This window comes from Agrobacterium radiobacter (genome assembly GCF_040801995.1).
Taxonomy (GTDB): Bacteria; Pseudomonadota; Alphaproteobacteria; order Rhizobiales; family Rhizobiaceae; genus Agrobacterium; species Agrobacterium radiobacter.
Window position 1 is genome coordinate 2,488,136 of record NZ_JBEGHX010000001.1, and the last position, 94,365, is coordinate 2,582,500.

A 94,365-nucleotide genomic window follows, 5' to 3' on the forward strand; every position below is an offset into this window, starting at 1 on the left:
TGAGCCGCACCGCATGGCTGTTGGCCATCGTGCCGCGCTCGACATAAAGCGCTTCTTCAAGCTTACCGGCCTTTTCCAGCGCCCGGCGAATCTTTGGCAGGTTGCGCCCCACCTTCATGATCACCGCACCGTCCGTGCCGGACAGACGTTCCGTCAGAACATCTTCGCCAAGCGTGCCGGGAAGGACGCTCAAAATATCATCGCCCTGCACCAGCGGCAGACCGGCCATGGACCAGCAGCCGGACATTGCCGTGATACCCGCAACGACCTCCGCCGGGTAGGACGGAGCAAGCCGCAAATGAAGGTGCATATAAGAACCGTAAAACAGCGGATCGCCTTCCGACAGCACGGCAACATTGCGCCCGGCCTCGAGATGCACGGCAATATCCTTCGCCGACTGATCGAAAAAGGCGACGATCGCATCGCGATAATCGCTGCCGTTTTTGTCGCTTTCGACGGTTACCGGATAGACCAGCGGCATTTCCAGCGTACCGGGGCGAATGAAGGCTTCGACAATGCCACGACCGTTACCGCTGCCACCCTTTTTGCAGAAGAAGGCGAGCACATCGGCATTTTCGATGGCACGAACGGCTTTCAGCGTCAGAAGTTCGGGATCACCGGGGCCGGTGCCGACGCCAACGAGTTTACCTCTGGGGTTTTCAAAAAGAGCCGCGCTCACAGGCCAGCCCTCGCAACCGCGTTGATGGCGGCAGCCGTCATCGCCGAGCCACCCATGCGTCCCTTGACGATGGCATAGGGAATGCCGAGCGAACTTGCTTCCAGCGCGTCTTTCGATTCCGCCGCACCGACAAAACCAACGGGCATGCCGATGATGGCGGCGGGGCGCGGCGCGTCTTTTTCCAGCATTTCCAGAAGATAAAACAGGGCCGTCGGCGCATTGCCGATGGCGACCAGCGCGCCATCCAGCTTCTCGGCCCAGAGATCGAGTGCGGCGGCGGAACGGGTATTACCGATCTTTTGCGCTATCTCAGGCGTGCGCGGATCGCGAAGGGTGCAGATCACATCATTATCAGCCGGAAGACGGGCACGCGTCACGCCGTGGGCCACCATTTCCGCATCACAGAGAACGGGCTTGCCAGCAAGCAGGGCACCACGTGCAGCGGCGACGAAATCGGGCGAAAAACGGAAATGGCTGGCCGCCTCCACCTGCCCGCAGGCGTGGATCATGCGAATGGCGATATCCGCCTGCTCTTCGGTAAAGGCGGACAAATCCGCTTCTTCGCGAATGATGGCGAAGGAGCGCTCATAGATCGCATTGCCGTCGCGAATATAGTCATAGTCGGTCATCGGTCATCCTGTCGAAGCGCCGCACCGATCGCCTGTTTGCCCAGCCGGGCAAACAGGGTAGCGGCGTTTTCCCCGGGCTTATGTTCTTTTTCGTAAAGACGGGCAAGCCGCGAAAGCACCGTCCTCTGATGCGGGAAAGGTAAAATGCCATCCGGCACATCGCCGGGGCGGCCTGCAATAGAAAAGACCAGGCCATCGGCAGTGCCGGAAAAAGTGAGAAGCGACGGCGCGGGATGAGCGCAACCCTTACCACAGCCGGAAATATGCAGCGTGAAGGAGCCATCCAGCAATGACGCGCATTCCTCAGACGCAAAGGCGGCCAGTTCATGGGTGGGAAGAAAAGCCGAAGCGCAGCCCGGCGCGCCGGGACAGACGGCGATGGAGGAGCGCGCGTCACCTGCCGTCGTTATGAAACCGGACTCCCCTGCAATCTCCAGCAAGGCGTTGCAAGCGGATGACGATCCAAAAAATAGCAGGCTATGGTTTGGGGATGGCCGTAGAGCCTTGATGTCGAGCGTACCGGCCCGTTCGCAGAGATGAGACAAATCGCAGGCCCGGATTTGCCCGAAAGCAGGCGCGACAGCAACTGCAAAGCAGTCCTTTCCCGTCGTCATCAGTCCCAGAGGGGCAGAAGCCACCCTGGCTTCGTCCGCAATCACCCGATCGAGCAGGCGATCTCCGCAAACTGTCTTTATGGTCGAATGGTCCAGATCGCGGCCACGGGTAAGCGGTCCCTTGCCGGCCAGAAAGGCGAGCAGCGACACGACGGCGCCCGCCGCCGCGCCCGTCTCGACCAGTCCCGCATTCAGCGCCCTGCTTTCCGGCCCGCCAACGAGCAATCGCCAGAAGGTCCGACCATCAAGTGACAGTGCTTTCAGGCGAATATCGGCCAGCAAATCTCCCATGGAGAGGTGCCCGCCGCCATCAACGACGACAGACATTTTAGCGGCAAGCTTCTCATGGAGAATGAGCCTGTCAGCCCCTTTTCGAATCTCTGCGGCGAGTGGGCGGCCATCAGCGATTTCCGCGTCATCCCGACCGGCGAGAGGCGAGGTCTCAACTGCCAGTCCCTCACGCAGCGGCAAATCCAGCGCCAGAACATCTTTTTCCAGGGCGCGGGCGCTTTCCGGCGTCAGGCCGCGAAATTGCAGGCTGCCGCGCGCGGTAATGTCGATCAATCCGTTGCCATGCAGCTCGGCAAAATGGCAAAGCACCGCCATATCACGCGGGCCAATATCCGCCTCGAAAGCGATCCGCGACAAAAAACCGTCTCCGGTGCGCATTGGAACGGAGAGGGCCGGGCAGAGGCCACGGCGGCCAAAGGGCTGGACGGGATCGGCAGCGGCCATCATCACGCCTCCACCCTTTGGGGCCGCGGCATGATGAGCATTTCAAGTTCCGCATCCACAGCATTGCGGCGGCTATGCCACAACCCACGACGGCGGGCGGATAAAAACCGTTCTGCCATCACTTGCGCCGCTTTCGGATTTTCCCGCAGAATGAAATCGCGCACGTCCTCATTGCCGAAATAGGCGTCGTAAAGCGCCTCGATCAACGAGGAGGACACCGCATGTGTGGTTTCGGCAAAGCCGATCAGCCGGTCCACCGTCTCGGCGAACTCCGCCGCCCCGCGCGGACCATGCCGCATCTGGCCTGCAATGAAGCGTGGATTGACGGCGCGCGCGCGCACCACCCGCGTCAGCGCCTGCGTCATTGACCTTGCACGCGGGCGTGCCGGATCTGTGGTATCCAGCGCCACGATGTCAGCGACCCCGCCAAGCACGGCCTTCGCAGCGGAAAAGCCGCCAATGAAGGCGACATCGGAAGAACCATCGAGAAGGTCACGACCCGGATCATCGCCGGTATGAACCAGAAGCTCAGCCCGCCTGACCAGCTCCACAAAACCGGTATCTTCGAAAATCTCCAGCCCGTCCGCACCACCGAAAGCGTGGCTCGCCGCCTCGAGATAGGCCTGCCCCAGCTCCTCGCGTTCTTCCCATTTCCCGCTCGCAAGCTTTTCTTCGATGCCGGCACCATAGGTGCCGGGCGCGGAGCCGAAAATGCGCGCCGGAATATGCCCGAGCGCGACGGCCTCTTCCGCGAGAGGATTGTCGCCCGGCGCTTCCTCCCGCCGCGCAACGGCCTTGGCGGCGGCGTCGAGAAGCGCGATCAGTGCCGGAAACATATCGCGGAAAAGGCCGGATATGCGAAAGGTGACGTCGACACGCGGCCGCCCCAGGCTCGCCGGCGGCAGAACCTCGATGCCGGTGACCCGGCCGGTGGCGAGATCGTGGATCGGTCTCGCCCCCATCAGATGCAGCGCTTGGGCCACATCCTCACCGCCATTGCGCAGACTGGCGCTGCCCCACAGATCGAAAACCAGATGTTTCGGCCAGTCGCCGTGGGACTGCAGATGATGGCGCAGCACCTCTTCGCCCGCCATTTTGCCGAGCTCGAACGCCGTCGGCGTCGGCATGGTGCGCGGATCGGCGGCATAGAGATTGCGGCCCGTGGGCAGCACATCGAGCCGTCCGCGCGCAGGTGCGCCGGAGGGGCCGGGGGCGATATGCCGGCCATCAAGCGCAGCCAGCAGGGCAGCTTTTTCCGATTTGGCGCTTTCAAGCCTCAGAAGATCGGTCTCGGCTTCGGCACAGCGGCCAAAAACATGCTGGCCGTCCTTGATGGCGAAATCCTTGAGGTCGCACAGAAAGGCGTCGATGCGCGACAGGGCCGCATCGGCATCATCCTTCACACCCACGCCCGCCTCAGCTGCAAGCCCAGTCTCCAGCGCCTTTTCGACAATCAGTTTCGCCAGTCGGTCACGCCGGCGGCGATCCAGCCCATCCGCCTGCGCATATTCATCAACGAGCTGTTCCAGCGCCGACTGTTCCGGGGAAAGCCCGGCATTGACCAGCACCGGTGGAACATGGCCGATGGTCACGGCCGCGATACGCCGCTTGGCGACCGCCGCTTCGCCTGGATTGGAAACAATGAACGGATAGACTACGGGCAGCGAGCCGGTGACAATTTCGGGAAAACAATCACGGGAAAGCGCGACCGTCTTGCCCGGCAGCCATTCCAGCGTGCCGTGCGCACCCACATGCACGATGGCATGCGCATCTGCGACCCGCTGCATCCATGCACCGAAAGCGACTAACGCGTGACGCGGCGGCAGGGCAGGGTCGTGGTAATCCACCCGGCGATCCTCGTTGCGGCCCCGGTCGGGCGCGAGCGCCACGAATACTTCGCCGAAACGGGCGACACGAAACCGGAATGCACCATCAACCAATGCGTCGTCGTCGGTTGCTGCGCCCCATGTCGCATTTACGGATGCGGCAGCTATAGGTGGCAGGGTGGAAAAAAAGCTCTCATAGACGGAAAGACCAATCGTCGCTTCCTGCTTTTCGACGCGGTCGAGCAACGCCCGCGCGGTTTTAGGAATATCCTCGACCGCATAACCTGCGCCAGCGAGATCGCGCAGCATTTCGAGAACGCTTTGCGGCACATCAAGACCGACGGCATAACCGGTTCGCCCGGGCGCCGCACCGGGATAATCCGGCATCAGAATGACGATCCGGCGATCCCGTGGAGCGGCATGCCGCAGCCGCAGGAAAGCGGCGATGCGATTTGCCACCTGCTCGACGCGATCGGCCTCGGGTACATTGAGCAAACTCGCGCCACCATCCATTCGCGCCTGTTTGAACGAGATCGCACCGGCAAGAATCCGGCCATCCAGTTCCGGCAGAACGACATGCATGGCAAGATCGGAGGGATTGAGACCGCGCGCATTTTCCGCCCAGCCGTCCCGTCGCGTCGTCGCCATCACTACCTGAAACACCGGCACGCCGAGCCGGTCGAACAGTGTTTTACCCTCGTCATCCGTCTGGCTGGCGAAGGCGGTGGCGGCAATGATGGCGGCGGGTTTGAGATCTGGCAGCACCGTTTCGAGGAAACGGATCGCCTCGCAATCCTTCAGGCCGCTGACAAAAATCGGCAAGGGTGCAAAACCGCGCTGCGAGAGCGCTTCGAAGAGCGCATCCACAGGTGCAGCATCTGCCGCCAGAAGCATGGAGCGGTAAAAGAGGATCGGCAAAAGGGGCGCACCGGCGGGAAAACCCTCGCAGGCTTCCGCCCGATCCATGACGCCCCTGCCGGGTCGGTAGAAACCGGCTTTCGGCAGCGGTTCAGCCTCGATATCCGGCCATGTCTCACCATTTGCAAGGGAGGTAAGACCACCGGCAAGCCGGCCCATATTCTCCTGCCCACCCTCGCGGAAGAAGGAGAGGGCAGAGGCCAAGATCCGCCGATCGACGGTTGATGCCGCTTCAAGCTTTTCATCTCGGTCGCTGCATTCTCCCGGCAGGAGCAGCAGCCTTATTCCGCGCCTGCGCGCCAGAATGGAAAGCTGATCGACACCGTAGCGCCAGCGTTCTGCACCGCCGAGAATCCGGATAAGAATAACCTTGGCGTGTTCCGCCGTCTTTTCAATCCACAGATCGACCGACATCGGGTGCCGAAGCTCGGACAGGTTGGCGGCGGACAGGGAGGGTAGTGTACTCTCGGTTCGCCGCCAAGCCTGTTCCAGCCCGGCCAGATCGCTTGCCGAAAACGATAGCATCACCACATCCGACCGGGGCTGGTTGAGATCAACCGGCTCTATCAGGTCGTCCAGAGACGAGGATGTGGTGGCGAGAATATGCATCGTCAGGCGGCCAGCATCTGCTCGATCTTCTCGCGATTGAGGCCCTTTTCACCGATGACGACGAGACGGCTGCGGCGTTCTTCACCCGCGGCCCAGGGCCGGTCGTAATAGTGGTTGACGCGGCTGCCGACAGCCTGCACCTGCAGGCGCATCGGCTTTGCGGAAACTTCGATGAAGCCCTTGATCCGCAGGACATTTTCCGCAGCAGCCGTCTCGGCGATACGGATAGCCAGCGCTTCCGGGTCGGTGACGGCCGGCAAATCGATGACGAAGCTGTCGAAATCGTCATGCTCGTGGTCAAGCTCGCCATCATGGTGGGTGCGGCGGTTTTCGATATCCTCTTCCACCGCAAGGCCAAGACCGATCAGCACGGCGGGATCGATAGCGCCATTGGAGGCCACGACGATCTTTGCTGCCTTCGGCAGATGTTCGAGAATATGCGCCTTGGCCTTGTCCAGGCCGGCATCGTCAAGAAGATCGGCCTTGGTCAGCACAATAAGATCGGCGCAGGCGACCTGATCCTCGAAAACCTCTTCAACCGGGTCATCATGATCGAGCGCCTCGTCATTGGCCCGCTGAGCGGCGAGCGCTTCCATGTCATGCGCCACCTGCCCTTCGGCGAGGGCAGCGCCATCCACCACGGCCACGACGGCATCCACCGTCACACGGCTCTTGATGGCCGGCCACTGGAAGGCCTGCACCAAGGGCTTCGGCAAGGCAAGGCCCGAGGTCTCGATGAGGATATGCTCCACCTTCGGCTGGCGGCTCAGAATCTGTTCGATGGCGGGCTGGAAATCATCCGCCACCGTACAGCAGATGCAGCCATTGGCCAGTTCGACGATGTTTTCTTCCGGGCAGCTTTCAATGCCGCAGCCTTTCAGAATCTCGCCATCGATGCCGATATCGCCGAATTCATTGACGATGATCGCCAGCCGCTTGCCGTCAAGCTTTTCGAGAAGACCGCGCAGCAGCGTGGTTTTGCCGGCCCCCAGAAAACCGGTAACGATGGTGCAGGGAACGCGGTCCAGAAGGGTGCTCATGATCTCTCCTCGGTAAAATCGAATGGGGGAATGCGCGCCACCATGCCGCGCTTTAATGGTTCGGGGCGGCCGCGCCAGGGCATCAGACCATCGGGGGCGGCGGCCAGCAGCCGCGCGCCGGTCAACAAATCTTCCGCATCACCGGTCGTCAGCCCGCCGAATACATAGGACCAGCCATTGGCGCTGCGCAGCACGGCGCTGAGGCCGCGCTTGCAATTGGCAAGACAGTTGACGGAACGAACGGTGACACCCGTTTCCTCCGCCTTTGCCATGACGGCATCGGCGAGACGCGAACCGGGGCGCGGTTCGGCATTGGCGTCGGCTTCATCGCGACAGCTTCTGCAAATGAAGACGGTCACGCCGGACGCCGTTTCGTCCTGCATGTTTCCACTCGTAGAAGAATATGTCGCTGAAATATCCAAACCGTATCGTTTCCCGCGCCTTGCAAAAAATCTCGGGGTGCGGATGTCGAAAACGGCATGCGGGCAAGCGCAAACCGGATGTTCGATCTAACCGACTGACCGGAGCACCCCGCCCGGCAGACGTTTTTCCTGAAACGGCAGGTCTCCTGGCTCGCGGCTTTACACCCTGACACCGCCTTCCCGAACCATCTTCAAGGGTCCAGTGGCTTTACGGTGCGGGCTTACCGCTTACAGTTGCGGGGGCAGCCACGGAATGACCCGGTAATCGGGTTGGAACCGTGTTCCCTCTTAGCTTCTCCCGTTGCCGGGAAAAGACCGTCAGTCCGTTACCCTTAGGCTGAACGGACGTGAGGGTCAATGCTGCGGGCCCTGCGGCGGCACATTGCCGGGTGCGGCAAATTGGGTATAGTCGCCGCTCCGAATGGCGGGGGCACCGGATCTCGCACAGCTGGATGAAAAGGAAAATGCAATGACACGCGACATCAGCGACAGCGAAGCCGAACGCCACCGGCAGAAAATGGTCAACCGCAAGACGGTGCAGGATGCCGAAGTTGCGGAAAAGACCATCGAAAAAGGTCTGCTGATGATTAATACCGGCCCGGGCAAGGGCAAATCCACCGCCGCTTTCGGCCTTGCCCTGCGCATGCTCGGCACTGGACGCAGGGTCGGCGTGGTGCAATTCATCAAGGGTGCATGGTCGACAGGAGAACAGCAGGCGCTGACCTTGTTCGGCGACAAGGTTGCCTGGCGCACCATGGGCGAGGGGTTCACCTGGGACACGCAGGATCTGAAACGCGATGTCGCAGCGGCGGCAAAGGCCTGGGAAGAAGCCAAGATCCTGATGGCCGACGAAACCATCGGCCTGCTGATCCTCGATGAGCTGAACATCGCACTCCGCTACGATTACCTGCCGCTGGAGGAGGTGGTGGAAACGCTTTCCAGCCGCAGGCCCGATCTGCATGTCATCGTTACCGGCCGCAACGCCAAGCAACCGCTCATCGACGCCGCCGACATGGTGACGGAAATGACCCTCGTCAAACATCATTTCAAGGCGGGCGTGAAGGCGCAGGCGGGGATAGAATTCTGACATGGCTGCACGCGTGCTGATGTTTCAGGGAACCGGCTCGGATGTCGGCAAATCGCTGATGGTGGCCGGCCTTGCACGGGCCTTCGTCAGGCGCGGCCTGTCCGTCATGCCGTTCAAGCCGCAGAACATGTCGAACAATGCGGCCGTGACCGCCGATGGCGGCGAGATCGGCCGCGCGCAGGCGCTGCAGGCGCGGGCGGCGGGCGTGCCGCTTTCCGTGCACATGAACCCGGTGCTCCTGAAGCCGCAGAGCGAAACCGGCGCACAGGTGGTCGTGCAGGGCAAGATCGCCGGCAATGCCAAAGCGGCCGATTACCAGCACATGAAGGCCGGACTGATGCCGCGCGTGCTGGAAAGCTTCGAGCTCCTGAAACAGCAGGCCGATCTGGTGCTGGTGGAAGGGGCGGGCAGCGCGTCCGAAATCAACCTGCGTGCCAATGACATCGCCAATATGGGATTTGCGAGAGCTGCGGACGCGCCTGTGATCCTGATCGGCGATATCGACCGGGGCGGCGTCATCGCCAGCCTCGTCGGTACCAAAGCCGTGCTCGAAGCTGAAGACGCGGCGATGATCGAAGGTTTTATCGTCAACCGCTTTCGCGGTGATCCGGCCCTGTTTTCGGACGGCATGCGGATAATTGCGGAAAAGACCGGCTGGGCCTCCATCGGGCTTCTGCCGCATTTTGCCGACGCCGCACAATTGCCGGCGGAGGATGCTCTCGGGCTTTCCGGCCCGGCTGAGCGGAAACCTGGCGCGAAGATCCGCATTGCCGTGCCGATCCTGCCGCATATTTCCAATTTCGATGATCTCGATCCCCTGGACATGGAACCCGATGTCGAACTGATCCGCGTGCGGCCGGGCGAGACAATTCCTACCGATTGCCGTCTGATCCTGCTGTGCGGTTCGAAATCCACTATCGCCGACCTTGCCGTGCTGAAGAATGCTGGCCTGGACATTGATATCAAGGCGCATGTAAGACGCGGCGGCTATGTTCTGGGCCTCTGCGGCGGATACCAGATGCTTGGAAAAACAGTTGCCGATCCTGACGGTATCGAAGGATCGCCAGCGACGGTCGAGGGAATGGGCCTGCTGGATGTCGACACGGTTCTGACGGGCGACAAGCGGCTCATTTCCGTTCGCGGCACGAGTTTCGACGGCATAGATTTATCCGGCTACGAAATGCATGTCGGCGAAACCACAGGCATGACGGACCATCTGCCGTTCTCGACGCTCGATGGGCATAATGATGGCGCCATCTCGGCCTCTGGCCGCGTCTTCGGCACCTATATTCACGGTCTTTTCGCGGATGATCGCCAACGCGGCGCATGGCTGGAGCGTCTCGGCGGGCAGGGCGCGGACCTGAACTATGATGCGCAGGTGGAGACTGTTCTCGATCATCTTGCGGTCCATATGGAGCAGCACCTCGACCTCGACCGTCTGCTGGCTATAGCGCGATAAGGATCGCCAGAAGTCCGAACAGGCCGATCAACAGCAGATCGGCCACCCGCGCCAGTCGCAGCGCCCTGCGAATATCCTCCGCAACAAGCGTCGCCCTCCCGCCTTCACCCATGAAGCGCGCCTCCATCATCTGCCCGCCATAGGAGCGCGGCCCTGCAAGCGCGAAGCCCAGAGCGCCGGCCAGCGCCGCCTCCGGCCAGCCGGCATTGGGGGAACGGTGGTGATGGGCATCGCGACGTATCGCGGCAATGGCCCCGCCGGGTGATGCGCCCTTCACGAAAAACGAAGCGGCCACGAAAAGACCGCCGCTCAGTCTCGACGCCGGCAGATTGACCAGATCGTCCAGCCGGGCGGACGCCCAGCCGAAGGCCTCATGGCGGGGTGAGCGATGGCCGATCATGCTGTCAGCCGTATTGATTGCCTTGTAAGCCGCGCCGCCCGGCAGGCCCAGGAGACCGAGCCACAGGGCGGGTGCAACGATGCCGTCGGAAAAATTCTCGGCCAGACTTTCGATCGCCGCCCGGCAGATCGCCGCCTCATCAAGCTTTTGCGGATCGCGCCCGACGATCATCGATACCGCCTTGCGGCCACCGCCCACGCCCTCGCGCTCCAGAGCAGTGGCGACAGCCTCCACATGCTGCTCAAGACTTTTCTGCGCCGGAAGCGAAGCGCCCAGCACGGCAACCAGCAAAATGCCGAAGGGCAGAAAAATCAGGGTGGATTGCGCAAACCACGCAACAAGCAGCGTCAGCCCGACGAAACCGGCCAGAGCCGCCACACCTGCCGCCTTGCGCTGTGAAAATGACTCGTTCTCCCGGTTCCATTTTTTGTCCAGCAGCGCGATAAGCGAACCGACCCAGGTTACGGGATGGCCTATGCGTTTGAACAGCCAGTCCGGATAACCGGTCAGGCGTTCGATCAAGAGCGACAGGAAAGCGAGAGCAAAGAACATGGGTGAAACAGTACCAGAAAAGGCGCGGGCTGCGATCCGTCACGGCGGCAATCTCGGCAGGGCGCGTCTGATGTTTCCTGAAGCGCCGGCACCGTGGATCGACCTTTCGACCGGGATCAATCCGCACTCCTATCCGCATTCGGCCGTTCCCGCCAGCGCATTCACCCGCCTGCCGGAACCGGATGCCGCCGAAGAATTGAAACAGCTGGCTGCAGCCCATTTCGGCGCGCCTTCCGCCCGGCATGTGACGCTTTCCCCCGGCACCCAGATGCTGATGCCATTACTGGCTCAGATTGCACTTGCTCGCGGGGCCAAGAGCGGCGCCGTGCTTTCACCCGCCTATGCGGAACATGCCCGGACCGCACGTATGGCCGGACTTGCCGTAACCGAGTTGGAAAACACCAGGGAGCTGTCGGCTCACGACTATGCCGTGGTGGTTAATCCCAACAATCCCGATGGCCGCATCACGGATCGCGCAGCGTTGCTGTCGCTGGCCGAAGCCATGCGCGACAAGGGCGGGCTGCTCGTCGTGGACGAAGCCTTCATCGAGACGGGAGGAGGTGCAGAAAGCCTCGCAAATGCAGCCAGCCAGGATGCGCTGGTGATCCTGCGCTCTTTCGGCAAATTTTATGGTATGGCCGGCGTTCGGCTGGGTTTCGCCATTGCGAAGCCCGATATCGCCGCTGAACTTGAAGCGCGGCTCGGCCCCTGGGCGGTTTCCGGCCCTGCGCTGCATATCGCAACACAGGCTCTGGCAGATGGAAAATGGCAATCGTCCATGCGTCTGCGCCTTGCCGAAGACACCCGGCGCATGAACGACATGCTGGAAAAAGTGGGACTGGCGATTGCCGGCGGTACGTCCCTTTTTACTCTGGCGCGGAACCCTCGCGCCACCGAACTGTTCAGCCATCTTGGCCAACACGGCATTCTGGTCCGCATTTTTGATGAAAGGCCGAACGACGTGCGTTTCGGCCTTCCCGGGAGCGAAACGGAGTGGCAGCGCCTTGAGGAGGCGCTGTCATCCTTTGGTTATTCCTCGAAGGTGTAGGTCTCGATCGACTCCGGCTTCATTTCGATGGAGAAGCCCGGCAGTTTCGGCGGCATGTAAGCGGCGTTTCTGATATCGCAGGGTTCGATGAAGTGCTCGTGCAGGTGGTCGACATATTCGATCACGCGGCCTTCCTTCGTACCAGATACCACCAGATAGTCGATCATCGACAGATGCTGCACATATTCGCAAAGGCCGACGCCGCCGGCATGCGGCCAAACCGGTAAATTGTATTTGGCGGCGATCAGGAGAACCGCCAGCACCTCGTTCAGGCCACCCATGCGGCAGCTGTCGATCTGCACCACATCGATCGCGCCTTCAGCGATGAACTGCTTGAACATGATCCGGTTCTGGCACATTTCGCCCGTCGCCACCTTCACCGAGCCGATGGCAGCACGAATTTTGCGATGGCCAGCGACATCATCCGGGCTGGTCGGTTCTTCGATGAAGAAGGGCTTGGAAAAGGCGAGCTTATTCACCCACTCGATTGCCTGATCAACTTCCCACACCTGATTGGCATCGATCATCAGGTAACGGTCGGGACCAATCACCTCGCGGGCTATGGTAAGACGGCGAATGTCGTCTTCCAGATCACGGCCGACCTTCATCTTCACATGGTTGAAACCGGCATCGATGGCTTCCTGGCAAAGACGGCGCAGCTTGGCGTCGTCATAGCCAAGCCAGCCGGCCGACGTGGTATAGCAGGCGTAACCTTCGTTCTTCAGCGTCTCGATACGTTGCTTCTTGCCGCTTTCGGCTTTTTTGAGGATCGCGAGCGCATCGTCGCGGGTGAGCACGTCGGTCAGATAGCGATAATCGACGATATCGGCGATTTCTTCCGGGCTCATATCGGCAACAAGCTGCCACACCGGCTTGCCCGCCTTCTTGGCCAGCAGATCCCATACCGCATTCACAACGGCGCCGGTGGCGAGATGCATCGCGCCCTTATCCGGGCCGATCCAGCGCAGCTGGCTGTCGCTCGTCAGATGCCGCCAATATTTGCCCGGATTCTCGGTAACGGTAGCAAGATCGGTGCCGACCACCAGATGACGCATCGCTTCGATGGCCATGCAGCAGATGTCATTGCCGCGGCCGATGGTGAAGGTCAGCCCGTGGCCTTTGAGACCCGCCTCATCGGTATCAAGAATGACGTAAGCCGCCGAATAATCCGGGTCGGGGTTCATAGCATCCGAACCGTCGAGACTTTGGGAGGTCGGAAAACGCAGGTCGAAAACACGCAGATCAGTAATTTTGGTCATGGCCGGTCACTCGCGGTCAGTGTCAAAGGAAATCGTTCAATCGTGGTGGAAGGTCTCTTCCATCATCGCCCACCACTCGCCTTCCTTGCGGCTTTCGAGTGGTTGCTGGCAGGGAATCGTGAAGGACCACCATTCCTGGTTCTTGGGGCTTGCAGCCATCTTCGCCATGTCGGCGCTGATATCGGTGCCGTAATATTCCCAATAGCCGAAGAGCAGATTTTCCGGCTCGCGCAGGAAGATCGTATAATTGCGGATATTGCAATCGCTGATGAGCGCCAGAATTTCAGGCCAGACGGCGGCGTGCAGCCTTTTATATTCCGCGATCATGTCAGGTTTGACGCCTATGACCATGCCCATACGCTGCATGAAAAACTCCGTTATTGCTTGATGGTGGCGAGCGCAGCGCGCAGCTTTGTCTGCGGCAGGCTTAGTCCCAGCCGTTCCGCCGCGGCAATGACCGGAGCGAAGCGGCGACGCTTCTTTTCGTCGTGGTTGCCGGCGATATCAGCCAGCCGATGCGCGAGAAAGGGATTGCGCAAACGTTCCCGCAATTGACCGATATAGGTCTGCGCTTCGTCTCCCATGCCTTCGGCTGCAAAGACCGGCAGAACCTCGTCCCGCCAGAGCGTCTCCAGATCTGCAACGAGAGCATCGTCGGCCATTGCCTGACGCACCGTCTCATCCTTCCCGCGCGCATCCTGCGTCCAGCGTTCCGCCAGATAGGAATGGCCGAGATTGAGCAGAAAAAGCTTCAGCTTTTCATAGTGATCGAGATCGTCGGTCAGCACCACGGCAGGGTGCGTGCAGGGGAGGACAAGACCATCCTGGCTCTCTATCGCCCAGAGCGCATAGGGTTCCGCCACAGCGCCGACCGGGTCGATGGGCTCGGAGACGATGCGGTCCACCAGACTATTGGCGAAACGGCACTTCTCATTCAGATAAAAGGCAAAACCTGCCGGCAATTGCCATTCATCGGCAAGCCGGCGAATAACCTCTTTCAGCCTTTCGCCGTTACGCGGTACAAGCTCACAGGGGAAAATGGACACAGGCGCTTCCGGATTGCTCTGAAAACGCTCCAGCAGCAACATGCAGAGTTTCGCCGGAAAGCTCTTCGGCACGATCGTAAAATCGCCAGCAAGCCCAGCATTGTCGGCCGAATCCAGCTCATAACCGCGGTCGCCCGTATTGGACAGAATGACCTCGGCCTCGCAGGCGAGGCGGCGCACTTCGGCCCAGTCGGTCGCAGCGGTCAGTGCCCGCGCGACAGCCCTGCCTTGAATTTCCTCGTCCACTTCATGCCCATCACGGATACCGCGAATAAGCACGGGATAGGGCGCGCCGCTGTTCAGCGCCGCAACACGCTTCAGGCTCTCCGCATTGCCGGTCGTCTGGACAATCGCGATGCGCCCGAGCGCTTCGCCCTTGTCCAGCGCCTGCGAAACAAAGAGATCCGCATGCGCCAGGAGAAAGCGGCTGGTGCCGAATTGCAGGATGGCCGTATCGGACGTCATGCGACCTCCACCATGCCTTTGATCACTCCGGCCTTCGGATCGGTCAGGCCGGCGAATCTGGAGGGCACATCGGCAAGCGTCATGCGATGGGTGATCAGTGCCTCCGGCACCTTGCCTTCCCGCAGCGCCTGCAGGACGCGCTCGAAATCTTGAGGCGTGGCATTGCGGCTGCCGAGCAGCGTCGTCTCACGCTTGTGGAACTCAGGATCGTTGAAGCTGATATCGCTGGCGACGATGGAGACCAGCACGTAGGAACCGCCATGGCCAACAAAGGAAAAGCCGCGCTCCATGGCTTTCGGATTGCCGGTCGCATCAAAGACCGCATCGAAGAAATCGCCGTCGGTGATTTCGGAAAGACGATCTTTGTCGCCTTCCCCGAGTGTCACCGTATGCGCAACGCCAAGATGCTCCTTGCAGAAATCCAGCCGGTCGGTACGCCCATCGATCATCGTCACTTCGCCACCGTCGAGAACGGCGAAAACCGCAACGGCCATGCCGATCGGGCCGGCACCGACGATCAGAACCTTCTGCCCCTTCTCGACTGCGCCACGGCGCACCGCATGCGCACCAATAGCCAGAAATTCGGTCATCGCCGCCTGGTCGAGGCTTAGCCCCTCCGCCTTCAGTACAAATTGCTGCGACACGCTCAGATATTCGACCATGCCGCCGTCACGATGAACGCCGAGCACACCGATATTGCGGCAGCAATTGCTCTTGCCCTTAAGGCAGGCGCTGCATTTGCCGCACGAGATATAGGGAATGACGGTGACCACGTCGCCCACGGACAGATGGCTGCCTTGCGGCGCCTCTTCCACCGTGCCGGAAAGCTCATGACCCATGATACGCGGATAGGAAAGATAAGGCTGGTTGCCGGTGAAGATGTGCAGATCCGTGCCGCAAACACCAATGCGGCGGATGCGCACCAGCACTTCACCTTCGCCACGCGCTGGTTTCGGCAGTTCCTTGGGGACGAGTTGACCTGGGGTTTCGCAGAAAATCGCCAGCATGCATCACCTGTGGGAAAGGGAATAAAAACGAATGGCATTACCGCCAAAGACTGCCGCATGGTCCTCTGCCGGCACGATATCGCGGCAGAAATCCAGCCATGCCTGATAATCGCCGGCCAGCCGCAACACCGGCCAGTCACTGCCGAAAATCACGCGGTTGCCACCAAAGAGTTCAAGAATGGTCTCGGCATAAGGCCGCACGGCTTCCGGTCGCTGTTCACCGCGCTCGGTCAGCAGACCGGAGAGTTTGCAATGGACATTGGGAAGAGCCGCCAGAGCGGCCATATCCTTGCGCCAGTCGCTGTAGTGACCGATGGCAATCATGGGCTTCGCGCCATGGTCGATGACGATGGGCAACTGCGGATGGCGGCGGGCGAACGACAGCAGATGCGGCAGATTGGGCGGCAGGACCAGCGCATCGAACGCCAGACCGTGCTTTACCAAAGCCGCCGCGGCTGGATCGAGTGCCGGATCATCGATCCAGGCAACATCCTCCATGCCCTGCAACATCGGACGCACAGCCTTGAAGGCCGGATGTTTTGCCCGGCGAGCAATTTCACTCGCCGCCTCGGGAGACTTCATGTCCACCCAGCCAACCACGCCCTTGATGAAATCGGTCTTTTCCGCCAGTTCCAGCATGAAATCCGTGTCGGCCCGTGTCTCCATCGTCTGCACCAGCACGGTGCCGGAAACTCCGGCAGCGGCCAGCAAGGGCGACAGATCGGCGGGGAGAAAATCCCGGTAGATGGCGGCGAGCGACGGCGGCGGCCATTGCCCGGCACGATCCTTCATCAGCCAGAAATGCTGGTGGGCGTCGATAATCATGCCTCAAGCCTTCCCGGCGGGCGTAGGCGCACCTTCGGCAATCAGGCCACGCCTGTGCAGCTCGGACCAGAATTCATCCGGGATCGACTGTTCGAACCATTCGATATTCGAAGCCAGCTGCTGCGCATTGCGCGCACCTGAGACAACAGTGACCGAAGCCGGATGCGCGAGCGGAAATTGCAATGCGGCGGCCTGCAGCGATACGCCGAGTTCCTCGCAAACACCCTGCAGCGCATCGACACGCGTGAGAATATCGGCAGGAGCATCGGCATAATTGAATTTGCGGTTGCCAGCCAGAATGCCGGAATTGAAAGCACCGGCGACAACGATACCGACGCCGCTTTCAGCGCAGCGATTCATGAAACCAAGGCTCTGCTGTTCCAGCAGCGTATAACGGCCGGCAAGCATGGCAACGTCGATGTCGAAGACATCCATCGCGTCGCTGACAATTTCCCACTCGTTGACGCCAAGGCCGATGGCCCCCGTCGATCCTTCCTCGCGCAGCTTGCCAAGCGCCCGGAAGCCGCCGCCCGTGGTCAACTGCTCCCAATAATGCTGGTGCTTTTCGCCATGGGTGTAGGAACCGATATCGTGGACATAAAGAATATCCGGCTTCAGGACGCCTAGCCGCTGCCGGCTTGCCTCGAAGGAGCGCAGAATACCGTCATAGGAATAATCATAGACCGGGCGGAAGGGCAGGGGCGCTATATAGGCATCCTCCTCCGGACCGACGGTCTCGTCAGGAACCATCACACGGCCGACCTTGGTGCTGAGCGTATATTCGCTCCGGTCATGCTCCGTAACCATGGTGCCCAGACGACGCTCCGACCGCGTATAGCCATAAAACGGCGCGGTATCGAAATAACGCATGCCGCTTTCCCATGCCTTGTCGAACGCACCCTTGGACTCTTCATAGGGGGTGACGCGGTAGAGATTGCCCATCTGGGCGCAACCGAGGCCCATGACGGTGACGTCAACGGCGCGGTGCGGCAACTTACGTGTATCGGAGACTTTCATCGCAGGGACTTCCTGAATTTCTAGCTAGAGCGGGATGGTGAAAACCGCATCTCAAACAGGTAAGGCGCGCCGCCCTGTGGCGGCGCGCCATCATGCATCAGTAAAGAACGTTCTTGGCTTCCGGCTTTTCGATATTGTCCTTGGTGACAACAACGACGCCGGTATCGACGAACTTCTCGACCTTTTCCTTGTTGATGAGCTTGGAAATGGTCTCTACGCCCTTTTCACCCATCTGGTAGGAACCCTGAACCACGATACCGCCCAGCGTGCCATCCTTGACGAAGCTCTGAAGGTCCTGATTGCCGTCGAAACCGATGGCGACGACCTTGCCGGCCTTGCCGCTCTGGGCGAGAGCGCGGCCAACGCCGATTGCCGTCGGCTCGTTAGCGCCGAAAATGCCCTTGAGGTCCGAATTGGCGGCCAGAACGTCGGTCGTCTGGTTCAGCGCGGTGGCCATCTGCGACTGCGAGTAGAACGGTCCGACAATCTTCAGATTGGAGTTCATCTGGATATAGTCGGTGAAACCGCCGACACGGCCGATTTCGGAACCGGCACCAGCGACATAAGACATGACGGCGATCTTGCCTTCCTTGCCCACCTTGTCGATCAGCGCCTGCGCTGCCAGTTCGCCGGCTTTCTTGTTATCGGTCGCCAGGAACGACTGGTAATATTGCTCCGAGCCCTTGGCGAGCTGCGAGTCGATCAGGACGACGGGAATACGGGCTTCCCAGGCCTTCTTGACGGCAGGCACCAGCGCGTCCGGATCGGAAGGTGCGAGAACAATACCAGCAACCTTACGGTTGATGGCGTTTTCAACCATGTTGACCTGGTCGGCAATCGCCGATTCAGCAGCCGGACCCTGGAAGGTCATGGTGTTGCCGGAAGAATTCTTCATCGCCGCGTCAGCGCCCTTCTGGACGTTCTGCCAGAAGGTGGAGTTGACGGTCTTGACGATGACGGCGATTTCACCGGCCTGCACGGTGGAAACGCTCCACAGCGCGATTGCGGATGTCAGAAGGGCAGTCGCAATTTTCTTCATTTCTTCCTCCGTGATGTCGGCATACCGGGCCTCCCCTGCCGATCTTTTTTGCGGAAAGGGTCCGCAGCCCTTTGATCAGCGGCGGTTGCGCAGCTGGTCGATCCAGACGGTGACCAGAATGACGAGGCCGATGATGATCTGTTGCGTGAAGGCGGAGACGCCATTCATATTGAGACCGTTGCGCAGGATGCCGATGACGAAGGCACCGATGGCCGTACCGGAAATCGTGCCGACGCCGCCGATCAGCGATGTGCCGCCGATAACGGCGCTGGCAATCGCATCCAGCTCATACATCACGCCCTCATTCGGCTGGGCGGTGACGAGGCGGGACATCAGCACGCAGCCCGTCAACCCGGCGAGCGTGCCGGACAGAATGTAGGTGAAATTGGTAACGCGGGCGACGTTGACACCGGAAAGGCGTGCAGCATCCGCATTGGAGCCCACGGCATAGATGTGGCGGCCGAGGATCGAGCGGTTGAGCATGAAGGAAACCGCAAGCGCAATCACCACCATCAGGATGACGGGGTAAGGAATGCCGGGGAAAACGACGTTCGGAAAGCCGTCGTCACCGATATTAACGATGCGGAAGAGGGCGCCGTTGCCGAGTTCGCCGAAGGATTCACCAAGGCCTGAAACGGCGCGCGCACCAGTGATCTGCAGCGCCACGCCACGGGCGATCAGCATCATGCCGAGGGTGGCGATGAAGGGCGGTAGCTTGAAACGCGTGACCAGCAGCCCGTTGATGAAACCACAGAGCGATCCCGTCAGAATGCCGAGCAGCATGCCGATCGGCACCGGCATGCCGAGTTCCTTCACCGCAAGGGCGGCGACCACACCGGCGAGCGCCAGCACCGAACCGACAGAAAGATCGATACCGCCGGTGATGATGACGCAGGTGGCACCAATGCCGAGCAGAGCGATGGACGTGACCTGCAACGCAATCGTCATGCCGTTATTGACGGTGAAGAAGGCGCTGCTGGTGGCGGAGAAGACCGCGACGAGGGCGAACAGGCTGCCGAGCGCAGCAAACTTCTGGATGATGTCCTTCTGGCGGTCGCTGACAGCAAAGCTCTTCTTGGGTTCTGCAATATTGGCCATGTCGTTCCTCACTGCGCGGCCCGGCCGTAACCGGACGCATACCGCATGATTTCTTCCTGATTGGTCTTGGCGGTTTCGAGTACGCCCGTGATGCGGCCCTGATGGAAGACCGCGATGCGATCCGTCAGCCCCAGAATTTCCGGCAATTCCGAACTGATGAGAACGACGCCGATGCCCTGTGCGGCCAGTTCGTCCATGATCTTGTAGATCGCGAATTTCGCGCCGACATCGATGCCGCGTGTCGGCTCATCGAAGAACAGCACGCGCGACTGGCGGAACAGCCATTTGCCGATGATGATTTTCTGCTGATTGCCACCCGAAAGCAGCCGCACCGTCTGATCGATCGAAGGGGTGCGGATATTCAGAAGGTCGACGTAGCGCTTGGCGACGTCGTCGTGCTTCTTGAAGTCGATCAGCCCGAAACGGTTGGAAACCTCGCCGAGATTGGCAAGCGTCGTATTGGCCGCCACCGACATCTTGATGGCGAGGCCATCGCTTTTGCGGTCTTCCGAGAGATAGGCAATACCTTCTTCGATCGCGTCCTGTGGCGAGTTGATCGAAAGCTCGCGCCCATTGAAGGTGATTTTGCCGGCATCAAGCGGATCGGCCCCGAAGATCGCCCGCGCGACTTCCGTTCGTCCCGCGCCCATAAGTCCGGCAAAACCGAGGATTTCACCGCGCCGCAGTGAAAAGCTCACATCGCTGAACACGCCATTGCGGGCCAGACCTTCAACGGAGAAGATGACGTCTTCCGTCGAGCGCGATGTGCGCTCGGGGAATTTGTCTTCCAGTGAACGCCCGACCATGCGGGTGACGATGTCATCGACGGTAATCGAGGCGAAATCGTCGGTCGAAATATAACGTCCGTCACGCAGGACCGTCACACGGTCGACGATCTCGGCCATTTCATCGAGACGATGGGAAATGTAAACGATGCCGACGCCGGAGGCCTTGAGGTCCCGGATAACCTTGAAAAGAAGGCGGGTTTCCTGCTCGGTCAGCGAAGAGGTCGGCTCATCCATGATGAGCACTTCCGCATCAAGCGACAGCGCCTTGGCAATCTCCACCATCTGACATTGGGCGACGGAGAGGCCACGGACCATCTGGTCGGGGTTGATATCAACACCCAGCCGGTCGAGACAGCGCTTGGCGTCGAGACGCAGCTTCTTGCGGTCAACGAGGAAACCGCGACGCGGTTCGCGCGCAAGATAGATGTTCTCGGCAACGGAAAGATGCGGAACGAGGTTGAGTTCCTGGTGAATGATGGCGATGCCGGCGGCTTCGGATTCCAGCGGTGATGCATATTGCACCTTCACGCCCTTGTGCAGGATCGTGCCGTCGCTCGGCTGATAAACGCCGCTGATGATTTTCATCAGCGTCGATTTTCCCGCACCATTCTCGCCGCAGACGGCATGCACTTCACCGCCGCGCAAATCAAAATGCACGTTGGACAGCGCTTTGACGCCCGGAAATTCCTTGCTGATATTGTCGAGACGCAGAAGGGCCGAACGCTCCGCGCGCGCCATCTCCTCAGGCGAAAAATCGCCCCGAATTGTCGATGCGCCCTGCGACATCTGGAAACCTCCCACCCGTATCCCCGCTCCACCGGGGTTCATGAACAGGTCAAATGGTTAGGCCGGTTTTTCAGAATGGTCAAGCCAATTAGGTCAAAATTTGCTATCCTGCATCCGAAGCGGAAACAGAGTATCGAAATCATATCGGTAATAAGCATGTATTTTCATATGATTAAGTAATTCCTTGCGCATTGATACGCTTGGCGTTACGGTAAGGCCAAATACGGATTGCAGATAGGGCTCGTCGGAAAACACATGAGTGGTCAGGCCAAAATAGCGGAACCGCGCAGGCTTTATCAGCAGATTGCGGACCAGATACGTGAACTCATCGATATGGGTGAATTCCTACCCGGTACGCGGCTTCCCGCCGAACGGGAACTGGCCCAGAAGCTCGGTGTATCAAGGCCTTCGTTGCGCGAGGCGCTGATTGCGCTTGAAATCGACAACACCGTCGAGATTCGCATGGGTTCCGGCGTCTATGTGTCGGCGGAAGCTCTGCAGACGACCCATCATACCAAATCGCTTGGCGACAGCCCCTCCGAACTGATGCAGGCGCGGGCCGCGCTGGAGGGCGCGACCATCGTGCTGGCGGCAAGCCGGATGACCGATGAGACGATCGCGACCCTCCGCCAGATACTCAACACCATGCAAAGGGAAATCGAGGCCGGTCGCAAACCTCTGGATCAGGACCGGCTGTTTCACGTCACCATAGCCGAGCAATCCGGTAACAGCGTTCTGGCCCGAATGGTGGCGAACCTTTTCGATGAGCGCCACAGCCCGATTTCGGCCCAGCTTCGCGTGAAATTTGAAGACCGCGATACCTGGACCCATGCGCTTCAGGAACATGAAGCCATTCTGGCGGCGCTTGAGCTTAAAGACCCGCTGCTGGCGCAGGCAGCCATGCATACCCATCTGGAAGGTTCGAAGAGACGCTGGGTGGAAAGCTAATTTCGAAACATAGCAGACAATATATATCGGGAGGAGGATAACCCGTGAGTGAGAATTCCGAGGCAACCATTTTGCTGAACGCCAACGACAATGTCGCGGTGGCGCGTCGGTCCATTCCGGCCGGCGGCGCAACGGGCAGGGGAGATCTGGCGGCGCTCGAGTTGATCGGGCGCGGGCATAAGGTGGCCCTCAAACTCATCAAATCCGGAGACGAGGTGCTGAAATACGGACAGGTGATCGGTATAGCCACACAGGATATCGAGCCCGGCCGGCATGTTCACCTGCACAATCTCGCCATGGTGCCGTCCGAACACGCCCATCAGTTCAGTGTCGATATTGAAGAAAAGGGCATGCTGCCGGAAGCCGAGCGCCGGACGTTCAAGGGGTATGACCGCGGCCTCGGTGGCGTCGGAACGAGAAACTATATCGGCGTCATCGCTTCGGTGAACTGTTCCGCCACGGTATCGCGTTACATCGCTGATTATTTCAACAAGCAGGGCGGCCTTGATGGTTTCGACAATGTCGATGGCGTCGTGGCGCTGACCCATGGGGGCGGCTGTGCGCTGAACACAAAATCGGAAGGTTACCGCCTGCTGATCCGCACCATTCAGGGTTATGCCCGCCATCCGAATTTCGGCGGCATTCTGCTGATCGGCCTCGGCTGTGAAACCAACCAGATCGCCCCCATCCTCGAACATTACAAGATGGAAGAGGGTGAGCGGCTGCGCACCATGACGATCCAGCAGCATGGCGGCACCCGCAAGACGATCGATGCGGCGATCGCCGAGATCAAGGCCATGCTGCCAATGGTCAACGCCGCCAGCCGCACCGAGCAACCACTCTCCAAGCTGAAGGTGGCGCTGGAATGTGGTGGTTCGGATGGTTACTCTGGCATTTCCGCCAACCCGGCCCTGGGTTATGCCTCCGACCTCATCGTCCGCAACGGCGGCACCACAGTCCTCTCCGAAACGCCGGAGATTTACGGCGCCGAGCATCTGTTGACGAAGCGCGCAGTCACCCCTGCTGTGGCCGAGAAGCTCTTGCAGCGTATCGACTGGTGGCGGGATTATACCGCCAGGAACGGTGACGAACTCAACAACAACCCTTCCCACGGCAACAAGCTTGGCGGCCTGACCACCATTCTGGAAAAATCACTCGGCGCAGTCGCAAAGGGCGGCTCCATGCCGCTGAAGGCAGTTTATGAATTTGCCGAGACCGTGACGGAGCAGGGTTTCGTCTTCATGGATACACCGGGCTATGATCCCGTTGCCGTCACCGGCCAGGTCGCGGGCGGCTGCAACGTCATCTGTTTCACCACCGGCCGCGGCTCGGTCTCGGGCTTCAAGCCGGCTCCATGCATCAAGATCGCCACCAATTCCGAAATGTATGAACACATGAAGGAAGACATGGATATCAATTGCGGCGAGATCGTCACCGGCAACGAAACCATCGAAGAATCCGGCAAACGAATTTTCGAGCATATTCTGGCCGTCGCATCCGGCGACAAGACCGTCAGCGAGATTTACGACTACGGCGACAACGAATTTGTGCCTTGGCAGGTTGGGGCTGTGACCTGAACCTGCGACACCAGACTGTCCCACGTGAAACAAAAGGCCCGGAAATCACTTTCCGGGCCTTTGTCATTTCTGCCTGTTCCGCACTTAGTGGCGGAAGTGACGCATGCCGGTAAAGACCATTGCCACATTGTGCTCGTTCGCAGCGTCGATCACTTCCTGATCGCGCATGGAGCCACCCGGCTGGATAACAGCGGTAGCACCTGCGGCGATCGCGGCGAGCAGACCGTCAGCAAAGGGATAAAATGCTTCCGAAGCGACGGCAGAGCCGCGTGTCAGCGGCTCGGAAAGACCAAGAGCCTTGGCGGCATCTTCAGCCTTCTGGGCGGCAATGCGGGCGGAATCCACACGGCTCATCTGGCCGGCACCGATGCCTGCGGTCTGCCCGTCCTTGGCATAGATAACGGCATTGGACTTAACATGCTTGGCGATCTTGAAAGCGAACTTCATGTCTTCAAGTTCCTGCAGCGTCGGCGCACGCTTGGTGACCACCTGGAGGTCCAGATCTTCGACCATGCCATTGTCGCGGCTCTGCACCAGCAGGCCACCCGAAACGGTCTTCGCCGTAATCCCGGCCGCGCGCGGATCAGGCAGGCCACCGGCGGTCATCAGGCGCAGGTTCGGCTTGCGGGCGATGATGGACTTGGCTTCTTCCGTCACGTCAGGTGCGATGATGACTTCCGTGAAGAGCTTGACGATCTCTTCCGCCGTTTCCGCATCAAGCGTGCGGTTCAAGGCGATAACGCCGCCAAAGGCGGAAACGGAATCACATGCCAGCGCGCGCCGATAGGCTTCGGCAAGCGTCGGGCCGGTCGCAACGCCACAGGGATTGGCGTGTTTGATGATGGCAACGGCCGGCGCGTTTTCCGGCAGGAATTCCGCCACAAGCTCGTAAGCTGCGTCCGTATCATTGATGTTGTTGTAGGAAAGCTGTTTGCCCTGAAGCAGAGTGGCGGTCGCCACGCCGGGGCGCTTCTCACCCGTCAGATAGAAGCCTGCGCTCTGGTGCGGGTTTTCGCCATAGCGCATCTTTTCCTTCAGCACGCCGCCGATGGCGCGGTAATCCGGTGTCTCGATCGCAAGCGCTTGCGCGAACCAGTTGGAAATCACCGCGTCATAGGCAGCCGTGCGGGCATAGGCCTTGGCGGCAAAACGCTGGCGTAGCGCATAGGAGGTCTGGCCGTCATCAGCCTGCAGGGCTTCAACCAGGTCAGGGTAATCGGACGGATCGGTAACAACAGTGACATAGGCATGGTTCTTGGCGGAAGCGCGGATCATTGCCGGGCCACCAATATCGATGTTTTCGACCGTCGTCGGATAATCGCCGCCCTTGGCGCGAACTTCCTCGAAGGGATAGAGATTGATGACCGAGAGATCGATCGCCTCGATGCCGTGCGCCTTCATCGCCTCGACATGCTCCGCGTCATCCCTGATAGCCAGCAGCCCACCATGGACATTGGGGTGCAGAGTCTTGACGCGGCCGTCCATGATCTCTGGAAAATTCGTCACGTCGGAGACATCCGTCACCGGCAGGCCTGCTTCCGCAATGGCTTTCGCCGTACCACCGGTCGACAGGAGCTTGACGCCAAGCTTCGACAGAACCGTCGCCAGCTCTATAATGTCAGTCTTGTCAGACACGGAAAGAAGCGCCGTGCGGATTTTGACCTTGTCGGGGGCGGGGATTTTCTTGGACACGACGGCCATCAGGCATACTCCGTTAAACGGGGAGGACAGGCTGGAATGGGATTGATCCAGCAATTGCCGCCGCGTTAACACAGCTTACCGGATTAATAAACAGCGGGGATGCTGAACGGCGTAAACTATGGCGGTTTTTGCCCCGCGCCGCCGGAAATTTCCTAGGCCTGGCGTTCAATCAGCCAGCGGATTTCCCGCGTATTCGCAAGATTGAAGGGGAGCTCGATCTGCTGAGAGGGCCGCATGCCGGACGCATCGGCCATAAACACATCCTCGGTGACGAAAAGCTCCAGCCCGGGTGCCGAAAACAGCCAGACGGTTCCATCCGCCGCCTCCAGGTAGACCGACTCTTCGTCCCGCTGGTGCAGCTGAATGTGAGGATGAATGTGGAAACGCGAAACCGCGGAGATCGACTGCAATTGCGTTTTTGCGGCATTCTCATCAGCCCGAAGCAGATCCCGGCCTTTTATCTTGGTGCCGGCCGCATTCAATTCTATTTCCCGCTCATGATAACAGCCGAAATTCTGCAAATAACCGTCATGAGACGCCCACAGGATGTCATTGCCGTTTGCGTCCGTTCCACGTCGGCTGTCAACCTGGCTGACACCTGATACCATGATCGGACCAAGCAGCCTCGAGCGCGACAGTCTGCAGGATGATGTATCCGCAAGCGTGACAGTGGAATGCGCGGCCGTCGAACGGCTGGCCCGCTGATATTCCGGCGCGGCATTGCGCGGAAAACCGGAATTGACGATGAAGCGGTTCTTGCCACAGGACATTTCAAACGAAAGGCAACCCGAATGGGCATTGCGTGAAAGCTCCGCCGAACCGGGATACCCTGTATCGACGATGATGACCGTATCGTCCGTCGCAAGCCGGTGATAGTTCACATCCGGCAGGACTTTGGAGGGCCTGCCAGCCGTTTCGTCGTAGCGCAGCACGGAAACAAGCTCATTGGCCAGTGTGGCCGTGGCGCCATTGAACAGCGCGAGATCGCCGCCCTGATGCCGGAAGAACCGAATCGCCGGAAACATGCGGTCTATCGCCGGCACCAGACCGGAGGGGAGATTATGGCCCAGATTGATATAACTTTGTCGCAGCGGCAGGAGATCGAGCAGCAAATCCAGCATGACCCGTGGGTTACGGGAAACATGCCCGCCATCGGGCAGAATCTGGCGTTCCATTTCCTGAGCCAGCTTCATTCCGTTCCGGTTGATGCGCGACAGGCGGGTAGGCATGGCGATAGAGGCCATGGCAAGCGCGATCCTAACCCTCAGCCGCGCTTCGCCGTCAGGCGCATGTCTGACGATTCTTTCGAGATACCGCACGTGAAAGGTAAGGCTTTTCAGGAAACGGCGGTAAAAACCGGCATCAGCCTCGTATAAAACCACGGGAGAGTGCGAGAGCCAGGCTATCAACCTCTGCGCCGCGATTTCCGGCGACCAGGCGATACCCGCAAGCCGTCTGCCATGGATCACCATCCATTCGGCGACGATGCGGCGAGCCCGCTTGCAGGCCTCGCTCGATTTATCGGATCGAATATGACGCAGCCAAGTGAATGCATGCAGCCGTTCTTCGAAAACCGCCGAGGGGTAGTCCACCTGAAAGGGCGAAGCCCCGCCGGTTTCGACGACACGCCCGGCCAACGCGATGCGGCCCCGCAACAATTCCTCGGCGAAATAGGGATCGATCGCTCTGAGATCGGTCGGCGCCGCCACCAGACCATCGGGCACACGATTGGCAAATCGCGACACATGCAGGCGCAAAGGCGTAAGGCCGACACACAAATGACGATACGCCATCCGCGACAGAAGACCGGCGGCATTCATGCTGCCTGCAAAGGACCCTAACAAGCTGTGTTTCCCGTTTCACATGTTTTGTTTTTATCAGTGAACCGCGACGACCGGAACGTTTTCGATAAATATCTAATGATTCGCGAGAGCTTGGCTTTTTTCTACTTCTTACGCAAGACACTGCTAAAAAACCCATCGACGCCGCCGAACATATCAGGCGTCGTACGAAGATCGCCATCGGCGCTGATAGCCGCTTCCATTCCGGGCCAATCCTCGCGGCGGACGGCAACACGCTCCACGCCGGGATTTTCCGCCAGAACCTCGGCAATCATCTCCTCCCCTTCGGAAGGATCAAGCGAGCAATTGGAGAAGACCACGAGACCGCCGGGACCAACAAGGGTCAGCGCCTGCCGCAGCATCTGGCCCTGAAGAGCGGCCAATTTGGCGATATCGTTCTCATCCTTGGTCCAGCAGACATCAGGATGTTTGCGAAGTGTCCCGGTGGAAGAACATGGCGCATCAAGGAGAACCGCGTCAAAAAGCTGTTCCGGCTGGTACTTCAGCATATTCGCCTCCACCGTCTCGGCATTTAGGCCAAGTCGATCGAGATTTTCCCTGAGGCGACGAAGACGGTTGCCGGACTGATCCAGCGCCGTCACCCTGGCGCCCGCCAGCGCAAGCTGGGCGGTCTTGCCGCCCGGGGCCGCGCAGAGATCGGCGACACGCTTGCCGGAGATATCGCCCAGTAACCTGACAGGCATGCTCGCCGCAAGATCCTGCACCCACCATGCACCCTCGGCAAAACCCTCGAGCGATGGGATTTGTCCCTCGAATTCACCCAGTCGCACGCTGCCGTTCGGCATGAGCGTACCGCCCAGTTTCTCCGCCCAAAGAGCGGGATCCGCCTTGATCGTGAGATCAATGGAGGAGGGTGTCAGCTGCGCCTGCGAAATCCTTTGAGCTGCTTCATTTCCGTAAGCCGAAACAAGCCGCGCATAGAACCAGTCCGGCAGCACGGGAACATCGGCGACAGCCTTTTCGATCTCCGCTTTTTCACGACCGAGCCTTCTGAGAACGGCATTCACCAGCTTGACGAAACGCTTGTTGCGCGGATCACGGTGAGCCTGCTCCACGGCGAGGTCGACAGCGGAATGATCCGGCACATCGAGGTAGAGCATTTGGGCTGCACCGACGACAAGGACGTGGTGCAGCGATCGCGCGCCCTGCGGCAGCGGCCCATCGAGCAGCATCGACAATGCCGTTTCAATCCGGGGCAGGTGGCGAAGCGCGCTGTTGACGATGGCCCTTACCAGCGCCCGGTCGGCAAGCGACAGGGCTCGATAGACGGGATTGCCGTTTTCGTTATCAAGCATCCCGTCCAGCGAGGTCTTCTTTTCCAGAACGGCCGCCAGAATGCGGGTGGCGGCAATGCGCGCGGCAAGGCCTGGCTTATCCTGGAAAGACGAAGGGCCGTCTTCACGGCCCCTCCCATTTGCAGGTCTCGGTTTTCTGGACCGCGCCGGCTTATTCTGAATATCGGATGTCAAGACCACGGCCCCTTGCGCTCGTTTTCATTGTCTCGTCCCCAGCCTGTTTTGGGAACAGAGCCTGATTTGCGCAGAGGTCTATCACCCGAGGACGGCGGCGTCGATCCTCGCGGAGAAAACTCCTGCGCCATGGCGTGCAGCGCCGCCACGCGGTTTTCCGTGTTCGGATGCGTGGAAAAGAGATTGTCCATGCGCTCGCCGGAAAGCGGATTGATGATGAACATATGCGCCGTCGCCGGGTTGCGCTCGGCATCATCATTGTGAATGCGCTGCGCCATGCCCGAAATCTTCTGCAGGGCGGAGGCAAGCCAGAGCGGGTTGCCACAGATTTCCGCGCCGCGGCGGTCGGCGGAATATTCACGCGTGCGGCTGATCGCCATCTGCACCAGCATTGCCGCCAGCGGCGCGACAATCATCGCGACCAGCACACCGATAAAGCCCAACGGGTTGTTGTTGTTCTCCCGGTTGCCGCCGAAGAAGAAGGCAAAATTGCCGAGCATGGAAATGGCACCCGCCAGCGTGGCGGTGATTGTCATGGTCAGCGTATCCCGGTTCTGCACATGTGCGAGTTCATGCGCCATGACACCGGCCACTTCCTCAGGAGTTAGCCGCTCCAGCAATCCGGTGGAAGCCGCAACAGCGGCGTTCTGCGGATTTCGTCCAGTCGCGAAGGCATTGGGCTGCGGGCTGTCGTAAATATAGACCTTTGGCATTGGTAGACCGGCATTCTGCGACAGATCGCGGATCATATGAAAAAACTCAGGCGCATTGGCCTCATCAATCTCCCGCGCATGATAGGCGGCGAGGACCATCTTGTCAGAATTCCAGTAGGAGAAAAGATTCATACCGGCCGCAATAAGCAGCGCAATCATCATGCCGCCCTTGCCGCCAATCAGAAAACCGACACCCATGAACAATGCGGTCATGAAGGCCAGAAGCATTGCCGTGCGCATCATGTTCATCCGTTAAACTCTCCTTCTCACTCACCGGGAATATTCCGGGGTTTATAAAGCCCATCAGATTATATAATCTGGTAAGCGGCAAACGTATTTCAATATCCCGTCATAGGGAGGATTTCATGCAGAATGCGGATAATGACAATGCCACGGACGGCGCAGAAAGGGCCAAGCAGCTTTCGCCGGCGGCGCAACGGGCTTTGAAGGAAGCAGAAGAACGGCGCAGACAACAGGCCGATCTGCAATTGCCGCCGGAAACCGGCGGTCGCGGTGGCGCTGAACCTGTGCGTTTCGGTGATTACGAAATAAAAGGCCGGGCCATCGATTTTTGAGCCCACAAATAAAAATACCCGCCTTTGGCGGGTATTTTATAATTAAAAACAATTAGTTACTACTTCTGCTCCAGAAGGCGGCATACCGCTTCAAGCTGTTCCAACGTCCGGTAACCGATGCGGATTTGCCCGGATCCACCTTTGTGGCTGATCTTCACATCGAGTCCGAGAGCATCGGACAGGCTGCGTTCGAGCGCGATCGTGTCGGAATCTTTTTCCGCAGCAGGTCGCTTCTCCGCTACATCACCCTGCGACTTGATATCGTTCTGCGCCAGGCGCTCGGCATCACGCACCGAAAGTCCCTTGGACACGATTGTTTTGGCAAGCGTCGCCGGATCGGATGTGGAAACAAGCGCACGCGCGTGACCTGCGGAAAGCGAACCATCCGCCAGCATATCACGTACCGGATCTGGAAGCTTGAGAAGCCGAAGGCTATTGGCAACGTGGCTTCGGCTCTTGCCGATGATTTCGCCGAGATCATTCTGCGTATAGCCGTGTTCGGCAATCAGCTGTTCATACCCCATCGCTTCTTCAAGCGGATTGAGGTCTGAACGCTGTACGTTTTCGACAATCGCCAATTCCAGAGCCGTGCGATCATCCACGTCGCGAACGATGACAGGGACATCGGTAAAGCCCGCCAGCTGCGCCGCGCGCCAGCGTCTTTCACCCGCAATAATCTCGTAGCGGTTGACTCCAACTGTTCTCACGACCACAGGCTGAACAATTCCGTGCTGACGAATGGAGGCGGCCAGATCCTGCAGCTCATTCTCATCGAAATGACGACGGGGGTTTCTCTGGCTGCGAGCGATGAATTCGATCGGAATGGTACGGTCAGCATTAACAGCACGCTGAGGCTCACCCACCGGCACTGGTTGATCCATTTCTCCGATCAATGCAGCAAGACCGCGCCCCAGCCGACGCTTGGAAAGATCATCACTCATAAGATATTACTCCATACATTCCGGCAAACGTCAGGCGGCTTTACGCAGACGCTCTCTCTGGATCACTTCGGACGCCAGCTGCAAATAGGCCTGGCTGCCGGCGCATTTCAGATCGTAAAGAATTGCCGGTTTACCATAAGAAGGCGCTTCGGAAACACGCACGTTGCGTGGAATGAGCGTGTGGTAAACCTTTTCTCCAAGATGCGTGCGTACATCTGACACAACCTGTTGCGCAAGATTGTTCCGCGCATCGAACATCGTCAGAACGATGCCCTGTATATCAAGCTGCGGATTGACAGACCCGCGAATCTGACTGACGGTGTCCAGCAGCTGACTAAGGCCCTCCAGCGCAAAGAACTCGCATTGCAGCGGCACGAGTACAGAATGCGCCGCCGTCATCGCATTCATAGTCAGAAGATTGAAAGAAGGGGGGCAATCAACGAGAATATAGGAATAGCCTCTGGCTTCCTGTGTTTCCATGGCTGCGCGCAACAGAAAAACGCGGTTGGAAACATTCGCGACCTGCATCTCGAAACCGAGCAGATCCATTGTGGAGGGCACAATATCAAGATTAGGAACTGCCGTGGGAACAGCGACTTCCGCGACTCCATGATCTCCCACCAGAAGATCATAAGACGAAAGCTTGCGCTCCTTGCGGTCGATTCCAAGGCCGGTACTCGCATTACCCTGCGGGTCCAGATCCACGATCAGCACCCGCTCACCAATAGCCGCCAGCGCGGTAGCCAGATTAATGGCGGTGGTTGTTTTACCAACGCCGCCTTTCTGGTTAGCAACTGCGATAATCCGGTTTTTTTCAAAAGTCATACCGCACCTGGCCAGTTCGTCAGCGCCTCAAAACGAGGTTGCTGATTTCAAGAACAACAGAATCTGCCTCAATGGCACTCTGATGTTTTACCAGATCAAACTCCCAGCGACCATGTGCTTTCTGCACTTCGGAATCATAATCCCGGCCTTTATTAAAATAGGCCTTCAGATTTGGATTATTCCGCGCCAAGGGGTGAATATAATCGAAAAGCAGGTCCAGTTCGGCGAGCGCGCGCGCTGAAACGGCGTCGCAATTCTTGATGACTTCGGGTGCCCTCTCGATCCTGACAGGATGTACCGCACCTCTTGCACCGGTTTCCTTCAGTGCAATTCGCAGGAATGCCGCTTTTTTATTGTTGCTTTCAACGAGATCGACCCAGCCATCGCCAAGCTCAGCCAGAAAAATTGCAGTGACGACGCCAGGGAATCCGCCGCCGCTTCCAAGATCAATCCAGTTTTTTGGCCGAGGGGAGAGCTGAAATATCTGCGCGCTGTCGGCGACATGCCGGCTCCAAAGCTCGGTGAGAGTGGAGGGCGCGACCAGATTTGTGGTTCTGTTCCACTTCTTAAAAAGCTCGACAAAATGTTCGAGCCTCTCCTGTGTTTCACGTGAAACACTCTGGCCGTTTATCTTCATAATCCGACTCGCTATTGGTGCATGCGCAATTTTTCATTTCGCGTTGCGGAGTCCTTCCGCAGAAGCGCGAGCAGCAGCGATATCGCAGCCGGTGTCATGCCGTCAACACGGGCGGCCTGCGCAATATTTTCGGGACGGGCTTTTTCCAGCTTTTGTTTAAGCTCATTGGAGAGGCCGGAGAGGTCCTTAAAGTCGAAATCGTCGGGAATTTTCCTGTCTTCATCCCGTTTGATATCAACGATATCAGCGCTCTGCCTCTGCATATAGACCGCATAGCTCGCTTCGATCTGCAAGACTTCGGCGACTTTCCTGCCAAGCGCGCCCAATTCAGGCCAATGTCCGGTGAGGGTCTCCAACGTCATATCAGGATAGGCGAGTAATTCATAAACGGAACGGCGCTGGCCGTCCTGATTTAGTTTCAATCCCTGTTTTGCCGCCTGGGACGGACTGATGGAGATTGCCTTCATCAACTCACGACCACGATCCAGATCGGAAATGAACTTTGCAAACCGTTCCTGCCGCTCACGACCGACAATGCCCGCCATCTGGCCGACGGGTGTAAGTCGCAGATCCGCATTATCCACGCGCAGCGAGAGGCGATACTCCGCTCTTGATGTAAACATCCGGTAGGGTTCACTGACACCCTTTGACGTCAGGTCATCGATCATGACACCGATATAGGATTCGGTGCGGCTGAAATAGACTGGATCAGCATCGCCCGCATAAAGCGAAGCGTTCAGACCGGCCACGAGGCCCTGGGCACCCGCTTCTTCATAACCGGTCGTGCCGTTGATCTGGCCGGCAAGAAACAGCCCCGGAATCTTGCGGCATTCCAGAGACGGCTTCAGCTCGCGCGGATCGACATAATCATATTCTATCGCATAACCAGGCTGAAGAATTGTAACCTGTTCAAGCCCGGGTATCGTCCTGATAAATTGCTCCTGCACGGAAGCGGGCAGGGAAGTCGATATGCCGTTCGGATAGATAGTGTGATCATCGAGGCCTTCCGGCTCGAGAAATATCTGGTGACCGTCCCGCTCGCCGAAACGGGTTATCTTGTCTTCGATTGACGGGCAATAACGCGGACCAACCCCTTCGATCTGACCGGAGTACATTGCCGATAGATGAATATTGTCCTTGATAATATTGTGACCAGCCGGCGTGGTGCGAGTGACGCCGCATTCGATCTGGGGATTAACAATACGATCCGTCATGAAGGAAAACGGTACGGGATCCTCATCAGCCGCCTGGCGATCCACCGCATTCCAGTCAATCGTACGTCCGTCCAGTCGGGCCGGGGTCCCTGTTTTCAGACGACCCATAACAAGACCGAGCCGCGAGAGCGTGTCCGAGAGACCTAGAGACGGCATTTCTCCTACGCGCCCCGCCGGAATCTTTTCGGAACCGATATGAATGAGACCACGCAGGAAGGTGCCGCTCGTCAGCACGACGGCGCCGCAAGGAATCCGGCTACCGTTTTTCATGATAACCGCCGCGACCCGATCATCGTCCATTTCAATATCGAAAGCATCGCCCTCAATAATCGTCAGGTTTTCAATCGCATCGATTTCACGCTGCATCGCCTCGCGATAAAGCCGTCGATCGGCCTGTGTGCGCGGCCCGCGAACAGCGGGACCCTTCTTGCGATTGAGCATGCGGAACTGGATACCCGCCGCATCGGCAACGCGGCCCATCAAACCATCCAGCGCATCGATCTCACGAACGAGATGCCCCTTGCCGAGACCGCCAATAGCGGGGTTGCAGGACATGACGCCAATCGTCTCGCGCTTGTGGGTCACAAGGGCGGTCTTTGCACCGTGCCTTGCAGCCGCGGCTGCGGCTTCGCTGCCCGCGTGACCACCACCAATTACAATGACATCGAATGACTGGTGCATATCCTTGCGCCCTGTTCCGTCAGCATCAACATCCCGGTCTCAGCCGCCGATGTTTCACGTGAATCATTTTCCTATGCAGAATTCCGAGAAGATCACGCCCAGCAAATCTTCCACATCAACACGGCCGGTGATCCGTCCGAGCGATGTGGCGGCGAGCCTCAAATATTCCGACCTTATAGCAAGGTCTGGGGTCGCGGAATTGAGCGCATCACTAACATAGTTCAGCGTCTCTTCAAGTCGTTTTTTATGGCGGGCACGGGCAGGAACCAAAGTCTGGCCCGCGCCGACGCGTTTTTCTATTTCCCGCTTAAGCACCCAACGCAATTCGTTCAGGCCTATCCCTTCTTTGGCTGAGATAGACAAATCAAATTCATCGTCCAATATAGCGGGATGAAGTGCAGTTTTTGTTCTGACCCGTAGATAGCTCGGATTTTTGAATGATTCGAGAGATTGTTTCGGGATCGAATCATTATCTTGCAGCAGCAGAATAAGATCTGCCGTTTCAGCCGTCAGAACCGCACGCCGCACGCCTTCCAGTTCCACGATATCCATTGTTTCCCGTATTCCTGCCGTATCAAATATCCTGACCAAATATCCTTCCAGATTGATATCGGCACTCAAGACATCTCTCGTCGTGCCGGCAATGTCGGTAACGATCGCAACGTCTCGGCCGCTCAGGGCATTCAAGAGGGTGGATTTGCCCGCGTTCGGTTCGCCAACGAGCGCAACCTTGAACCCGTCACGAATGATTTCGCCACTTCCGCCTCCCTGGAGATGATCACGGATTTCCCCGCGCAACTGCGCCACTGCGTCCCAGACCTGTGTAGCCACCGAATCCGGAACATCCTCTTCGTCTGCAAAGTCCAGTTCCGCTTCTATAAGGGCGCGAGCCCGCGTCAGGCGACTGGCCCAGCCATCATAGAGTGCCGATAATTTGCCGGTGCTCTGTTCCACCGCCAGCCGTCGCTGCATTTCCGTTTCGGCTTGCAACAGGTCTGCCAGACCTTCGACCTCAAGGAGGTCCATCTTCCCGTTCTCGAAGGCTCTACGGGAAAATTCGCCAGCGTCAGCGGGTCGAAATCCACTGAGGTTTTCGAGTTCGGTAAAAATCGAAGCCATAACCGCGCGACTGCCGTGGCTATGAATTTCGACGCAATCCTCACCGGTGAAAGAATTTGGCGCTGGAAAAGCAATTACCAGCGCCTGGTCGATCACCTCATTGTTTCGATTCCGAATCGAGCAGAGCGTGGTCTTTCGTGGTGATGGAAGGTCCCGACCCGTCAGCATCTTCAAGGCATCAAAAGCCCCCGACCCGCTGATCCTGAGAACAGCGACGCCAGCAGGCAAGGCACCGCTGGAAAGCGCATAGATCGTATCGGCGGAAGCTGGCATCATTTACCTCGGTCTAAAACAGTCAAGCCGCATCCGAGTGAACGGATACGGCTTTACAGATCTTATGATGAATCCGGCTAAAAGTTCGGATCAGGTATTCATCGATTCGAAGAAATCCGAATTGTTCTTTGTCTGCTTCAGCTTGTCGATCAGGAATTCGATGGCGTCCATCGTTCCCATCGGCGCGAGAATGCGGCGAAGAACGAAAATCTTCTGCAGATCCTGGCGCGGCACCAGCAGGTCTTCCTTACGCGTACCGGATTTGAGAATATCCAGAGCCGGGAAGATACGCTTGTCGGCAACCTTGCGGTCAAGCACGATTTCCGAGTTGCCGGTACCCTTGAACTCTTCGAAGATGACTTCGTCCATACGGCTGCCGGTATCGATCAGCGCCGTGGCGATAATCGTCAGCGAACCGCCTTCCTCGATATTACGAGCAGCGCCGAAGAAACGCTTCGGGCGCTGCAGGGCATTGGCATCCACACCACCAGTCAGGACCTTGCCGGAGGAGGGAACAACCGTGTTGTAGGCGCGGCCAAGACGGGTGATGGAATCGAGCAGGATGACAACGTCGCGGCCGTGTTCGACCAGGCGCTTCGCCTTTTCGATGACCATTTCAGCGACCTGCACGTGACGGACTGCCGGCTCGTCGAAGGTAGAGGAAACAACCTCGCCCTTCACCGAACGCTGCATGTCGGTCACTTCTTCCGGACGCTCATCGATCAGGAGAACGATCAGATAGCATTCCGGATGGTTTGCCGTGATGGAATGGGCGATGTTCTGCAGCAGAACCGTCTTACCGGTGCGCGGCGGCGCCACGATCAAACCGCGCTGGCCCTTGCCGAGCGGCGCGACAAGATCAATCACACGCGACGACAGGTCCTTCGAGGTCGGAACATCCAGTTCCATCTTGAAGCGCTCATTCGGGTAGAGCGGCGTCAGATTGTCGAAGTGAACCTTGTGGCGGATCTTTTCAGGATCGTCGAAATTGATCGTGTTGACCTTGAGAAGTGCGAAATAACGCTCGCCTTCCTTGGGGCCGCGGATCGGGCCTTCAACGGTATCACCGGTCTTCAGCGAGAACCGGCGGATCTGCGAGGGCGAAATATAGATATCGTCCGGACCGGGCAGATAGTTTGCATTTGCAGAACGCAGGAATCCGAACCCGTCCTGCAGGACTTCAACGACGCCTTCGCCGATTATTTCGATGTCCTGGCTCGCGAGAACCTTGAGGATTGCGAACATAAGCTCCTGCTTGCGCATGGTGCTCGCATTTTCAACTTCCAGGGATTCAGCAAAAGTCAGCAAGTCGGTAGGCGATTTGCTCTTAAGTTCCTGAAGCTTCATTTCAGCCATGAAGGAAAGACCGTTTGATAATGTAATTTGGGGGAGGGCGTGTTCGCGAATCAGATGCTGTGGGAGATACCGCAGATGACTGAATAATTCACATGCCACGAAGATGAGTGGTCCGAAAATAGCGACTGAACACGGCCGCTGCAAGAGGAAAGCACGAATTCCGCGAAATTTATCGTCGCATCGTCTTAACCGAAGGGTTTCACAACCACAAGTATGACAATCAGGATCATCAGCAGGGTCGGAACTTCATTCATCAACCGCCAGTGACGGGCAGGTCTTGTATTTTCATCCCGCGCAAAACGCTTCGCACTGCGGGTGAAATAAACATGCGTCGCTGTCAAAAGCACCACCAGCCCGATTTTTGCATGCAGCCAGCCGCCGGAAAAACCATAAACCGACCATGCGAGATAAAGCCCCAACGTCCAGGATATCATCATTGCCGGGTTCATGATGACCCTGATCAGCCGTTGCTCCATGACCTTGAAGGTTTCGGATTGCGGCGAACCGGCGGGCGCATCGGTGTGGTAGATGAAAAGCCGCGGCAGGTAAAAAATTGCCGCCATCCAGGAAATCACGGCGATGATATGCAGCGCCTTGATCCAGAGATAAAGATCGGCCGGATCGGCATAAAATAACAGGGCGACGAAAGCGGCAAAGACGCCAAGCGCGATGCCGGCGCGCGCAGCCGCCCGGTTGCCGGAAGGGGCGGAGGTTTGTTTTTCGTCGCTCATGCCCCGGCTCCGCCGCCGCGCACGCGCTGCACCAGCCGGGTCACGTTTTCCGGGTCAGCCTGGGGGGTAATGCCATGGCCCAGATTGAAGATCAGCGGACCCTGTCCCAGCGCCTGCAGCACGGCATCGATGCCATCCTGCAAGGCCTTGCCGCCGGCCACCATCAGCATGGGGTCCAGATTGCCCTGCACAGGGCCTTCCTTCTGCAAGTCTCTGGCGAAACCGAGCGGCACAGACCAATCGAGCCCGATGGCGTCGGCGTCCGTCTTGCGGCGATAATCTTTGAGAAGATAACCAGCTCCTTTGGCGAAGGCGATGATCTTTGCAGAGGGCCGGCGGGCGCGCACCGATGCGATAATGCGAGCGACCGGCTTTATCGCATAGTCTTCGAATTCCTTTTCACCGAGCACACCGGCCCAGGAATCGAAAATCTGAACCGCATCGGCGCCGGCGTCGATCTGCGCCACCAGATAATCGGCGGAAACATCGGCAAGAAAAGCCAGCAGCTTTTCCATAGCGGCCGGCTCCTGATAACCGAACAGCCGCGCCGGAGCCTGATCCGGTGTTCCATGTCCCGCGATCATGTAGGTCGCAACCGTCCAGGGCGCGCCGCAAAAGCCGAGAAGCGTCGTTTCCTCCGGCAAGGTCTTACGCAAACGGGAGACGGTTTCGAAAACGGGCGAAAGATGCGCCATGACATTTGCGGCATCCAGCTTCTCGATACCACTGACATCGATCGGGTCCATGGCAGGACCTTTGCCTTCGCTGAAAGAGACGTTGCGGTGGAGCGCGTCGGGTATCACCAGAATATCGGAAAAGAGAATTGCGGCATCCAGCCCGAACCGGCGAATGGGCTGGAGAGTGACCTCCGTTGCCAGCTCGGGGTTATAACAGAGATCGAGGAAACTTCCGGCACTCTTCCGCGTTTCCCGATACTCGGGAAGATAGCGCCCAGCCTGTCGCATCAGCCAAATGGGCGGCGGCGCGACCGTCTGCCCGTTCAACACCGTCATAACCTTGCGTTCGCTCATGGCACCTAGCTTCTAAAAAATAAAATCAAAGAGATTTAAAAGATTTTCTATTTCTTAGAGTCTGTGAGTAGCAAGGATTAAAATCATTCCAGTCGAAATGCCGCAGTTGCAAGGCCCATCAGGTACCTGAGGATATTGTCGATGTGCTTGCTCGTAGATAATTCGGAAAACGACAATTTACTAAATTATTTCATTTAGTTACCGCCGAACCAGAAAACCGCATATCTGTGGATAATCTGGGGAGAATTTTTGAACAACTCCACATTCTTCAAATAATTCACAGGCGCGCCGGCGATGATTGAAGCCACTTGCGGATTGTGGAAAAACACCACTTTATTCACGGCGCGGTTCGACCCGCAGGGCAATTCGGGGATTTGTCCCGGTTTATCAACAGCGGGAGAAAAACAGCGTGGAGAACAAAAAAAGCTTCTTCCATCTGCACCTGATTTCGGACTCAACCGGCGAGACTCTGATGTCGGCCGGTCGTGCCGTCTCGGCCCAGTTTCACGCCTCAATGCCGGTGGAACATGTCTATCCGATGATCCGAAACCAGAAACAGCTCGCGCAGGTGGTCGACCTCATCGACAAGGAGCCGGGTATCGTCCTCTATACCATCGTCGATCAGCAGCTGGCCGAGTTCCTGGATCTGCGGTGCCATGCGATCGGGGTGCCCTGCGTCAACGTCCTCGAACCGATCATTGGTATTTTCCAGACTTATCTCGGTGCGCCGTCCCGACGGCGGGTGGGCGCGCAGCACGCGTTGAATGCGGATTATTTTGCCCGGATCGAGGCGCTCAATTTCGCCATGGATCATGATGATGGGCAAATGCCGGAAACCTATGACGAGGCTGATATTGTTATCATCGGCATCAGCCGCACATCAAAAACACCAACCAGCATCTATCTCGCCAACAGGGGAATAAAGACTGCCAATATTCCGGTTGTTCCCAATGTGCCTTTGCCGGAAAGCCTCTATGCCGCCACCCGGCCGCTGATTGTGGGTCTGGTCGCGACATCGGATCGTATATCGCAGGTGCGTGAAAACCGGGAGTTGGGCGCGACGGGCGGATTTGACAGCGGGCGTTACACGGATCGCGCCACCATCATGGAAGAGCTGAAATATGCGCGCGCGCTCTGCGCCCGCAATAATTGGCCGCTGATTGATGTCACACGCCGCTCCATCGAGGAAACGGCCGCAGCCATCCTTGCCCTCCGCTCGAGGACGCGATAATCCGGATCGCACCATTCGGAGCAGACAGTCGATGAAACAAGAGTTGATCCTCGCCTCGTCCAGCGCATCCCGCCAGATGCTGATGCGCAATGCGGGGCTGACATTTTCGGCAATCCCGGCGGATATTGATGAGCGTGCGCTCGATGAGCAGCTGGAACGAGACGGCGCCAGCCCGGAAGAGGTCGCACTGGAACTTGCCAGGGCCAAGGCTCTTGCGGTTGGCGCGCTCCATCCGGAAGCACTGGTTCTTGGCTGCGACCAGACCATGGCGCTTGGTGCCCGTGTCTATCACAAGCCAAAAACGATAGTGGAGGCCGAAGCGCATCTGCTCTCATTGTCCGGCAAGGTCCATCGTCTGAACAGCGCTGCCGTTCTCGTCCGGCATGGAGAGGTGGTGTGGCAGACCGTTTCCAGCGCCGAGCTAGGCGTTCGAACATTAAGTGCAGAATTTGTCTCCCGTCACCTGAAACGGGTGGGCGAAAAGGCCTTGAGCAGTGTCGGCGCTTACCAGCTTGAGGGAGAGGGAATCCAGCTATTCACCTCAATCGAGGGCGATTATTTCACCATTCTAGGTCTGCCGCTTCTGCCGCTTTTATCGAAACTGCGCGACATGGATGTCATCGATGGCTGATTCACGTGAAACATTAACCATAAATGCCTTCGTTGTCGGTTACCCGATCAAGCATTCGCGGTCGCCTATTATCCATTCTTACTGGTTGAAGAAATTCGGGATTGCCGGTTCGTATAAGGCCGTTGAAGTCTCTCCTGATGATTTCACGAATTTCATTGCAGTGCTGAAGGAAGGCAAGCCGGGCACACCCGTCGGCGGCAATGTCACTATTCCCCATAAGGAAGCGGCCTATCGGCTGGCAGATAAACCCGATGCTCTGGCGGAAGAACTCGGTGCCGCCAACACTGTCTGGATGGAGGAGGGCAGTCTTCGCGCCACCAATACGGATGGTTACGGTTTCGTCGCCAATCTCGATGAACGTCATCCGGGCTGGGACAAGGCCGAGCGGGCCGTGGTTTTGGGTGCCGGCGGCGCAAGCCGGGCAGTCATTCAGTCCCTGCGTGATCGCGGTATTGCCGAAATCCACGTCCTCAATCGTACCGTCGAACGTGCGCGTGAACTGGCCGACCGTTTTGGACCGCGGGTCTTTTCCCATCCCCAGGCAGCGCTTCATGAGGCAATGCAGGGCGCCGGGCTTTTCGTGAACACGACATCGCTCGGCATGGATGGAACGGAAGCGCCGCATCTTGATTTTTCGCCGCTGGCCGCCCAGGCCGTCGTGACCGATATCGTCTATGTGCCTTTGAAGACCCCGATCCTGAAGATGGCGGAAGAGCAAGGCATTACGACGGTCGACGGATTGGGCATGCTGCTTCATCAGGCAAAACCCGGTTTCATGCGATGGTTCGGCAAAATGCCTGAGGTCGATGAAACCCTGCGTTCTCTCATCATCGAGGACATGGAGAAACATTGATGATCGTCATCGGTCTCACCGGCTCGATTGGAATGGGGAAAACGACGACCGCCAAGCTGTTCGCGGGGGAAGGGGTTCCGGTTCTCGATTCGGATGAGGTCGTGCATGGGCTATACCGGACCGAAGCCGCTCCGCTGATTGAGGCAGCCTTTCCGGGTACCACCGTTTCCGGTGTGGTGGACAGGCAGAAACTCGGCGATGTCTTGCGGGAGAATCCGGCTAATTTTGGTAGACTGGAAGAGATCGTGCATCCGCTGGTGCGCAAGAGGCAGGAAGCCTTTCTGGCTGCAGCAAGGAAAGACGATCGGCAATTCGCCCTCCTCGATATTCCCCTGCTGTTCGAAACCGGGGCGGAAAATCGCGTCGATAAAGTCGTGGTGGTAAGTTGTGCGCCGGAGATTCAGCGAGAGCGGGTTTTGTCCCGACCCGGCATGACGGAAGAGAAATTCGAAATGATCCTCGCCCGACAGACGCCCGATGCGGAAAAGCGCCGGCGTGCCGATTTTATCGTCGATTCCGGAAGTGGTGTCGAAGCAGCACGGGATCAGGTAAGAGAGATATTGCAGAAACTGGCCGCTGAGTCGCGCCGCGGAGAGATGAATGCGTGAGATCATTTTCGATACGGAAACCACAGGCCTTGAATCGAAGCTGGACCGCGTGATTGAAATCGGCGGTATCGAGCTGATCAACCACTTTCCCACCGGCCGCACGCTGCATCTCTATATCAGCCCTGAAGATCGCAAGGTTCATCCCGACGCGCTTGCCGTTCACGGCATTACCGACGAGTTTCTGAAAGACAAACCGAAATTCGCCGAGGTCGTCGACCAGATTCGTGACTTCTTCGATGGTGCGCGCTGGGTGGCGCATAATGCCACATTCGACATGGGCTTCATCAATGCCGAATTCGCTCGCCTCGGCATCGAACCGGTGTCCGCCGATCTGGTGACGGACACGCTTTCGCTTGCCCGCCGCAAGCACCCCATGGGGCCGAATTCGCTGGATGCGCTTTGCCGGCGTTACGGCATCGATAATTCCCACCGTACCAAGCACGGCGCACTTCTCGACTCCGAACTGCTGGCCGAAGTCTATATTGAAATGATCGGCGGGCGGCAGACGGCGCTCGGCTTCGGTTCCGCCGCCAAGCAGGAAACCATTGTCATTGAGGATGATGTGCCGCTTGCGCCGCTGCAAAGACCGAGCCCCTTGCCCTCAAGACTGGATGCGGAAACGGTGGCGGCCCATGGCAAGCTCGTTCTCGGCATGGGCGACAAGGCGATCTGGAACCGCTACCAGAATTGACGCCTGCTGAGGCGTTGAAATGGAACTCTGGCCAAAGAAAAACCCGGGCGAAGAACCCGGGTTTTGTTTTATCTGCAATGTAGGGCCTTGGGCGCCGCTTAGTTCGGCACGGCGTGAACCTGGGCCTTGGCCTGTTCTTCGGCAACGCGCTGCGCAAACATCTGCGCGAAATCGATCGGGTCGATCATCAGCGGCGGGAAGCCGCCATTGCGGGTGACGTCGGCGATGATCTGGCGGGCGAAGGGGAAGAGCAGGCGCGGGCACTCGATGAACAGCACCGGCAGCATATGCTCCTGCGGGAAACCGGCAATGCGGAACACGCCGCCATAAACCAGCTCGGCCGCAAACAGGACCTTGTCGCCATCCTTGGCTTCCGCATTCAGCGTCAGGACAACGTCGAAATCCGAGCCGGAGATCGGGTTTGCGTTGACGTTGACATTGATGTTGATCGAAGGCGCATTCTCACGGGCCTGAAGCGAACGGGGAGCACCCGGATTTTCGAAGGAAAGATCCTTGATGTACTGGGCAAGAATGTTGAGGGAAGGACTTACTGCGCCCTGTGCACCATTTTCAGCGGTCATTACGTTTCCTCACGGCGTGAATTCGTGGAAGGCGGTCTATCATTTCGACCCGGGGCTTACAACCCTTCGTGATCGGGTCATCGCGATCCATTCCGCCCGAGATCAGGGTTTGGGCAGGTCGCGATCATCAGGTTTGCGCGACCATGGGGAACCCTTTGGCTCCTCGCGGTGAAACTCCTCCTCGTCGAGATCCACCACCTTCGAATTGCCGGCATGTCCCGGACCGTTGCGAAAGCCGGAAAAATCACCGGGCTGAGGACCGGATTGCTGGCCGGATTGCCGAAACGAACCCGCAACGACGACCCGCGGTCCGAAGGCTTTCCAGAAAAACCGCCGTACGATCGGAGACAGAAGCAGAAGGCCGAGAATGTCGGTAATGAAGCCGGGAATGATAAGCAGGATCCCGGCAACGACGCGCATGGCGCCATTCACCAGTTCATCCGCCGGCTGCGCGCCGGTGCGGCCCGCATCCTGAAGGTTTCTCACCATGCCGATGCCGCCGAGACGTAGGATCAGGAGCCCCAGAAACGACGTGAACAGGACAAGCGCCAATGTCAGCCACAAGCCGATCGCTTTGCCGACGATAATGAAGCCGGCAATTTCGAGAATGGGCATCATCAGGATGACGATGGGGAGAAAGGAAAAACGCATCTTCTAGCCTTGCGTGTGCATCTCTGGCAGATTGCCGGTTCCCGGGACACCGATGATTGAATCTGCACATTTGAATGATGATAAGATGCAGACTATATGATGGTGAGGTTTTCGAATTTAAATGGCGGTTTTGGTAAAACATGGGCTTTAGCGACTTTATCACATTGTTTTTTCTCGTTGCAGCGGTGCTGATCTTCTTTCAGCTGCGCAGTGTCCTTGGCCGCCGCACGGGCAATGAGAAGCCGCCATTCGACCCCTATAGCCCGCGAGATGTGGCAAAGGGCCCCGTTGCAGATGATAACAAGGTCGTGACCTTGCCGAAACGCAGCGAGGCAGAGGATGAGAACCGCTTTGCCGAGGCGGATGCGCTAGCGCCCGTCGATAGCCCACTCAATGCATCGCTGCGTGAGGTGATGACCAGGGACCCGTCCTTCGGTCCCAAGGAATTCCTGAACGGCGCTCGCATGGCTTATGAAATGATCGTCATGGGTTTTGCCGATGGGGATCGCAAGACGCTCAAGAACCTTCTGTCGAAGGAGGTTTTCGATGGTTTCGAAGCGGCGATTTCCGAGCGTGAAGGTCGTGGCGAGGTGGTGAAGTCCACCTTCGTGGGCATCGAGAAAGCAGATATTACCCAGGCCGGTGTGCGCGATTCCGAAGTGCAGATCACCTTGAGGATCATCAGCCAGCTGATTTCGGCGACCTATGACAAGGACGGCAAGCTGGTGGATGGCGATCCGGATACGGTTGCGGAGGTGGATGATATCTGGACCTTCTCGCGCGATATCCGCTCGCGTGATCCGAACTGGAAGCTGATCGCTACTGAATCCGAGCAATGACCGCGCCCTATTCGATCGAGGAAGTTTCTTTCAGCGACCTGCCCGGATGGCGGCAAGACGATCCGGGCAAGCTTTTTCCCGCGATGGCGACAATCCTGTCGCATCTTCGGAACGCAAAACCCTACAGGACCGGCGCGCTCGGGGTCACGGCGGCGGAACTTGTTTCGCTTCTGGAAAATGCTGAGAAAAACCCAGCAAAAAGTCCGGAACAGGCGCGCCGGTTTTTCGAAACCAATTGCGTGCCTTTCAGGATTTCTTCGGCTCCGGGAAAAAGCGGTTTCGTAACCGCTTTTTACGAACCCGAACTGGAAGTGTCATCTGAACCCGACGACATCTGGCGTTATCCGATTTACCGCCGGCCGCCCGAACTGGTGGATATCGACGATACCAATCGGCCCGCTGGCTTCGATCCGTCCTATGCTTTCGGCGGGGCGGACGAGGACGGTATTTCCTATTTTCCCGACCGCCAGGCGATCGATGAAGGGCATCTGGAGGGCAGGGGCCTTGAGATTGCCTGGGCGAAATCGAAGGTCGACCTGTTTTTCGTCCATGTGCAGGGGGCGGCACGTCTGGTTTTTCCTGACGGCGCGGTAAAGCGCATTACCTATGCGGCCAAGGCCGGGCATGCTTTTTCCCCGATTGGCCGTCTGCTTCTCGATCGCGGGGAACTTGATCCGAAAACCGTATCGATGCAGACGATCCGCAAATGGCTCGCTGACCATCCCGACAAGGTGGATGGGGTGCTATGGCATAACCGCTCCTATATTTTTTTCCGGGAGGCGGATGTCGCTGATCAGGATATGGGGCCGATTGCCGCCGCAAAGGTGCCGCTTGTCGCCGCGCGCGCGCTTGCGGTGGACAGGCTCATCCACACGTTCGGGCTTCCCTTCTTCATCCATTCACCGTCGCTAACTCATCTCGATGACGGAAAACCTTTTGCGCGGCTTATGCTGGCGCTCGATACGGGTTCAGCCATTGTCGGCCCGGCCCGTGGCGATATCTTCACCGGCTCCGGTTTCGAAGCAGGAGAGCTTGCCGGTACGGTGCGCAATGAGGCCGACTTTTATATACTGATACCGCGGGTTGCTGCGGAGAGGTATCGGTGATGAAGAGCAGTCGCAAGCTCGGCAAGGAAGAGCGCATTCTGTGGGGAAAGGTCGCAAAAACCACGCGGCCGATCTCCGGCAGACTGGAAGATTTGCTGGCTTTCGAGGACATGGAGGAGCCTCTGGTTGAACCCGAGGTTTCCCAGACCGGCAAAAGCAGCTTTCCGCGCATGCTTGCGGAGCCGGCCGAGCCGCCATCAGCGGCTCCGGACAAAAAGCCGAAAATTCATCAGCCGATGGAAAAACCGGTCAAGCGCAAGCTCACCCGTGGCCGGCTACCGCTGGAAGGGCGGATCGATCTTCACGGTATGTTCCAGAGCGAAGCCCATGCGGTGCTGCTTGATTTTCTGTTGCGCGCGCATGAACGTGGTCTCAGGCATGTGCTCGTCATAACGGGCAAGGGGCGTTCCATTGGTAGCGATGGCGCGTTGAAAAGGGCGGTGCCCATGTGGTTTTCCAAACCGGAATACCGCCACCTGATTTCATCCTATGAGGATGCATCCGCCAATCACGGCGGCGACGGCGCTCTTTATGTGCGGCTGGCGCGTCGGCGGGGTGAAAAGTCATGACGCCCTTTGCGGAGGCAGTGCGGCAGCTTCGTGAACGCAAGGGCGTGACGCAGAAACAAATGGCCGCCGCTATCGGCGTGTCGCCGGCTTATCTTTCGGCGCTCGAGCATGGCAAGCGTGGAAAGCCGAGCTTCGATCTGCTGCAGCGTATCGCCGGATATTTCAACATCATCTGGGACGAGGCGGAGGAATTGTTCTTTCTGGCCGGCTCGTCCGACCCGAAAGTGGTGATCGACACCGTCGGCCTGCCGCCGCAATATACGGCTTTCGCCAACCGTCTCGCACGGGATATTCGCAAGCTGCCGCCGAGTGTGGTAGAGGAACTGTCAGCCTTGCTGCAAAAAAGCCGTTCTTGCGATTGAAACCCCTCTATCCCCTGCTTTATTCAGCATCCTGAAGCATGCGGCCTTTGGGATTGGGTGTAGAATTTCTATAGTCGCATGTCGGATTTGAGTGATTCGCTGGCTTCAGGCCTTCTCACTGGAAACCTGGCCAGGAAAACTTTGGAAAGAGTACTTATGACCGAAACATCGTCAAGCGAAGTCGGCGCGAATGCGGAATATGGAGCCGATTCGATCAAGGTTCTCAAGGGCCTTGATGCCGTGCGCAAACGGCCCGGCATGTATATCGGTGACACCGATGACGGTTCCGGCCTGCATCACATGGTCTATGAAGTCGTCGACAACGCCATCGACGAGGCTCTCGCCGGTCATGCCGATCTGGTGACGGTGACGCTGAACGCCGATGGCTCCGTGACGGTGACGGATAACGGACGCGGCATTCCGACCGACATCCATTCTTCCGAAGGCGTTTCTGCCGCCGAAGTCATCATGACCCAGCTGCATGCGGGCGGTAAATTCGACCAGAATTCCTACAAGGTGTCCGGCGGCCTGCATGGCGTGGGCGTGTCGGTGGTCAATGCGCTCTCGGTCTGGCTGAAGCTCAGAATCCGCCGCAATGGCAAGCTGCATGAAATCGGCTTCACCCATGGCGTTGCTGATGCGCCGCTTTCCGTCATTGGCGAATATGAAGGCCGTTCGGGCACGGAAGTCACATTCCTTGCAAGCCCGCAAACCTTCACCATGACGGACTATGATTATGGAACGCTGGAGCATCGCCTGCGCGAGCTCGCATTCCTGAATTCCGGCGTGCGCATCCTGCTCACCGACAAGCGCCATTCTGATATCAAGCAGGAAGAGCTGCTGTATGATGGCGGCCTCGAAGCCTTCGTCCGTTATCTCGACCGTGCCAAGAAGCCGCTGGTGGACAAGCCTGTCGCCATCAAGGGCGAAAAGGACGGCATTACGGTTGAGGTCGCGCTCTGGTGGAACGACAGCTACCACGAGAACGTGCTCTGCTTTACCAACAACATTCCCCAGCGCGACGGCGGCACCCATATGGCCGGTTTCCGCGCGGCGCTGACCCGTCAGGTGACCTCCTATGCCGAAACTTCCGGCATCCTGAAAAAGGAAAAGGTAAGCCTGCAGGGTGAGGACTGCCGCGAAGGTCTGACGGCCATTCTTTCCGTCAAGGTTCCCGACCCCAAGTTTTCCTCGCAGACGAAGGACAAGCTCGTTTCGTCCGAAGTGCGTCCGGTCGTGGAAAGCCTCGTCAACGAAGCGCTCTCCACCTGGCTGGAAGAACATCCGTCCGACGCGAGAATCCTCGTCGGCAAGGTTGTGGAAGCGGCGGTTGCCCGCGAAGCCGCCCGCAAGGCGCGCGAACTGACGCGCCGCAAGGGTGCGCTCGATATTGCCTCTCTGCCCGGCAAGCTTGCCGACTGCTCCGAGCGCGATCCGGCGAAATCCGAACTTTTCCTCGTTGAGGGTGACTCCGCTGGCGGTTCGGCCAAGCAGGGCCGCTCGCGCGAAACGCAGGCGATCCTGCCGCTGCGTGGCAAGATCCTCAATGTTGAACGCGCCCGTTTCGACAAGATGCTGTCCAGCCAGGAAATCGGTACGCTGATCACGGCACTTGGCACGTCCATCGGCAAGGACGAGTTCAACGCCGACAAGCTGCGTTACCACAAGATCATCATCATGACAGATGCTGACGTCGACGGCGCTCACATCCGTACCCTGCTGTTGACCTTCTTCTTCCGCCAGATGCCGGAACTGATCGAGCGCGGCCATCTCTATATCGCCCAGCCGCCGCTTTATAAGGTCACGCGTGGCAAATCCGTGCAGTACCTCAAGGATGAAAAGGCGCTGGAAGAGTACCTGATCTCCATGGGTATCGAGGAAGCATCGCTGACCCTCGGCTCTGGCGAAGTGCGCGTCGGCGCCGATCTTCGCGAAGTCATTCTGGATGCGTTGCGCATGCGCTCGCTGATCGACGGGCTGCATTCCCGTTACAGCCGCTCGATCGTGGAACAGGCTGCCATTGCCGGCGCGCTGAACCCCGAGCTTTCGGCCGATGCCGCCCGCGCCGAAGAAACCGTTGCCGAAGTGGCGCGGCGTCTTGACATGATTGCGGAAGAAACCGAACGCGGCTGGTCCGGCACCGTGCTGCAGGATGGCGGTTTGCGCTTCGAGCGCATGGTGCGTGGCGTCAAGGAAGTCTCGACGCTGGATATGGGCCTGCTCGGTTCGGCCGATGCCCGCCATATCGATCAGCTCGCGGCCCGCACGCGCGATATCTACGTCACGCCGCCGGTCCTGCAACGCAAGGATGGCACGATGGAACTGGCTGGTCCGCGCGCGCTGCTGGATGCGATTTTCGCGGCCGGGCGCAAGGGTCTTTCCATGCAGCGCTACAAGGGTCTTGGCGAAATGAATGCCGAGCAGCTGTGGGAAACGACGCTTGACGCCAATGTTCGCTCGCTTCTGCAAGTCAAGGTCAACGACGCCACCGATGCTGACGGCCTGTTTGCCCGCCTGATGGGTGACGAAGTGGAGCCGCGCCGCGACTTCATCCAGGAAAATGCGCTGAGCGTTGCAAACCTCGACATTTAATCCTGTGGAGCAGTTCGCGTAACGATTCACGTGAAACGAAACTTTAACAAAAGGCCCGGCGGTCAATTTCCGCCGGGCCTTTTGTTTTGTGCGGACAAGCTGATATCAGTCGGTCTTGCCCGTGAAGCGTCCTTCAAAAGCCACGTCTGAAAGAGGCAGACGCTTGCTCGGTACTTCCCGTTCCGCCAGATCATCAGGAAGAACGGACTTGTCGGTCAACGTGCCGATGGCGACCCCGGCCTCCACCCTGTAGCCTTCCGGAATATTTAGCCTCTCAACGATTTGGTCTTTCAAGATGCCGGCCATGCCGTGGGCGTGGTACCCGAGCAGATGCGCCTGCATGGCAAGCGAAAACCAGGCAGCACCCGCATCGAAGGAATGGGTCGCGGATGGCTTTTTCTCACCTTCGCGCGAGATGTTATGGTCGCGGGAAATGACGAAGAGCAGCACGGAGGCGTTTTTTGCCCAGCGCTGGTTTCCTTCCATCAGCAGTTCCACGAAGAGCGGCCAGTCTTCACTATCCTTGTGCGCATAGACAAACCGCCATGGCTGATAGTTGGAAGCGGAGGGTGCCCAGTGCGCCGCATCCAGAATGGTCATCAGATGCTGGGGCGGCATGGTGTTGCCGTCGAAGGCGCGGGGAGACCAGCGATCAAGGAAGAGGGGATCAACGGGATATTCGGATTGCCGGGAATTGCTGTTCGTCACGGGCCATGTCCTTTTGATTGACGGGAAGGAAAAGGTATTTTTCGAAACTTGGCGCAGTCAAGGGGTGACAAGTATGAATGCATCGTTCATATATGCATCACCTTGTCTGACAACCGGGAGAGAGTTCCATGAAATTGATGCGTGTTGGCCAGCCCGGCCAGGAAAAACCTGCAATCCTCGACGCGGAAGGAAAAATCCGCGATCTGTCCGCCCATGTGAAAGATATCGGCGGCGACGCCATTTCTCCCGAGGGCCTCAAAAAGATCGCCGCGATCGATCTGAGCACGCTTCCAGTCCTGAACGAAGACCGCATCGGCGCCTGCATTGCGGGAACCGGAAAATTCATCTGCATCGGCCTTAATTTCTCCGACCATGCCGCCGAAACGGGTGCCACCGTACCGCCGGAACCGGTCATTTTCATGAAGGCGACCTCGGCCATCGTCGGTCCGAATGACAACGTCACCATTCCGCGCGGTTCTGAGAAGACCGACTGGGAAGTCGAGCTCGGTGTTGTCATCGGCAAGACCGCCAAATATGTCTCGGAAGCCGATGCTCTTGACTACGTTGCCGGCTATTGCGTTTCGCATGATGTTTCCGAACGCGCCTTCCAGACGGAGCGTGCCGGCCAGTGGACAAAGGGCAAGTCCTGCGACACCTTTGGCCCCATCGGCCCCTGGCTGGTGACGAAAGAGGAAATTACCGACCCGCAGAACCTCGGCATGTGGCTAAAGGTGAACGGCCAGACCATGCAGGACGGCTCCAGCAAGACCATGGTTTACGGCGTCGCCCACGTTGTCTCCTATCTCAGCCAGTTCATGTCGCTGCATCCCGGCGATGTCATTTCCACCGGCACCCCTCCCGGCGTCGGCATGGGCCTGAAGCCGCCGCGTTACCTGAAGGCGGGTGATGTCGTGGAACTCGGTATCGAGGGCCTCGGTTCCCAGAAGCAGACCTTCGTCGCCGACATCTGATCGCAACGGCGTTCAACGGAAAGTGAGGCGCTGGCGGGAAACCGCCGGCGCCTTCGATTTTGTGCACCTGCGAAAAGCTGCTATGGTTGAAAAAAAGAGCGTGATCGCGAGGGAGGCGTCATCAGTGTTCTACCATCTTTATGAAATGAACCATGCGGCCATGGCGCCGCTGCGCGCCGGTGCCGATATGATGCGCCAGGCCTGCAACAATCCTATGAACCCGCTTTCCAGCACGGCCTTCGGAAGAAGCCTCGATGCCGGCTTCGAGGTTTTCGAACGCCTGACGCGCCGTTATGTCAAACCGGAATTCGGCCTTGCCACGACTATTGTCGATGGAGAGACCGTTACCGTTGCTGAAGAGACCGTCTGGTCGCGTCCGTTCTGCAATCTCGTCCATTTCAAAAAAGAGATCGATCCTGCCCGCCAACCTGAGCCGAAGGTGCTGCTGGTGGCGCCGATGTCCGGCCATTATGCGACCCTGCTGCGCGGCACCGTGGAGGCGCTGCTGCCTTCGGCCGATATTTACATTACCGATTGGGTCGATGCCCGCATGGTGGCAACGAGCGATGGGACCTTCGATCTCGACGATTACATCAGTTATGTCATCGAGATGCTGCGCGAGATAGGTCCGGGCGCGCATGTGGTCGCCGTCTGTCAACCGTCCGTGCCTGTTCTGGCCGCCGTTTCGCTTATGGAGGCCGATGGCGATAAATTTGCGCCGGCATCCATGACGCTGATGGGCGGTCCAATCGATACGCGCATCAATCCCACAGCCGTCAATGGTCTCGCCAAGGCGAAGCCGATCGAATGGTTCCGCGATAATGTCGTCATGCAGGTGCCGTGGCCGCAGCCCGCTTTCGGCCGCAATGTCTATCCCGGCTTCCTGCAGCTGTCCGGTTTCATGTCGATGAACCTCGACAAGCACATGACGGCGCATAAGGATTTTTACCTCAACCTCGTCAAGAATGACGGCGATTCCGCCGAAAAGCACCGCGAATTTTACGATGAATATCTGGCCGTCATGGATCTGACGGCGGAGTTTTATCTGCAGACGGTGGAAACCGTCTTCATCGACCATGCGCTTCCGAAGGGAAAGATGCTGCACCGGGGCAGGGCGGTCGATCCCGCCGCCATTCGCAATGTCGCATTGTTCACCGTGGAAGGGGAGAATGACGATATTTCAGGCGTCGGCCAGACAAAGGCGGCCCATGATCTCTGCAGTAACCTGCCTGAAGACAAACGCGCCCATTACATGCAGCCGGATGTCGGCCACTATGGCGTCTTCAACGGCTCACGCTTCCGGAAGGAAATCGTGCCGCGCATGCTGGATTTTATCCACAAACACCAGACTGCCTGACGTAAGATGGTGGGTGGTGTCATGCATTTGCGTGGCCAAGCGACGGACGAATCGGCTATGAAGGGTTCATGTTTTCGCTCCTCAGAAAATCCCTGAAGTCACCGGCGCCAAAGAAGGTTGCGCCGAGCCAGCGCACCGTCGCGGTGGCGGGCCGGCAGGTGCCGATCACGGTCAGGGAAAATCCGCGGGCCACGCGCATCACCTTGCGCATAGAACCAGGCGGCCGGGCGTTGAAGCTGACGATCCCGATGGGCCTGCATCACCGCCAGGTGGATGATTTTCTCGAGAGGCATCAGGGCTGGCTGGAAGGCAAGCTTCTGAAATTCAGCCTCGATGACGGTTTGCGTCCGGGCGCTACCATCGATATCAGAGGCATATCCCACCGCATTGACCATACCGGCAGCCTGCGAGGGCTGACACATATCGCGAAAGACGCCGATGGCGTCGACGTTCTGAAAGTCAGCGGCGCGCCGGAACATCTGAGACGACGGATCGCGACATTCCTGAAAAAGGAAGCGAAGGCCGATCTGGAACGGCTCGTCGCCGTTCATGCCAGCGCTGCCGGCCGGCCGGTGCGGTCCATCAGCATGAAGGATACACGCAGCCGCTGGGGCTCCTGTTCCCATGATGGAAACTTGAGCTTTTCCTGGCGTATCGTCATGGCCCCGGAAAAGGTCATCGATTATCTTGCCGCCCATGAGGTCGCGCATCTGAGCGAAATGAACCACGGTCCGAAATTCTGGGCCTTGTGTGAAAAGCTGTGCCCGCACACCAATGAGGCCAAGGACTGGCTGAAACGCCACGGCTCCAAACTTCACGCCATCGATTTCGATTGAAACCTGCGGCACGGATCGCCATCTGGATTCACGTGAAACATTCCATCGGGAATGGGTGCGATTTGGCTCGACTCTTGTCGCATTTCATGTCAGGTCGCGGGTATGAAACCGGATATCAAGATTTGCGGATTGAAGACACCGGAAGCGCTGGAGCGTGCCGTCAGGCGCGGTGCGTCCCATGTCGGTTTTATTTTCTTTGAAAAAAGCCCGCGCAACATCGAGCCCGATATTGCCGGCAGGCTGGCGGAAGCCGCCCGTGGCGCCGCCAAGGTGGTCGCGGTCACCGTCGATGCCGATAATGATTATCTCGATGAAATCGTTGATCTCGTAAAACCGGATATCCTGCAGCTGCATGGCAATGAAAGCCCGGAACGGTTGCTGAACATCAAGGCGCTTTATGGCCTGCCCGTCATGAAGGCGATTTCCATTCGCGACGCCGCTGATCTTGCCAAAATCGACCCTTATATTGGAATAGCCGATCGTTTTCTGCTGGATGCCAAGGCGCCGGCGGGCTCCGACCTGCCGGGTGGTAATGGCGTCTCGTTCGACTGGACCATCCTGCGATCACTTGACGGAAGCATCGATTACATGCTTTCCGGAGGGTTGAACAAGGACAATGTCGCTGAGGCTCTGGCGGAAACCAAGGCAAGCGGACTAGATTTGTCGTCCGGTGTCGAAAGCGCGCCGGGCATCAAGGATCTGTCCATGATCGATGCATTTTTTGATGTGGTGAATGATTGGTCGAAAGGCCCAAAGGGAGCTTGAAGTGAACGACGCGCCAACACCCAATTCTTTTCGTGCTGGTCCTGATGAGGACGGCCGTTTCGGTATTTACGGAGGTCGCTTCGTTGCCGAAACGCTGATGCCGCTCATTCTGGATTTGCAGGCGGAATGGGACAAGGCCAAGACCGATCCCGCGTTTCAGGCGGAACTCAAGCATCTCGGCGCGCACTATACCGGTCGCCCGAGCCCGCTTTATTTCGCGGAACGCCTGACGGCGGAACTCGGCGGCGCGAAGATCTATTTCAAGCGCGAGGAGCTGAACCACACCGGCTCGCACAAGATCAACAATTGCCTCGGTCAGATCCTGCTTGCCAAGCGCATGGGCAAGACCCGCATCATCGCGGAAACCGGCGCCGGCCAGCACGGCGTTGCCTCCGCAACGGTGGCAGCACGTTTCGGTCTTCCCTGTGTCGTTTATATGGGCGCGACCGACGTAGCCCGTCAGGCCCCGAACGTCTTCCGCATGAAGCTTCTGGGCGCCGAGGTGAAACCGGTGACAGCAGGTCATGGCACGCTCAAGGACGCCATGAACGAGGCCCTGCGTGACTGGGTTACCAATGTCGAGGATACCTATTATCTGATCGGCACCGCGGCCGGCCCGCATCCCTATCCGGAAATGGTTCGCGATTTCCAGGCGGTCATCGGCGAGGAAGCCAAGGCGCAGATGCTGGAGGCGGAAGGCCGCCTGCCGGATCTGGTCATTGCGGCTGTCGGCGGCGGTTCGAACGCCATCGGCATCTTCCATCCTTTCCTCGATGACAAGAATGTCCGCATCGTCGGCGTCGAGGCGGGCGGCAAGGGCCTTTCCGGTGACGAGCATTGCGCTTCGATCACGGCCGGTTCGCCGGGCGTGCTGCATGGCAACCGCACCTATCTGCTTCAGGACGAGGATGGCCAGATCAAGGAAGGTCATTCCATTTCCGCCGGTCTCGATTATCCCGGCATCGGCCCGGAACATTCCTGGCTGAACGATATCGGCCGCGTGGAATATGTGCCGATCATGGACCATGAGGCGCTGGACGCCTTCCAGATGCTGACCCGCCTCGAAGGCATCATTCCGGCTCTCGAGCCGAGCCACGCTTTGGCAGAGGTCATCAAGCGCGCGCCGAAGATGGGCAAGGATGAAATCATCCTGATGAACCTCTCCGGCCGTGGTGACAAGGATGTCCACACCGTCAGCAAGTTCCTTGGAATGGATGTATAAGATCATGACTGCACGTATGGACAAGCGCTTTGCCGATCTGCGCGCTGAAAATCGCCCGGCCCTGATTACCTATTTCATGGGCGGCGACCCGGATTTCCAGACCTCGCTCGGCATCATGAAAGCGCTGCCGGAAGCCGGTGCTGACGTCATCGAACTCGGCATGCCCTTTTCCGACCCGATGGCGGATGGTCCGGCCATTCAGCTGGCCGGCCAGCGCGCGCTGAAGGGCGGACAGACGCTGAAGACCACGCTCGATCTCGCCCGCGAGTTCCGCAGGCAAGACGATGCAACACCCATCGTGCTGATGGGCTATTATAATCCGATCTATATCTATGGCGTCGAAAAGTTTTTGGACGACGCGCTGGCGGCTGGCATCGATGGCCTGATCGTAGTCGATCTTCCGCCGGAAATGGACGATGAACTCTGCATACCGGCGCTCGCGCGCGGCATCAACTTCATCCGTCTCGCGACCCCGACTACGGATGGCAAGCGCCTGCCGACCGTCCTTAAAAATACCTCAGGTTTCGTTTATTACGTTTCGATGAACGGTATCACCGGTTCGGCGCTTCCCGATCCCTCGTTGATCTCGGGCGCTGTCGGTCGTATCAAGGCGCATACGGAACTGCCGGTCTGTGTCGGTTTTGGTGTCAAGACGGCCGATCATGCAAAAGCGATCGGCGCGGTGGCAGATGGCGTTGTGGTCGGTTCGGCCATCGTCAACCAGATTGCTGGCAGCCTGACCAAGGACGGGCAGGCGACCGCCGATACCGTGCCGGCCGTTACGACGCTGGTAAAAGGACTTTCAACGGGCGTGCGTGCGTCGCGCCTTGCCGCTGCGGAATAAGCGCGCGGCCCAGTCAGGAGTAGACAGTTGAACTGGATCACTAATTACGTTCGGCCGCGGATCAATTCCATGCTTGGCCGCCGCCCGGAGGTTCCGGAGAACCTGTGGATCAAGTGCCCGGAAACGGGCGAAATGGTCTTCCACAAGGACCTGGAAGACAACAAGTGGGTCATCCCGGCTTCTGGTTACCATATGAAGATGCCGGCCAAGGCGCGCCTTGCCGATCTTTTTGATGGTGGCGTCTATGAGGCCCTGGTCCAGCCGAAGGTAGCGCAGGACCCTCTGAAGTTCCGCGATTCCAAGAAATACACCGACCGTCTGCGTGACAGCCGCACGAAAACCGAGCAGGAAGACACGATCCTTGCCGGTGTCGGCCACTTGAAAGGCCTGAAGATCGTTGCCGTCGTGCATGAATTCCAGTTCATGGGCGGTTCGCTCGGCATTGCCGCCGGCGAAGCCATCGTCAAGGCCTTTGAGCGTGCGATTTCCGAGCGTTGCCCGCTCGTCATGTTCCCGGCCTCCGGCGGCGCGCGCATGCAGGAAGGCATTCTTTCGCTGATGCAGCTGCCGCGCACCACGGTTGCGGTAAACATGCTGAAAGAGGCAGGCATGCCCTATATCGTGGTTCTGACGAACCCGACGACGGGTGGCGTCACGGCCTCCTACGCTATGTTGGGTGACGTGCATATCGCCGAGCCGGGCGCCGAAATCTGCTTTGCGGGCAAGCGTGTGATCGAGCAGACCATTCGTGAAAAGCTGCCGGAAGGCTTCCAGACCTCGGAATACCTGCTGGAACACGGCATGGTGGATATGGTCGTCGACCGCCGCGAAATCCCGGACACGCTGGCCAATCTGCTCAAGATCATGACCAAAGCGCCTGCTGACAACGCAAACGCCGTCGTACCGCTGGCGGCTTCGGCCTGAGGAAAAAAATATGTCGCCCGGAGGCATAAACTGCCTTCGGGATGATGCTATACGTTGCATGATTTCATTTTTGGTGCGGCGGACAAATGGCAAGCAAAACGCCTGAAAGGCGAACGGAAGACATGACGAAGCCCGCGATCGGTGAGGCCGAAAAGATCATTGAAGAGCTGATGCAGCTCCACCCCAAGGGGTTCGATCTTTCACTCGACAGAATTTCCCGTCTTCTCGAAAAACTCGGCAATCCCCAGAACAGAATGCCGCCGGTGATCCATGTGGCCGGCACCAATGGCAAGGGCTCTGTCAGCGCTTTTTGCCGGGCCTTGCTCGAATCGGCGGGACTTCCTGTCCATGTTCATACAAAGCCGCATCTCGTAAACTGGCATGAACGCTATCGCATAGGCGTCGCCGGCGAGAGAGGCCGCTTCGTTGACGACGCTGTTTTCGCGGACGCGTTGCGTCGCATCGAAGTCGCCAATGAAGGCCAAAAGATCACCGTTTTCGAAATTCTGACGGCAGTGATGTTCCTTCTTTTTTCGGAACATCCAGCCGATGCGGCAATCGTGGAGGTTGGTTTGGGTGGGCGCTTCGATGCAACCAATGTGATCAACAATCCTGCGGTCTCCGTCATCATGCCGATATCGCTCGATCACGAGGCCTATCTCGGTGACCGCGTGGAGCTGATCGCCGCCGAAAAGGCCGGCATCATGAAAAAGGGTTCGCCCGTCGTCATCGGTCATCAGGAATATGATGCGGCGCTCGAAACGCTGGTCGCCACGGCGGAACGGCTCGGTTGCCCGGTATCCGTCTACGGGCAGGATTTTTCCGCCCATGAAGAATTCGGCCGCATGGTCTATCAGGATGAATTCGGTCTGGCCGATGCGCCGCTGCCGCGGCTTCCCGGCCGTCACCAGCTTGCCAATGCCGCCGCCGCGATCCGCGCCGTCAAGGCCGCCGGTTTCGAGGTGACGGAACGGATGATCGAAAAGGCCATGACCACGGTGGAATGGCCCGGCCGTCTGCAGCGTATCCTGTCCGGCAAAATCGCTGAAATGGCCCCTAAGGATGCGGAAATCTGGGTCGATGGCGGTCATAACCCCGGCGCGGGCGAGGTTATCGCCGAGGCGATGGCTGGCTTTGAGGAAAAGATGGCACGCCCGCTCTTCATCATTGCGGGCATGATCAACACCAAGGATCCGGTGGGTTATTTCAAGGCCTTCGCCGATATCGCCGAATATGTCTTCACCGTGCCGATCGGCGGCACGGATGCGGCGATCGACCCCGTGGTACTTGCCCATGCCGCCTTCGATGCCGGTCTTGTTGCGGCACCCACCTCGTCTCTCACGCATGCCTTGGAAGAGCTGACGCGCCGCTTTGATCCCGAAGGACCAGCGCCGCGCATCCTGATCGGCGGCTCGCTTTACCTTGCGGGCAATGCGCTTGCCCTGAACGGCACGGTTCCCCAATAAAAAGCCCGGCATCACTGCCGGGCTTTTTTCATTCCATCGATATTGCTTATGCGGCGCCGGAAATCCAGGCGGAAAGCGCTGTCTTGGGAGCAGCGCCAACCTTGATATCAGCCACTTCGCCGCCCTTGAACATGGCAAGGGTCGGGATCGAGCGCACGCCGAACTGGGCCGCCAGTTCCGGGTTTTCGTCGATGTTGAGCTTTGCGACCTTGACCTTGCCGGCCAGCTCGGACGAAATTTCCTCAAGGCTTGGCGCGATCATCTTGCACGGGCCGCACCATTCGGCCCAGAAATCCACCACGACGGGTTCGGCGGATTCGAGGACTTCGGACTGGAAGTTGGCGGCATCGACTTTTACGGTAGCCATATCTGGCTCTCCTTTCAGCTAATCTTTTCCGCTATCGATGTGATGCGGGCGCGTCGGAATTTCAATGCCCCGGTATCTCACTTTGTCTTTATTGCGGCAAGGGCCTCTCTCATCGCATCGTCTTCGACTGCCACAAAAGTGGCATTTTCCGTATAGATCAGCGCACAGACAAATTTCTTGCCGGGATAGAGCGATGCTAGAATTTCGCGATAGATGGCAAGCTGCGCCGTGTGGGAGAAAGGTATTTCACGCGCTTCGCGCGGCGGCACGCGGTTGGTCTTGTAATCGACCAGAATGACGCGATCACCATCCACGGCCAGCCGGTCGACGCGGCCGGAGACGGCATATTGCTGCCTGCCGATCGTCATCGTGCCCATGATCGACACTTCCGCGCGGCTGTTGGCGGAGAAGGCCGGTTGTACCGCCGGTTCGGACATGACGCGCAGAACCGCTCGTATCAAATGTTCGCGCTCGGCAGCAGGCCAAAAACGAGCCGCACGCTCCGCATAACGGCGCGCAGCCGCTTCCCGCTCCTCCTCGGTAAAATCCGGCAGGGCTTGCAGCATGCGATGCACTAGCCTACCGCGCTGCAGCGCCAGCGACGAGACATCGGTTTTCTCGCCGAAAAGCGGCGAACGCACGGTGAGATCGTCCGCGCCGTCATCAATGATGGTGCCGGCACCGGACGGGCTGAGCGGTCTCGGCAGGGAGGGCAGTGCCGGCAAGGGAGCGAGAAGTCCCGCCGGAAGGGCGTATTCTTCCTGCTGCTGCGTTTCTGGTAGCTTTTGCGGGACAGATGTCGTGCGAGCCTCGGATTTACGCCAGACAAGCCCCTGCCATTCCTCGCCATCCGCCATGAAAAGCTGCGGCTTGCAATGGTCTTCATTGTTGGCAAGCGCCGCCTTGACGATGGCATGCCAGCATTCGGGATTTTCCTTCTGGCCGCGATAACCGCAGACGACGAGATGATCAGCAGCGCGCGTCATCGCCACATAAAGCAGCCGTCGATATTCGTCTTCGGCGGCCGTCTTCAGTCGTTCTTCATCCGAGCGGATGAGATGGTTGGAAAAACCGCTGCCGGGCAGCCACACCGGGAAGGCGTCCTCACCCGCTTCGACGAAGCGCAGTTTCGGCACATGGCTGTGGTTGAAGGCTTTCGAACCGCCATCAACGACAAAAACAACCGGCGCTTCCAGGCCCTTGGAGGCGTGCACGGTCATGATGCGCACTTCGCCGCGATCCTTGTCCTGCTCGCGCTTCACTTCAGGAGAATCGGTTTCCAGAACGGACAAAAAGGCCTGCAGGCCGGGCAGGCCGGTTCTTTCGTGATCCAGCGCAAAGGACAGGAACTCATCCAGAACGTCGCTCGCCTCGTTGCCAAGCCGGCCGAGGAATTTTTTGCGCCCGTCATGCAGGGTCAGGACCGCTGCAAAGAAATCATGCACCGTGGCCGTTTTCGAAAGCACGATGAAGCCTTCCAGCTTGGCGGCAACGGTGGAAAGGTGACTATTCTCTTCCTGCGAAAGGATTTGCAGCCGTTTCCAGACGCTTTCCGTTTCCGATCGCGTGGCGGCAATGTCGAAAACGTCATCTTCCGTCAGGTTGAAGAGCGGGCTTTTCAAAAGTGCGGCGAGTGAAAGGTCATCTTCGGGCAGGACAACGAAATGGCCGAGCGCCAGAAGGTCCTGCACGGCAATGTGGTCGGTCAGGCGAAGACGGTCGGCGCCGGCAACGGGAATGTTCTTGCGCCCTTTCAACTCCCGGGTCAGCGCATTAACGAAGGCATGGCGTTTTCTGACAAGCACCAGAATATCGCCGGGCTCGACGGTACGCTCGACACCTTTTTCGATAATGGTTTCGTTTCCGATCATATCGGCGATGCGCGCGGCGATACGGCGGGCAACGATGGTGGCCGGCGCACTTTCCCGCAGCGCATCGAAGGGGGCAGTCCAATCCTCTTCGTCTTCAGTGGTTTCCGGCGCCACCATGTCCCACACTTCCACAGTGCCCGGATGACCGGCCCGGTTGGATCGGTGTTCCACCGGTTCGTTATCGGCGCTGAGACCGCTGGCGTTATTCGGGTCTGAAAACACCTGGTCGACAGCGGCCAGCACATCCTGCGTGGACCGGAAGGATAGCGGCAGGCGGATGCGGTGAAAGGCCTGCTCGACGGAATCGACGCGCCTTTTGGTCTCTTCGCGCTCCTGCGAAAACCGTTCCGGCCGCGCACCCTGGAATGAATAGATCGACTGTTTTTCATCGCCCACGGCAAACAGCGTGCGCCGTCCCAAGCGAGCGCTCTCACCCGTGAAGAAATCCGCCGCCAGCGACTGGATGATCGACCATTGCACCGGGCTCGTATCTTGCGCCTCGTCGACCAGAATATGGTCGATGCCCTGATCCAGTTTGTAATGCACCCAGGCGCCCGCCGTATCGCGGTTGAGGAGGTTGGCGGCGCGCTCGATCAGATCTTCGAAATCGAGCTGGCTTCGCTGCTTCTTCAGGTCTTCGAAATCGCCGATCAGCCTTTCGGCCAGAACAAGGGCGCATTTTGTCGCCGCCAGCATCCGCACCAGACGATAACGATTGCGGCAGGAAACAACATGGTCACGCGCCAGCGTCAGCGCATCGAGAAGCTCGGGGGCGGATTTCTGCATGCCCTTGTTGATGACATAGGCATCCGATTTCTTTTCCCCCTTGGCTGTCAGCAGCGCCGCTTCGATGAATTCCATCCGCTGGACGGGGTCCGGTTGGCGTTTTACTTCCCTGAGCGCATAAGCGACATCGATGACGCGTGTTCCGCCCACCTCGTCGGCAAGGGCCAGATAGGTATCGAGCGCGAGGCCGGAGAGGCCGGGCAGAGGCCAGAAGGCGGCTGCCGCGGTTTCTTCGGTTTCCCCATGGCCGATCTGCATCGCCTGCCGCAACCGGGCATCGATGCCGCCTGACTGTTTGGCGTCCAGAAGAAAGGCGCGAAGGGCGCTGCGGTTGGCGATGATGGCGGAGAGCAGTGATTCCAGCCCGCTTTCGTCGGCGAGATCAAGCACATAGGCAAGTGACTGCGCCAGTTCCGCATCGCTTTCTGTCGAAACCGCCGTCAGAAGCGTACGACGCGCCTCGGCCAGCAGCGTGGTCGCGGCGCGGTCATCGAGAACGGAGAAATGGCCGGCGACATTGGCTTCCAGCGGAAACTGGTGCAGCAACGCCTCGCAGAAGGCGTGGATGGTCTGGATTTTCAGCCCGCCCGGTGTTTCCAGCGCCTTGGCAAACAGCCTGCGCGCTTCGGCAAGCTTGATGCGATCCGGCGCCTTGCCTTCGATGGTGGCGATACGGTCCTTAAGATCGGAATCCGGCAAAGTAGCCCATTCCGCCAGACGGTCGAAAACACGGCTCGACATTTCCGACGCCGCGGCCTTGGTATAAGTGAGGCACAAAATCGCCGAGGGCCGGCAGCCGGCCAGAAGCAGGCGAATGACGCGCTGGGTCAGGACATGGGTCTTGCCTGAGCCGGCATTGGCCGACACCCATGCGGAACTGGCGGGATCGGAGGCAAGCCGCTGCCGGGCGCTGGTCCAGTCGATCCAGCTTTCAGGCGTGTCGGCGGCGGGGCCGGCGTCGAAGGGATCAATCGTCATCGCCGTCTCCCGGTTCTGCCGTCGACCATTCCGAAACGCGGGCGAGGTGGTCATATTCCCCGCCATAGGATTGCTGCTCCTCAGGCACCAGCCGTGAGGCAAAACCATTCTCGCCTTCGCGCAGAGAATGAACGAATTTGGTGAGCTGTTCGATCGATTCCGTGGCGAGCTCAATCGCCGATTTCGGCGGTCTTTTGCTGCTTCGGCTGGAATGTTCGTTATTGACCTGATCGGCAAAGAAGCGCTCGCCCGGCCGCAGGCGAACATAGATGAGATTGTCAGGCGTGGGCGAACCGGCTTCGCGGAAGGCGCCGCGCATCAGCGCTGCGGCTTCCAGCGCAAGCTGTGGATCAAGCAGCGCGCGCGCCTGATTGACGGAAGGCGCAAGCCCCGTCTTGTAATCGATAATATCCGCGTGGCCGTTCGTCTTGATGTCGATGCGGTCGGCGATCCCGGTCAGCCTTATGCCCGCCTCGGCGATTTCCTGCCCGGCGCGTGCCTCGAAAAAGCTGTGGCGGATGGACGGATGCCTTTCCTTCTCCCAGTCGATGAAGGCGCGGGCCACCGCCGCAAAACGCGGCCGCCAGATGACATCCACATGGGGAGGCAGGTTTTCCGCGTCGAAACACTCATCGAGAATGCGTTGCATGGCCGCGAGCGAGGCTGGCGTGCCGGGAATATGCGCCTCGCGGGAATAACGCTCGATGATCGCGTGATAGAGCGTGCCGCGATCGGCGGCGTTCGGATCGCGGTTGAAGGGGGCAAGCGGGTCCAGTTTCAGGATGCGTCGCGCATAGATCGAATAGGGGTCGCGGCGCAGGCGGCCCACTTCGCTGAAGGAATAGCGCGTTGGCTGCAACTCGGCCGGCGGCTTCGGGGCAGGGCGCTTTGCCGCTTCCTGATCGATACTTTCATCCATCAATCCTGCCCAATGGCGATAGGTCTCGCCGCGCTTCTTCAGGCTTTCGGCAAATTTCTCGCCGCCCAGCGCCAGAAGACGCTGCAGCCAGCGTGAGGCGACGGCGGGTGTCGAGCCCTGCCTCAGCGCGCGGGTGTAAAAAATCTGCCGGGTGCCATTTGCCATCTCGAAATCATGCGCCAACTGGCCGATACGCCGTTCCGGCGGCTCCAGCCCGATCGCGGTCTTCATGGTGCGGGACAGAAACGGATTATTCGCTGTCTGGCCGGGCCACAGCCCTTCATTGAGGCCGCCGATGACGACGGTGTCGACACTTTGCAGCCGTGCCTCGAGTGCGCCGAAGATGAAAATGCGCGGGTGACGCATCGATCGTGGCTTGATCGATTCACCGGCCACCAGTGCCGCAAAAATATCGATCCATTGCGGTCCGTCCGCGTCGAGGATCTCGCCGCTTTCCATCAATTCGCCGAACAGCTCGGAAAGCTTGTCTCCCGCTTCACCGGACCAGAGTGCGGCAAGATCGTTGTTTTCATCCGCACAGATGGCTTCGATCACGCGGCCCGTCCGCTCCGCCCAGACGGACAGTGGCAATTTATCGGTGAAGGCGCGGCCGGATCGATCTCTGCGGATAAAGGCGGAGCCGAGCGGCTCGGTCGCAACGGCGATCCGCCGCGCCAGATCGCGCCCGGCCTCCGCGCTTGCCTGCGGCAGGGCCAGCCGCCAGGCGGGCGGGTGCCGGTCATCGCGCTGCACCACAAGCTGTGCATCCAGAACTGCTTCCAGATTGCCGATTTCGGTTTCCACACGGCCGCCGCGCAGCGCAATCAGCTCCAGCGCTTTCGAGGCTTTCGCGAAAGCTTCATCGGAAAGCCCGAAACGGCTGAGCGGATGTTTCAGGAGGGAAATAATTGGCACGGGGTCTCCGGGCCTGAGGATGGCCTCCAGCGCCAGTTGCGTCAGCCCGGCTTGCGGGGTGGCGGAAAGCGGCGTACCGGCCGAGTCGTCGGCTTCGATGCCGAAGCGCTGTAACTCCGTCGCCACGCGTCGCGCCAGTCCGCGGTCCGGTGTAATCAATGCTGCCTGCGATGGACGGCCAGCACCCGGTGCTTCAAGGGCCAGCCGCAAAGCCACTGCGATGGCCGTTGCCTCCTCGCGCTCATTGGCGGCTTCAATAAGCGTGGCGGTTGCGAAAGCATCGTCGAAAAAGCCGGGTTGCCTGTCTTCGCGCCAGCGATTCCAGTCGCTGGTGGATTTGGCCGGTGCGAGTGCGGCCGAAAACACCGCTGCGCGCTTTTCCAGATCGCCGTCAATGGCGCCAATCTGATCCACGTCATCGCGCAGGATGCCGAGCTTCTGCAACAGCATATAAAGCCCGTATTGCGAATGGGTGCGGCTCGAAGGATCGGTGGGGTCCTCGGCAATCGCCTGCCATTGTTCCTCCGGCATGGCGAGATCGAGGCCAGGAAGCACAACGGTGCCTTGCGGCAGGGCGGCAACGGCGGCGATGAGATCGGCTGCCGCAGGAATGGAGCCCGTCGACCCTGCGACGATGATGGGTCCCGTATCCGGCAAATTGGCAAGCCGGTTAGCTTCCGCCCGCAGGATGGCGTTGCGATGCCGGCCGGCGGAGGAACGGTTGAGTTCGGCAAGCCGCGCCGGCCAGAAGACGCTGGCGATCCGCAGGAAGTCCGCAGTCAGCTGCCACCATTGAGCGTGATCGCCAGTATCAAGATGCTGAAGCGCTTCCCAGTCCTTTTCTTCGGTATCCATCGCATCGATCACCTCGCCAAGCGCACGCGCCAGCCATATAGCATCGGCGGGGCTGGCGGGGGCGACAAGCGGCGAATCGGAATGGATGGCCCGGATGGCGTCCGGCAGGCTGTTGCGCCAGGCGAGAATGAGACGCGCCAGTTCGATGAGCCGGCCGGTGCCGGAAATCGGTGGCGCCAGATCCATGATCTCAGGGTTTTCGATCTCGAAGAAGCCGCTATCGTCATCCGTCTCACCCAGAGGCCGGATCAGCGGCAGAATGGCGGATCGGCCGCCTAGAAGATCGACGAATTCGGAGCGCAGCACGCGGGCGGAGCGCCGCGTCGGCACATAGATCGTCACCTTGGCAAGCGATAGCGGATCGGCCGGGTCGTATTTATAGCCTGATGTCAGCGTCCCATCACACAGCGTTTCCGCGAGCGTCCTGAGGAACGGTGTTCCCGCGGCGATCGTCAGGACGCGCTTTGCGTGGTGAGTAAGGGTCATGCAGAGCGTTTTTCCCTGAATTGCCGGATAATGCTTTCGGCGTCTTCTATTGCGTCGGGCGTGCCGACCGTAATCCAGTGGCCATCCAGAGAAAGCCCGAAAAGCCGGTCTTTTCCGATGGCGCGATCGAAATAGATATTGAGGTTGAAGGCATCCACCGGCGCATCGTCCAGCAGTCGCGAATCCATGGCGATGGCGCCCGCATAAACTACCGGGGTTGGGTCGCCATCGCGATACCGCGCCAGTTTTCCGTCATCCGCCAGGTTGAAATCCCTCTTCCCATTGTGTCCGGTGGTGCGATCCATGTCGACGCAGAGCAGCGCCATATCCATGCGGGTGGGATCGAAGAATTGCGCAAGCTTGCGCAGGTTGCTAACCGCATTCAACTGTTCGCCGATCCAGAAAAGATCGGCATTCATGACGAAGACCGGGCCGGGTTCCAGAAGCTTCAGGCCCTTGGCAAGTCCGCCACCGGAATTCATCAGCTGCGACTGCTCGTCGGAAATCAGGATTTCGGCGTCGGTGCGGTTTTCGAGATGAGCAATCATCTGTTCGGCGTGGTGATGCACATTGACGACGATTGTCTCGGCACCGGCTTCGACAAGGGAATCGAGCGCGTAGTCGATCATCGGCTTGCCGGCGATTTTCACGAGCGGCTTCGGGATCGTATCCGTGATCGGGCGCATCCGCGTGCCAAGCCCGGCGGCCAGCACCATCGCGTTTTTGATCGTCATCGTGGTCAACCGTCTTTCAGTCGTTAAATTCGATGCCCATGCGCAGGCACCAGTCTCTGAGCGGTGCGAGTTCCGGATGCGAAAGCGCTGCACTGAGATAGCGGAACGTCCTCGGCATATGTTTCATATAACCGGGTTTTCGATCCCGTTCCAACAGCCTCACCCAGATACCGGCAAGCTTGCAGTTGCGTTGCGCCGACATGATGGCGAAAGCCTTGAGGAAAGCGGCCTCATCGAAAGACGTGTTTCTTCTGTTCTCGAGATAGTGCGAAAGCAGGCGCGCTTGCAGTTCGGGGGAGATGGTAACGCGGGCATCCTGCACGATGGAAGCGACATCATAGGCGGTCGGGCCGATCATCGCATCCTGAAAATCGATCAGGCCGACTTGCCGTATGCCGCTGTTTTGCGGCTGCCATATAAGGTTGGGTGAATGGAAATCGCGCAGCACAAGTCCCGTCTCACAGTCGGCGAGCTGGTCGATCAGCCTGTCCCATAGAGCGTAATAGTCGCTCTTTTCGCTATCGGTGAGGGGCTTGCCGCGTTTATGCGGCAGATACCATTCCGCCAGCAGCGAAACCTCGATCTTCATCGCCTGCCGGTCGAAGGGGAGAACCTCATAGGCGCTGCCGTCACCCACTGGCAGCAGGTCGGGCCGCGAGGTCTGGTGAAGCGCCGCGAGACAGGCGACGCTTTGCAGATAGCGGTCCTCTATCGGCATCCCGTCAGGCGCCAGCACGCCCTCCCGCCCGAGGTTTTCCAGCAGGAGAATGCCCTGATCGGTATCCGCCGCCAGAATCTCCGGCGCGCAAAAGCCGCTATTTCTCAGATAATTGCCAATAGCCACGAAGGAACGCGCATCCTGGGCAAGATGGGCGATTTCCGCATAGGTCTTGCCTTCAGCGACGATCGCCCCTCGCATGGGGCGCCGCCAGTCCATCAGGATAAGATCCGGCCCACCAGTTGAAACGGTCTCATAGGCGCGTGTGGAAGCATCGCCGCTTAGAAAGCGCCGGGCCGCATCGCCCCTGCCATTTTTCGCGAGAAATGCGCGGATGGCGAAAACCCGCTCAAGCCGTGCTTTCAGTTTTGCCGGAGCCTCGATGGCGGCGAGCCGCCCTTCGCCGGAATGTGTCAACGTAAGGGTTACGGTCTGTTCCGGCGGCAGAATATCAGTGGCGATATCCGGCCACTCGATCAGGCAGATGCCGTCCTCCAGCATCTCATCAATGCCGAGTTCGTCCAGCTCGGAAACATCCGAAAGCCGGTAAAGATCAAGATGGGCGACCGGAATGCGGGCGTCATAAGTCTGGATGATCGTGAAGGTGGGGCTCGGCACTTCGAGATCAGGCTCATCCGCCACTGCGCGGATGAAGGCTCGGGCGAGCGTGGATTTGCCGGTGCCGAGATCGCCGATGAGTGCGAGACAATCGCCGGGTTTCAAGGCCAGTGCGAGGTCTTCACCGAGCCTGATGGTGTCCTTTTCTCCCTCAAGGGGAATGGTGATCGGCAAGATGTCTTCGCTCATTCTGCGGCGATGGAATGCGGCCGTGTGCCGGAAGGAATGCGGCACGTGACGATGGTGCCGTTGCCGGGTCGGCTGTCGATGCTGACAGTGCCATGGTGCAGGCTGACGAAGCTTTCCACGATGGAAAGGCCAAGCCCTGCACCGGTTCGCCGCCCGCCATTGCCGCGCGTCGCGAAGCGGTCGAACACGCTCTTCAGCATGTCTTCAGGAATACCCGGACCCTTGTCCGCCACCGAGAACACGAAGTCACCTTCGCTGCGCTGGCAGGAGAGCTGAACCGAAGACCCTTCCGGGGCGAAATTGATCGCGTTGGTCAGCAGCTTGATGAGAATCTGCTTCAGCCGCTGGTGATCGGCCACGAGACTGCCGAGATGGGCCGGTGCAACGATCTCGAGCGAAATGCCGCTTTCCTGCAGCCGGTCGGCGATCTGCACCGAAACGTCTTCAAGCAATTCGTTCAGATCATTATCCGAATAATTGAGCTGCATGATGCCGGCATCCACGGTCGCGAGATCGAGAATATCGTTGACGATGGTCAGGAGAACCGAGGAGGAGGTGGAAATATGGTCGAGATATTCCGCCTGCCGGTCCGTCAACTGGCCGATGCCGGGTGTCTTCAGGAGGTCGGTGAAACCGATGATATTCGTCAGCGGCGAGCGCAGCTCGTAGGAAACATGCTGCACGAAATCGTTCTTCAGCTCGTCGGCCTTCAAAAGCGCGTCGTTCTTTTCCTTGAGCGCCCGCTCGGCCCGCACGCTGTCGGTCATGTTGACGAAGGTCAGCATGGTCTGTGAATCGGGCAGCGGAATGATGGCATAGTCGAGCACAAGGCCGGAAAGCAGTTCCAGCGTTCCCTGTCGCGAGGGCCGCTCATCATCGAAGCTGGTAATGAACTGGCTGAAGGCGCGCCAGCCGTCCGGCCTGTCATAAGATTGTGTGCAGGCGGTTTCGATGGCGCGGATATGGGTGCCAGTCTCAGCCTGTTCCGCGGTCACGCCCCAGAGCGCCCGGAATGCCGGGTTGGAGAGGCGAATGCGCCCATCCGCACCGAACACGGCGACACCTTCGGCCAGATGGTCGATGGTTTCGCCCTGCACCTTCACCAGCGTGTTGTAGCGCATCTGCAGGTCGACCTGCTCGGTCAGGTTCTCGAAAACCCAGGTCGCGCCGCCCTGCGGATGGGCGGTTGCAATAACCCGCAGGGTCTGGCCGTTCGGCAGGTGCCAGAGATCGGTCTTGGTATCCAGCGAACGGTAGACGGAAAGCGCCGCCTCTTTCCAGTTCTTCCAGTTCAGCTGCTCCGGCAATTTGCCGGCGGTGCGCAGCCTGTCCAGAAGCTCGGAATTATCAGGGCTGGATTCGAGGAAAACGAGGTCGAAACCCCAGAGAGCCGCGAAAGCCTGATTGTAGAATTGCAGCCGCTGCCGGCCGTCGAAAATGGCGACGGGTGTTGCCAGATGATCGAGCGTTTCAGCGTGACTTTTCAGAACCCGCTTGAGTTCCTCGCTGATGGTTTCGGCTTCCGTTGCGTCGATAGCGATGCCAGCCGAACCGCCGGCTGTCTTGATATCCACGACGTCAAAGAAGGTGCGGTTTCCGGAAACAACCGTCGAAATACGGTCGTGATAGGGTGATTCCGGTGTCGCGGCCGCGCGTATCTTCTGCCGGGTAACCGTGTTCAGCAGCTCGCGTTTTTCATGAACGGCCTGGTCGGCGTCGCGTGCATCCACAGCATGCGCATAAGCGTGGTTGACCCAGGTAAGTTCGCCTTCGCCATTGCGCCGCCAGACGGGTTGTTCGATGGAATCCAGAAGCTCCTGAAATGTGGAGACCGAAGCGATCAGGCGCTCGCGCTCCACCTGCAATTCAGCGAGTTCCGCGCGCAGATTGTTGAGCGCGATGAAACGGGCAAAGGCATTGCCGCCGGAAACCCGGCCTTGAACTTCAATGACTTCGCCGCGCTGTGTTTCAATGGTTAGATCGAAACTCTGCGCATGGCTGCGGAGTTTTTCGATGGATTTTTCAAGCTGGCTTGCGGATGCCGGTTTCAGCCAGCGGCCAAAGGCCAGAAAATCGTGATCCGCCTGCGGCACACCGGTTTCTGCCGGCAGCTGTCCCAGAAATTCGGGGCGCTTATCCGCGCCGTCCCAGATGACGATGCGGCGGCTCTTGTCGGAAATCAGCGCCTCGTATTTCGCGATCTTGTGGTGGGACTGGGCAAGCGCCTGACGGTATTCGCTGCTCTCCGCCTCGATATTGCCGCGCTGCCGCACCAGCCAGACAACGGAAAACAGCGTTGCCGAAAGCATGCCGACGAAAAGCGAATAGGTGATTGTTTCTCCGGATGAAAATAGCCGCGCGCCGGTCTTTGCCACAAGCCCGTCCTGCGCCAGCGCCATGCTTGCCGAGCCGGCCAGAACCGTGCCCGACATCAGGACAGGAAGCCTCGCAACGCCTGTCCGAACCGCACTGAATACCAGCCGGCAACGCGCAAGAGCCGCGCTCAATGCCACGCCAGCATGCGTGTTTTCAACGCGTTGAACTGTCTGCTCGCGCAGATCCGAATTGTGAACCGTCATCCCCGGTCTGTCTCCGTCCTATGTGCCGCATCTTCGACAAGACATCCCATTTCGTCCCCGCCGCCCTTTGGCGTGTCCGAATCAAGTCTGATGACAATACCGCCTTCATAAATCTGCGGAAAGGGAGCGCGCAAAAAAGATGCCGCGCACTTTGTCAAGTGCGCGGCATCTAGATGTTGTGTAATTTCAGTGGATATTAACTATGATATTAATATCTGTAGTGTTCAGCCTTGAACGGACCTTCCTTCGAGATGCCGATATAATCAGCCTGAAGGTCGGAAAGTTCGGTCAGGCGCACGCCAAGCTTCTCGAGATGAAGGCGTGCGACCTTCTCGTCGAGGTGTTTCGGCAGCACGTAAACCTCGTTCTTGTATTCGCCCTGCTTGGTGAAGAGCTCGATCTGGCCCAGCACCTGGTTGGTGAAGGACGCCGACATGACGAAGGACGGGTGACCGGTGGCGTTGCCGAGGTTCAGCAGGCGGCCTTCGGACAGCAGGATGATGCGGTTGCCCTTCGGGAACTCGATCATGTCGACCTGTGGCTTGATGTTTGTCCACTTGAGGTTACGCAGCGAAGCAACCTGAATTTCATTGTCGAAATGGCCGATATTGCCGACGATGGCCATGTCCTTCATCTCGCGCATGTGCTCGATGCGGATAACGTCCTTGTTGCCGGTGGTGGTGATGAAGATGTCAGCGGAAGACACAACGTCTTCCAGGCGAACGACCTCGAAACCGTCCATGGCGGCCTGAAGCGCGCAGATCGGGTCGATTTCGGTGACCTTCACGCGGGCGCCGGCGCCCTGCAGCGAAGCGGCAGAACCCTTGCCCACATCGCCGTAACCGCAGACCACGGCAACCTTGCCGGCCATCATCACGTCGGTTGCGCGGCGAATGCCGTCGACGAGCGATTCCTTGCAGCCATACTTGTTGTCGAACTTCGACTTGGTGACGCTGTCGTTGACGTTGATGGCCGGGAAGGGCAGCAGGCCCTTCTTGCTGAGATCGTAAAGACGGTGAACGCCGGTCGTCGTTTCTTCCGTGACACCCTTCAGCGCGTCGCGCTGTTTGGTGAACCAGCCGGGGGAAGCCTTGAGGCGCTTGTTGATCTGCGCGAAGAGGATTTCCTCTTCTTCCGAACCGGGATTGGACAGAACGTCCTCGCCGGCTTCAGCACGTGCGCCGAGCAGGATATACATGGTGGCGTCGCCGCCATCGTCAAGGATCATGTTGGAGAGGCCGCCATCGGCCCACTGGAAGATCCTGTCGGTATATTCCCAATATTCTGTCAGGCTTTCACCCTTGACCGCGAAGACCGGAATGCCGGCCGCCGCAATTGCCGCCGCCGCATGATCCTGCGTCGAGAAAATGTTGCAGGAGGCCCAGCGAACATCCGCGCCCAGTTCCTTCAGCGTCTCGATGAGAACGCCGGTCTGGATCGTCATGTGAAGAGAACCGGTGATACGAGCGCCCTTCAGGGGCTTGCTTTCGCCGAATTCCGCGCGGCAGGACATCAGGCCCGGCATTTCGGTTTCGGCAATGTCCAGCTCCTTGCGGCCGAACGCGGCAAGGTTGATATCGGCGACGATGTAGTCCTTCTCAAGGCTCATAAGGTTCTCCAGACCAGAAACGCCGCACCTGACGGCCCGGCTCTTAAACGTAGCAGCGGTTTAGCAGGCCACGAACGATCTGGCAATAATGATATAAAGAAGTCTTTATGTCTTTATATGGTGCCGGCTCAGGCTTCTTCGCCGAAGCGGTCGGCGACCAGCGCCTCGAGCGCTTCGATCGCTTCTTTCGCCTGATTGCCGCTCGCCTCGACATAGACGCTGCATCCGGGGCTTGCGGCCAGCATCATAAGACCCATGATCGAGGTGCCGCCAACGGTCATGCCGTCTTTGGAAACCGTGATCGTCGCGTCGAAACCTTCGACCATCTGCACGAATTTGGCGGATGCCCGGGCGTGAAGACCGCGTTTATTGATGATCGGTAGTTCCCGGGTAAATGGCGACATGGGCTGACTTCTTATTTACCGCTCAAAACGCGGCTGGCGACGTTGATATATTTGCGGCCGGCATCGGATGCATCCTGAAGGGCCTTGTCCATGTTATCTTCGCTGCGAACGCCGGCAAGCTTGATCAGCATGGGAAGATTAACCCCGGCGATGACTTCGACGTTGCCGTTGTTCATGACGGAAATCGCGAGATTGGAGGGCGTGCCGCCGAACATGTCCGTCAGGATGATGACGCCATTGCCATCATTGGCACGCGCAACGGCGTCGATGATGTCCTGCCGGCGCTGATCCATGTCGTCTTCGGGACCGATACAGACCGTCTCGATCAATTTCTGGGGACCGACGACATGCTCCAACGCATGGCGAAACTCCTCAGCCAGCTTGCCATGGGTGACAAGCACTAGTCCGATCATGAAATGCTCCCTTGCACACGCACTCTCATTGCCGACTATCGCAACGCGGCAATCCTGTCCATCGGTGGGATTTCATCTTGATGAGGAAAATGCGAATCGCAAGCCTAAAATCGCCTGAATCACGGTCACTTCACATTCGTTTTAAAAAGATTCTGAGCAAGTGCAGCAAATTTTCCATAGGGCGTAAGACTGGAAAGCGGAATACGTAAGAGCGGAAGATGCCCGCCGCAGGGTAGCAACAACACCTCGTCATCTTCTGGAAGTCTTGGATTTTCAGGTGAAAGAACTGTCGTGACGGCAAAATGTAGTGGCGCGCGCGCAATGCTTTTCAACGAAACAATGCCGCTGCCGCGCAATTCCAGCAGGCCGGCGATTGTTTCCGGCCGCTCGGCGATGATGGTTTCGCCGTCGCGATACACGAAAATCTGATCGTCCGCGATCAGTGCGGCCGGCAATCCGCAGCGTTCAGCCTCCGTCAGGAAGCTGAAGGCAAGCTCGCTTTTGCCGCTGCCCGATGGTCCGGCAAAGAGGATACCGGTGTTTTGAACGACGATGGCAGTGGCGTGAAGGTTGAAGCGTTCAGCGTTCATGGGTTTCAGCTGCCGGCAGCGACAGGGTGAAGCGCGCGCCGGAAATCACGCCATATTTGTCAACGACATTTTCCGCCCTGAGGCTACCGCCATGGGCTTCGGCGATCTGCCGGCTGATGGAAAGGCCAAGGCCCGAATTCTGGCCGAACCCTTCGCTCGCCGGCCGGTCGGTGTAAAAGCGCTCGAAGATCCGGTCGATATCTTCCGCCTGAATGCCGGGGCCGTTGTCCTCCACCTGCACGATGCAGCGATCCTTGTGACGGGAAAGGCGCACGGTGATGCGGCCACTGTCCTCGGCAACGAAAGAGCGTGCATTCTCGATGAGGTTGGTAACGATCTGGCCAATGCGGAGATCGTGGCCGTTCACCACGAACGAGGTCTTTGCGCCCGCTTTTCGGTCGACAGAATAGTCGATCGTCACGCTTTTCTTTTTGCTGCTTATCTGGCGGGATATGTCCACCAGACCCTTCATCAGCACATCGAGATCAAGCGGCGAGGCGTCGGCACGCGCCAACTCGGCATCGAGCCGTGACGCATCCGAAATATCGCTGATCAGGCGGTCGAGACGGCGGACATCATGGAAGATGATCTCGGTCAGGCGCTGCTTGGACTCTTCGGTCTTGGCGCGCGGCAGGGTTTCCACGGCGCTGCGCAGCGAGGTCAGCGGGTTTTTGAGTTCATGGCTGACATCGGCGGCGAAACTTTCGATGGCATCGATACGGTCGTAAAGCGCCGTCGTCATTTCACGCAGCGCAATCGAAAGATTGCCGATCTCATCCTGGCGCGCCGAGAAATCCGGTATTTCCTCACGCGTCCTTGCCCCGCGGCGCACGCGGATCGCGGCGGCCGAAAGGCGCCGCAGCGGCGTGGCGATGGTGGAGGACAGGAGCAGTGACAGCACGATATTGACCAGGGTGGCGATGCCGAAGACGCGCATGATCGCAAGGCGCTCCGCATGCACGATCTTGTCGATATCGCCCGCCTGCGTCGACAGAAGCAGAACGCCGAGCACGGCCCGGAAGCGCTGTACCGGCACAGCCACAGAAACGATCAGTTCGCCCTTTTCGGTGACGCGCACGACAGCGCCGCGAACACCCGTCAGCGCATTCATCACTTCCGGATAGATCGAGCCGTCGCCACCCGGCGCTTCCTTATATTGCGGCAGGCTGCTGGGCTGCAGCATGCGGTTGAACATGCTGGTGAACCAGTCGCCCCAGGTCTGCGTCTCCGGCGTCACTGGCGGCAGATCGAAGCGCAGAACCTGACCGCGCGAATAAAGATGGCGGGAATCGAGCAGCAGGTTGGCGTCGGCATCGAACAGCCGTGCGCGGGTACGCGTCGGCGAAATCAGCCGCCGCAGCACCGGCGCCACCCGCTCCGGATTGATCGGGAAACTCAGGTCCTCGTCATTGGGGGCGGGGGTAATGCTCTGCCCCGCCTGCAATTCGAGCAGCTTTTCCGGATTGATGGTGATCGAATTGGTATCGACGGAGGCGGAAGCCGAGACCGCACCGGCAATGATTTCGCCCTGCGTCAACAGGCTTTCCACCCGTGCGTCGATCAGCCCTTCGCGGAACTGGTTGAGATAAAGAATGCCGCCGACCAGAACCACCGTCGCCGCAACGTTGAAGAAAAGAATGCGGCGCGTGAGGCTGGAAAACACCGCATTGCCGAAAATGCGCCGGATGATCGTCAGTGGATGGATACGATGGCGGCGTTCGCTGCCGCGTTCTTCGGCATCGTCGCTGTCCGAGACGGTTTCCGGCGTTTTCTTCAACACGTATTCAAGTCCTCACCACCACTCTTCGGGTGGTCTCTTCCGATTTGCGCGCCGGTTCAGGCCGCTTCGCGGAAGCGATATCCTACGCCATAAAGCGTTTCAATCATATCGAAGTCGCCATCGACGAGTTTGAACTTTTTGCGAAGACGCTTGATGTGGCTGTCGATGGTGCGGTCATCCACATAGACCTGTTCGTCATAGGCCGCATCCATCAGCGCGTCGCGGCTTTTCACCACGCCGGGCCGCTGCGCCAGCGAATGCAGGATGAGGAATTCGGTGACCGTCAGTGTCACCGGCTCACCCTTCCAGGTGCAGGTGTGGCGTTCCTGGTCCATGGCGAGCTGCCCGCGCTCGAGCGTGCGCGCCTGCTGATCGGCGGTCGGCTTCAGCACGCTGCCGGTTGCGGCGGAAGCCTCGCGGCTGCTGGCGCGGCGCAGGATGGCTTTCACGCGTTCCACCAGAAGGCGTTGCGAGAAGGGCTTGGTGATGAAGTCGTCGGCGCCCATCTTCAGGCCGAACAATTCGTCGATCTCTTCATCCTTGGAGGTGAGAAAGATAACCGGCAGATCCGACTTCTGGCGAAGACGCCGCAAAAGCTCCATGCCGTCCATGCGTGGCATCTTTATATCGAAAATGGCGAGCTGCGGCGGACGGGCGATCAACCCGTCAAGCGCGGAAGCGCCGTCCGTATACGTTTCGACCCGGTAGCCTTCGGCTTCGAGCGCGATCGATACCGAAGTCAGAATATTCCGGTCGTCGTCGACAAGCGCGATCGTCTGCATATAGTTGGTCTCCATCGTCATTTTCTCGTAACTCCCGACATCCACCCAGCCAAGGTTGTGCGCCGCGAGCCACTCTCTTGAGTATAAAGGTGGAACAAATTGTGGCAAAGGAAAACTCGCTGCCAAATCGCCGGGCTGGAGCGAGGGGATTTTGTGGAAAGGCCGCAGTTGGATTTTAATGCGTCTTCAACCGATTTAAAAAGAAATAAAATCTTTTAAATCGATTAATATATTGAAATCACTAAGTTTTTTAAAGTCTGGCTCTTGCGTTTCCAAAAGCCGCCACGTATTTTCCGTGGAAATTTCAACGGCCTTATCGTCATTAACAAGGAACGCGTCATGAACGAGCTTGGGGTTCATAATCCTGCCAATGGAGTTGCGGAACTCGGACTGGGCGAGGCCTCCCGCGTCTTTTATAACCTCAATGAGAGCGAATTATACGAAGAAGCGATCCGCAACGGCGAGGCCGAACTGACCATCGATGGTGCGCTTTGCGCCGTCACCGGCCAGCATACGGGTCGTTCGCCGAAGGACAAATTCGTCGTCCGCGATGCCTCCACCGAGAACACCATCTGGTGGGACAACAACAAGCCGCTGTCGCCGGAAAATTTCGAGTTGCTGCGTCAGGACATGCTGGCCCATGCCGCCGGAAAGACGCTTTACGTGCAGGATCTGATCGGCGGCGCCGATGAAGAAAATGCACTGCCGACACGCGTCGTCACCGAGCTTGCCTGGCATTCGCTGTTCATTCGCAACCTTCTTATCCGACCGAAGCAGGAAAAACTGGCGGGTTTCAAACAGAAGCTCACCATCATCAACCTGCCGAGCTTCAAGGCCGATCCGGACCGTCACGGCGTTCGTTCGGAAACCGTCATCGCCTGCGATCTCACCAATGGTCTTGTCCTCATCGGCGGCACCTCCTATGCCGGTGAAAACAAGAAGTCGGTCTTCACGGTCCTCAATTATCTCCTGCCGGCGAAGGGCGTCATGCCGATGCATTGCTCGGCCAATGTTGGTCCAGAAGGTGATTCCGCCGTGTTCTTCGGCCTGTCCGGCACCGGCAAGACCACGCTGTCGGCCGATCCGTCGCGCACGCTGATCGGCGATGACGAGCATGGCTGGGGCGAGCACGGCATCTTCAACTTCGAAGGCGGCTGCTACGCCAAGGCGATCAAGCTTTCGGCCGAAGCCGAACCGGAAATCTACGCCGCGACCCGCCGTTTCGGCACGGTTCTCGAAAACGTGGTGCTGGACCAAAACCGCGTTCCCGACTTCAACGACAACTCGCTGACGGAAAACACCCGCAGCGCCTATCCGCTGCACTTCATTCCGAATGCATCGGAAACGGGCATTGCCGGCCATCCGAAGACGATCATCATGCTGACGGCGGATGCCTTCGGCGTGTTGCCGCCGATCGCCCGTCTGACGCCGGAACAGGCCATGTACCACTTCCTCTCCGGTTACACCGCAAAGGTTGCAGGCACGGAAAAGGGCGTGACGGAGCCGGAAGCGACGTTCTCAACCTGCTTCGGCGCACCCTTCATGCCACGCCACCCGGCGGAATATGGCAACCTGCTGCGCGAGTTGATCGGCAAGCATGGCGTGGATTGCTGGCTGGTCAATACCGGCTGGACCGGCGGTGCCTACGGCATCGGCAAGCGCATGCCCATCAAGGCGACCCGCGCGCTTCTGACGGCAGCGCTGACCGGCGACCTGAAGAATGCGGAATTCCGCACCGACGCGAATTTCGGTTTCGCAGTGCCGCTGTCGCTTGATGGCGTCGACAGCGCGATCCTCGATCCGCGTTCGACCTGGGCCGATGGCGCAGCCTATGACGCGCAGGCGAAGAAGCTGGTCTCGATGTTCGTCACGAACTTCACCAAGTTCGAAGATCACGTCGATAGCAAGGTTCGCGATGCTGCACCGGGCCTGCTGCTTGCAGCTGAATAAATAGAGCCTCATTCGTGAGGAGGAGGGGACCCGGCCTTGTGCCGGGTTCTTTCATTTTCTCCGCTGTTTTCATTTTTTGCGATCTGTGGCATCACCGGCGCGGAGAAAGATCATGGCCAGCGACCCGCTTTACATCAGCAACCGTATCACCATCGCCGGCTGGGAGCTGACGGAGCAATTCGTGCTGGCCGGCGGGCCGGGCGGCCAGAACGTCAACAAGGTCTCGACGGCGGTTCAGCTGTTTTTCGACATTGCAAATTCGCCCTCCCTGTCGGAGCGGGTGAAGGTGAATGCCCTGCGCCTCGGTGGCAGGCGTGTGTCGAAAGAAGGCGTGCTGATGATCGAGGCGAGCCGGTTTCGCAGCCAGGAGCGCAATCGCGAAGATGCGCGCGAACGGCTGAAGGAGCTGATCCTCGAAGCCGCCGCCCCGCCGCCGCCGGTGCGCAAGGCCACCAAGCCGACCAAGGGCTCGGTCGAGCGCCGCCTGAAGGCGAAGTCTGGCCGCTCCGATATCAAGAAAATGCGCGGCAAGCCCTCGGGCGAATAGGGGCCAAATGTTTCGCGCTTGTCATAGAGCTTCAAATATCGTCTGGTAAGCCTTCCTACACCAAGGAGGGTGCTATGGGTCTGTTCAATTTCATCAAGGAAGCGGGAAAGAAGCTCGGTATCGGCGGCGATGATGCGCCCGATGTCGAAGCGGTCAAGAAGGAACTCGCTTCCCACGATCTCGGCACGGACAAGGTGCAGGTCGAGGTGGTGGACGACAAGGTCGTTCTGAAGGGCGAAGTGGCCGATCAGTCGGTTTTCGAAAAGGCGGTCATCGCGGTCGGCAATACGCTCGGCATTTCCAAGGTCGAGGCGGGTGAGTTGAAAGTGGCCGAAGCGCCCGCGAAGGAGCCGGTGCTCTATACGGTCAAGAAGGGCGACAATCTCTGGAAGATCGCTGAAGCGCAATATGGCAAGGCTAATGGCGCGAAGAACAACATCATCTTCGAAGCGAACAAGCCGATGCTGACCCATCCCGACAAGATTTATCCCGGCCAGGTCCTGCGTATTCCTGACCTTGCGTAGTAGTGGCTCTTAACCGCTGCAATGGAGATGCCGCCTTGTGCGGCATCTTTCACAATTTGCGAAGCGCCACCGTATCGATCAGGTGGTTCTTGCCTTTGCGCAAGATAAGATCGGCGCGCGGGCGTGTCGGCACGATGTTCTGGCGCAGGTTCTTCAGGTTGATGTTCTGCCAGAGGCCTTCGGCAATGCTGAGCGCCGCTTCTTCACTGATCGAGGCATAACGGTTGAAGAACGAATTGGGATCGCGGAAGGCAGTTTTTCTGAGATTCATGAACCGGTTCACATACCAGTTGTGAATGAGATCCTCGTCCGCGTCGATATAGATCGAGAAATCGAAAAAATCGGAAACGATCGGCACAATCCGCCCGCCCGCCGGCAGGTCGCGCGATTGCAGCACATTGATGCCTTCGAAGATCAGAATATCCGGCTGGTCGATGACAGTGAACTCGTTCGGCAGAACGTCATAGGTCAGGTGCGAATAGCGCGGTGCTTTCACATTGGGCTGGCCCGCCTTGATCGCCGACAGGAAACGCAGGAGCGCGCCGATATCGTAGCTTTCGGGAAAGCCCTTGCGCTCCATCAGGTTTTCGCGCCGCAGAACCTCATTCGGATAAAGAAATCCGTCTGTCGTGATGAGATCGACCTTCGGGCTGGAGGGCCAGCGCGCCAGAAGCTCCTTCAGGATACGCGCCGTCGTCGATTTGCCAACCGCCACAGAGCCGGCAATGCCGATGACAAAGGGCGTCTTGTTGACGTCAGCCATATTGAGAAAGCGGTTGCGCTGCTCGAAAAGCAGCTGTGACGCCTCGACATGCGAGGATAAAAGGCGCGACAGCGACAGGTAAATGCGCCGCACTTCGTCCAGATCGATCGGGTCGTCCAGCGAGCGCAAGCGTTTGACCTCATCGGCGGAAAGCGTCAGTGGCGTGTCAGCGCGAAACTTCGACCATTCTTCCGAACTGTAGAAGTGGTATGGCGAATATTCATCCGGCCGGAAATGATCGAGTGTGCTCGGCATGCCTCTCTCCCCGCTGCCTGCCTCGACATTCATGATGTCGGCCTCGCCGCCTTTTCCGCAAGGCCGGTTTGACCGGTCCGGCGCTCCAGCTCGGCAAAAACCTCGTCCAACGGAATGTCGGCAATCTTCAGCACCACCAGCAGATGGTAAAGCAGATCGGCGGCTTCGTTCTTCAGCCCGTCGCGATCTTTCGCGATGGCTGCGATGACGGCTTCCACCGCCTCTTCGCCAAGTTTTTTCGCTGCGCGTTCCTGGCCGGCAGCAACCAGCTTGGCCGTCCAGGATTCGTCAGGAGAGGCAGCGGCACGGGTCGCGACGATGCGTTCCAGATCGGAAAGGGAAAATGCGCTCATGAGAAGTTCCTGCAATCAGTCGAGACGCATGGCGATGCCATGCTCGGCCATGTAGCTCTTGGCTTCACCGATCGAATAGGTGCCGAAATGGAAGATGGAGGCGGCAAGTACCGCAGTTGCATGGCCATCGCGAACGCCAGCCACCAGATCATCCAGTGTTCCGACGCCGCCCGAGGCGATGACGGGCACGCGAACCTGATCGGCAATGCTGCGCGTCAGGCCGATATCATATCCGCTTTTGGTGCCGTCGCGGTCCATCGAGGTGACAAGCAATTCACCAGCGCCGCGTTCGACCATTTTGATGGCGAATTCCACGGCGTCGATACCGGTCGGCTGGCGTCCGCCATGGGTGAAGATTTCCCAGCGGCCGGCTTCCCCATCCTTCGAAACGCGCTTGGCGTCGATGGAAACGACGATGCACTGGTTGCCGAACTTGTCGGCCGCCTGCGCCACGAAGTCAGGATCCTTCACCGCCGCAGAATTGATGGAAACCTTGTCCGCGCCGCAAAGGAGCAGCTTGCGGATGTCAGCAACGGCGCGGACCCCGCCGCCGACGGTCAGCGGCATGAAGCAATGATCGGCGGTGCGCGAGACGACATCGAAGATCGTATCGCGATTGTCCGAGGAGGCGGTGATGTCGAGAAAGCAGAGCTCGTCCGCTCCTGCCGCGTCATAGGCTTTCGCCGCTTCGACGGGGTCACCGGCATCGATCAGGTCGACGAAGTTCACGCCCTTGACGACGCGGCCGTCTTTGACATCAAGGCAGGGAATAACACGGGCTTTGAGGGTCATGCGCGTACCTCCTTCGCGGCCTTGATGAGGGCAAGCGCCTCGGCAGGGTCGATGCGCCCATCATAAAGCGCGCGGCCTGAAATCGCACCCTCGAGCTTTGCGGCATCCGGCTGCAACATGCGTTTGACGTCTTCGATGGAGGCAAGGCCGCCGGAGGCGATGACCGGGATGGAGACGGCATCCGCCAGTTCCAGCGTCGAGGCCCAGTTGATGCCGGCCAGAATGCCGTCACGATCGATATCGGTATAGATGATGGCGGCCACACCTGCGCCTTCAAAGCGTTTGGCCAGTTCGATGACGCCGAGTTCGGACGCTTCCGCCCAGCCTTCCACGGCAACCTTGCCACCCTTGGCATCGATGCCGACGGCGACCTGGCCGGGGAAACGCTTGCAGGCTTCCAGAACGAGAACCGGATCGCGCACCGCCACGGTGCCGAGAATGACACGCGCAAGCCCACGGCTCAGCCACGCTTCAATATGATCGAGCGTGCGGATGCCACCGCCGAGCTGCACCGGATTTTTCGTCGCTTTCAGAATGGCGTCGACCGCCTCGCCGTTGACGGTCTCACCGGCGAAAGCGCCGTTGAGATCGACGACATGCAGCCATTCGAAACCCTGATCCTCGAAGGCCTTCGCCTGTGCGCCGGGGTCTTCGTTGTAGACTGTGGCCTGGTCCATATCGCCGAGTTTCAGGCGAACGCACTGGCCGTCTTTAAGGTCGATTGCGGGAAAAAGAATCATGTCAGGGCTTCCAGCGCAGGAAATTGGAAATCAGGGCAAGGCCGAGCGTCTGGCTTTTTTCCGGGTGGAACTGCGCGCCCGCCATATTGTCGCGACCGACGAAAGCCGTCATCGCGCCACCGTAGTTGGTGGTGGCGATGACATCCGTCGAGTGCTTTGCCGACAGATGATAGGAATGCACGAAATAGGCGTGCAACCCATCCGCTCCGGTCTTGATGCCGTCGAAAAGCGGGTGAGCGTGGCGGATTTCCAGCGTGTTCCAGCCGATCTGCGGGATTTTGAGGCTGGGGTCGGACGGCGTCATTTCCACGACGTCACCCTCAATCCAGCCGAGTCCGGTACTGACAGTCTTTTCGAGTCCGCGCGAGGACATCAGCTGCATGCCGACGCAGATGCCGAGGAAGGGGTGCGCTTTTTTCTCGACGGCTTCGATGAGCGCCTCATGCATGCCGGGAACGGCTTCGAGACCCGCCCGGCAATCCGCATAGGCACCAACGCCCGGCAGGACGATGCGGTCTGCCGAGGCGACGTGATCCGGCTTGTCGGTCAGGTCGATGGTTGCATTGATGCCGGCTTCGCGGGCGGCACGCTCGAAAGCTTTGGTGGCCGAACGCAGATTGCCCGAACCGTAGTCGATGATCGCGACACGCATGTCAGCGCCTTCCATTCAAGTCGAAAAGAAACGATCCTGCGGGATCGTTGACGAAGTTTTTGTCGCCTCTATTTTGCGGCGAAGGAGACCAGACCGGCTGGGACAGCTGTTCCGCCGTTTCGGCGGTTTCGGAGAGACCGGAGAAATATATGTCTTCGGCGCTCGAAAGATCAGGGGCGGAAACGACTGACGTCAGCTTCCAGCCTTTGCGGATCAGGTGCCGGACGAGAAAATCGCGTCCCTCCAGCGCCGTGATGAGCCCGATGGTGAAACCGCAGAGAAGTCCAACCGGTTCGAATCCGGCTAATATCGATACCCGTCCGGCCAGAAGGAGCGCGATGATAACCACCGCCGTTGCCAGCCACAGGCGATTGATGGCGAGCCAAAGCCAGGGCGCAATCAGGGCCAGCCAGACGAAACGGTCGGCAATGAAGCGGGTCGTCTTGTGGTCCCTGTCCGGCCCGTTGGGGGCTTCCAGAACGAGATAGCTTGTCATGGGCTTCCTGACAGCTTTGGCGTCAGGCCAGCATGCCCTTTGTCGAGGGAACGCGGCCTGCCTGCCGGGGGTCGATCTCGGTTGCCGTGCGAAGAACGCGGGCAACGGCCTTAAAGCATGTTTCGGCGATATGATGGTTGTTGGCGCCGTAATGGTTCAGGATATGCAGCGTGATGCCGGCATTCTGGGCGAGCGCCTGAAAGAACTCACGCACCAGCTCGGTATCGAAGGTGCCGATCTTCGGTGCGGAAAAATTGACGTTCCAGACGAGGAAGGGCCGGCCGGAAATATCGACGGCGGCTTTGGTCATCGTCTCGTCCATGGCAAGATCGAGCGAGGCATAACGGGTAATGCCGCGCCGGTCGCCCAGCGCCTTGGCAATCGCCTGGCCGATGGCAATACCGGTATCTTCCACGGTGTGGTGGTCATCGATGTGCAGGTCGCCCTTGACCTCGATCTCCATGTCGATCAGCGAATGGCGGCTGAGCTGGTCCAGCATATGGTCGAAAAATCCCACGCCGGTGGAAATTGTCGACTTGCCGGTGCCGTCGATATCCACGCGCACCGAAACCGCGGTTTCGTTGGTGTTGCGGATAATCTCGCCTTTACGTTCTGCCATTTTGGCCGCTCCGTGAAAATGTTGCCGTTCCTTATCAGCACGGGACACAAATATCCAGTTGTTCCATCGTCTTGCATGACATGCGGAAAACGGTGCGTCGCCGCGAAGATTGCAATCGCGAAAAGCAAACTTACATAGAACCCGAGAAGGGCCGTATCCGGCCCGTTAACCCCAGGCCCGGCAGGGCAGACAGGTGTTTGATGACAACAATTATTACAGTCAGAAAGGGCGGCAAGGTCGTCATGGCTGGCGATGGCCAGGTGAGCCTTGGCCAGACGGTTATGAAGGGCAATGCCCGCAAGGTTCGCCGCATCGGCAAAGGTGAAGTGATTGCCGGTTTTGCCGGCGCGACGGCGGATGCCTTCACACTACTCGACCGTCTTGAGAAGAAACTCGAGCAATATCCGGGGCAGCTCATGCGCGCCGCCGTCGAGCTTGCGAAGGACTGGCGGACGGATAAATATCTGCGCAACCTCGAAGCAATGATGCTGGTGGCCGATAAAACCACCACGCTTGCCATCACCGGTAATGGCGATGTGCTGGAACCGGAACACGGCGCGATCGCCATCGGTTCCGGCGGTAATTATGCCTTTGCCGCCGCCCGCGCCATGATGGACACGGACAAGTCGGCCGAAGAGGTGGCGCGCCAGTCGCTCGATATTGCGGCCGATATCTGCGTTTATACCAACCACAACCTCGTCGTCGAAACCCTCGACGCTGAGTAAGCTCAATTTCTCACCAATGGGTCCTGTGGGCCGGGCCTGGATGGCCGGCCGTAGCAGGAAAGCCGAGAGGATAGAATGACAACTTTTTCTCCCCGGGAAATAGTCTCGGAACTCGACCGCTTCATCATCGGCCAGCATGAGGCCAAACGTGCGGTCGCAATCGCGCTGCGCAATCGCTGGCGCCGCCAGCAGCTCGATGAGAGCCTGCGCGATGAAGTCATGCCCAAGAATATTCTGATGATCGGACCGACCGGTGTCGGCAAGACCGAGATTTCGCGCCGCCTCGCCAAGCTTGCTGGTGCCCCCTTCATCAAGGTCGAAGCCACGAAGTTCACCGAAGTCGGCTATGTCGGACGCGATGTCGAACAGATCATCCGCGATCTGGTTGAAATCGGCATTGGCCTCGTGCGTGAAAAGAAGCGCGCCGAAGTGCAGGCCAAGGCGCATCAGAGCGCCGAAGAACGGGTGCTTGACGCGCTGGTTGGTGCAACCGCATCGCCTGGCACGCGTGAAAGCTTCCGCAAGAAGCTGCGTGACGGCGAGCTGGACGACAAGGAAATCGACATCGAGGTGGCGGATAGCGGCTCGGGCATGCCCGGTTTCGAAATTCCCGGCATGCCGGGCGCCAATATCGGCGTTCTCAACCTGTCGGAAATGTTCGGCAAGGCCATGGGCGGACGCACCAAGAAGGTGCGCACGACAGTGTCCAAATCCTATGCCGATCTCATCCGCGACGAATCCGACAAGCTGCTCGACAATGAAATGATCCAGCGTGAGGCGGTGAAGTCGGTCGAAAATGACGGCATCGTCTTCCTCGATGAGATCGACAAGATCGCCGCCCGCGACGGTGGCATGGGCGCCGGCGTCTCGCGTGAAGGCGTGCAGCGCGACCTGCTGCCGCTTGTCGAAGGCACCACGGTTTCGACGAAGTACGGCCCGGTCAAAACCGACCACGTGCTGTTCATCGCATCGGGCGCGTTCCATGTGGCGAAGCCTTCGGACCTCCTGCCCGAACTTCAGGGCCGCCTGCCGATCCGCGTCGAGCTGAAGCCGCTGACCAAGGAGGATTTCCGCCGTATCCTGACGGAAACGGAAGCAAGCCTTATCCGCCAGTACAAGGCGCTGATGGCGACGGAGGAACTGGATCTCGATTTCACCGATGACGCAATCGATGCTCTGGCCGATGTGGCCGTTCATCTCAATTCGTCGGTCGAGAACATCGGTGCGCGCCGTCTGCAGACGGTGATGGAGCGTGTTCTGGACGAGATTTCCTTCAACGCGCCGGATCGCGGCGGCTCCGCCATCAAGATCGACCAGGAATATGTCAAAAAACATGTGGGCGATCTCGCCGCGGACACGGATTTGTCGCGCTATATTCTCTGAAGACTTCGGGGATCCGAGAAAGAAGAGTGCGGCCATATTTGCCGCACTCTTTTATTTTATCCGCCTTGTCTCGCATTCAACCCGCATTTTGTTTATGGGAAGGGCTGCATTCCGGTTGGAACCGCTTTAGTGGAATGATCCGGTTTTCCCAGCGTATTTCGCTGGCGGAAACCGCAGGCTTGAGAAAAGGCATTCGCTCGTGCGCAAAACTCTTCTGGCATTTGCCGCTGCTTTGGCGGTCACCGTCACCGCGTCTTCTTACGTCGAAGCCGCGACGGTCGTTCCGCCGGGCAATCGCAATGCCGAACAGCCGGGTGTTCCCGGCGCTTCCGCAAAAAGAACCAAGGCGTCCAACACGTCTTTCGAGCGCAAATACCAGAAGGTCATCGAGCTTTTGTCCTCCGACAAGGCCCTGATCGCCAAGATCAAGTCGACGGCCGGGCGCTACGGCATCGATCCGATCCATATGATCGGCGCGATCGTCGGCGAACATACCTATAATGTCGACGCTTATGACCGGCTGCAGTCCTATTACGTCAAGGCCGCCTCCTATGCCGGCGGCAGCTTCCGTTTCGGCTACAAGGACGAAACCATCGCGCAGTTTCTGACGCATTCGCAATTTGCCAAATGCCAGTCGAAAAAGGATTCCTACAGCCTCTGGAATTGCCGTGAAGATGTCTGGGACGACAGTTTCCGTGGTAAGACCGTCGATGGCGTGGCCTATCCGAACAACCGTTTCAGCGCCGTATTCTTCCAGCCCTTTTATGCCGGCCAGACCTTTGGCCTCGGCCAGATCAACCCGCTGACGGCGCTGATGTTGTCCGACATGGTGTCGAGAACCTCCGGTTACGAGAGGCTGGATGAAAACGATGCCACAGCGGTCTATACGGCGATCATGGACCCGGACCGGTCACTCGCCTTCATGGCCGCCTCCATCCGCAAGTCTATCGATGATTACCGGTCGATTGCCGACATGGATATTTCGAAAAATCCGGGTGTGACCTCCACGCTTTATAATGTCGGCGGGTCGCAGCAGCGTGCTGCCGCCCTTGCCCAGAAGAACCGCCAACGCGCCTCGGGCGGGGAACAGCCGCTGTTACCGGAAGAAAACTACTACGGCTGGCTGGTGAACGACCGCCTCAAGGATCTGCAGGCGCTTTTGTAGAAAAAGACGACTATCGGCTCCATTGTTTCCAAAACGGAAATAATATTTGGCTGCCTGCCGCAATTGACGAGCGCCCGTCTCCGCGTCCAATCTGTATCTCCAGAATAGAGGAGGCGCATGTGAGCCGCACGAATAAATTCGGTCTTTCCATCGATGACAGGCTTTATGCCTTTCTGACTGACGACGTCCTGCCGGGCACAGGTCTGGACAGTGAGGCGTTCTTCGAAGGTTTTTCGACCATTGTTCACGAGCTTTCTCCGAAGAACCGTGAATTGCTGGCAAAGCGCGACGCCCTGCAGGAAAAACTGGATGGCTGGTATCGGCAGAATCGCGCTCCGGTAGATTTTGCTGCCTATGAGGGATTTCTGAAGGAAATCGGCTATCTGCTGCCGGAAGGCCCCGGCTTCAAGGTGGAAACCAGCAACGTCGACCCTGAAATTGCTGCCGTTGCCGGTCCGCAGCTCGTCGTTCCGGTTATGAATGCACGTTATGCACTGAATGCCGCGAATGCCCGCTGGGGTTCGCTTTACGACGCGCTTTACGGCACGGACGCCATTTCCGATGCTGACGGTGCGGAAAAGGGCAGGGGCTATAACCCAAGGCGCGGCGAGAAGGTCATCGCCTGGGCTCGCAACTTCCTCGATGAATCCGCGCCGCTGGAGACGGGAAGCTGGTCCGATGTGACCGGTTTCAAGATCGAGGATGGCCTGTTGCAGCTCGCCACCGGCGACGCCAAGACTGGCCTCACGGATGCAGCCCAGTTCAAGGGTTTCAGCGGCGAGGCGGCAAAGCCTGCAACGATCCTGCTTGGCAAGAACGGTTTGCACACCGAAATCGTCATCGATCCCTCGACCGAAATCGGCAAGGGCGACAAGGCGGGCATCTCCGATGTCATTCTTGAATCGGCGCTGACGACCATCATGGATTGTGAGGATTCGGTTGCCGCCGTCGACGCCGAGGATAAGGTGCTGGTTTACGGCAACTGGCTTGGCCTGATGCGCGGCGACCTGACGGAGGAGGTTTCGAAGGGCGGCAAGACCTTCACCCGCAGCCTCAATCCGGATCGCTATTACACGGCTCCCGATGGCGCGGCGCTGACGCTGCCGGGCCGTTCCCTGATGCTGGTGCGCAATGTCGGTCATCTCATGACCAATCCGGCGATCCTCGACAGGGACGGCCGCGAGGTGCCTGAGGGCATCATGGATGCCGTCGTCACGGCGCTGATCGCTCTTTATGATGTCGGTCCGTCCGGGCGTCGTCAGAATTCCCGCGCCGGCTCGATGTATGTGGTCAAGCCGAAGATGCACGGGCCGGAGGAAGTGGCCTTCGCCAACGAAATCTTCAGCCGGGTCGAAAAGCTTGTCGGCATGGCGCCGAACACCATGAAAATGGGCATCATGGATGAGGAGCGTCGTACCACGATCAACCTCAAGGAAAGCATTCGCGCCGCGAAGGATCGTGTCGTTTTCATCAATACGGGCTTCCTCGACCGCACCGGTGACGAAATCCACACCTCGATGGAAGCGGGTCCGATGATCCGCAAGGGCGACATGAAGCAGGCGGCATGGATCGCCGCTTACGAGAACTGGAACGTTGATATCGGCCTCGAATGCGGCCTTTCCGGCCATGCGCAGATCGGCAAGGGCATGTGGGCCATGCCGGATCTGATGGCGGCGATGTTGGAGCAGAAGATCGCGCATCCGAAGGCCGGCGCCAACACGGCCTGGGTGCCGTCACCGACCGCAGCGACGCTGCATGCCACGCATTATCACAAGGTCGATGTCGCCGCCGTCCAGGAAGGACTGAAAAGCCGCGGCCGCGCGAAGCTTTCCGATATCCTGTCCGTGCCGGTCGCGCCGCGTCCCAACTGGGCGCCGGAAGAAATCCAGCGTGAACTCGACAACAATGCGCAGGGTATTCTCGGCTATGTCGTGCGCTGGGTCGATCAGGGCGTCGGCTGCTCCAAGGTGCCTGATATCAACAATATCGGGCTGATGGAGGACCGCGCCACGCTGCGCATCTCCGCGCAGCATATGGCGAACTGGCTGCGCCATGGCGTGGTGACAGAGGAACAGATCGTCGAGACCATGAAGCGCATGGCCGCCGTGGTCGATACGCAGAATGCCGACGATCCGGCCTATCTGCCGATGGCATCCGATTTCGACGGATCGGTGGCATTTCAGGCGGCTGTCGAACTGGTGCTGAAGGGCCGCGAACAGCCGAATGGTTACACCGAACCGGTTCTGCACCGTCGTCGTCTGGAACTGAAGGCCAAACAGGCGGCCTGACACCGTCAGCAGTCCTGAGAAACAAAAAAGCCGCCGGGGGAAATCCACGGCGGCTTTTTCTTGTCCGGTATCTGATCTTTATTGGATCACGACGACTTTCGTGCTGCGGCCGGGGCGGACGCGGCTGTATAGGTCGATGACGTCCTGGTTGATCATGCGGATGCAGCCGGAAGAGGCGGCGGTGCCGATCGAGGCCCATTCGGGCGAACCATGGATGCGGAACAGCGTGTCCTGTCCCTTTTCGTTGAAGAGATACATGGCGCGCGCGCCGAGCGGGTTGGAAAGGCCCGGGCCCATGCCGGCCTCAACATATTTGGCCACTTCCGGCTTACGGTCCGCCATTTCCTTCGGCGGATGCCACATCGGCCATTCCTGCTTCCAGGCGACATAGGCTTCACCGGCCCAGGCGAAACCCGCCTTGCCGACGCCGATGCCATAACGAACCGCACGGTTGCCGGAGAGGATGTAATAGAGGTAACGCTCGCGCGTGTTGACGATGATGGTGCCGGCGCGTTCGGATGTCTGGAATTCGACAATCTGACGGCGATACTTCTCGTTGACACGGTTGATCGGAATGGCCGGCAGCGCATAGCCCGCATCGGTCACGGCACCGTAAACATCGTTGAAGATCTGGACCGTTTCGACCTTCGCCGGAACGGGGTCAGCAACCGGAACAGACGCTGCGATCTTGCCGGAGGTCGGAGCGGAGGATTGGGAGGTAGTTTCGGCGCAGCCGGCCAGAGCCAGTGCTGCCGTCAGACCGAGTAAGGTCAATGGGGTGCGGATGCGCATGTCGTTCTCGCGGAAAATTCGCCAAATTGTGCGAAGGAGTAGGCTTAATTGGATAAATCGGTTATTTTCCATTCAGCCGCTCTTGGCAAGCCGTTGCGCCGCCGCGAGACGGTTGTGCCTTTAAAATTGCCGGTTGATTGCCTTTTTGCAACAATAGGCCAAACGCTTCAGCAGCCTTTATCCATGACTATTCTTTCCGTTACCAACAATAATCCGTTAATCGACGGCCGCCAGTCGGACAAGGCGATGCTGGTGCGTCGCGGCGTTCAGGTGCTTCTGCACGAAATGCGCCATTCGGTGCTGCCGGAGCTGCCGCTTGCAAGCGGGCGACGGGCCGATCTCATCAGTCTGTCGGTCAAGGGTGAAATCTGGATCATCGAAATCAAATCCTCCATCGAGGATTTCCGTGTCGATCGCAAATGGCCGGAATATCGCCTGCATTGCGATCGGCTGTTCTTCGCCACCCACCCGGAGGTTCCGACCGACATATTCCCGGAGGAATGCGGGCTGATCCTCTCGGATGGATATGGTGCCCATATGCTGCGCGATGCGCCGGAACATAAATTGCCGCCGGCGACCCGCAAATCGGTGATGCTGGATTTCTCGAGAACCGCCGCGACCCGGTTGATGCTGGCAGAATGGACAACCGGGCGCAGCTTTGGCGAATAAGTATCGTTACTTTGGGGCGCGTTTCGCGAGAATGCGCTGCAAGGTGCGCCGATGCATATTGAGCCGGCGTGCCGTTTCCGAAACGTTGCGCTCGCACATTTCATAGACACGCTGAATATGCTCCCACCGAACCCGGTCTGCCGACATGGGGTTTTCGGGAACTTCGGTCTTTTCACCCTTGCGCTGCGTCAGCGCATTGAAGACATCGTCCGCATCGGCGGGTTTGGCCAGATAGTCCAGCGCTCCGAGTTTTACGGCGGTAACGGCGGTTGCAATATTGCCATAGCCGGTCAGAACGACGATCTGCGTATCGTCCCGGTTCTGCCTGATCGCCTCGATGACTTCCAGACCATTGCCATCCGCAAGCCTCAGATCGACCACCGCATACTTCGGCGGCGCAGCCCTGGAACGGGCTATACCGTCACTCACCGTCTCGGCCGTATCGACGGCAAAGCCGCGTGTTTCCATTGCCCGGGCAAGCCGGCGCAAAAACGGGCCGTCATCATCGACGATCAGCAGCGATCTGTCGGGCCCGATCGGATCGCCGTCGTCCGTTGGCGCGCCGGTGGAGTTGTTCTGGTCTTCTGTCTTCATGTTTGCGGCCTTCCGGCAACTTCGTCGGCTTTGTTTTCTTCTTCTTATCGCCGCTTCAACGTGGATGGTAAAGTCAACGGTTTCTTTTATCGTCCATAAGCGCTCGAGGCCAGACGATTGTGACCCTTGCTCCCTTTTCGCTAGTGCCGCGATTTTCAAAGGTGACACTGGCGCCGGAGCGCTCCAGCAGAGTCTTGGCGATGAAAAGCCCGAGCCCGAGCCCACCCGCCCTTGTGTCGTTGTGACGTTCGGTCACATAGGGCTCGCCGATACGGGCAAGCACGTCATGGGCATAACCCGGCCCGTCGTCTTCAATGATGACGGCGACGTTCTGCTGATCGTAATCCACCGTTACGGTGACCTTTTCCCGCGCATAATCCACGCCGTTTTCAATGAGGTTGCCGAGACCGTAGATGATACCGGCATTGCGGATACCGACCGGCTCGTCGGCGCGATTGCTCTTTTCAACGAGTTCGAGGCGGATGCCGAATTCCCGGTGCGGGGCCATCACCTCCTCGATCAGCGAAGAGAGCGGCAGGCGGCGCATATGTTCTTCATTGTCGGTGGAAAGCGATGTGAGCCGGCGCAGAATGTCACGGCATCTTTCGCTCTGGCTGCGCAGCAGCGCTATATCTTCGCCAAATTTTTCGTCATGCCCAAGTTCCCGCTCCATCTCCTTCGCGACGACGCTGATTGTTGCGAGCGGCGTGCCCAGCTCATGCGCTGCTGCTGCTGCCAACCCATCCAGCTGTGAAAGATGTTTTTCCCGCTCCAGCACCAGTTCGGTTGCAGCCAGCGCATCCGCCAGCTGATTTGCCTCATGCGAAACGCGATAGGCATAAAAGGCCGCAAACGAGGTCGTGGCGATGATCGCGACCCAGGTGCCGACATGCAGCAGAAGCTGGATCGGCAAAACCTCGCCGGGATACCAGGGAACCGGAAAGGGGGAAAAAGCGATCGCCGTCGAGCAGATGACGGCAAAGGCGAGAAGAATAAGCGAGTGCCGAAGCGGCTGGGAGGCAAACGCGATGATGACCTGCACGCAGATCAGCGGCGCGAACGGATTGGAAAGTCCACCGGTGATGTAAATGAGCGCCGTCAATTGCAGCAGGTCGAAGGCCAGCAGCAACGTCGCTTCCCAGGGCTCCAGACGATAGGTGGAGGGAAAACGGGCAGTGAGAAACAGGTTGGCGAGCGCCAGTGCCGCGATCAAGAGGCCGCAGGCCAGAAGCGGCAGGGGGAAATTGAGCCCGAAGGCGACAAGCAGGATTGTCGCCGTCTGCCCGGCAACCGCCAGCCAGCGCAGCCAGACAATGGTCTGCAGCCTTATCCTGCGGCTGGCGCGGCCAAGTCTCGTGGTTTCGATCGAATGGCCAGCCATTTTCGTCTCCTTTACCCTCTTTATCGTCATCACGTCCCGCGCGGTTTTGCGCGGCTGGTCGGCAGCGCCGATGCCGGGTCTTCCGGCCATGGATGGCGTGGATAACGTCCGCGCATATCCGCCCGCACGTCCTTCCAGGATCCCGCCCAGAAACCGGGAAGATCGCGTGTCGTCTGTATCGGCCTGTGTGCCGGCGAGGTCAATTCCAGGAGCAGCGGCAACCGCCCCTGCGCAATCGATGGGTGAGCCCTCAGTCCGAAAAGCTCCTGCACACGAATGGAAAGCGTCGGTTCGCTGGCATCGTAACGGATGGGGTGGCGCTGGCCCGTCGGCGCTTCGAAATGCGTGGGCGCCAGCCTGCCGAGGTCGCGCCCTACCTCATGCGGCACCAGGGACAGAATCCCGTCGGAAAGGCTGCCGGGCCGGATGTCCTGCAGGCTGCGCGCGCCGTTCTGAAAAGGGACGAACCATTTGTCCAGCCGCGAAAGCAAAGCCTCGTCGCTGACATCAGGCCAGGGGTCGCCGATACTGGCGTTCAGAAAGCCGATTCTGTCGCGCAGCTGCAGCGTCTCTTTCGAAAACGGAAGAATGTCGATGCCGAATTCCCTGATACCATTGGCGAGCGCCTGGGCCGCCTGTTCACCCTCGGGGCGGGGCAGGGGTGTTTCGTCGAGGATGATGGCGCCAAGCCGCGTCACCCTTCGCGCACGCGCCTGGCCGCTCGCCTTGTCGAAAAGCAGCTGGTCCTGCTGAACGATGAGGTGCGGCATCCGCTCTTCTATATCGGTCCTTTCTATGCCCGCCGCCGCAAGGATGCGCGGTTGCGCCGCCCGTCCGGTAATATCGGCCACGACAAGCATTTTGCTCGCCGCCAGACGCTCGGTCTCGGCAAGCTCCGCACCCCGCCCATTGGCCATTACATAACGTCCGCGCGCGCCACGCTGGAGTGCGATCCTGTCCGGATAGGCGTGCAGCAGCAGTGGACCGGCCTCACTCGGCAATTCGGCTGTCGCCGTTTTGTCGCCGATCGCATCGAACAGCCTCGATGCCAGCTTCCGCGCCGCCAGCGCCCTTTCGCTCCTGTCGGAAAGAAAGTGTCGCAGCCGTTCATCGAGATCGATGTCGTTTCCGCCGAGCCCCTGTTCCGTCAACATGACGGCGAGCATCGCCGCCTTTTTCCCCGCACCCTCGCTTGCCGCCGCAATCACCATGGCTGCCAGTCGCGGTGGCAGCGAAAGGCCGCGCATCAGACGACCGCGCTGCGTCAGTGCGCCGC

At 58.9% G+C, this 94,365-nt stretch carries 86 protein-coding genes and 1 riboswitch (2 of these 87 only partly in view); of the genes, 32 read left to right on the forward strand and 54 right to left on the reverse strand.

The window, feature by feature from the left end; translation table 11 throughout:
- The 6 genes in view from MRBLRC7O_RS12265 to MRBLRC7O_RS12290 are tightly spaced (at most 2 nt apart) and all read right to left on the reverse strand, a layout consistent with a single transcriptional unit that may run on beyond the window.
- On the reverse strand, positions 1-679 hold the 5' portion of the coding sequence (locus tag MRBLRC7O_RS12265) for a precorrin-2 C(20)-methyltransferase (RefSeq protein ID WP_003505277.1). The gene continues 89 nt to the left of window position 1, outside the view; only the first 679 of its 768 coding nucleotides appear in the window; its start codon is at positions 677-679; its stop codon lies beyond the left edge, outside the window.
- A complete protein-coding gene (locus tag MRBLRC7O_RS12270; protein ID WP_003505278.1) occupies positions 676-1,308 on the reverse strand; it encodes a precorrin-8X methylmutase in 633 nt (210 codons plus the stop codon). The genes MRBLRC7O_RS12265 and MRBLRC7O_RS12270 overlap by 4 nt, the downstream gene beginning before the upstream one ends.
- Complete coding sequence (gene cobG, locus MRBLRC7O_RS12275; protein WP_020809687.1) at positions 1,305-2,660, reverse strand: precorrin-3B synthase; 1,356 nt, start codon at positions 2,658-2,660, stop codon at positions 1,305-1,307. The genes MRBLRC7O_RS12270 and cobG overlap by 4 nt, the downstream gene beginning before the upstream one ends.
- Positions 2,660-6,010 (reverse strand): cobaltochelatase subunit CobN, encoded by a 3,351-nt coding sequence (gene cobN, locus MRBLRC7O_RS12280; RefSeq protein ID WP_080866493.1) that lies wholly within the window; start codon positions 6,008-6,010, stop codon positions 2,660-2,662. The genes cobG and cobN overlap by 1 nt, the downstream gene beginning before the upstream one ends.
- A gap of 2 nt (positions 6,011-6,012) precedes the next feature.
- The gene (cobW, locus tag MRBLRC7O_RS12285) at positions 6,013-7,050 is read right to left on the reverse strand and encodes a cobalamin biosynthesis protein CobW (RefSeq protein WP_003505281.1); all 1,038 of its coding nucleotides are present in this window, start codon (positions 7,048-7,050) and stop codon (positions 6,013-6,015) included.
- Positions 7,047-7,433, reverse strand: coding sequence for a DUF1636 family protein (locus tag MRBLRC7O_RS12290; RefSeq protein WP_003505282.1), 387 nt, complete (start codon positions 7,431-7,433; stop codon positions 7,047-7,049). Before MRBLRC7O_RS12290 ends, cobW begins: the two co-directional genes overlap by 4 nt.
- Before the next feature lie 158 nt (positions 7,434-7,591).
- A riboswitch (cobalamin riboswitch) is annotated at positions 7,592-7,807 on the reverse strand.
- A gap of 134 nt (positions 7,808-7,941) precedes the next feature.
- On the opposite strand from MRBLRC7O_RS12290, the gene cobO reads away from it, so the two are divergent.
- Entirely contained in the window at positions 7,942-8,559 is a 618-nt protein-coding gene (cobO, locus tag MRBLRC7O_RS12295; protein ID WP_080866644.1) for a cob(I)yrinic acid a,c-diamide adenosyltransferase, read from the forward strand.
- Between the two features lies 1 nt (position 8,560).
- A complete protein-coding gene (locus tag MRBLRC7O_RS12300; RefSeq protein WP_080866495.1) occupies positions 8,561-10,018 on the forward strand; it encodes a cobyric acid synthase in 1,458 nt (485 codons plus the stop codon).
- On the opposite strand, the gene cbiB is transcribed toward MRBLRC7O_RS12300, so the two are convergent.
- The gene (gene cbiB, locus MRBLRC7O_RS12305) at positions 10,005-10,970 is read right to left on the reverse strand and encodes an adenosylcobinamide-phosphate synthase CbiB (RefSeq protein WP_080866496.1); all 966 of its coding nucleotides are present in this window, start codon (positions 10,968-10,970) and stop codon (positions 10,005-10,007) included. The two genes, MRBLRC7O_RS12300 and cbiB, sit on opposite strands and share 14 nt — an antisense overlap.
- On the opposite strand from cbiB, the gene cobD reads away from it, so the two are divergent.
- Positions 10,969-12,018, forward strand: a complete 1,050-nt coding sequence (gene cobD / locus MRBLRC7O_RS12310; RefSeq protein WP_003505294.1) for a threonine-phosphate decarboxylase CobD — start codon at positions 10,969-10,971, stop codon at positions 12,016-12,018. The two genes, cbiB and cobD, sit on opposite strands and share 2 nt — an antisense overlap.
- Here the strand turns inward: cobD and MRBLRC7O_RS12315 are convergent.
- The 9 genes from MRBLRC7O_RS12315 to MRBLRC7O_RS12355 all read right to left on the reverse strand — a co-directional run bounded on the left by MRBLRC7O_RS12315 (position 12,000) and on the right by MRBLRC7O_RS12355 (position 21,348).
- A complete protein-coding gene (locus MRBLRC7O_RS12315; RefSeq protein ID WP_003505299.1) occupies positions 12,000-13,277 on the reverse strand; it encodes an L-fuconate dehydratase in 1,278 nt (425 codons plus the stop codon). The two genes, cobD and MRBLRC7O_RS12315, sit on opposite strands and share 19 nt — an antisense overlap.
- A gap of 36 nt (positions 13,278-13,313) precedes the next feature.
- Complete coding sequence (locus MRBLRC7O_RS12320; protein ID WP_003505301.1) at positions 13,314-13,643, reverse strand: L-rhamnose mutarotase; 330 nt, start codon at positions 13,641-13,643, stop codon at positions 13,314-13,316.
- A gap of 11 nt (positions 13,644-13,654) precedes the next feature.
- Positions 13,655-14,788, reverse strand: a complete 1,134-nt coding sequence (locus MRBLRC7O_RS12325) for a mannitol dehydrogenase family protein (protein WP_003505302.1) — start codon at positions 14,786-14,788, stop codon at positions 13,655-13,657.
- Positions 14,785-15,795, reverse strand: coding sequence for a zinc-binding alcohol dehydrogenase family protein (locus MRBLRC7O_RS12330; protein ID WP_003505305.1), 1,011 nt, complete (start codon positions 15,793-15,795; stop codon positions 14,785-14,787). The genes MRBLRC7O_RS12325 and MRBLRC7O_RS12330 overlap by 4 nt, the downstream gene beginning before the upstream one ends.
- A gap of 3 nt (positions 15,796-15,798) precedes the next feature.
- Complete coding sequence (locus MRBLRC7O_RS12335) at positions 15,799-16,620, reverse strand: amidohydrolase family protein (protein ID WP_003505307.1); 822 nt, start codon at positions 16,618-16,620, stop codon at positions 15,799-15,801.
- Positions 16,621-16,623: 3 nt separating this feature from the next.
- Entirely contained in the window at positions 16,624-17,637 is a 1,014-nt protein-coding gene (locus MRBLRC7O_RS12340; RefSeq protein WP_003505309.1) for an aldo/keto reductase, read from the reverse strand.
- Positions 17,638-17,734: 97 nt separating this feature from the next.
- Positions 17,735-18,676, reverse strand: coding sequence for an ABC transporter substrate-binding protein (locus MRBLRC7O_RS12345; RefSeq protein ID WP_003505310.1), 942 nt, complete (start codon positions 18,674-18,676; stop codon positions 17,735-17,737).
- A 75-nt stretch (positions 18,677-18,751) separates the two neighbouring features.
- The gene (locus MRBLRC7O_RS12350) at positions 18,752-19,774 is read right to left on the reverse strand and encodes an ABC transporter permease (protein WP_003505311.1); all 1,023 of its coding nucleotides are present in this window, start codon (positions 19,772-19,774) and stop codon (positions 18,752-18,754) included.
- A gap of 8 nt (positions 19,775-19,782) precedes the next feature.
- On the reverse strand, positions 19,783-21,348 hold the full coding sequence (locus tag MRBLRC7O_RS12355; protein ID WP_003505312.1) for a sugar ABC transporter ATP-binding protein: 1,566 nt from the start codon (positions 21,346-21,348) through the stop codon (positions 19,783-19,785).
- A gap of 255 nt (positions 21,349-21,603) precedes the next feature.
- Between MRBLRC7O_RS12355 and MRBLRC7O_RS12360 the strand changes: the two genes are divergently transcribed.
- Both MRBLRC7O_RS12360 and MRBLRC7O_RS12365 read left to right on the forward strand, forming a co-directional pair.
- Complete coding sequence (locus tag MRBLRC7O_RS12360; protein WP_003505313.1) at positions 21,604-22,296, forward strand: FadR/GntR family transcriptional regulator; 693 nt, start codon at positions 21,604-21,606, stop codon at positions 22,294-22,296.
- Positions 22,297-22,340: 44 nt separating this feature from the next.
- Positions 22,341-23,873: a UxaA family hydrolase gene (locus tag MRBLRC7O_RS12365; RefSeq protein ID WP_003505314.1), complete on the forward strand. Its 1,533-nt coding sequence runs from the start codon at positions 22,341-22,343 to the stop codon at positions 23,871-23,873.
- An 84-nt stretch (positions 23,874-23,957) separates the two neighbouring features.
- Here the strand turns inward: MRBLRC7O_RS12365 and purH are convergent, their stop codons facing one another.
- The 4 genes from purH to htpX form a co-directional block, all read right to left on the reverse strand.
- Positions 23,958-25,574, reverse strand: a complete 1,617-nt coding sequence (purH, locus tag MRBLRC7O_RS12370; RefSeq protein ID WP_080866497.1) for a bifunctional phosphoribosylaminoimidazolecarboxamide formyltransferase/IMP cyclohydrolase — start codon at positions 25,572-25,574, stop codon at positions 23,958-23,960.
- Positions 25,575-25,726: 152 nt separating this feature from the next.
- Complete coding sequence (locus MRBLRC7O_RS12375) at positions 25,727-27,394, reverse strand: heparinase II/III family protein (RefSeq protein ID WP_162690835.1); 1,668 nt, start codon at positions 27,392-27,394, stop codon at positions 25,727-25,729.
- A gap of 125 nt (positions 27,395-27,519) precedes the next feature.
- Positions 27,520-28,905, reverse strand: coding sequence for an RsmB/NOP family class I SAM-dependent RNA methyltransferase (locus MRBLRC7O_RS12380; RefSeq protein WP_003505318.1), 1,386 nt, complete (start codon positions 28,903-28,905; stop codon positions 27,520-27,522).
- Positions 28,902-29,867 (reverse strand): zinc metalloprotease HtpX, encoded by a 966-nt coding sequence (gene htpX, locus MRBLRC7O_RS12385; RefSeq protein ID WP_080866498.1) that lies wholly within the window; start codon positions 29,865-29,867, stop codon positions 28,902-28,904. Before htpX ends, MRBLRC7O_RS12380 begins: the two co-directional genes overlap by 4 nt.
- A 116-nt stretch (positions 29,868-29,983) precedes the next feature.
- Here htpX and MRBLRC7O_RS12390 point away from each other — a divergent pair, with 116 nt between their 5' ends.
- On the forward strand, positions 29,984-30,193 hold the full coding sequence (locus MRBLRC7O_RS12390; RefSeq protein WP_003505320.1) for a DUF1674 domain-containing protein: 210 nt from the start codon (positions 29,984-29,986) through the stop codon (positions 30,191-30,193).
- A gap of 59 nt (positions 30,194-30,252) precedes the next feature.
- Here MRBLRC7O_RS12390 and MRBLRC7O_RS12395 read toward each other — a convergent pair whose 3' ends face one another.
- The 8 genes from MRBLRC7O_RS12395 to hemE all read right to left on the reverse strand — a co-directional run bounded on the left by MRBLRC7O_RS12395 (position 30,253) and on the right by hemE (position 39,001).
- Positions 30,253-31,134, reverse strand: coding sequence for a ParB/RepB/Spo0J family partition protein (locus MRBLRC7O_RS12395; protein WP_003505321.1), 882 nt, complete (start codon positions 31,132-31,134; stop codon positions 30,253-30,255).
- Positions 31,135-31,164: 30 nt separating this feature from the next.
- Positions 31,165-31,959 (reverse strand): ParA family protein, encoded by a 795-nt coding sequence (locus MRBLRC7O_RS12400; RefSeq protein WP_003505322.1) that lies wholly within the window; start codon positions 31,957-31,959, stop codon positions 31,165-31,167.
- 19 nt (positions 31,960-31,978) lie between these two features.
- Positions 31,979-32,596 (reverse strand): 16S rRNA (guanine(527)-N(7))-methyltransferase RsmG, encoded by a 618-nt coding sequence (gene rsmG, locus MRBLRC7O_RS12405; protein WP_367727435.1) that lies wholly within the window; start codon positions 32,594-32,596, stop codon positions 31,979-31,981.
- An 11-nt stretch (positions 32,597-32,607) separates the two neighbouring features.
- Entirely contained in the window at positions 32,608-34,491 is a 1,884-nt protein-coding gene (mnmG, locus tag MRBLRC7O_RS12410; RefSeq protein ID WP_080866500.1) for a tRNA uridine-5-carboxymethylaminomethyl(34) synthesis enzyme MnmG, read from the reverse strand.
- Positions 34,492-34,554: 63 nt separating this feature from the next.
- Positions 34,555-35,886 (reverse strand): tRNA uridine-5-carboxymethylaminomethyl(34) synthesis GTPase MnmE, encoded by a 1,332-nt coding sequence (gene mnmE / locus MRBLRC7O_RS12415; RefSeq protein ID WP_162690833.1) that lies wholly within the window; start codon positions 35,884-35,886, stop codon positions 34,555-34,557.
- A gap of 87 nt (positions 35,887-35,973) precedes the next feature.
- Complete coding sequence (gene rho, locus MRBLRC7O_RS12420; protein WP_004444236.1) at positions 35,974-37,239, reverse strand: transcription termination factor Rho; 1,266 nt, start codon at positions 37,237-37,239, stop codon at positions 35,974-35,976.
- 185 nt (positions 37,240-37,424) lie between these two features.
- On the reverse strand, positions 37,425-37,970 hold the full coding sequence (gene hemJ / locus MRBLRC7O_RS12425; RefSeq protein WP_003505328.1) for a protoporphyrinogen oxidase HemJ: 546 nt from the start codon (positions 37,968-37,970) through the stop codon (positions 37,425-37,427).
- Positions 37,967-39,001, reverse strand: a complete 1,035-nt coding sequence (hemE, locus tag MRBLRC7O_RS12430; RefSeq protein ID WP_003505329.1) for a uroporphyrinogen decarboxylase — start codon at positions 38,999-39,001, stop codon at positions 37,967-37,969. The genes hemJ and hemE overlap by 4 nt, the downstream gene beginning before the upstream one ends.
- Positions 39,002-39,410: 409 nt before the next feature.
- Between hemE and MRBLRC7O_RS12435 the strand changes: the two genes are divergently transcribed.
- From MRBLRC7O_RS12435 to dnaQ, 5 genes are read left to right on the forward strand one after another with little or no spacing between them, the layout of a single operon-like run.
- Complete coding sequence (locus tag MRBLRC7O_RS12435) at positions 39,411-40,232, forward strand: pyruvate, water dikinase regulatory protein (protein ID WP_003505331.1); 822 nt, start codon at positions 39,411-39,413, stop codon at positions 40,230-40,232.
- Positions 40,233-40,263: 31 nt separating this feature from the next.
- Entirely contained in the window at positions 40,264-40,863 is a 600-nt protein-coding gene (locus MRBLRC7O_RS12440; protein ID WP_003505332.1) for a Maf-like protein, read from the forward strand.
- Entirely contained in the window at positions 40,856-41,716 is an 861-nt protein-coding gene (locus tag MRBLRC7O_RS12445) for a shikimate dehydrogenase (protein WP_003505333.1), read from the forward strand. Before MRBLRC7O_RS12440 ends, MRBLRC7O_RS12445 begins: the two co-directional genes overlap by 8 nt.
- Entirely contained in the window at positions 41,716-42,324 is a 609-nt protein-coding gene (gene coaE, locus MRBLRC7O_RS12450) for a dephospho-CoA kinase (protein WP_080866502.1), read from the forward strand. Before MRBLRC7O_RS12445 ends, coaE begins: the two co-directional genes overlap by 1 nt.
- Entirely contained in the window at positions 42,317-43,015 is a 699-nt protein-coding gene (dnaQ, locus tag MRBLRC7O_RS12455) for a DNA polymerase III subunit epsilon (RefSeq protein ID WP_003505337.1), read from the forward strand. Before coaE ends, dnaQ begins: the two co-directional genes overlap by 8 nt.
- A 98-nt stretch (positions 43,016-43,113) precedes the next feature.
- On the opposite strand, the gene secB is transcribed toward dnaQ, so the two are convergent.
- Positions 43,114-43,596 carry a protein-export chaperone SecB gene (secB, locus tag MRBLRC7O_RS12460; protein WP_003505339.1) on the reverse strand — a complete coding sequence of 161 codons (483 nt, stop codon included), beginning with the start codon at positions 43,594-43,596 and terminating at the stop codon, positions 43,114-43,116.
- 102 nt (positions 43,597-43,698) lie between these two features.
- Positions 43,699-44,247 carry an FxsA family protein gene (locus MRBLRC7O_RS12465; protein ID WP_003505340.1) on the reverse strand — a complete coding sequence of 183 codons (549 nt, stop codon included), beginning with the start codon at positions 44,245-44,247 and terminating at the stop codon, positions 43,699-43,701.
- Positions 44,248-44,387: 140 nt separating this feature from the next.
- Here MRBLRC7O_RS12465 and MRBLRC7O_RS12470 point away from each other — a divergent pair, with 140 nt between their 5' ends.
- From MRBLRC7O_RS12470 to gyrB, 5 genes are all read left to right on the forward strand, one after another.
- Entirely contained in the window at positions 44,388-45,086 is a 699-nt protein-coding gene (locus tag MRBLRC7O_RS12470) for a Tim44/TimA family putative adaptor protein (RefSeq protein WP_003505341.1), read from the forward strand.
- Positions 45,083-46,192, forward strand: coding sequence for a murein transglycosylase A (mltA, locus tag MRBLRC7O_RS12475; RefSeq protein WP_003505343.1), 1,110 nt, complete (start codon positions 45,083-45,085; stop codon positions 46,190-46,192). The genes MRBLRC7O_RS12470 and mltA overlap by 4 nt, the downstream gene beginning before the upstream one ends.
- Entirely contained in the window at positions 46,192-46,761 is a 570-nt protein-coding gene (locus MRBLRC7O_RS12480; RefSeq protein WP_003505344.1) for a Smr/MutS family protein, read from the forward strand. Before mltA ends, MRBLRC7O_RS12480 begins: the two co-directional genes overlap by 1 nt.
- Positions 46,758-47,123: a helix-turn-helix domain-containing protein gene (locus MRBLRC7O_RS12485; protein WP_003505345.1), complete on the forward strand. Its 366-nt coding sequence runs from the start codon at positions 46,758-46,760 to the stop codon at positions 47,121-47,123. Before MRBLRC7O_RS12480 ends, MRBLRC7O_RS12485 begins: the two co-directional genes overlap by 4 nt.
- Positions 47,124-47,279: 156 nt before the next feature.
- Entirely contained in the window at positions 47,280-49,715 is a 2,436-nt protein-coding gene (gene gyrB / locus MRBLRC7O_RS12490) for a DNA topoisomerase (ATP-hydrolyzing) subunit B (protein WP_003505346.1), read from the forward strand.
- 105 nt (positions 49,716-49,820) lie between these two features.
- Here the strand turns inward: gyrB and MRBLRC7O_RS12495 are convergent, their stop codons facing one another.
- Positions 49,821-50,423, reverse strand: coding sequence for a nitroreductase family protein (locus MRBLRC7O_RS12495; RefSeq protein WP_003505347.1), 603 nt, complete (start codon positions 50,421-50,423; stop codon positions 49,821-49,823).
- A gap of 128 nt (positions 50,424-50,551) precedes the next feature.
- Here MRBLRC7O_RS12495 and MRBLRC7O_RS12500 point away from each other — a divergent pair, with 128 nt between their 5' ends.
- The 8 genes from MRBLRC7O_RS12500 (at position 50,552) to MRBLRC7O_RS12535 (ending at position 58,808) form a co-directional block, all read left to right on the forward strand.
- Positions 50,552-51,394: a fumarylacetoacetate hydrolase family protein gene (locus MRBLRC7O_RS12500; protein WP_003505348.1), complete on the forward strand. Its 843-nt coding sequence runs from the start codon at positions 50,552-50,554 to the stop codon at positions 51,392-51,394.
- 124 nt (positions 51,395-51,518) lie between these two features.
- Entirely contained in the window at positions 51,519-52,751 is a 1,233-nt protein-coding gene (locus MRBLRC7O_RS12505; RefSeq protein ID WP_233282912.1) for a polyhydroxyalkanoate depolymerase, read from the forward strand.
- A 68-nt stretch (positions 52,752-52,819) separates the two neighbouring features.
- Complete coding sequence (locus MRBLRC7O_RS12510) at positions 52,820-53,587, forward strand: M48 family metallopeptidase (protein ID WP_003505351.1); 768 nt, start codon at positions 52,820-52,822, stop codon at positions 53,585-53,587.
- Between the two features lie 102 nt (positions 53,588-53,689).
- Positions 53,690-54,352 (forward strand): phosphoribosylanthranilate isomerase, encoded by a 663-nt coding sequence (locus tag MRBLRC7O_RS12515; protein WP_003505352.1) that lies wholly within the window; start codon positions 53,690-53,692, stop codon positions 54,350-54,352.
- A 1-nt stretch (position 54,353) separates the two neighbouring features.
- On the forward strand, positions 54,354-55,574 hold the full coding sequence (gene trpB / locus MRBLRC7O_RS12520; protein ID WP_003505353.1) for a tryptophan synthase subunit beta: 1,221 nt from the start codon (positions 54,354-54,356) through the stop codon (positions 55,572-55,574).
- A 4-nt stretch (positions 55,575-55,578) separates the two neighbouring features.
- The gene (gene trpA, locus MRBLRC7O_RS12525; protein ID WP_003505355.1) at positions 55,579-56,418 is read left to right on the forward strand and encodes a tryptophan synthase subunit alpha; all 840 of its coding nucleotides are present in this window, start codon (positions 55,579-55,581) and stop codon (positions 56,416-56,418) included.
- A gap of 27 nt (positions 56,419-56,445) precedes the next feature.
- Positions 56,446-57,342, forward strand: a complete 897-nt coding sequence (gene accD / locus MRBLRC7O_RS12530) for an acetyl-CoA carboxylase, carboxyltransferase subunit beta (RefSeq protein ID WP_003505356.1) — start codon at positions 56,446-56,448, stop codon at positions 57,340-57,342.
- Positions 57,343-57,428: 86 nt separating this feature from the next.
- The gene (locus MRBLRC7O_RS12535) at positions 57,429-58,808 is read left to right on the forward strand and encodes a bifunctional folylpolyglutamate synthase/dihydrofolate synthase (protein ID WP_003505358.1); all 1,380 of its coding nucleotides are present in this window, start codon (positions 57,429-57,431) and stop codon (positions 58,806-58,808) included.
- Positions 58,809-58,854: 46 nt separating this feature from the next.
- Here the strand turns inward: MRBLRC7O_RS12535 and trxA are convergent, their stop codons facing one another.
- The 12 genes from trxA to chvI all read right to left on the reverse strand — a co-directional run bounded on the left by trxA (position 58,855) and on the right by chvI (position 76,401).
- Entirely contained in the window at positions 58,855-59,175 is a 321-nt protein-coding gene (trxA, locus tag MRBLRC7O_RS12540; protein WP_003505361.1) for a thioredoxin, read from the reverse strand.
- Positions 59,176-59,252: 77 nt separating this feature from the next.
- Positions 59,253-62,810 carry a double-strand break repair helicase AddA gene (addA, locus tag MRBLRC7O_RS12545; protein WP_080866503.1) on the reverse strand — a complete coding sequence of 1,186 codons (3,558 nt, stop codon included), beginning with the start codon at positions 62,808-62,810 and terminating at the stop codon, positions 59,253-59,255.
- Complete coding sequence (gene addB, locus MRBLRC7O_RS12550; protein WP_003505364.1) at positions 62,800-65,985, reverse strand: double-strand break repair protein AddB; 3,186 nt, start codon at positions 65,983-65,985, stop codon at positions 62,800-62,802. The genes addA and addB overlap by 11 nt, the downstream gene beginning before the upstream one ends.
- Positions 65,982-66,719, reverse strand: a complete 738-nt coding sequence (locus tag MRBLRC7O_RS12555; protein WP_035212847.1) for a nucleotidyltransferase family protein — start codon at positions 66,717-66,719, stop codon at positions 65,982-65,984. The genes addB and MRBLRC7O_RS12555 overlap by 4 nt, the downstream gene beginning before the upstream one ends.
- A 16-nt stretch (positions 66,720-66,735) precedes the next feature.
- Complete coding sequence (tsaE, locus tag MRBLRC7O_RS12560) at positions 66,736-68,244, reverse strand: tRNA (adenosine(37)-N6)-threonylcarbamoyltransferase complex ATPase subunit type 1 TsaE (RefSeq protein WP_080866504.1); 1,509 nt, start codon at positions 68,242-68,244, stop codon at positions 66,736-66,738.
- Complete coding sequence (locus MRBLRC7O_RS12565) at positions 68,241-70,823, reverse strand: sensor histidine kinase (RefSeq protein WP_080866505.1); 2,583 nt, start codon at positions 70,821-70,823, stop codon at positions 68,241-68,243. Before MRBLRC7O_RS12565 ends, tsaE begins: the two co-directional genes overlap by 4 nt.
- A gap of 208 nt (positions 70,824-71,031) precedes the next feature.
- Positions 71,032-72,432 (reverse strand): adenosylhomocysteinase, encoded by a 1,401-nt coding sequence (gene ahcY, locus MRBLRC7O_RS12570; RefSeq protein ID WP_003505370.1) that lies wholly within the window; start codon positions 72,430-72,432, stop codon positions 71,032-71,034.
- 128 nt (positions 72,433-72,560) lie between these two features.
- Entirely contained in the window at positions 72,561-72,836 is a 276-nt protein-coding gene (locus tag MRBLRC7O_RS12575; RefSeq protein WP_003505372.1) for an HPr family phosphocarrier protein, read from the reverse strand.
- 11 nt (positions 72,837-72,847) lie between these two features.
- Positions 72,848-73,249 (reverse strand): PTS sugar transporter subunit IIA, encoded by a 402-nt coding sequence (locus MRBLRC7O_RS12580; RefSeq protein WP_003505374.1) that lies wholly within the window; start codon positions 73,247-73,249, stop codon positions 72,848-72,850.
- Positions 73,250-73,374: 125 nt separating this feature from the next.
- Entirely contained in the window at positions 73,375-73,839 is a 465-nt protein-coding gene (locus MRBLRC7O_RS12585) for an HPr kinase/phosphorylase (RefSeq protein ID WP_003505375.1), read from the reverse strand.
- Positions 73,829-75,619, reverse strand: a complete 1,791-nt coding sequence (gene chvG / locus MRBLRC7O_RS12590; protein ID WP_060727331.1) for a two-component system sensor histidine kinase ChvG — start codon at positions 75,617-75,619, stop codon at positions 73,829-73,831. The genes MRBLRC7O_RS12585 and chvG overlap by 11 nt, the downstream gene beginning before the upstream one ends.
- A gap of 56 nt (positions 75,620-75,675) precedes the next feature.
- Positions 75,676-76,401, reverse strand: coding sequence for a two-component system response regulator ChvI (gene chvI, locus MRBLRC7O_RS12595; RefSeq protein ID WP_003505377.1), 726 nt, complete (start codon positions 76,399-76,401; stop codon positions 75,676-75,678).
- Between the two features lie 339 nt (positions 76,402-76,740).
- Between chvI and MRBLRC7O_RS12600 the strand changes: the two genes are divergently transcribed.
- The 3 genes from MRBLRC7O_RS12600 (at position 76,741) to lysM (ending at position 79,422) form a co-directional block, all read left to right on the forward strand.
- Entirely contained in the window at positions 76,741-78,351 is a 1,611-nt protein-coding gene (locus MRBLRC7O_RS12600; RefSeq protein ID WP_031233380.1) for a phosphoenolpyruvate carboxykinase, read from the forward strand.
- Between the two features lie 112 nt (positions 78,352-78,463).
- Positions 78,464-78,898, forward strand: coding sequence for an alternative ribosome rescue aminoacyl-tRNA hydrolase ArfB (arfB, locus tag MRBLRC7O_RS12605; protein ID WP_020808742.1), 435 nt, complete (start codon positions 78,464-78,466; stop codon positions 78,896-78,898).
- A gap of 74 nt (positions 78,899-78,972) precedes the next feature.
- Positions 78,973-79,422, forward strand: coding sequence for a peptidoglycan-binding protein LysM (gene lysM / locus MRBLRC7O_RS12610; RefSeq protein ID WP_020808743.1), 450 nt, complete (start codon positions 78,973-78,975; stop codon positions 79,420-79,422).
- 49 nt (positions 79,423-79,471) lie between these two features.
- Here lysM and coaA read toward each other — a convergent pair whose 3' ends face one another.
- From coaA to hisB, 7 genes are read right to left on the reverse strand one after another with little or no spacing between them, the layout of a single operon-like run.
- Positions 79,472-80,473, reverse strand: coding sequence for a type I pantothenate kinase (gene coaA, locus MRBLRC7O_RS12615; protein ID WP_020808744.1), 1,002 nt, complete (start codon positions 80,471-80,473; stop codon positions 79,472-79,474).
- Positions 80,470-80,793: a phosphoribosyl-ATP diphosphatase gene (locus MRBLRC7O_RS12620; RefSeq protein WP_003505383.1), complete on the reverse strand. Its 324-nt coding sequence runs from the start codon at positions 80,791-80,793 to the stop codon at positions 80,470-80,472. Before MRBLRC7O_RS12620 ends, coaA begins: the two co-directional genes overlap by 4 nt.
- Before the next feature lie 15 nt (positions 80,794-80,808).
- A complete protein-coding gene (gene hisF / locus MRBLRC7O_RS12625; protein ID WP_003505384.1) occupies positions 80,809-81,585 on the reverse strand; it encodes an imidazole glycerol phosphate synthase subunit HisF in 777 nt (258 codons plus the stop codon).
- Positions 81,582-82,325: a 1-(5-phosphoribosyl)-5-[(5-phosphoribosylamino)methylideneamino]imidazole-4-carboxamide isomerase gene (hisA, locus tag MRBLRC7O_RS12630; protein WP_080866506.1), complete on the reverse strand. Its 744-nt coding sequence runs from the start codon at positions 82,323-82,325 to the stop codon at positions 81,582-81,584. Before hisA ends, hisF begins: the two co-directional genes overlap by 4 nt.
- Before the next feature lies 1 nt (position 82,326).
- A complete protein-coding gene (hisH, locus tag MRBLRC7O_RS12635; protein ID WP_003505386.1) occupies positions 82,327-82,977 on the reverse strand; it encodes an imidazole glycerol phosphate synthase subunit HisH in 651 nt (216 codons plus the stop codon).
- Between the two features lies 1 nt (position 82,978).
- Entirely contained in the window at positions 82,979-83,473 is a 495-nt protein-coding gene (locus MRBLRC7O_RS12640; protein WP_003505387.1) for a DUF2628 domain-containing protein, read from the reverse strand.
- A gap of 22 nt (positions 83,474-83,495) precedes the next feature.
- On the reverse strand, positions 83,496-84,092 hold the full coding sequence (gene hisB / locus MRBLRC7O_RS12645) for an imidazoleglycerol-phosphate dehydratase HisB (RefSeq protein WP_003505388.1): 597 nt from the start codon (positions 84,090-84,092) through the stop codon (positions 83,496-83,498).
- Positions 84,093-84,292: 200 nt separating this feature from the next.
- On the opposite strand from hisB, the gene hslV reads away from it, so the two are divergent.
- The 4 genes from hslV (at position 84,293) to MRBLRC7O_RS12665 (ending at position 89,653) form a co-directional block, all read left to right on the forward strand.
- The gene (gene hslV / locus MRBLRC7O_RS12650; RefSeq protein WP_003505389.1) at positions 84,293-84,817 is read left to right on the forward strand and encodes an ATP-dependent protease subunit HslV; all 525 of its coding nucleotides are present in this window, start codon (positions 84,293-84,295) and stop codon (positions 84,815-84,817) included.
- Positions 84,818-84,892: 75 nt separating this feature from the next.
- Positions 84,893-86,200 (forward strand): ATP-dependent protease ATPase subunit HslU, encoded by a 1,308-nt coding sequence (gene hslU, locus MRBLRC7O_RS12655; RefSeq protein ID WP_003505390.1) that lies wholly within the window; start codon positions 84,893-84,895, stop codon positions 86,198-86,200.
- Between the two features lie 199 nt (positions 86,201-86,399).
- The gene (locus tag MRBLRC7O_RS12660) at positions 86,400-87,365 is read left to right on the forward strand and encodes a DUF1402 family protein (RefSeq protein ID WP_003505391.1); all 966 of its coding nucleotides are present in this window, start codon (positions 86,400-86,402) and stop codon (positions 87,363-87,365) included.
- A 119-nt stretch (positions 87,366-87,484) separates the two neighbouring features.
- On the forward strand, positions 87,485-89,653 hold the full coding sequence (locus MRBLRC7O_RS12665; protein ID WP_003505392.1) for a malate synthase G: 2,169 nt from the start codon (positions 87,485-87,487) through the stop codon (positions 89,651-89,653).
- 78 nt (positions 89,654-89,731) lie between these two features.
- Here the strand turns inward: MRBLRC7O_RS12665 and MRBLRC7O_RS12670 are convergent, their stop codons facing one another.
- Complete coding sequence (locus tag MRBLRC7O_RS12670) at positions 89,732-90,445, reverse strand: L,D-transpeptidase (protein ID WP_003505393.1); 714 nt, start codon at positions 90,443-90,445, stop codon at positions 89,732-89,734.
- Between the two features lie 183 nt (positions 90,446-90,628).
- Here MRBLRC7O_RS12670 and MRBLRC7O_RS12675 point away from each other — a divergent pair, with 183 nt between their 5' ends.
- Complete coding sequence (locus MRBLRC7O_RS12675) at positions 90,629-91,114, forward strand: MmcB family DNA repair protein (RefSeq protein ID WP_004444350.1); 486 nt, start codon at positions 90,629-90,631, stop codon at positions 91,112-91,114.
- A 6-nt stretch (positions 91,115-91,120) separates the two neighbouring features.
- On the opposite strand, the gene MRBLRC7O_RS12680 is transcribed toward MRBLRC7O_RS12675, so the two are convergent.
- The 3 genes from MRBLRC7O_RS12680 to hrpB form a co-directional block, all read right to left on the reverse strand.
- Positions 91,121-91,708, reverse strand: coding sequence for an ActR/PrrA/RegA family redox response regulator transcription factor (locus MRBLRC7O_RS12680; protein WP_003505397.1), 588 nt, complete (start codon positions 91,706-91,708; stop codon positions 91,121-91,123).
- 73 nt (positions 91,709-91,781) lie between these two features.
- Positions 91,782-93,089, reverse strand: coding sequence for a two-component system sensor histidine kinase ActS (gene actS, locus MRBLRC7O_RS12685; RefSeq protein WP_077998710.1), 1,308 nt, complete (start codon positions 93,087-93,089; stop codon positions 91,782-91,784).
- Between the two features lie 29 nt (positions 93,090-93,118).
- On the reverse strand, positions 93,119-94,365 hold the 3' portion of the coding sequence (gene hrpB / locus MRBLRC7O_RS12690; RefSeq protein ID WP_003505399.1) for an ATP-dependent helicase HrpB. The gene runs 1,219 nt beyond the window's last position; only the last 1,247 of its 2,466 coding nucleotides appear in the window; its start codon lies off the right edge, out of view; it ends in the stop codon at positions 93,119-93,121.

Coding starts and splice junctions, on each gene's coding strand:
- MRBLRC7O_RS12270 (WP_003505278.1), bottom strand. CDS start 1,308: ATGACCGACTATGACTATATTCGCGACGGCAATGCGATCTATGAGCGC.
- cobG (WP_020809687.1), bottom strand. CDS start 2,660: ATGATGGCCGCTGCCGATCCCGTCCAGCCCTTTGGCCGCCGTGGCCTC.
- cobN (WP_080866493.1), bottom strand. CDS start 6,010: ATGCATATTCTCGCCACCACATCCTCGTCTCTGGACGACCTGATAGAG.
- cobW (WP_003505281.1), bottom strand. CDS start 7,050: ATGAGCACCCTTCTGGACCGCGTTCCCTGCACCATCGTTACCGGTTTT.
- MRBLRC7O_RS12290 (WP_003505282.1), bottom strand. CDS start 7,433: ATGCAGGACGAAACGGCGTCCGGCGTGACCGTCTTCATTTGCAGAAGC.
- cobO (WP_080866644.1), top strand. CDS start 7,942: ATGACACGCGACATCAGCGACAGCGAAGCCGAACGCCACCGGCAGAAA.
- MRBLRC7O_RS12300 (WP_080866495.1), top strand. CDS start 8,561: ATGGCTGCACGCGTGCTGATGTTTCAGGGAACCGGCTCGGATGTCGGC.
- cobD (WP_003505294.1), top strand. CDS start 10,969: ATGGGTGAAACAGTACCAGAAAAGGCGCGGGCTGCGATCCGTCACGGC.
- cbiB (WP_080866496.1), bottom strand. CDS start 10,970: ATGTTCTTTGCTCTCGCTTTCCTGTCGCTCTTGATCGAACGCCTGACC.
- MRBLRC7O_RS12315 (WP_003505299.1), bottom strand. CDS start 13,277: ATGACCAAAATTACTGATCTGCGTGTTTTCGACCTGCGTTTTCCGACC.
- MRBLRC7O_RS12320 (WP_003505301.1), bottom strand. CDS start 13,643: ATGCAGCGTATGGGCATGGTCATAGGCGTCAAACCTGACATGATCGCG.
- MRBLRC7O_RS12325 (WP_003505302.1), bottom strand. CDS start 14,788: ATGACGTCCGATACGGCCATCCTGCAATTCGGCACCAGCCGCTTTCTC.
- MRBLRC7O_RS12330 (WP_003505305.1), bottom strand. CDS start 15,795: ATGCTGGCGATTTTCTGCGAAACCCCAGGTCAACTCGTCCCCAAGGAA.
- MRBLRC7O_RS12335 (WP_003505307.1), bottom strand. CDS start 16,620: ATGATTATCGACGCCCACCAGCATTTCTGGCTGATGAAGGATCGTGCC.
- MRBLRC7O_RS12340 (WP_003505309.1), bottom strand. CDS start 17,637: ATGAAAGTCTCCGATACACGTAAGTTGCCGCACCGCGCCGTTGACGTC.
- MRBLRC7O_RS12345 (WP_003505310.1), bottom strand. CDS start 18,676: ATGAAGAAAATTGCGACTGCCCTTCTGACATCCGCAATCGCGCTGTGG.
- MRBLRC7O_RS12350 (WP_003505311.1), bottom strand. CDS start 19,774: ATGGCCAATATTGCAGAACCCAAGAAGAGCTTTGCTGTCAGCGACCGC.
- MRBLRC7O_RS12355 (WP_003505312.1), bottom strand. CDS start 21,348: ATGTCGCAGGGCGCATCGACAATTCGGGGCGATTTTTCGCCTGAGGAG.
- MRBLRC7O_RS12360 (WP_003505313.1), top strand. CDS start 21,604: ATGAGTGGTCAGGCCAAAATAGCGGAACCGCGCAGGCTTTATCAGCAG.
- purH (WP_080866497.1), bottom strand. CDS start 25,574: ATGGCCGTCGTGTCCAAGAAAATCCCCGCCCCCGACAAGGTCAAAATC.
- MRBLRC7O_RS12375 (WP_162690835.1), bottom strand. CDS start 27,394: ATGAATGCCGCCGGTCTTCTGTCGCGGATGGCGTATCGTCATTTGTGT.
- htpX (WP_080866498.1), bottom strand. CDS start 29,867: ATGAACATGATGCGCACGGCAATGCTTCTGGCCTTCATGACCGCATTG.
- MRBLRC7O_RS12390 (WP_003505320.1), top strand. CDS start 29,984: ATGCAGAATGCGGATAATGACAATGCCACGGACGGCGCAGAAAGGGCC.
- MRBLRC7O_RS12395 (WP_003505321.1), bottom strand. CDS start 31,134: ATGAGTGATGATCTTTCCAAGCGTCGGCTGGGGCGCGGTCTTGCTGCA.
- MRBLRC7O_RS12400 (WP_003505322.1), bottom strand. CDS start 31,959: ATGACTTTTGAAAAAAACCGGATTATCGCAGTTGCTAACCAGAAAGGC.
- rsmG (WP_367727435.1), bottom strand. CDS start 32,596: ATGAAGATAAACGGCCAGAGTGTTTCACGTGAAACACAGGAGAGGCTC.
- mnmG (WP_080866500.1), bottom strand. CDS start 34,491: ATGCACCAGTCATTCGATGTCATTGTAATTGGTGGTGGTCACGCGGGC.
- mnmE (WP_162690833.1), bottom strand. CDS start 35,886: ATGATGCCAGCTTCCGCCGATACGATCTATGCGCTTTCCAGCGGTGCC.
- rho (WP_004444236.1), bottom strand. CDS start 37,239: ATGGCTGAAATGAAGCTTCAGGAACTTAAGAGCAAATCGCCTACCGAC.
- hemJ (WP_003505328.1), bottom strand. CDS start 37,970: ATGAGCGACGAAAAACAAACCTCCGCCCCTTCCGGCAACCGGGCGGCT.
- hemE (WP_003505329.1), bottom strand. CDS start 39,001: ATGAGCGAACGCAAGGTTATGACGGTGTTGAACGGGCAGACGGTCGCG.
- MRBLRC7O_RS12440 (WP_003505332.1), top strand. CDS start 40,264: ATGAAACAAGAGTTGATCCTCGCCTCGTCCAGCGCATCCCGCCAGATG.
- MRBLRC7O_RS12445 (WP_003505333.1), top strand. CDS start 40,856: ATGGCTGATTCACGTGAAACATTAACCATAAATGCCTTCGTTGTCGGT.
- coaE (WP_080866502.1), top strand. CDS start 41,716: ATGATCGTCATCGGTCTCACCGGCTCGATTGGAATGGGGAAAACGACG.
- dnaQ (WP_003505337.1), top strand. CDS start 42,317: ATGCGTGAGATCATTTTCGATACGGAAACCACAGGCCTTGAATCGAAG.
- secB (WP_003505339.1), bottom strand. CDS start 43,596: ATGACCGCTGAAAATGGTGCACAGGGCGCAGTAAGTCCTTCCCTCAAC.
- MRBLRC7O_RS12465 (WP_003505340.1), bottom strand. CDS start 44,247: ATGCGTTTTTCCTTTCTCCCCATCGTCATCCTGATGATGCCCATTCTC.
- MRBLRC7O_RS12470 (WP_003505341.1), top strand. CDS start 44,388: ATGGGCTTTAGCGACTTTATCACATTGTTTTTTCTCGTTGCAGCGGTG.
- mltA (WP_003505343.1), top strand. CDS start 45,083: ATGACCGCGCCCTATTCGATCGAGGAAGTTTCTTTCAGCGACCTGCCC.
- MRBLRC7O_RS12480 (WP_003505344.1), top strand. CDS start 46,192: ATGAAGAGCAGTCGCAAGCTCGGCAAGGAAGAGCGCATTCTGTGGGGA.
- MRBLRC7O_RS12485 (WP_003505345.1), top strand. CDS start 46,758: ATGACGCCCTTTGCGGAGGCAGTGCGGCAGCTTCGTGAACGCAAGGGC.
- gyrB (WP_003505346.1), top strand. CDS start 47,280: ATGACCGAAACATCGTCAAGCGAAGTCGGCGCGAATGCGGAATATGGA.
- MRBLRC7O_RS12500 (WP_003505348.1), top strand. CDS start 50,552: ATGAAATTGATGCGTGTTGGCCAGCCCGGCCAGGAAAAACCTGCAATC.
- MRBLRC7O_RS12510 (WP_003505351.1), top strand. CDS start 52,820: ATGTTTTCGCTCCTCAGAAAATCCCTGAAGTCACCGGCGCCAAAGAAG.
- MRBLRC7O_RS12515 (WP_003505352.1), top strand. CDS start 53,690: ATGAAACCGGATATCAAGATTTGCGGATTGAAGACACCGGAAGCGCTG.
- trpA (WP_003505355.1), top strand. CDS start 55,579: ATGACTGCACGTATGGACAAGCGCTTTGCCGATCTGCGCGCTGAAAAT.
- MRBLRC7O_RS12535 (WP_003505358.1), top strand. CDS start 57,429: ATGGCAAGCAAAACGCCTGAAAGGCGAACGGAAGACATGACGAAGCCC.
- trxA (WP_003505361.1), bottom strand. CDS start 59,175: ATGGCTACCGTAAAAGTCGATGCCGCCAACTTCCAGTCCGAAGTCCTC.
- addA (WP_080866503.1), bottom strand. CDS start 62,810: ATGACGATTGATCCCTTCGACGCCGGCCCCGCCGCCGACACGCCTGAA.
- addB (WP_003505364.1), bottom strand. CDS start 65,985: ATGACCCTTACTCACCACGCAAAGCGCGTCCTGACGATCGCCGCGGGA.
- MRBLRC7O_RS12555 (WP_035212847.1), bottom strand. CDS start 66,719: ATGACGATCAAAAACGCGATGGTGCTGGCCGCCGGGCTTGGCACGCGG.
- tsaE (WP_080866504.1), bottom strand. CDS start 68,244: ATGAGCGAAGACATCTTGCCGATCACCATTCCCCTTGAGGGAGAAAAG.
- MRBLRC7O_RS12565 (WP_080866505.1), bottom strand. CDS start 70,823: ATGACGGTTCACAATTCGGATCTGCGCGAGCAGACAGTTCAACGCGTT.
- ahcY (WP_003505370.1), bottom strand. CDS start 72,432: ATGAGCCTTGAGAAGGACTACATCGTCGCCGATATCAACCTTGCCGCG.
- MRBLRC7O_RS12575 (WP_003505372.1), bottom strand. CDS start 72,836: ATGTCGCCATTTACCCGGGAACTACCGATCATCAATAAACGCGGTCTT.
- MRBLRC7O_RS12580 (WP_003505374.1), bottom strand. CDS start 73,249: ATGATCGGACTAGTGCTTGTCACCCATGGCAAGCTGGCTGAGGAGTTT.
- MRBLRC7O_RS12585 (WP_003505375.1), bottom strand. CDS start 73,839: ATGAACGCTGAACGCTTCAACCTTCACGCCACTGCCATCGTCGTTCAA.
- chvI (WP_003505377.1), bottom strand. CDS start 76,401: ATGCAGACGATCGCGCTTGTCGACGACGACCGGAATATTCTGACTTCG.
- MRBLRC7O_RS12600 (WP_031233380.1), top strand. CDS start 76,741: ATGAACGAGCTTGGGGTTCATAATCCTGCCAATGGAGTTGCGGAACTC.
- arfB (WP_020808742.1), top strand. CDS start 78,464: ATGGCCAGCGACCCGCTTTACATCAGCAACCGTATCACCATCGCCGGC.
- lysM (WP_020808743.1), top strand. CDS start 78,973: ATGGGTCTGTTCAATTTCATCAAGGAAGCGGGAAAGAAGCTCGGTATC.
- coaA (WP_020808744.1), bottom strand. CDS start 80,473: ATGAATGTCGAGGCAGGCAGCGGGGAGAGAGGCATGCCGAGCACACTC.
- MRBLRC7O_RS12620 (WP_003505383.1), bottom strand. CDS start 80,793: ATGAGCGCATTTTCCCTTTCCGATCTGGAACGCATCGTCGCGACCCGT.
- hisF (WP_003505384.1), bottom strand. CDS start 81,585: ATGACCCTCAAAGCCCGTGTTATTCCCTGCCTTGATGTCAAAGACGGC.
- hisA (WP_080866506.1), bottom strand. CDS start 82,325: ATGATTCTTTTTCCCGCAATCGACCTTAAAGACGGCCAGTGCGTTCGC.
- hisH (WP_003505386.1), bottom strand. CDS start 82,977: ATGCGTGTCGCGATCATCGACTACGGTTCGGGCAATCTGCGTTCGGCC.
- MRBLRC7O_RS12640 (WP_003505387.1), bottom strand. CDS start 83,473: ATGACAAGCTATCTCGTTCTGGAAGCCCCCAACGGGCCGGACAGGGAC.
- hisB (WP_003505388.1), bottom strand. CDS start 84,092: ATGGCAGAACGTAAAGGCGAGATTATCCGCAACACCAACGAAACCGCG.
- hslV (WP_003505389.1), top strand. CDS start 84,293: ATGACAACAATTATTACAGTCAGAAAGGGCGGCAAGGTCGTCATGGCT.
- hslU (WP_003505390.1), top strand. CDS start 84,893: ATGACAACTTTTTCTCCCCGGGAAATAGTCTCGGAACTCGACCGCTTC.
- MRBLRC7O_RS12670 (WP_003505393.1), bottom strand. CDS start 90,445: ATGCGCATCCGCACCCCATTGACCTTACTCGGTCTGACGGCAGCACTG.
- MRBLRC7O_RS12675 (WP_004444350.1), top strand. CDS start 90,629: ATGACTATTCTTTCCGTTACCAACAATAATCCGTTAATCGACGGCCGC.
- MRBLRC7O_RS12680 (WP_003505397.1), bottom strand. CDS start 91,708: ATGAAGACAGAAGACCAGAACAACTCCACCGGCGCGCCAACGGACGAC.
- actS (WP_077998710.1), bottom strand. CDS start 93,089: ATGGCTGGCCATTCGATCGAAACCACGAGACTTGGCCGCGCCAGCCGC.